The sequence below is a fragment of the Priestia sp. YIM B13490 genome (genome assembly GCF_042787735.1).
GTDB classification, from domain to species: Bacteria; Bacillota; Bacilli; order Bacillales; family Bacillaceae_H; genus Priestia; species Priestia megaterium.
Genome location: NZ_JBHZOT010000004.1, coordinates 288,358 through 378,677 on the forward strand (window position 1 = coordinate 288,358; position 90,320 = coordinate 378,677).

The 90,320-nt window shown below is 38.6% G+C and carries 89 protein-coding genes, 2 tRNA genes, 2 riboswitches and 2 other annotated features (1 of these 95 running past the window's edge); of the genes, 27 read left to right on the forward strand and 64 right to left on the reverse strand.

The features are described from left to right. Positions 1–142 (reverse strand) — a binding site (T-box leader) (it extends 69 nt beyond the left edge of the window). Between the two features lie 139 nt (positions 143–281). After that, positions 282–1,997: an acetate--CoA ligase gene (acsA, locus tag ACFX4R_RS15805; protein WP_043975961.1), complete on the reverse strand. Its 1,716-nt coding sequence runs from the start codon at positions 1,995–1,997 to the stop codon at positions 282–284. Positions 1,998–2,281: 284 nt separating this feature from the next. On the opposite strand from acsA, the gene ACFX4R_RS15810 reads away from it, so the two are divergent. The 3 genes from ACFX4R_RS15810 to ACFX4R_RS15820 are packed head-to-tail and all read left to right on the forward strand — an operon-like array spanning position 2,282 to position 4,749. Continuing rightward, a complete protein-coding gene (locus ACFX4R_RS15810) occupies positions 2,282–2,914 on the forward strand; it encodes an N-acetyltransferase (RefSeq protein WP_162215031.1) in 633 nt (210 codons plus the stop codon). A gap of 30 nt (positions 2,915–2,944) precedes the next feature. Next, positions 2,945–3,586, forward strand: coding sequence for an acetoin utilization AcuB family protein (locus ACFX4R_RS15815; protein WP_043975958.1), 642 nt, complete (start codon positions 2,945–2,947; stop codon positions 3,584–3,586). After that, complete coding sequence (locus tag ACFX4R_RS15820) at positions 3,586–4,749, forward strand: acetoin utilization protein AcuC (protein ID WP_016765740.1); 1,164 nt, start codon at positions 3,586–3,588, stop codon at positions 4,747–4,749. The genes ACFX4R_RS15815 and ACFX4R_RS15820 overlap by 1 nt, the downstream gene beginning before the upstream one ends. Before the next feature lie 29 nt (positions 4,750–4,778). Here ACFX4R_RS15820 and motS read toward each other — a convergent pair whose 3' ends face one another. From motS to ACFX4R_RS15855, 7 genes are all read right to left on the reverse strand, one after another. After that, positions 4,779–5,435 (reverse strand): flagellar motor protein MotS, encoded by a 657-nt coding sequence (gene motS, locus ACFX4R_RS15825; RefSeq protein ID WP_080781548.1) that lies wholly within the window; start codon positions 5,433–5,435, stop codon positions 4,779–4,781. Further along, entirely contained in the window at positions 5,425–6,228 is an 804-nt protein-coding gene (gene motP, locus ACFX4R_RS15830) for a flagellar motor protein MotP (RefSeq protein WP_014458004.1), read from the reverse strand. The genes motS and motP overlap by 11 nt, the downstream gene beginning before the upstream one ends. 53 nt (positions 6,229–6,281) lie before the next feature. Beyond that, the gene (gene ccpA / locus ACFX4R_RS15835; RefSeq protein ID WP_025750682.1) at positions 6,282–7,280 is read right to left on the reverse strand and encodes a catabolite control protein A; all 999 of its coding nucleotides are present in this window, start codon (positions 7,278–7,280) and stop codon (positions 6,282–6,284) included. A gap of 558 nt (positions 7,281–7,838) precedes the next feature. Beyond that, a complete protein-coding gene (locus tag ACFX4R_RS15840) occupies positions 7,839–8,915 on the reverse strand; it encodes a bifunctional 3-deoxy-7-phosphoheptulonate synthase/chorismate mutase (protein ID WP_043975954.1) in 1,077 nt (358 codons plus the stop codon). Between the two features lie 328 nt (positions 8,916–9,243). After that, positions 9,244–9,567 (reverse strand): bacillithiol system redox-active protein YtxJ, encoded by a 324-nt coding sequence (gene ytxJ, locus ACFX4R_RS15845; protein WP_043975951.1) that lies wholly within the window; start codon positions 9,565–9,567, stop codon positions 9,244–9,246. Positions 9,568–9,780: 213 nt separating this feature from the next. Next, entirely contained in the window at positions 9,781–10,236 is a 456-nt protein-coding gene (locus ACFX4R_RS15850; RefSeq protein WP_013059496.1) for a YtxH domain-containing protein, read from the reverse strand. 27 nt (positions 10,237–10,263) lie between these two features. Further along, the gene (locus ACFX4R_RS15855; protein ID WP_013085231.1) at positions 10,264–10,749 is read right to left on the reverse strand and encodes a DUF948 domain-containing protein; all 486 of its coding nucleotides are present in this window, start codon (positions 10,747–10,749) and stop codon (positions 10,264–10,266) included. 281 nt (positions 10,750–11,030) lie between these two features. On the opposite strand from ACFX4R_RS15855, the gene ACFX4R_RS15860 reads away from it, so the two are divergent. Next, on the forward strand, positions 11,031–12,146 hold the full coding sequence (locus ACFX4R_RS15860; protein WP_013085232.1) for an aminopeptidase: 1,116 nt from the start codon (positions 11,031–11,033) through the stop codon (positions 12,144–12,146). A gap of 40 nt (positions 12,147–12,186) precedes the next feature. On the opposite strand, the gene murC is transcribed toward ACFX4R_RS15860, so the two are convergent. The 8 genes from murC to ACFX4R_RS15900 form a co-directional block, all read right to left on the reverse strand. Then, positions 12,187–13,488, reverse strand: a complete 1,302-nt coding sequence (gene murC / locus ACFX4R_RS15865) for a UDP-N-acetylmuramate--L-alanine ligase (protein ID WP_013059499.1) — start codon at positions 13,486–13,488, stop codon at positions 12,187–12,189. Positions 13,489–13,673: 185 nt separating this feature from the next. Continuing rightward, positions 13,674–14,327 (reverse strand): hypothetical protein, encoded by a 654-nt coding sequence (locus ACFX4R_RS15870; RefSeq protein WP_043975948.1) that lies wholly within the window; start codon positions 14,325–14,327, stop codon positions 13,674–13,676. Between the two features lie 339 nt (positions 14,328–14,666). After that, positions 14,667–17,765, reverse strand: a complete 3,099-nt coding sequence (locus ACFX4R_RS15875) for a DNA translocase FtsK (protein WP_043975946.1) — start codon at positions 17,763–17,765, stop codon at positions 14,667–14,669. A gap of 429 nt (positions 17,766–18,194) precedes the next feature. Further along, positions 18,195–18,800, reverse strand: coding sequence for a YtpR family tRNA-binding protein (gene ytpR, locus ACFX4R_RS15880; protein WP_013085234.1), 606 nt, complete (start codon positions 18,798–18,800; stop codon positions 18,195–18,197). A 2-nt stretch (positions 18,801–18,802) separates the two neighbouring features. Continuing rightward, the gene (locus ACFX4R_RS15885; RefSeq protein WP_014457994.1) at positions 18,803–19,615 is read right to left on the reverse strand and encodes a DUF1444 domain-containing protein; all 813 of its coding nucleotides are present in this window, start codon (positions 19,613–19,615) and stop codon (positions 18,803–18,805) included. 72 nt (positions 19,616–19,687) lie between these two features. After that, positions 19,688–20,005, reverse strand: a complete 318-nt coding sequence (locus ACFX4R_RS15890; RefSeq protein WP_013059504.1) for a thioredoxin family protein — start codon at positions 20,003–20,005, stop codon at positions 19,688–19,690. Positions 20,006–20,158: 153 nt separating this feature from the next. Further along, positions 20,159–20,683, reverse strand: a complete 525-nt coding sequence (locus ACFX4R_RS15895; protein ID WP_043975943.1) for a DUF84 family protein — start codon at positions 20,681–20,683, stop codon at positions 20,159–20,161. Between the two features lie 58 nt (positions 20,684–20,741). After that, positions 20,742–21,815 carry a M42 family metallopeptidase gene (locus ACFX4R_RS15900; protein WP_013059506.1) on the reverse strand — a complete coding sequence of 358 codons (1,074 nt, stop codon included), beginning with the start codon at positions 21,813–21,815 and terminating at the stop codon, positions 20,742–20,744. Between the two features lie 152 nt (positions 21,816–21,967). Here ACFX4R_RS15900 and ACFX4R_RS15905 point away from each other — a divergent pair, with 152 nt between their 5' ends. Further along, entirely contained in the window at positions 21,968–22,279 is a 312-nt protein-coding gene (locus tag ACFX4R_RS15905) for a PepSY domain-containing protein (protein WP_025750689.1), read from the forward strand. On the opposite strand, the gene ACFX4R_RS15910 is transcribed toward ACFX4R_RS15905, so the two are convergent. Both ACFX4R_RS15910 and trmB read right to left on the reverse strand, forming a co-directional pair. Beyond that, positions 22,248–23,105 (reverse strand): YtnP family quorum-quenching lactonase, encoded by an 858-nt coding sequence (locus ACFX4R_RS15910; protein ID WP_043975940.1) that lies wholly within the window; start codon positions 23,103–23,105, stop codon positions 22,248–22,250. The genes ACFX4R_RS15905 and ACFX4R_RS15910 overlap by 32 nt on opposite strands. A 75-nt stretch (positions 23,106–23,180) precedes the next feature. Beyond that, on the reverse strand, positions 23,181–23,831 hold the full coding sequence (trmB, locus tag ACFX4R_RS15915; protein WP_043975938.1) for a tRNA (guanosine(46)-N7)-methyltransferase TrmB: 651 nt from the start codon (positions 23,829–23,831) through the stop codon (positions 23,181–23,183). Positions 23,832–23,958: 127 nt separating this feature from the next. Between trmB and ACFX4R_RS15920 the strand changes: the two genes are divergently transcribed. Beyond that, positions 23,959–24,237 (forward strand): YtzH-like family protein, encoded by a 279-nt coding sequence (locus ACFX4R_RS15920; protein ID WP_013059510.1) that lies wholly within the window; start codon positions 23,959–23,961, stop codon positions 24,235–24,237. A gap of 6 nt (positions 24,238–24,243) precedes the next feature. On the opposite strand, the gene ACFX4R_RS15925 is transcribed toward ACFX4R_RS15920, so the two are convergent. The 4 genes from ACFX4R_RS15925 to thpR all read right to left on the reverse strand — a co-directional run bounded on the left by ACFX4R_RS15925 (position 24,244) and on the right by thpR (position 29,080). Continuing rightward, on the reverse strand, positions 24,244–25,038 hold the full coding sequence (locus ACFX4R_RS15925; protein ID WP_028410490.1) for a phosphotransferase family protein: 795 nt from the start codon (positions 25,036–25,038) through the stop codon (positions 24,244–24,246). Between the two features lie 191 nt (positions 25,039–25,229). Continuing rightward, positions 25,230–27,371, reverse strand: a complete 2,142-nt coding sequence (pulA, locus tag ACFX4R_RS15930; protein WP_043975934.1) for a type I pullulanase — start codon at positions 27,369–27,371, stop codon at positions 25,230–25,232. A gap of 92 nt (positions 27,372–27,463) precedes the next feature. Then, positions 27,464–28,390: a hypothetical protein gene (locus ACFX4R_RS15935; protein ID WP_043975932.1), complete on the reverse strand. Its 927-nt coding sequence runs from the start codon at positions 28,388–28,390 to the stop codon at positions 27,464–27,466. Positions 28,391–28,525: 135 nt separating this feature from the next. After that, positions 28,526–29,080: an RNA 2',3'-cyclic phosphodiesterase gene (gene thpR / locus ACFX4R_RS15940; protein WP_043975930.1), complete on the reverse strand. Its 555-nt coding sequence runs from the start codon at positions 29,078–29,080 to the stop codon at positions 28,526–28,528. Positions 29,081–29,270: 190 nt separating this feature from the next. Between thpR and cysK the strand changes: the two genes are divergently transcribed. Further along, positions 29,271–30,203, forward strand: coding sequence for a cysteine synthase A (gene cysK, locus ACFX4R_RS15945; protein WP_013085245.1), 933 nt, complete (start codon positions 29,271–29,273; stop codon positions 30,201–30,203). Positions 30,204–30,235: 32 nt separating this feature from the next. Here cysK and pepV read toward each other — a convergent pair whose 3' ends face one another. Continuing rightward, a complete protein-coding gene (pepV, locus tag ACFX4R_RS15950) occupies positions 30,236–31,639 on the reverse strand; it encodes a dipeptidase PepV (RefSeq protein WP_043975928.1) in 1,404 nt (467 codons plus the stop codon). A gap of 408 nt (positions 31,640–32,047) precedes the next feature. On the opposite strand from pepV, the gene ACFX4R_RS15955 reads away from it, so the two are divergent. Continuing rightward, the gene (locus ACFX4R_RS15955) at positions 32,048–32,269 is read left to right on the forward strand and encodes a DeoR family transcriptional regulator (RefSeq protein WP_013059517.1); all 222 of its coding nucleotides are present in this window, start codon (positions 32,048–32,050) and stop codon (positions 32,267–32,269) included. 223 nt (positions 32,270–32,492) lie between these two features. Here the strand turns inward: ACFX4R_RS15955 and ACFX4R_RS15960 are convergent, their stop codons facing one another. Together ACFX4R_RS15960 and ACFX4R_RS15965 are read right to left on the reverse strand one after the other, a co-directional pair. After that, on the reverse strand, positions 32,493–33,209 hold the full coding sequence (locus ACFX4R_RS15960; protein ID WP_043975926.1) for a pseudouridine synthase: 717 nt from the start codon (positions 33,207–33,209) through the stop codon (positions 32,493–32,495). A 51-nt stretch (positions 33,210–33,260) separates the two neighbouring features. Beyond that, positions 33,261–34,904 (reverse strand): putative polysaccharide biosynthesis protein, encoded by a 1,644-nt coding sequence (locus tag ACFX4R_RS15965; RefSeq protein ID WP_043975924.1) that lies wholly within the window; start codon positions 34,902–34,904, stop codon positions 33,261–33,263. A gap of 211 nt (positions 34,905–35,115) precedes the next feature. Between ACFX4R_RS15965 and ACFX4R_RS15970 the strand changes: the two genes are divergently transcribed. Then, a complete protein-coding gene (locus ACFX4R_RS15970) occupies positions 35,116–36,387 on the forward strand; it encodes a BaiN/RdsA family NAD(P)/FAD-dependent oxidoreductase (RefSeq protein ID WP_043975922.1) in 1,272 nt (423 codons plus the stop codon). Positions 36,388–36,391: 4 nt separating this feature from the next. On the opposite strand, the gene ACFX4R_RS15975 is transcribed toward ACFX4R_RS15970, so the two are convergent. The 9 genes from ACFX4R_RS15975 to ACFX4R_RS16015 all read right to left on the reverse strand — a co-directional run bounded on the left by ACFX4R_RS15975 (position 36,392) and on the right by ACFX4R_RS16015 (position 44,067). Beyond that, the gene (locus ACFX4R_RS15975; RefSeq protein ID WP_013059521.1) at positions 36,392–36,571 is read right to left on the reverse strand and encodes a sporulation protein Cse60; all 180 of its coding nucleotides are present in this window, start codon (positions 36,569–36,571) and stop codon (positions 36,392–36,394) included. Positions 36,572–36,781: 210 nt separating this feature from the next. Beyond that, a complete protein-coding gene (locus ACFX4R_RS15980; RefSeq protein ID WP_080781547.1) occupies positions 36,782–36,961 on the reverse strand; it encodes a hypothetical protein in 180 nt (59 codons plus the stop codon). Positions 36,962–37,063: 102 nt separating this feature from the next. Next, positions 37,064–37,375 carry a rhodanese-like domain-containing protein gene (locus tag ACFX4R_RS15985; protein WP_013085250.1) on the reverse strand — a complete coding sequence of 104 codons (312 nt, stop codon included), beginning with the start codon at positions 37,373–37,375 and terminating at the stop codon, positions 37,064–37,066. A gap of 238 nt (positions 37,376–37,613) precedes the next feature. Further along, the gene (leuS, locus tag ACFX4R_RS15990) at positions 37,614–40,028 is read right to left on the reverse strand and encodes a leucine--tRNA ligase (protein WP_322552462.1); all 2,415 of its coding nucleotides are present in this window, start codon (positions 40,026–40,028) and stop codon (positions 37,614–37,616) included. Between the two features lie 64 nt (positions 40,029–40,092). Then, positions 40,093–40,311: a binding site (T-box leader), on the reverse strand. A 243-nt stretch (positions 40,312–40,554) separates the two neighbouring features. Then, positions 40,555–40,746 carry a hypothetical protein gene (locus ACFX4R_RS15995; protein WP_034276835.1) on the reverse strand — a complete coding sequence of 64 codons (192 nt, stop codon included), beginning with the start codon at positions 40,744–40,746 and terminating at the stop codon, positions 40,555–40,557. Positions 40,747–40,810: 64 nt separating this feature from the next. Then, positions 40,811–42,133 carry a GntP family permease gene (locus tag ACFX4R_RS16000; RefSeq protein ID WP_162215041.1) on the reverse strand — a complete coding sequence of 441 codons (1,323 nt, stop codon included), beginning with the start codon at positions 42,131–42,133 and terminating at the stop codon, positions 40,811–40,813. 156 nt (positions 42,134–42,289) lie between these two features. Beyond that, positions 42,290–43,477 (reverse strand): MDR family MFS transporter, encoded by a 1,188-nt coding sequence (locus ACFX4R_RS16005; protein ID WP_029319939.1) that lies wholly within the window; start codon positions 43,475–43,477, stop codon positions 42,290–42,292. A gap of 158 nt (positions 43,478–43,635) precedes the next feature. Then, a complete protein-coding gene (locus tag ACFX4R_RS16010; protein ID WP_013059527.1) occupies positions 43,636–43,791 on the reverse strand; it encodes a hypothetical protein in 156 nt (51 codons plus the stop codon). A gap of 12 nt (positions 43,792–43,803) precedes the next feature. Continuing rightward, on the reverse strand, positions 43,804–44,067 hold the full coding sequence (locus ACFX4R_RS16015) for a YtzC family protein (RefSeq protein ID WP_013059528.1): 264 nt from the start codon (positions 44,065–44,067) through the stop codon (positions 43,804–43,806). A gap of 169 nt (positions 44,068–44,236) precedes the next feature. Between ACFX4R_RS16015 and mnmL the strand changes: the two genes are divergently transcribed. Together mnmL and mnmM are read left to right on the forward strand one after the other, a co-directional pair. After that, complete coding sequence (mnmL, locus tag ACFX4R_RS16020; RefSeq protein WP_162215042.1) at positions 44,237–45,199, forward strand: tRNA modification radical SAM protein MnmL/YtqA; 963 nt, start codon at positions 44,237–44,239, stop codon at positions 45,197–45,199. Continuing rightward, the gene (mnmM, locus tag ACFX4R_RS16025; RefSeq protein ID WP_043975906.1) at positions 45,196–45,765 is read left to right on the forward strand and encodes a tRNA 5-(aminomethyl)-2-thiouridylate-methyltransferase MnmM; all 570 of its coding nucleotides are present in this window, start codon (positions 45,196–45,198) and stop codon (positions 45,763–45,765) included. Before mnmL ends, mnmM begins: the two co-directional genes overlap by 4 nt. Positions 45,766–45,777: 12 nt before the next feature. On the opposite strand, the gene ACFX4R_RS16030 is transcribed toward mnmM, so the two are convergent. Continuing rightward, positions 45,778–46,836, reverse strand: a complete 1,059-nt coding sequence (locus ACFX4R_RS16030; protein ID WP_013059531.1) for a tetraprenyl-beta-curcumene synthase family protein — start codon at positions 46,834–46,836, stop codon at positions 45,778–45,780. 31 nt (positions 46,837–46,867) lie between these two features. Continuing rightward, on the reverse strand, positions 46,868–47,644 hold the full coding sequence (locus ACFX4R_RS16035; protein ID WP_013059532.1) for an alpha/beta fold hydrolase: 777 nt from the start codon (positions 47,642–47,644) through the stop codon (positions 46,868–46,870). A gap of 107 nt (positions 47,645–47,751) precedes the next feature. Here ACFX4R_RS16035 and ACFX4R_RS16040 point away from each other — a divergent pair, with 107 nt between their 5' ends. The 3 genes from ACFX4R_RS16040 to ACFX4R_RS16050 all read left to right on the forward strand — a co-directional run bounded on the left by ACFX4R_RS16040 (position 47,752) and on the right by ACFX4R_RS16050 (position 50,159). Continuing rightward, complete coding sequence (locus ACFX4R_RS16040; RefSeq protein ID WP_014457969.1) at positions 47,752–48,279, forward strand: gamma carbonic anhydrase; 528 nt, start codon at positions 47,752–47,754, stop codon at positions 48,277–48,279. 191 nt (positions 48,280–48,470) lie between these two features. Continuing rightward, positions 48,471–48,995, forward strand: a complete 525-nt coding sequence (locus tag ACFX4R_RS16045; RefSeq protein ID WP_043975902.1) for a phosphatase PAP2 family protein — start codon at positions 48,471–48,473, stop codon at positions 48,993–48,995. Positions 48,996–49,013: 18 nt separating this feature from the next. Then, positions 49,014–50,159: a glycosyltransferase family 4 protein gene (locus ACFX4R_RS16050; RefSeq protein ID WP_323617615.1), complete on the forward strand. Its 1,146-nt coding sequence runs from the start codon at positions 49,014–49,016 to the stop codon at positions 50,157–50,159. Between the two features lie 32 nt (positions 50,160–50,191). On the opposite strand, the gene metK is transcribed toward ACFX4R_RS16050, so the two are convergent. Beyond that, positions 50,192–51,394 (reverse strand): methionine adenosyltransferase, encoded by a 1,203-nt coding sequence (gene metK, locus ACFX4R_RS16055; protein WP_013059536.1) that lies wholly within the window; start codon positions 51,392–51,394, stop codon positions 50,192–50,194. A gap of 132 nt (positions 51,395–51,526) precedes the next feature. Further along, a riboswitch (SAM riboswitch) is annotated at positions 51,527–51,644 on the reverse strand. A 374-nt stretch (positions 51,645–52,018) separates the two neighbouring features. On the opposite strand from metK, the gene pckA reads away from it, so the two are divergent. Then, the gene (gene pckA / locus ACFX4R_RS16060) at positions 52,019–53,608 is read left to right on the forward strand and encodes a phosphoenolpyruvate carboxykinase (ATP) (protein WP_043975897.1); all 1,590 of its coding nucleotides are present in this window, start codon (positions 52,019–52,021) and stop codon (positions 53,606–53,608) included. A gap of 33 nt (positions 53,609–53,641) precedes the next feature. Here the strand turns inward: pckA and ACFX4R_RS16065 are convergent, their stop codons facing one another. Both ACFX4R_RS16065 and ACFX4R_RS16070 read right to left on the reverse strand, forming a co-directional pair. Beyond that, positions 53,642–53,884, reverse strand: coding sequence for a DUF2584 domain-containing protein (locus tag ACFX4R_RS16065; protein ID WP_043975895.1), 243 nt, complete (start codon positions 53,882–53,884; stop codon positions 53,642–53,644). A gap of 54 nt (positions 53,885–53,938) precedes the next feature. Then, positions 53,939–54,721 (reverse strand): alpha/beta hydrolase family protein, encoded by a 783-nt coding sequence (locus ACFX4R_RS16070; protein WP_043975893.1) that lies wholly within the window; start codon positions 54,719–54,721, stop codon positions 53,939–53,941. Between the two features lie 172 nt (positions 54,722–54,893). Here ACFX4R_RS16070 and ACFX4R_RS16075 point away from each other — a divergent pair, with 172 nt between their 5' ends. From ACFX4R_RS16075 to ACFX4R_RS16085, 3 genes are read left to right on the forward strand one after another with little or no spacing between them, the layout of a single operon-like run. After that, complete coding sequence (locus ACFX4R_RS16075) at positions 54,894–55,892, forward strand: ABC transporter substrate-binding protein (protein WP_043975892.1); 999 nt, start codon at positions 54,894–54,896, stop codon at positions 55,890–55,892. Position 55,893: 1 nt separating this feature from the next. Then, complete coding sequence (locus ACFX4R_RS16080; RefSeq protein ID WP_075419758.1) at positions 55,894–56,664, forward strand: ABC transporter ATP-binding protein; 771 nt, start codon at positions 55,894–55,896, stop codon at positions 56,662–56,664. Continuing rightward, a complete protein-coding gene (locus ACFX4R_RS16085; RefSeq protein WP_377569927.1) occupies positions 56,651–57,457 on the forward strand; it encodes an ABC transporter permease in 807 nt (268 codons plus the stop codon). The genes ACFX4R_RS16080 and ACFX4R_RS16085 overlap by 14 nt, the downstream gene beginning before the upstream one ends. A 46-nt stretch (positions 57,458–57,503) precedes the next feature. Here the strand turns inward: ACFX4R_RS16085 and ytkD are convergent, their stop codons facing one another. The 5 genes from ytkD to ACFX4R_RS16110 all read right to left on the reverse strand — a co-directional run bounded on the left by ytkD (position 57,504) and on the right by ACFX4R_RS16110 (position 60,023). After that, positions 57,504–57,974: an RNA deprotection pyrophosphohydrolase gene (gene ytkD, locus ACFX4R_RS16090; protein WP_013059543.1), complete on the reverse strand. Its 471-nt coding sequence runs from the start codon at positions 57,972–57,974 to the stop codon at positions 57,504–57,506. A gap of 104 nt (positions 57,975–58,078) precedes the next feature. Continuing rightward, positions 58,079–58,399: a hypothetical protein gene (locus ACFX4R_RS16095; protein ID WP_043975886.1), complete on the reverse strand. Its 321-nt coding sequence runs from the start codon at positions 58,397–58,399 to the stop codon at positions 58,079–58,081. Between the two features lie 74 nt (positions 58,400–58,473). Continuing rightward, positions 58,474–58,899 carry a phage holin family protein gene (locus ACFX4R_RS16100; protein ID WP_377569929.1) on the reverse strand — a complete coding sequence of 142 codons (426 nt, stop codon included), beginning with the start codon at positions 58,897–58,899 and terminating at the stop codon, positions 58,474–58,476. A gap of 81 nt (positions 58,900–58,980) precedes the next feature. Beyond that, positions 58,981–59,421 (reverse strand): Dps family protein, encoded by a 441-nt coding sequence (locus ACFX4R_RS16105; protein WP_013085268.1) that lies wholly within the window; start codon positions 59,419–59,421, stop codon positions 58,981–58,983. 128 nt (positions 59,422–59,549) lie between these two features. After that, positions 59,550–60,023: an S-ribosylhomocysteine lyase gene (locus ACFX4R_RS16110; RefSeq protein WP_013059547.1), complete on the reverse strand. Its 474-nt coding sequence runs from the start codon at positions 60,021–60,023 to the stop codon at positions 59,550–59,552. Positions 60,024–60,173: 150 nt separating this feature from the next. Here ACFX4R_RS16110 and yidD point away from each other — a divergent pair, with 150 nt between their 5' ends. Next, positions 60,174–60,401 carry a membrane protein insertion efficiency factor YidD gene (gene yidD / locus ACFX4R_RS16115; RefSeq protein WP_013059548.1) on the forward strand — a complete coding sequence of 76 codons (228 nt, stop codon included), beginning with the start codon at positions 60,174–60,176 and terminating at the stop codon, positions 60,399–60,401. Positions 60,402–60,404: 3 nt separating this feature from the next. Here the strand turns inward: yidD and ACFX4R_RS16120 are convergent, their stop codons facing one another. Beyond that, on the reverse strand, positions 60,405–60,977 hold the full coding sequence (locus tag ACFX4R_RS16120) for a beta-class carbonic anhydrase (RefSeq protein WP_013085269.1): 573 nt from the start codon (positions 60,975–60,977) through the stop codon (positions 60,405–60,407). 119 nt (positions 60,978–61,096) lie between these two features. On the opposite strand from ACFX4R_RS16120, the gene ACFX4R_RS16125 reads away from it, so the two are divergent. Next, the gene (locus ACFX4R_RS16125; RefSeq protein ID WP_162215043.1) at positions 61,097–62,284 is read left to right on the forward strand and encodes a GTP-binding protein; all 1,188 of its coding nucleotides are present in this window, start codon (positions 61,097–61,099) and stop codon (positions 62,282–62,284) included. Positions 62,285–62,367: 83 nt separating this feature from the next. Next, complete coding sequence (locus ACFX4R_RS16130) at positions 62,368–63,327, forward strand: metal ABC transporter substrate-binding protein (protein WP_043975882.1); 960 nt, start codon at positions 62,368–62,370, stop codon at positions 63,325–63,327. 29 nt (positions 63,328–63,356) lie between these two features. Here the strand turns inward: ACFX4R_RS16130 and ACFX4R_RS16135 are convergent, their stop codons facing one another. Then, positions 63,357–63,602, reverse strand: a complete 246-nt coding sequence (locus tag ACFX4R_RS16135; RefSeq protein WP_013059552.1) for a type B 50S ribosomal protein L31 — start codon at positions 63,600–63,602, stop codon at positions 63,357–63,359. Positions 63,603–63,754: 152 nt separating this feature from the next. Here ACFX4R_RS16135 and ACFX4R_RS16140 point away from each other — a divergent pair, with 152 nt between their 5' ends. Together ACFX4R_RS16140 and ACFX4R_RS16145 are read left to right on the forward strand one after the other, a co-directional pair. Next, positions 63,755–65,089 carry a cytochrome ubiquinol oxidase subunit I gene (locus tag ACFX4R_RS16140; protein WP_013059553.1) on the forward strand — a complete coding sequence of 445 codons (1,335 nt, stop codon included), beginning with the start codon at positions 63,755–63,757 and terminating at the stop codon, positions 65,087–65,089. Between the two features lie 15 nt (positions 65,090–65,104). Continuing rightward, a complete protein-coding gene (locus tag ACFX4R_RS16145) occupies positions 65,105–66,142 on the forward strand; it encodes a cytochrome d ubiquinol oxidase subunit II (protein ID WP_016765774.1) in 1,038 nt (345 codons plus the stop codon). A gap of 30 nt (positions 66,143–66,172) precedes the next feature. Here ACFX4R_RS16145 and ACFX4R_RS16150 read toward each other — a convergent pair whose 3' ends face one another. From ACFX4R_RS16150 to ACFX4R_RS16160, 3 genes are read right to left on the reverse strand one after another with little or no spacing between them, the layout of a single operon-like run. After that, positions 66,173–66,631 carry a flavodoxin gene (locus ACFX4R_RS16150; RefSeq protein ID WP_162215044.1) on the reverse strand — a complete coding sequence of 153 codons (459 nt, stop codon included), beginning with the start codon at positions 66,629–66,631 and terminating at the stop codon, positions 66,173–66,175. Positions 66,632–66,646: 15 nt separating this feature from the next. Beyond that, on the reverse strand, positions 66,647–67,402 hold the full coding sequence (locus ACFX4R_RS16155) for a hypothetical protein (protein ID WP_340447185.1): 756 nt from the start codon (positions 67,400–67,402) through the stop codon (positions 66,647–66,649). A gap of 54 nt (positions 67,403–67,456) precedes the next feature. Then, positions 67,457–67,738, reverse strand: coding sequence for a DUF2325 domain-containing protein (locus tag ACFX4R_RS16160; protein ID WP_043975879.1), 282 nt, complete (start codon positions 67,736–67,738; stop codon positions 67,457–67,459). Between the two features lie 207 nt (positions 67,739–67,945). Between ACFX4R_RS16160 and ACFX4R_RS16165 the strand changes: the two genes are divergently transcribed. Continuing rightward, a complete protein-coding gene (locus ACFX4R_RS16165; RefSeq protein ID WP_013059558.1) occupies positions 67,946–68,104 on the forward strand; it encodes a DUF1540 domain-containing protein in 159 nt (52 codons plus the stop codon). A gap of 66 nt (positions 68,105–68,170) precedes the next feature. Then, entirely contained in the window at positions 68,171–68,374 is a 204-nt protein-coding gene (locus ACFX4R_RS16170) for a hypothetical protein (protein WP_013059559.1), read from the forward strand. A gap of 29 nt (positions 68,375–68,403) precedes the next feature. On the opposite strand, the gene ACFX4R_RS16175 is transcribed toward ACFX4R_RS16170, so the two are convergent. The 8 genes from ACFX4R_RS16175 to ACFX4R_RS16210 form a co-directional block, all read right to left on the reverse strand. Then, positions 68,404–69,447, reverse strand: coding sequence for a ribonucleotide-diphosphate reductase subunit beta (locus tag ACFX4R_RS16175; protein ID WP_377569933.1), 1,044 nt, complete (start codon positions 69,445–69,447; stop codon positions 68,404–68,406). A gap of 16 nt (positions 69,448–69,463) precedes the next feature. Then, a complete protein-coding gene (locus ACFX4R_RS16180) occupies positions 69,464–71,707 on the reverse strand; it encodes a ribonucleoside-diphosphate reductase subunit alpha (RefSeq protein ID WP_016765778.1) in 2,244 nt (747 codons plus the stop codon). A gap of 133 nt (positions 71,708–71,840) precedes the next feature. Then, a riboswitch (cobalamin riboswitch) is annotated at positions 71,841–72,026 on the reverse strand. 279 nt (positions 72,027–72,305) lie between these two features. Further along, complete coding sequence (gene menC, locus ACFX4R_RS16185; RefSeq protein WP_165575751.1) at positions 72,306–73,409, reverse strand: o-succinylbenzoate synthase; 1,104 nt, start codon at positions 73,407–73,409, stop codon at positions 72,306–72,308. Between the two features lie 3 nt (positions 73,410–73,412). Next, positions 73,413–74,876, reverse strand: coding sequence for an o-succinylbenzoate--CoA ligase (locus ACFX4R_RS16190; RefSeq protein ID WP_377569935.1), 1,464 nt, complete (start codon positions 74,874–74,876; stop codon positions 73,413–73,415). Positions 74,877–74,958: 82 nt separating this feature from the next. Beyond that, entirely contained in the window at positions 74,959–75,777 is an 819-nt protein-coding gene (gene menB / locus ACFX4R_RS16195) for a 1,4-dihydroxy-2-naphthoyl-CoA synthase (RefSeq protein ID WP_013059564.1), read from the reverse strand. Positions 75,778–75,793: 16 nt separating this feature from the next. Next, on the reverse strand, positions 75,794–76,603 hold the full coding sequence (gene menH / locus ACFX4R_RS16200) for a 2-succinyl-6-hydroxy-2,4-cyclohexadiene-1-carboxylate synthase (protein ID WP_162215050.1): 810 nt from the start codon (positions 76,601–76,603) through the stop codon (positions 75,794–75,796). A 3-nt stretch (positions 76,604–76,606) separates the two neighbouring features. Next, entirely contained in the window at positions 76,607–78,361 is a 1,755-nt protein-coding gene (gene menD, locus ACFX4R_RS16205) for a 2-succinyl-5-enolpyruvyl-6-hydroxy-3-cyclohexene-1-carboxylic-acid synthase (RefSeq protein WP_097824720.1), read from the reverse strand. Beyond that, positions 78,348–79,769 carry an isochorismate synthase gene (locus ACFX4R_RS16210; protein WP_230182999.1) on the reverse strand — a complete coding sequence of 474 codons (1,422 nt, stop codon included), beginning with the start codon at positions 79,767–79,769 and terminating at the stop codon, positions 78,348–78,350. The genes menD and ACFX4R_RS16210 overlap by 14 nt, the downstream gene beginning before the upstream one ends. Before the next feature lie 352 nt (positions 79,770–80,121). Between ACFX4R_RS16210 and ACFX4R_RS16215 the strand changes: the two genes are divergently transcribed. Next, positions 80,122–80,874 (forward strand): TraR/DksA C4-type zinc finger protein, encoded by a 753-nt coding sequence (locus ACFX4R_RS16215; protein WP_162215052.1) that lies wholly within the window; start codon positions 80,122–80,124, stop codon positions 80,872–80,874. 93 nt (positions 80,875–80,967) lie between these two features. Then, a complete protein-coding gene (locus ACFX4R_RS16220; RefSeq protein ID WP_013059569.1) occupies positions 80,968–81,765 on the forward strand; it encodes a TIGR00266 family protein in 798 nt (265 codons plus the stop codon). A gap of 38 nt (positions 81,766–81,803) precedes the next feature. Here the strand turns inward: ACFX4R_RS16220 and ACFX4R_RS16225 are convergent, their stop codons facing one another. From ACFX4R_RS16225 to ACFX4R_RS16255, 7 genes are all read right to left on the reverse strand, one after another. After that, complete coding sequence (locus ACFX4R_RS16225; RefSeq protein ID WP_377569937.1) at positions 81,804–84,215, reverse strand: glycogen/starch/alpha-glucan phosphorylase; 2,412 nt, start codon at positions 84,213–84,215, stop codon at positions 81,804–81,806. Between the two features lie 13 nt (positions 84,216–84,228). Further along, the gene (gene glgA, locus ACFX4R_RS16230) at positions 84,229–85,659 is read right to left on the reverse strand and encodes a glycogen synthase GlgA (protein WP_043975855.1); all 1,431 of its coding nucleotides are present in this window, start codon (positions 85,657–85,659) and stop codon (positions 84,229–84,231) included. Continuing rightward, on the reverse strand, positions 85,656–86,681 hold the full coding sequence (locus tag ACFX4R_RS16235) for a glucose-1-phosphate adenylyltransferase family protein (RefSeq protein WP_025750736.1): 1,026 nt from the start codon (positions 86,679–86,681) through the stop codon (positions 85,656–85,658). The genes glgA and ACFX4R_RS16235 overlap by 4 nt, the downstream gene beginning before the upstream one ends. Before the next feature lie 22 nt (positions 86,682–86,703). Next, positions 86,704–87,855 carry a glucose-1-phosphate adenylyltransferase gene (locus tag ACFX4R_RS16240; RefSeq protein WP_016765788.1) on the reverse strand — a complete coding sequence of 384 codons (1,152 nt, stop codon included), beginning with the start codon at positions 87,853–87,855 and terminating at the stop codon, positions 86,704–86,706. Further along, positions 87,806–89,767: a 1,4-alpha-glucan branching protein GlgB gene (gene glgB / locus ACFX4R_RS16245; RefSeq protein WP_043975848.1), complete on the reverse strand. Its 1,962-nt coding sequence runs from the start codon at positions 89,765–89,767 to the stop codon at positions 87,806–87,808. The genes ACFX4R_RS16240 and glgB overlap by 50 nt, the downstream gene beginning before the upstream one ends. Before the next feature lie 293 nt (positions 89,768–90,060). Beyond that, positions 90,061–90,132: transfer RNA gene (locus ACFX4R_RS16250), tRNA-Glu, on the reverse strand. A gap of 20 nt (positions 90,133–90,152) precedes the next feature. Continuing rightward, positions 90,153–90,243, reverse strand: a tRNA-Ser gene (locus tag ACFX4R_RS16255). Positions 90,244–90,320: the final 77 nt, after the last annotated feature.

The following is a 90,320-nucleotide window of genomic DNA, read 5'->3' on the forward strand; positions in this document are numbered from 1 at the left end:
GGTCTACCCGTCTTTTGCTACTGTAAGTTCACAAAAGATGCTCAAGGACGTATTTCATATTTGTCTATGTACTGATTTTCAGCAACCATCAGCTCTCTTAAACAGGGAGACAAGTATTACTTCTTCCTATCACTGCAGTTTATTTTATTTAAAAGTTTACACCCCACAATTATGAATGATTTCATTTTAAAATTCAAGTCCAAAAAAAAGTTCAAACAGCTGGCTGTTTGAACTTTATAAAAATCACTTATTTTCCCTACAAAGATTGAAACATTTACTCCTTAGTCTTCCATCGTTGACAAATCGCCCGTTGGCAAATCTAATTCCCACGCTTTTAAAACGCGACGCATAATTTTACCACTTCGTGTTTTAGGTAGCTTATCTTTAAACTCGATTTCACGCGGGGCTGCATGAGCAGCTAACCCTTTTTTCACAAATTGACGAATATCTTCAATCAGTTCATCTGAAGATTCATACCCATCTCTAAGTGCGATAAATGCTTTAATAATTTCCCCACGCACAGGGTCAGGCTTACCAATAACACCCGCTTCTGCTACAGCAGGGTGTTCAACAAGCTTACTTTCTACTTCAAATGGACCCACGCGTTCTCCTGCCGTCATAATAACATCATCGATTCGGCCTTGGAACCAAAAATAACCGTCTTCATCCATATACGCCGAATCACCTGATACGTACCAATCACCTGGCATAAAATATGACTCATACTTTTCTTTGTTGTTCCAAATCGTATGCATCATAGATGGCCAGCCTTTTTTAATTGCTAAGTTACCCATTCGATAAGGTGGAAGCTCTTGTCCTTGATCGTCAACGATTGCTGCTTGTACACCTGGAATTGGTTTCCCCATAGATCCTGGCTTAATTTTCATAGACGGATAATTACAAATCGTCTGACCGCCAGTTTCAGTCATCCACCATGTATCATGAATACGTTTTTGGAACACCTTCATTCCCCAGCGTACCACTTCAGGATTTAACGGTTCTCCCACACTTAATACATGTCTGAGATTGCTTAAATCATAGCGTTTAACTAAGTCATCACCAGCACCCATTAGCATACGAAAAGCTGTAGGTGCACTGTACCAAACCGTTACGCCAAAATCTTCAAGTGCTTGATACCATGCATCTGGACTAAATCGTCCTCCCACAATCACATTGGTTGCTCCAGCAAGCCAAGGACCAAAAATCCCATAGGAAGTCCCCGTTACCCAACCGGGATCTGCTGTACACCAATACACATCGTCATCTTTTAAGTCGAGTACCCACTTTGCAGTTTGATAGTGCTGAAGCATTGCGTTGTGAACATGAAGCACCCCTTTTGGTTTGCCAGTTGAACCTGATGTATAATGAAGCAGCATACCATCTGTTCTATCTACCCACTCAATTTCCACCTCTTTATTCGCCGCTTCTAATCGCTTCAGAAAATCTAGTTGAATGCCTTCTTCTTCTACATTTTCCCCTACCAGGAGAATGTGTTTTAAAGCTGGCAAATCTTTCACCGGAACGCGGCTCAGCAGTTCAGGCGTCGTAATTAACACTTTTGCATCACTGTCTTGCAAACGATCTTTTACTGCACCTTCCATGAACGCTTCAAATAAAGGCCCAACAATAGCACCAAGCTTCACCGCTCCTAACAATGCAAAATAAAGTTCCGGAGAGCGAGGCATAAAGATAAACACGCGATCTCCTTTTTCTACATCTGCTTGTTTTAGCACGTTTGCGGCTTTGTTTGACCATTCTTTCATTTCTTTGAATGTATATTTTTCATTGCGCTGCGCGTCTCGATAATAAAGCGCAACTTTATTTTTACGCGTAGAGTTTGCGTGCTTATCAATTGCTTCATAAGCTGCATTTAGTTTACCTGTTTCATGCCATGAAAATTCCTTCTCCACTTGTGACCAGTCAAAGGTTTGATACGTTTTATCATAGTCCTGTAAGTTGTATACCCCTTCAATTACAGGAAGCGCTTCCACCTTCATCACAAACTCCCCCTTATGTATAAAATTTACAAACCTATTATATAACAAAAATAGACTTTTCACAATTTTATAAAAATTATTTGTCGGAATTGGGATAATAGTCTCCCTTGTTATATGACAACCTCTGTTATAGAAGTGTCGAATGAACAAGAATCTCTTTTAATTTTTTATTCTATGTATTCTAAAAAACTCCTTTTCTTTTATTTAATTTTTTGAAAACGCTTTAATATAAAGTTTTTTTTGTATTATAATACAGATAAGACTGCTTGAAGGTGGTGATTCATGTGAAACATTCCCAAACATACAATATGAAAGAACTAAAAACCGCTGTTGGAGCAATTGTTATTGAAGGACCTGTTTCCTCCCAGACCTTGCAACAACTTGATTTTCATGAGCAACTAACAGCCTTTCGTCCACCTGAACAGCAAAAAGAAGCATTGATCGAGATTGCCAACTTGCCTGAAGGTAGAATCATTGTTGCTCGCCATCATCATACAATCATTGGTTATGTAACCTTTTTATATCCCGATCCTCTAGAACGATGGTCGGAAGGAAATATGGAGAATTTAATCGAATTAGGAGCTATAGAGGTAGCCGCTCCATTTCGCAGCTACGCTGTTGGTAAAAACTTGCTTATCGTATCTATGATGGATGATGCAATGGAAGATTATATTGTCATTACGACAGAATACTACTGGCATTGGGATTTAAAAGGAACAGGGCTAAATGTGTGGGATTACCGCAAAATTATGGAGAAAATGATGAATAAAGGCGGACTGACGTGGTTTGCCACAGATGATCCGGAGATTAGCTCCCACCCTGCTAATTGTTTGATGGTAAGAATCGGGAGCAGAGTACCTCAAGAAAGCATACAAGAATTTGATAGCCTGCGCTTTCGAAATCGCTTTATGTATTAAGCCGACCTTTAAGAAAAGGAGCTGTGTCTGATGATTGTTGAAGAGATGATGAAAACTGATCTCGTTACCTTAACCCCCGACCATACGATTGCTGAAGCTATGAAACTTTTAGATACACATAAGATTAGACATATTCCTATCATTAATGACCTTCATCACGTAGTTGGTATCATTTCTGATCGTGACGTAAGAGATGCAAGTCCATCTATTTTAGATAATACTTATACATCTGCTCTTCTATCCGAACCCGTGCGGATGATTATGCAAACAGAAGTCATTACAGCTCACCCTCTTGATTTTGTTGAAGAAATTGCAAGTATTTTTTATGAACATCAAATCGGTTGTATTCCCGTCACAAAAAACAAGCGGTTAGTAGGCGTTGTTACCGAAAGAGATCTATTACATACGTTTATTCAGCTTACCGGCACCAATAAGCCAGGTTCACAAATTGAAATAAAAGTAGAAAATAAGGCTGGCGTGCTCGCTGAAGTTACATCCCTCTTTGGTTCAACGAGAACAAACATCTTAAGCGTACTTGTCTACCCTGACGTAGATGAACGATATAAAATACTTGTGCTTCGCATTCAAGCTATTAATCCATTGATTAGTATAAATACATTAAAAGAAAACGGCTATGAGGTGTTGTGGCCTAAATTACCGGAGATGACGTAATGACTAGTAACGCTGTATTTATTTATTCAGATGATATTCTTTCGTACAAATTCAGCAATAATCATCCGTTTAACCAGCTTCGTGTTCAACTAACATATGAACTGTTACGGGAATTTGGCGCTTTAGGCAATCAAGATATTGTATTACCGCGGATGGCATCTGATGAAGAACTTCAGCTTGTCCATGATACTAGCTATATTCAAGCGGTAAAATTAGCAGGAAGCGGCGAGCTTTCTGTTGAAAAAGCAGCAGATTTTGGTCTTGGAACAGAAGATACACCTATGTTTCCCAACATGCATGAAGCCAGTGCATTTTTAGTTGGGGGTACACTTACTGCTGTAGATTATGTGATGACTGGAAAAGCTAAGCATGCTCTAAATTTAGGAGGAGGATTGCACCACGGCTTTCGAGGAAAAGCTTCCGGCTTCTGTATTTATAACGATAGCGCGGTAGCCATCAAATATATGCAGCAAAAGTACAACGCGCGTGTTCTCTATGTCGATACAGATGCTCACCACGGTGACGGCGTGCAATGGACATTTTATGACGACCCTTCCGTTTGTACTCTTTCCATTCATGAAACGGGACGCTACTTGTTTCCAGGCACGGGAAACGTTAACGAACGCGGGCACAGTGAAGGCTATGGTTATTCATTTAATGTGCCTGTTGATGCTTATACGGAAGATGAGTCTTGGCTCGATGTTTATAAGACCTCTTTAAAAGAAGTAGCTGCTTTTTTTAAACCAGATGTTATCTTGACACAAAATGGAGCCGATTCTCATTATTACGATCCGCTCACTCATTTATGCGGCACCACGAAAATATACCGTGAGATTCCTAAAATTGCTCATGAAATTGCTCATGAATACTGTCAGGGAAGATGGATTGCGGTTGGCGGAGGAGGTTATGATATTTGGCGGGTTGTTCCTCGGGCTTGGTCATTCATTTGGCTTGAAATGATTGAACGAAAGGCAGAAGGCATGCTTCCTCTGTCATGGCTTGAAAAATGGACAAAAGTATCGCCTCACCCCGTTTGCACGCAGTGGGATGATGAACCTAATATCTATCAGCCAATTCCAAGAAAACCAGAAATAACAGAAAAAAACGCTCAAACTCTTGAGCGCGCTCTTTATCCTATTCGTTCTCATACATCTCATTCTTAAAAAAAGGCTATACAAGCGTATGGCCTTTTTCACTGTGCTTCGGGATCTGAAATAATAATTTCGACGCGTCTATTTTTTTGTAGATTGTCATTAGACGTGTTCGGAACAAGCGGCTTTGTATCTCCGTAGCCAAGTGCTTCAAAGCGGTTAGCAGAAAGAGAAAAATGGTTCGTTAAATAACGTATGACGCCGCTAGCCCGCGCTGCCGATAGTTCCCAATTAGATGGATAACGATAGGTGTGAATGGGTCGATTGTCGGTATGACCTTCTACTTTAATATCATTTGGAATCGTACTGAATAACCTTCCTAATTCATCCAGAAAAGGGGTGCCTTTTTTCAAAATGTCCGCTTGTCCTGTTTCAAACAGCACCTGTTCTTGTAAAATAAGCACAACTCCGCGTTCATCTCGCTTAGCAGTAATGACATTCTGAAGCTTATTTCCCTTCAGGTAATCCTGCACTTTCGCTAAAATGTTATCCAGCTTTTGAGACTGCTGGCTCTTTTCTACAGAAGCTAATGAGCCACCGCTTGTAAGCGAATTGACAACGGTCTGAAACTTTTGATTATCCACGCTAGACATTGAAAATAGTAAAATAAAAAAAACTAATATTAACGTCACCAAATCAGCAAATGTTACCATCCATTTTGGCGACTGTGCCGAATACCTTTTTCTTCTACGCTTCACGAACGTGTTCTCTCTTTTCTTCCAGCTTTCGTTTTTCAACAGGGGCAAATACTTTTAGCTTTGCTTGCACAAAGCGAGAATTTTGACCCGCCTGCAAGCCGATGACACCTTCAATAATCACTTCTTTAACAAAAAGCTCATGCTCTGTTTTACCAGCTAATTTAGCTGCGATTGGCTGAAAAAACAAGTTTGAAAGCAGCGCCCCGTAGAAAGTCGTTAAAAGAGCAATTGCCATGTTAGGCCCAAGCGATGAAGGGGTATTAAGGCTTTTAAGCATTAGCACTAGCCCAACGAGCGTCCCAATCATTCCCCAAGCGGGGGCATAATCGCCTGCTTTTTCAAACATACTTCGACCTCTCGCATGTCTTTCTTCCACTGCAGCTATTTCAGCTTCAAGCAACTCTCGAATCATTTCCGGTTCTACTCCATCAATGGCTAGCAAAATACCTTTTTTCACAAATGAATCATCGATTTGTTCAAGCTCTGCTTCTAACGATAGAAGTCCTTCTCGACGCGCTTTCTCCGATAAATGTACAAATGTTCCTACAATTTCTTCTACGTTTATTTCTTTAGATTGAAACGCTTGTTTCCCTACTCTTCCCATATTTTTTAATTGTTTTAAAGGAAAGCTCACGCACAGCGTACCAAAAACGCCTCCCAGTACAATTAAAATCGATGGTACATCAATAAAAGCTAAAAAACCACTCATTCCCCCACTTGAAATAACCCCAAACACAACCATAGAGATACCAATTAGTATCCCTATAGGTGTGAGCATATCAATTTTTTTCATATTCTATCTCCCCGTGTCTGAACTTTGGATTCGTTCTTATTCATTCACAGGTATTATTTTGTTGACTGTCTGAACTCGATGCGGTGAGGAAGCTGTACAATGCTGCTGTCTACCGTTTCTTTGTTCATGTATTTTGTTAAGAGACGCATCGCTACTGCACCAATATCATACATTGGCTGTACAACAGATGTTAACTGAGGACGAACCATTGTTGAAAGTCTTGTGTTATCAAAACCGATAACTTCTAGATCGTTTGGTACATTCAACCCGCGATCTTGTGCCCCGTGAATAACGCCTAATGCCATTTCATCCGTTCCAACGAAAATAGCAGTTGGCTTTTCAGCTTCTTCTAATAGTTTTTCAACCGCTTCAATACCTGAATCGTACGTGTAGTCTCCTTCTACAATATAAGAATCACGTACAGGCAATCCGCTTTCAGTAAGAGCACGCTTGTACCCTTTTACTTTTTTCGCATGATTGATTGGTTCTTCTAACGTACCTGAAACGAATGCAATATTTTTATGACCGCTGTCAATTAGTGATTGCACTGCATCAAAAGCTGCTTGTTCATAATCAATAGTTACAGATGGGATTTGGTTAGTTGATTCGATTGATGCTGCAAGTACAACTGGAACCGGTGATTTTTTTAGCTCTTCTACGTGTTCTTCCGTTACATTCCCACTCATGAAGATGATTCCGTCTACTTGTTTACCAAGCATGTTATTTAAAAGGTGAAGTTCTTTATCTTGATTTTGATCGGAGTTACTTAAGATGATATTATATTTGTACATTGTTGCAATATCTTCGATTCCACGCGCTAATTCTGCATAGAAAATATTTGAAATATCAGGAATGATAACTCCTACTGTCGTTGTTTTTTTACTTGCTAATCCACGCGCTACTGCGTTCGGACGATAGCCTAGTCTTTCAATTGTTTCTAATACTTTTTTTCTAGTTGATGGTTTTACATTTGGATTTCCGTTTACCACACGAGAAACCGTTGCCATCGACACGCTTGCTTCCCTTGCTACATCATAAATTGTTACGTTCACAACAAACACTCCTTATCGAAAAACATTTCGTTTATTTTATCCTTATTTCATTTCTTGTATTTACGTATATAAATCCATCTTCCTTTATAGAATGGCTATTTCTAGCTCCTTCACTCTTACATACAGCTTAGATACCCTGTATGCATCTAAATCATTCCTGTTATGCCCTTATTATTACGTGGCAAAGACAATTTTACCAGTTTATATGTAACAATGTAAAAGACGGTGTATATTAAGTAAATAAAAAAAGTGAATCGCGAATTTATATCATATGCAATCACAGAATGATAGCGAATATCTGTAACTACTATACGATACTATGTGCTTCATCGCAACGTATTTACCGCCTTTTTCCGACAAGTTTCACGAGAATTTCATAAATTCTTGTTTTTTGGATTTGCACTTATTCTTTCCTATTTTGACAAAAGTTATCGACTGTTTTCAAAATACGTGATAATTTCGCTTATCTTTATTATAACGAAAGGCAAACAAGCTTGAAACCATTAAGTGCCTCAAACTTGTCATAAAAGTATACGAATTTTTCATTTTTACGTTTTTTTATAAATTTAAGTTACATATAGGTTTTAGCTGCTTCATAAATTCTGTAAATTGCGGGATATCCATTTGCTGAGCTGAATCAGAAAGTGCTACGGCAGGATCTGGATGAACTTCTGCCATAATTCCATCTGCACCGATGGCAAGAGCTGCTTTAGCCGTTGGAACAAGTAAATCTCGTCTTCCCGTTGAATGGGTGACGTCGACTAAAACAGGTAAATGAGTTTCTTGTTTTAAAATGGGAACAGCTGAAATATCCAGCGTATTTCGCGTTGCTCGCTCATACGTACGAATTCCTCGTTCACACAAAATCAGCTGATCATTTCCTTTTGAAACAATGTATTCAGCAGCATTAATAAACTCATCAATCGTAGCGGCTAAGCCTCGCTTTAATAAGACAGGCTTCTTCACCGCACCCGCTTCTTTTAACAGCTCAAAATTTTGCATATTACGAGCGCCAATTTGAATCACATCTACGTATTCTACAGCTGTTTCAATATCAGCGGGATCGACAATTTCACTAATAACGGCTAAATCGTATTCGTCAGCTACTCTTTTTAAAATTTGCAATCCTTCTAAGCCAAGGCCTTGAAAATCATAAGGAGATGTTCTTGGCTTGTAGGCTCCGCCTCTAAGCATCCGCACGCCCTGCTGCTTCACGGCTTTTGCTACGGCTGCTACTTGCTCATAGCTTTCAACGGAACAAGGTCCTGCTACAAAACGCTGAAGTCCGTCACCAATTGTTTCTCCTTTTACCGTAACAATTGTATTTTCCGGCTTCTTTTTACGGGATACAAGAAGTGCTTTACGATGATCGTCTTCTTGAAGCTCTAAATGAGCTTTGAAAATCTCTTTGAAAATATGTTGAAGCGTAGACGTTTGAAACGGTCCTTCATTCTTGCTTAAAATCGCATCAAGCATTGCTCGTTCACGAACGGGATCAAATCGTTTGGTTGACTGCATGCCTTTTAACTTTCCTATTTCTTGAACAAGCTCGCCTCGCTCATTAATAAGCTTTAACAGTTTCATATTTACTTCGTCAATTTGAGATCGCAAATGCTGAAGATTTGAATTCGTCATGTACGTCCACCCTTTCACTGATTTTAAAAAATCCGTTTAGCAGGGTTACTACATAAGATGATAGATGATGGAGGATATATGTAAGGGGCTTCTCTGCTTTTATGTGCTAAACTACATCTATTGTACGAAAAAGCGGATGAAACCGCAATCAGCTTATAAAAAAAAGAGGTTGAGGCATAGCTAAATCGCTCCAACCTAAAGGCGGAAAATTGGGATAAACAATCTATTATGGATTGCTTGTCATACAGTAAACCTACGTTCACCCTTCCAATGAAAAAATCCGAACGATTAATGTTCGGATTTTTCTTTTACTAAAATACTTTTTCGATTAGTGAGCTACGTTTTTCGCTAATTCGTCTTTGTTAATGTTCCAGTGAGAAGCATGCCACTTCACTTTTCCATCTTCAAACAGAAGCGCTTGAGGTGATTCATGCTTCACTTCATACGTCTCAGCGATATAGTTAGATACATCACGTGAATCTTGAACATGAAGATAATAAGAAGGAATGTCTTCATGACCAGAAGCAAATGCTGAAAATGCCTCATGACCAGCTGCACTAATTGGACACGTTGTACTGTGTTTTAAAAATAAAAAGCGATTGTTTTCCTTTACAACTTGTTCGAACTCTTCAACTGTTGAAATTTTTTTCATTTTTTTCACCCTTTCTGTACTTACTCTTAAGTTTACATGGTTTGAGCGTTTCCATACAAAAAGAGTGCTCAGCTTTATGTATGATGCTCATAAATTCATTTATAAGGTGGAGTTTTTTTCTGCAATGAAACAATTATTTACTTGTTGTTATCCAACCTAAATTACATACAAAAAAAGCGTTCACCCTATAGGGTAAACGCTTTTGATTCTTTATTATGGTCGTGGCACTGTGCTTTCCACTTCATCTAGTGCTTTTTGAGCTTCTGTTAGCTTTTGCTGAACGTCTTCGTTGCTTTGAGACTCAACTTCATCAGCAAGCACTTCTAAGCTTGTTGGCGGTAATGCTTCGTGTTCAGGATCTACTTTACGGAAGTTTTTCACCTTGTCCACTACTTGTGAAGATTGCTCAGACAGTGTTTGTGATAAACCAGCCGTTTTTTCTTTAGCCGTTTGAGCAAACCCTTGTCCTTTTTCAACAGCGCTGTTTTTCGCTTGCTCTGTTTTTAAACGAACGTAAGCTGCCTGCTCATTTAAATCAGAACGGAACTCTTTACCTGATTTTGGAGCAAGTAGTAATGCCGTTGCAGCTCCTACAACTCCTCCAATCACTGTTCCTACTAAAAAGCCTTTATTTGAAGTGTTGTTTGGTTTATTTGGTTTGTTTGACATATGCGTCTCCTCCTTTAAAGTTCATCCTTATGAAAATGAGCGTGAGCGTTGAACCGCTTTTTCTTTTACTTCAACAGGTACAGGCTCTGCTTCAACTTTTTTCTGTTTTCTTAATTTTATACGTTCCCATACGTCTAATGCAACATTGCTCCATTGAACAACTTGAGCAACAGTTTCTTTATTTTCTTCTACTTTCTCTGAAACGCTTGATGATACGCTTTTAATAGACTTATTTAGGTCTTGGATTGAGTCACCTACGCCTTTAACAGAATCCACCACTGTGTTCAGCGCTTCGGATTTACGCTGAATATCTTCAGCTAACAGATTAGTCTTATGTAAAAGTGCAGTTGTTTCAGCTGTGATTCCTGTCATTTGCTTTTCTACACCGTCTAAAGTACCTGCCACTGAATTTAATGTGTGCTGAACGGATTTCAATGTTTTGGACACGGAAACCACCAGGTAAAAAATCGCAATGGCAACAATAGCAGCGCTTAAATAAAGAATAATAACCATCTGTGCAAGGCACCTCCTATTTTCTTCTCTCTTGTTATAACTACTTTCCCAATTTTATAAACAATTAAACCTTCTATTCCCTATAGACTCTTTAACTTTACCATATTCTCTCTGCTTTTATTCAGAAAAAGGGAAGATTGTACATTATTTCGCGATATATGAGTTATTTCCCTTCCTAAAGAAAAAAAGGATTTTAAAGCATAAAAACAAACAAAATAAGCTCAGTGGGGTACAATAGAAAGTGAATCACCAATCATTGCTATTTTAAGGAGGCACTATTTATGAAAGACCCTAGAATTGCGACATTAGCTAAAAATTTAATTAATTATTCTGTTCGCCTTCAAAAAGGAGAAAAAGTATTAATCGAAAACTTTGGACTTCAGCGCGAACTTGTGACAGCACTTGTAGATGAAGCGTACAAGGCGGGTGGTTATCCATTTGTACTGCTAAAAGATCATTCGGTAGACCGCGCTCTTTTAAACGGTGCACAAGAAGAGCAGTTCAATATGATGGCAGACTTCGAAGCAAATGTGATGAAGGAAATGAATGCTTATATTGGCTTGCGTTCTGGCTCAAACATTTTTGAACAATCAGATGTTCCGGCAGATAAAATGAAAATCCAAGGGAATACGATCGGTAAAAAAGTACATAGAGAAATTCGCGTTCCAAAAACAAAATGGGTTGTTCTTCGCTATCCAAACGATTCAATGGCGCAGCTTGCTAAAATGAGTACAGAAGCATTTGAAGATTTTTATTTTGATGTATGTAACTTAGACTATGGCAAAATGAGCAAAGCGATGGATGCTTTGGTTGAGCTTATGAACCGTACGGACAAAGTGCGTTTAACAGGTGAGAATACAGACTTAACGTTCTCTATTAAAGATATTCCTGCAGTGAAGTGTGCCGGGGAAATGAATATTCCGGACGGTGAAGTATACACGGCTCCTGTACGTGATTCTGTAAACGGAACAATTTCTTACAACACTCCTTCTAACTATCAAGGCTTTACGTTTGAGAATGTATCCTTAACATTTAAAAACGGTAAGATTGTTGAAGCAACCGCTAATGATACAGAACGCATCAACGGCATTTTTGATACGGATGAAGGCGCACGTTTTGTTGGCGAATTTGCGATTGGCGTAAATCCATATATTCAACATCCAATGCAAGACATCTTATTTGATGAAAAAATTGACGGAAGTTTCCACTTCACTCCTGGCGAGTGCTACGAAGATGCGTATAATGGAAACAAGTCAAATATTCACTGGGATATGGTGATGATTCAGCGCCCAGAATACGGCGGCGGTGAGATTTATTTCGATGACGTGTTAATTCGTAAAGACGGGTTATTTGTCATTGAGGAATTAAAAGCGTTAAATCCTGAAAATTTAAAATGAGTTTTGAAAGAAAAAAGGCACTCTCCTGAGTGCCTTTTTTTTATGATACGGTTTGCTGATATAGTTTTTCAAACTTTTGAATGTCTCCAGCACCCATAAATACTAATACAGCTTCATTATGGTCTTTTAACGATTCAATTGTTTCTTCATTAATTAATTCAGCTCCGCTGATTTTGCTTCGTAAATCTTCAATTGATAATTTACCTTGATGCTCACGAGCTGATCCAAAAATATCACATAGATATACTTTATCAGCGTGCTGTAAGCTTGCTGCAAAGTCCTCTAAGAACGTTTGTGTACGCGTAAAAGTATGCGGTTGGAAAACAGCCACAACTTCACGGTTTGGATACTTTTGACGAGCAGCTGAAATCGTTGCATTAATTTCCGTTGGATGGTGTGCATAATCATCGATTAGCACTTGTTTGCCAACGTTCTTTTCACTGAAACGACGTTTTACACCTTGATATGTTTTAAAACGCTCTTGCAGCACAGCAACGTCAATTTCTTCATAATGACAAAGTGCAATAACAGAAAGTGCATTTAAGATGTTATGGTCGCCATACCCTGGAATTTCAAATGATGCGTGGAATGTATTACGAACGAACACATCAAATGTTGTGCCTGTTGTGCTTTTTACGATATTACGTGCTTGGAAATCATTTTCTTCGCCTAAGCCGTAATAAAGAACAGGTACCTTCGCTTGAATTTGCTGCAGATGTTCATCGTCACCACAGGCAATAATTCCTTTTTTGACTTGAAGTGCCATCTCTTGGAACGCGCTGAATACATCGTCGATATTGGCAAAATAATCAGGGTGATCAAAATCAATATTCGTCATAATTGCATAGTCTGGCGTATAAGATAAGAAGTGGCGGCGATACTCACATGCCTCAAACGCAAAATACTTGCTGTCTTTTACACCTTTACCCGTACCGTCTCCAATTAAATATGAAGTAGGTTCAGCTCCTTGAATCACATGCGCTAACATACCCGTTGTGGATGTTTTTCCGTGTGCTCCTGTTACGGCTACACTCGTATACTGTTTCATAAAGTCACCTAAGAAACGGTGATAGCGTACAAGCTTGACTCCTTCTTTTGAAGCTGCTTCTGCAATTTCTTCATGCGTATCAGGAAAAGCATTTCCTGCGATTACAGTCATGCCGTCTTTAATATTATTTTTATCAAATGGTAAAACAGGAATTCCCTGCTGTTCTAGTGCTTTTTGCGTAAAAATTTCTTTTTCAATATCCGATCCTTGAACTTGAAAGCCCATATCGTTTAGGATTTGCGCAAGCGCACTCATTCCTGTTCCTTTAATACCTACAAAATGGTAAACTGTCATATAAAGAACCTCCAACATTCGTCTATCTGTAAGACAGTATATGACGGTTATCTAGAATTGCTCTTACAAACGTATATAAATGTCGTTTGATTGATGATTTCACGATAACATCCGTACATTATATCACTTCTTATAACATAACTCCATGACTCCATTTCTACTCTCTTCCCTTGCGAAACGGCCTTTTATTTTGGCTTCATCACATAGTATATAGCCTGCTGTTTTAAAAACGAGCGCCATGTCATTGCATTTTTTTTGTCATTATATTGCGTTACTAACTGTTCAATGCGTTGTTTATGTCCTAAAAAGAAAGAGTCAATTAACACGTCATATCCGATTGATTTTATTTTTCGAATCCAAATTACTTGTTGTTCCTCTAAATTTGCAAATCTTCCTCTTACATCTTTGATGATAACCTGCTCATTTGTCAATGGGGTATATCCTTTTAAGAAAAACGAATTAGGTACTTTAGACACAATAATTGGCTCTAGTACACTCGTCAAAAAAAAGGCTCCTTGAATCAAAAACGACTCTGTTTTCTGCTTTGCCTGATCAGCTAAAAAAAGCTGCAGCAGGGTTTTCCCCTGAATGGTTACATATTCAAATGCAAACCACTGAAAAAATAATTGTTCATGGGAATCAGACAGAGGCGCCTCATGAGGCAAGTTTACTAACTCTTTAAATAAATGTGAAGCCCGCACTTTTTCTCGTATATTCGTATAGCGGTTCACAAAAAAGAAATATTGATTGTAAAAGTCGCAAATAGCATTATCAGACTGAAGCTGCTTTTGTTCACGAATTTCATTAAAGTTAATCAGTTCATGATTTTCTTCTCTCATTACTCTTCACTCGTACTCTAATTATTTTAGTTTGTCCTCTTTATACGCCTTCAGCTCATATGTTTCTGCTGGTGAGAAATGATAGCAAACTATCACATGCTAAAAAAGCAACACACACATTATCCTTACATATAGTAAATCATTTTACTAGTTCTGACAAACCTTTTCCTTTTTTTCTTCATGGATTTCTTCCAAAATCTCTACTCAAATTCTGTATAAACGAACTTAAAGCAGGAAAAAAAGAGGCGACGGATACAGTGACAGAGCGTTAGCTCACACAATGCTGTATCCTGCTGATCTTGCATAGCCTCTTTTTTAACCTACATGTAGAAAAACAGCTTAAAATGTAGAAGTGGCTGTTTGACTTTCCATTTCCTGAAGCTCGTTTTCGGTAATGAGCACATCTCTCGGCTTGCTTCCTTTTGCTTCTGAAATAATGCCTTGCTGTTCCATCATATCAATGAGGCGCGCAGCGCGATTGTACCCCATTCTGAAGCGTCTTTGCAGACTGGAAGTAGATGCACCGCCTTGGTCTAGCACAAACTCGCATGCTTCATAGAAAAGCTCATCTTCTTCATTTGAAGCAAAGCTCTGCTGCTTTTTCAACAAATCTTCTTGATCAAATAGGTATGTTGGCTTCATTTGCTTTTTGACATGATCTACAACGCGGTCAATTTCTTCATCTGAAACAAAGTTCCCTTGAATTCGAACGCTTTTAGAAGAGCCGTTTTCAAGAAGCAGCATATCACCTTTACCTAGTAGCTTCTCTGCTCCCCCTGTGTCGATAATTGTACGTGAATCAACTTGCGAAGAAACAGAAAATGCAATACGCGTTGGCACATTCGCTTTAATTAAGCCTGTAATCACATCTACGGAAGGACGCTGAGTTGCAAGCAATAAGTGAATGCCACATGCTCTTGCCTTTTGTGCAATACGGCAAATAGCTTCCTCTACTTCCCCAGGAGATACCATCATTAAGTCGGCAAGTTCATCAATAATAATAACTAGATATGGGAGCTCCCCGCTTTTTTCATTATGTTCTTTTACACGTTCGTTGTATTTTGTAATATCACGTACGCCCGCATGTGCAAACAATTCATAACGGCGCTCCATTTCCTCTACTGCCCATTTTAAAGCTGTAGTAGCTGCTTTAGCATCCGTGATAACCGGGCTGACTAAATGCGGAATACCGTTGTAAGGAGCTAGCTCAACCATTTTAGGGTCAATTAACATAAGCTTGACTTCGTGCGGCGCAGCTTTATAAAGCAAGCTGACGATAATAGTATTAATACACACGCTTTTACCAGACCCTGTCGCTCCGGCAATCAAACCATGAGGCATTTTATTCAAGTCAGTCACAACCGGCGTTCCTGAAATATCTAACCCTAAAGCCACCGTTAAAGGAGAGTTATCTTTTCTAAAAGAGGGATGCCTCAAAATTTCACGAATTAACACCGGCTTACTTTGACGATTTGGCACTTCAATTCCAATCGTATTTTTCCCTGGAATTGGCGCTTCAATTCGGATATCACGCGCGGCTAGGCTCAGTTTAATATCATCTGTTAAATTCGTAATTTTGTTCACTTTCACACCGGGTTCAGGATGTACTTCAAATCTGGTCACGGTAGGACCTTGTGTGACGTTTACGACCTTAGCTCGAACGTTAAAGTTTTTTAATGTCATATCCAAAAGCTCACGCTGCTCATCCGCCCATTGATTATCTTCTTCAATAGCAGCTGGAGGAATGTTAAGCAAGTTCATTCCAGGAAATGCATAAGGAGAAGAAGCCTTTACATTTACAGGTTCTTCAGCTTTTAACGAAGCCTGCGGAATTGCTTCTTTGGTTTTTTCACCGTGAACTTCTTCTTGCCTACTTACTTCCGTTTTTTTTTGCAGAGCTTCTGTCTCCTGCCCTTGGTATGAACCTTGAGACGGCTGACTTTTTTCTCGAGCGCTGTTATTCATCTTTGTGCGGTCTTTTTTCAGCATCATCACGTTAAAAGGCACTAATCGCTTACCGCGACCTCGTTCAGCATTTCCTGGCTGTTCTGCAGGTACAAGAGGTTCTACAGCTGACTCTTGCTGTACTTGTTCTTGTAACTCTTGACTTTCATGCATACTGCTTTCTTCCTCTTTTATCACCGAATTTTCAAGCTCTTGGTGAACAACAGCCGATGCCGCTTCTGGTTGCCATTCATCAGCTGCGGGTTGCGATGAATTTAAACTTTCAGAATTCAGCTCATGTTCTGCTTCCATATGAACACTGTTTGCAGGCTCTTCTAGAATGACGTCACTTTCTTTCTCAGCAGCTGGAGCTTCTTCTTTCTTTCTAGGCTTTAGTGCTTCTACTTCTTCTGCTGCTTGTAAAAACACTTCGCTTCCGTCCATCAACGTTTCTACTTCTTCAGTCTCATTTCCTATCTCTTGTTGGAGAGAAACTGATGGTTCAGACGGGCGCGTTTCCTCTGAAATTGGAACTTCTTCGGGCGCTGTCATACCTTTCGCTGAATCCCAGTCAAGAGTGCTCTCTTGTCCCACTAACGGTTCGACCGCATGTGATTCTTCAAAAGCTGGCACCTCTTCCTGTTCTTTTACGGCTACTAAAGAACTTGGCTTTTCTTCAGGAAATGATAGCTTCTCTTTTTGATTTTCCTCATATTGCTTCCACTGAGCAAAACGCTGAGAAGACAGTTGCATCATTTCTTCTGTTTCTTGAATCGGTGCTTCTTCGGCTATAGGCTTAGAAACCGGTTTTCTTAACGGCTCTACAACAGCTGTATTCATCGCTCGTCGGTAAATTTCATCTTCAAACGCCGCTTTTGATAACTGTGTACTCGGAAGCTCATATTCTACTACTTCCTCACTTCCGTTTTGTACAACATTAGAAGGCCGTTTATTAAACCCATAGACAGGTGAAGGAATTTCAGTAGGACGAAACGGACGTTTTCTTACTTGCGGAACCGCTTCTTTCTTTTCAGATACCGTTTTTAACGGCTGAGATACTGACTTAGGCTGCGTTAGCGCCGACTTGCGAACAGGCTCTTGATAAAACGGAGCCGGTGCCTTTTTTGTTACAGGCCTTGGTTCATTTTTAGGCGCTGCTGCCTTTTTTGCTTCTCCCGTATCATCAATTAAAGGAAAACGAAACGTTCCTTTTGGATATTGATAAGCTACTTTTGTATGAACATCTTGCTGTTCTTCAGTGTAACTCCGCTTTTGCGTTCTGGCCGAGTGTGGAACAGAAGGTTTTGGCGCTGCTTTCATCACTGGCTTTTGATGAACTGACTGCATTTGTTTAGGCTTAGGAGCCTTCTTTTTAGGAATTGTTTTTTCTCTATTTAAAGGGTATTCTTCCGTTGTATTTCCATGTTCGTCTACAACAATTTCTTTCACTTCGTATCCTAGTAAATAATCCATTACTTTTCGTACAAAACCCATTTTTATCACTCTTTCTATCAGACTATCTTACTTCGTTTAGCCTCTTATACCGCAGTGCTGCGATATCTACAAAAAGCTATCCATGCATCCTTTATTTACCTTTGGCCTCAAAGTATTCTCTGAGATGGATATATATACTATCTTTTCATTTATCATTCTATCACGTATGCTTGAACTCTTACTATAAAATCTACTATTTTGCTTCCCTTATTTATACAGTAAAATTCCTCTTTGCAAAAATATTTTTTTGCGCCTAGTTAGCACTCATAATTAAACGCGAAAAAAGCCACTAGTATATACTAGTGGCTTTTAATTTTATCAAACCTTTTTAAGAATTGACAATTGCTTTTCAGCAACTGTAACGCTTTGAAATATACGTGTAAAAAAACATCATGCTTTTGCCCTATAAATCAGTATCGCAATCTGCTTTTATGCTTGAAAAGGTTGACCTACTTCATATTTGTCTTCAAGTACTAGAATTCCTTTTTCTTGAGGAGCGTTCGGAAGCGCCAGCTCTTTAGCAGAGCAAATCATACCTGAAGAAGGCACACCGCGCAGCTCTGCATCTTTAATGATCATGCCGCTTGGCATAACCGCTCCTACTTTTGCTACCACGACTTTTTGACCTGCGTCTACATTTGGTGCTCCACACACAATTTGAAGTGTTTCTGTGCCAACATCTACTTTACAGATGTTCAGCTTATCTGCATTTGGATGCTTTTCTTTTTCTTGAACGTATCCCACTACAAATTTAGGAGATAAATCCACTTCAAGTTTACCTTCAAAACCGCTTTCGCTAAGTACACGATTTACTTCTTCCACCATTTCTTCTGTTAATTCAAGAGAACCATTTCCCTCTACTTTTAACTTAGAAGAAGCATGAAAGATGTTATAGCCAGCTGTTGTATTTGATTTTTGATCAAAGATACGCACAACGTCGCCTTTTGTTTCAAACGTGCGATTTTCAATTGCGATATCTTCTAGCTTGACGATTAATGTATCGCCGATACCTTCTTTATTATAAAAAAGATTCATAATTAGTCCCGTCCTTTACTGCGATTTTTCCCTAGAATAAAAATAGGTTCTAGCTCACCGTTTTCGTATAAAAATGAAAGAGCTGTGATGGGTACACGTCCACTTGCAAAAAAGCTCATGGTCATTTGCGCAAGAATATCATAACCCGTTTCGTTTTGAATATCAGCTAGAATCAGCACATCTTGATGAGGTACTGCTACAGCCATTGTGCCCGAAACACTAGAAGCAAAATCTTGCAAAAATGCCTCGTTAAGAATTCGACTTGCATCGTATCCATCGTTCTGATTTACAAAATAAAAGTCATTGCCTGCTACCGTATCTTTTTTATGTGAAATCGGCAAAGAGCGAAGATTAAATTTAGCCATTTCCCGCACTGCGGATAGATCTAAATTTTCCTTGCGAATTAGTTTCTCATCTAATAGACGATATGTATTGCCTAAATCAAGCGCATAATAAATGCGTGTTTCAGCTGTATGTTCATCATAAATCAACGGCACGTCTTCATTCGATTTATCTGGAAAAGACGTTGAGCGAATAACTGGATAAATGCGCTTTTCTTTTCCCGTTACCTGCTGTTCATCGTTCATAACACGAAGAGCTTCTTTTATATAATATACCATTTCATCTAGAGCCGCTTCCTTTTTTTCTTCCCATTTTGCAATTAGCCCAGGTAAAGAAATGGTTACACCTTTTTTCGTTTCCTGATGTTCAACGCGCAGCGTATCTTTTTCACGATCAAATAAAAATGACCAATCTGCACCCGTTAATCGCTCTTCTAGTAGTTTTCTCATCTTTTGACTATTCATTTTCGCCATATTTACGCCTCCTTTTCTCATTTTTATGTATGAAGACTGATAGCTGTAAATCGCTATCAGTCTTCACTTGATTTATGCATTTAAGCCGTTAATAAACTCTTCAATTTCTTCTTTTGTTTTACGGTCTTTGCTGACAAAACGCCCTGTTTCTTCTCCGTTGCTGTAACCAACAAAGCTTGGAATTCCAAAGATGCTTAATTCTGCACAAAGATCGATAAAGTCATCGCGGTCGACATAGTGAAAGGTATACTCACTATGATTCGCCTCAATTTCTGGAAGCACAGGCTCGATTACTCGGCAATCTGGGCACCAGTCTGCTGAAAACATCATGATATGCTTTCCTTCTTTAATGATTTCTTTGTATTGTTCAATTGTTTGCATTTTTTCCATTTTTCTTTCCTCCACTTTTTCTTTTACTTTCGTATTTAAACGGCTAAAGCCCTATACATTATTTAATCCTTCTACATCAAAACATAGTATATGAGTTGTTGCAACTATCATACACTGATGCTTTTCTATTATAAAGGGTTACAAAGAAATTTCCTATTGAACAGCTTGATTTGTCCTAAAATCAAGCTGTCCTTTTAGCATTAAAACAACCTGATAAAACATAGCGGTCCGATCTAAATTTCCATTGGTGAAAATACCGATTGCTCCTTCTTTTTTTCGGATATTCTTTTGGTTTGTATACACTTCCATAGCTTCGGCTAATTCTTTTTTATCATGACGAAGCATACCGGCTACCGCTTCAGGAAGCCGAATACGAGCCCCTCCACCTAAAATCGGTTCAAGGTCCTTAGAGGTAACAAGGCTTCCCCAATTGCAAAGGAATAAGCCATGAGGCGTTTCCTGCACCCCTCCTTCAAGCCCAATACCAATATCAGCACCTGTCTCTTTCACAGCAGCACGCGCGCGATTAACCGCTCCTTGGATGGTTTCTTCGTCAGAAAAAGGCTGTGGCGACACCCCGGACTGCACGCCTACCTCTACATATGTAAAAGTATCTCCAAATACTTTTTTTACTGCATTTACTTTTGTTGGATTTTCCGTTCCGATTGCAATTTTCATTTTTTTCTCCTGTCATTATGAAACAAAGCAACCGCAAAAGCAGCTGCTTTGTTCTTTTTTATCCGTTTTGCTTAATCGTATCGAGCGTTGTTTGGTCTGTAGAACGTACAAGTTTGACTAGTAATTCTTTTGCAGCTGCATAGTCATCTACATGAATCATAGAAGCATGAGTATGAATATAACGTGAACATACGCCGATGACCGCAGAAGGAACTCCATTATTAGAAGTATGAACGCGCCCTGCATCCGTACCTCCTGGAGAAACAAAGTATTGATAAGGGATGCTGTTTGTCTCAGCTGTATCTAAAATAAATTCTCTCATTCCTCTATGTGTGACCATCGTACGGTCAAAGATACGAAGTAATACGCCTTTTCCTAATTGTCCAAATGCATTTTTATCGCCTGATGTATCGTTAGCTGGACTAGCATCTAGTGCATAAAACAAATCCGGTTTAATCATATTCGCAGCTGATTGAGCACCGCGAAGTCCTACTTCTTCTTGCACAGTAGCTCCAGAATATAAGATATTTGGCAATTTTTCATTTTTTACTTCTTTTAATAATTCAATCGCAAGTCCGCACCCATAGCGGTTATCCCATGCTTTCGCCAGTATTTTCTTTTCATTTGCCATTGGCGTAAACGGACAAATCGGTACAATTTGGTCGCCAGGACGAATGCCCATTTCTGCTACTTCCTGCTTACTATCTGCGCCCACATCAATCATCATATTTTTAATGGCCATTGGCTTGTTGCGCTGTGATTCGTCTAATAAATGAGGAGGGATAGAAGCAATTACGCCGGTGATAGGACCTTTTTTTGTAACAACATGGACGCGTTGAGCTAGCAGTACTTGACTCCACCATCCTCCTAGAGTTTGAAAACGAAGCATTCCTTTATCTGTTACAGACGTAACCATAAATCCTACTTCGTCCATATGTCCCGCTACCATTACTTTAGGACCTTTTTCTTCATTATAGCGAACGCCGAATAAACTTCCTAACCCATCTTGAATGACTTCATCTACAAGGGGTTCAATTTGCGAGCGCATAAATGAACGTACTTGATGTTCGTTTCCAGCGGCACCTGGTAACTCCGTTAATGTTTTAAATAGAGATAGCGTTTCATTGTTCATATATACTCTCCTTTATGTATCATTTTCTTTATTGTATCGAAAACCGGAAATAGTTGCTAGTTCCGTCCTTCTCTTCTATAACTCAACTTAACAAAGCATTCGACAATTTGATATAATGATGAAAACATATCCTTAAAAAGCAGGTGAATAACGTGAAATGGACTCAACTAATAGCAGGAGCTGCAGTCGGATTTGCAAGCGCTTATATTCTTCAAAAAAGAAAGTCGTCAATTTCCTCATCGGAAGCCCTTACGATTGTTAAAAGCGCTTTTAAACAAAATGGGGCAATCGATGGCTCATGGATTGAAACAACGACTAAAGTCATTCAAAAACATGGTCTCTCTTTTTATGGTTATACAGGTGGAATTATCAGAACACGTGATGCAAAACAGGAACATTACGAGTTTTTCATTGATAAAAAAAGCGGTTCTATTATTGAATTGACGCTGAATGCACCCGTTTAATTTCGTCAACTATTTCTCCTTTGTTATCCCATTTTACAGCTCGATAAAAAGCATCATGATAAAAACTTAGCCAAGCTTGATTCTCATAGGCATAAGCTAGCCACTGCTGCTTTTGTTCAATCGAAGTCATTGGATAATCATCATATGCCATTACCCATAAGACATTTTGATGTGCATGTGTTGGCAAAAGATCGCCCATGTGCACTAAGATGTCATTGTTTCCTTTTAATACAACTACAGCATGACCATCGCTGTGACCGCCGGTATGATGAGCCGTTACTCCAGGCACAATTTCATCTTTATCGCTAAATGTTGTTACTTGATGCTGAATAAATTCCCAATTTTGTTTCCAATACGTATTTTTAGAACGTATATTAGGATTTCTCATTTCATTCCACTCGATCTCACTAACAAAGATTTCTGCATTTGGAAAAGCAGAGGAAAAATGTCCGTTGCTGCATTTTGTTAAGCCTGACACATGATCAAAGTGAAGATGCGTCATAATGACATGAGTAATATCTTCGCACGTAAACCCTAACTTTTGTAAATCTTCAGCAATAAATGATTCTTCTGTTACACCAAAATGACGCTTTTTTTTCTCATCCAACATACCATTCCCTATACCCCCATCAATTAACATGAGGTGTTTTTCAGTTTGAACGAGCAAAGGATCAGTTCTCATTGGAATTCGATTTCCTTCTGAGATAGGATATTTTTTTGTCCAAAGCTCTTTTGGAACAACACCAAACATTGCTCCTCCGTCTAAATGATTATTCCCTCCACGAAGCCATGTCACTTTTAATTCGCCTATTGTTAACGTTTCCATTTTACACCTCCATTATATTCCTTTTTATTTTATCACTATCTCCTTCTCTTTTTGAACAAAAAAAGACTGATGAACTCAGTCTTTTTCGTTCAGGTATTTTACTTCACAGCGGTAAATACGGCTGCCTTTTTGTGAAAATTTCTCTTCATATTCCGTCATAACATTGCCTTCAAAATCGCTTTTATGCAAATCTAAGCTAATGTATTTGAGAAGAAGCCCATATTCTGAAAAGCTTGTCAATGAATATTCAAATAGACCTTGATTATCTGTTTTAAAGTGAATTTCTCCACCATCAACCAGCAGGTTTTCGTACATGCTTAAGAACGTTTTGTATGTTAAACGGCGTTTGGCATGTCTCTTTTTTGGCCATGGATCAGAGAAATTGAGATAAACGCGATCCACGTCATTTTTTGCAAAAAACTCACTAAGGTGGTTAGCATCTACATTCAACAGCTTTAAATTTGGAAGCTCTTCTTCAATCAATCGTTCTAGAGCACTTAAGATGACACTTTCATACATTTCAATTCCAATATAGTTGATATGCGGATTTTGTTTAGCCATCCCTACTAAAAATTGGCCTTTTCCTGTTCCTACTTCAATATGAAGAGGATTTTCGTTTCCAAAAACCCCTTTCCAGTTCCCTTTATACTCTGCTGGGTTTGGAACCACGTATTGGGGATTTTCAGCAATTTTATCTTTTGCCCAAGGTTTGTTTCGTAATCTCATGTTGCACCTCTTTAATGTATTTTGACGCATTGAAAATGTCGGTTATTCGAAACAACCGACATTCTCATGCATAATTGTGTTTAGATAGAAAAAAATAAGAGCATCATACGAGAAAGGATGATGCTTAATGCCTTTAAATGCCGAACACCAAATGAATATATTAAAAGATATTTTATCTAATCATCAAAGTGATTGCTGCGGAACGGTTGCGGAATGTGAACAGGTTGAACGTTTAATTCAATCAATGTTAGCAAAAGGATACGCTAGCACAGACGTACAAGCAACACTACAAAACGTGTATAAATACACGCAAGATGCAAAAAGTGCTGCTCATTTAGACGAACATATTCAAACCAATCAACAAAATTTATCACAATGGGTCCAAGAACTATCTACCTTGTCATAATCTTTGCTACTGTGCTTGAATGTCGTTGACGAGCAACATCCGAAGATATTCAAGCCAGTAGTTCATTTCAGAATGTTCATTTTTCGAACGATGCCATTCAATGAATAAAATGGTTTGACTTATCACATACCACTTCATTCTCTTTTTCAAGTTCTCGGTTAGTTCAACTCCATAATGCTCAAGCCATTCTTCCCACTGAGATGGATTGATGTACCAATAAAGCAATAAACCTAAATCAATAGCAGGATCTGCAATCATCGCTCCGTCCCAGTCGATTAAATATAGCTGCGTATTCTCTCCAAGCATCCAGTTATTGTGGTTCACATCACAGTGACACACAACATATTTATCTGTCTGAACGGACGGAAGCTCTGCTTGTAAATAACTGATTCCCTGCTCTACAATACTTTCTTTTTGAAGTCGCTCGTCCACATTCTCTACAATATCGGCTAGCACGTCTTCGGGAAGAAGCGGTGTTTTCCCCAACCTTTTCAACATATCTAATAACTCGTTTGAATGATGAATTTTACTAAGCAATTCTGTCACTCGACTCGAATTCATATCTTTTGGTTTTAATTCTCGACCATCTAGCCAGTGCTGAGCTGTGATCACATCTCCATTTTCCATTCGTCTTGTCCACACGAGCTTCGGTACGATTCCTTCAGCTGACAATACTGCTAAAAAAGGTGATGAATTACGCTTTAAAAAAAGCTTTCGGTCTTGAAATTTTGCAAAATAAGCTTCTCCTGTCGCTCCGCCAGCAGGAGTAATTTCCCATTCGCTTCCTAATATATCTTCCAACCAATTCACCTTCAATTTCAACACACACATTTCGTTTAAAAATTTCACTCAATAAAGCAATCTATTAAGACATCATGACGTTATTTTCTTAGTAAATAAAAAAGACGGCTATTGAGGATATGTATCAATAGCCATCCTTTATAAATATTATCTCCATCATACTTTTTTCGTCAAGTGGTTGAAGACAATAATTACGTTTGAAATAAAATAAGAACGCTAAGCTTTGAAACGTTTATAGCATTATCCTCTATAGTAGGATACCCATTTTTATATACTTTACAATGATCAAGTGCTATTTTCCATGGTCCTTCTGGCAAAACTACTTTTTCTTCCATTAGGCCTTGATTAAAAAACACAATAATATTCTTCCACGGACCGTAAGCCAATACGTTTGATAAGCAATAGCCAATAACGGATTGCGGCGTATTTAGGAAAGAAACATGCTGCCTAATCGCTGAAGCATCTCCCAAGCGAAATGCACCGTGCTGTTTGCGAATACGAATCAGCTCTTGAACCCAATTCACATCAGGAGAAAATTTGATCCGTCGATTCCAATCAAGTGCATTAATATCATCGGGTGAATTATAGCTGTTCTCTACGCCTTGTTTAGTGCGGTAAAACTCTTGACCACTATGAAGAAACGGTATGCCTTGCGAAAGAAGTACAATAGCAGTAGCAAGGCGGTGACGACTTCTACGAATGTCTTCGTCTTCTTCTCCATTTGAATTCGTTAACTTATCCCACAGCGTATGATTATCATGTGATTCAACGTAATTAACTGATTGTGCTGGATTTATAAATAAAGCCCGGCTGTCTTCTTTATCCAGAATGCTCCCCGCTATAACAGATTGCACGGTCTCTTTTTGATGAATATTTCCGCTGATAAAACCTTTTTCATATACATCAAACGTGCTTCCTTTTACAGAATCTCGAAAGCGATCATTAAAATAGCCGATTTGAGGCGTTTGGCGGGCATTCGCCATAATTGCTTTTTGATTATAGGGGAGAGGAGTGTTTAAATCCCAGCCTTCGCCAAACACCAAAATAGTAGAATCAATTTCATTTATTTTGTCCCGAATGATGTTCATCGTTTCTATATCTAAAATCCCCATGAGGTCAAAGCGAAGCCCATCAACGTCGTACTCTTTTATCCAAAACAATACTGAATCGATAATAAACTTTTGCGCCATTTTCCGTTCAGAAGCAAAATCATTTCCTACTCCCGTCCCGTTCGAAGGCATCCCAAACTCATCATGTCGAAAATAATAGCCCGGAACAATTTTTTCAAAAGGTGATTCCTCTCGTACAAATACGTGATTATAAACTACATCTATAATAACACGGAATCCCTGTTGATGAAGTGTTGATATTAATTGTTTCACTTCAGCAATACGAGTGGCAGGATTTGAAGGGTCAGCGGAGTAGCTTCCTTCTGGTACATTAAACAACAATGGATTATACCCCCAATTATAAGAAGCATGAGGGTTTAATTCATCTACTCCGCCAAAGTCGTTAATAGGAAGAAATTCAAGGTGGGTCACTCCTAGCTCTTTTAAATAATGAAGACCTGTTGTTTTGCCTGGCTGCCCGCTTGATTCAGTAACAGCTAGGTATGTGCCCTTTTTTTCTATCCCGCTTAAAGGATGAATAGAAAAGTCGCGAACGTGCATTTCGTAAATAACGGCATCTGTTGGCTGAAGGAAAGGTGGCTTTTCATGGGGATGAACATAGGCTGTATGAAGATTTATCAGAACTCCGTATTCACTATTTGCTGTAGCTGCAACGGCATAAGGATCCACCGCTTCATTTGTCCGGTCGTTTACATCTATTAAAAATCGATAATAATATCCTTCTTTATCTAAGGGAAGTTTCTTTTCCCATACGCCTTTTCTTTGACGAGCCATGACGTACAGTTCTTCTTTGCCGCTGTTTGCATGTATTAATTTTAAAATCACTGCTGATGCAGTCGGGGCCCAAATTTTTATCATAATATGATCTGAATAAAAGGCTGCACCCAAATCATTTTGATTATAATAAAATCTCTCATCAAACTCTTTGGTTCGTATAACAGCCCCTACCTGCAGCGGAACTTTCTCTCCGTAATTATCACAGATAACGTACGACTGTCCAATTTCTATGCTACCTTCAACCTTGCCTTCATATTTGATAAAACCTTCTAATTCATGTACGTTTTCAATAGAGATGGTCTCATGTATTTGTGTACTTTTAATCACAAAAAAATCAATTTGACCTTCATGATAAGAAGTTGGAACTAAAAGAGTAATACGATCTATTTGATCTAAATAAGCTTGAAACTTATTATCACCAGTCATCCTTTTCTCCTCCTTATGCCAATTACCTCTTTAGTAGCATTATATGTAGTAAACGCAAAAACGAAAGCACTTTCATAGCGTGAATGTTCGTATTATTCACCTGCTTCGAATTCCCGGTCAAAATAAATACTCTGGCTGTGTTCGAGCAATACTTGAGCTGCTTTCATCTGCTTAAACTTTAAAGGTGCTTTAGATTTCCTAAGTTCACAAAACCATTCTTCATACTTTCTAGCATCTACAAATTCAACCTGATAAGGCTCCGCAGCGTAATCAATGTATCCATTTCTGCTCAGTAATATTTTCTTTACGTTATGTTCAATATCGTGAGTACGATAGATGCTTCGGACAATTTGCTCCGTTCGATTTAACCCAATTAAAGGATTTAATATCTTTTTTTGATCTCTTCCTCTTAACTCTGTCCAAAAATTTTCTTTTGAATACTGAAAAACAGCACTTTTATATGTTTCTATTAAACAAATACAGAGGGTTTCCGTTGGAGTAACAATAATGATATCTCCTTCTACCGGAGCTTTATTAATCAGGAAAACAGGCTTGTACATCACGAGACATGTATCAGGAAAGCGCTGAATAAAATAACGGAGAGCTTCATCATGGTAATATTTACGATCTGCTTGTGAGAACTCAAATAAAGTGGATGTAGCCCATTTCATTTGAAGATCAAATACATTTTCTAAAAACAATATTTTCAAGTCTTCCGCTGTTTGTGGAAGAGTTGTAAACCTCAATAGCTCTTGATTTTCCACGCTATCGCTAGAGAACGCTTCTTCCACTTCACACGTTTCTTTTTTTCTTGTAAACCGCTCTTTTGCTTTTTGCAAAAATGAACGTTGAGCTTTTGTTTCTTCTTGTACAGGCGGCTCATGTAATAGCCCTTCTTCAAATAATTGCTTTGCTTTCTTCCAATTATGCTTTTTTAAGTGATTAAACTGAGACGTGTAGTGATAAACGTCTTTTTCATAACGGGAAATATAATCTTGCACCTTAAGTAGCTGCGCCACGTTTACATCAATCCCCTAATTAAAATTCCTCTAAAACTTTGTTCGCCGATGATTTCTCTATTATCATCGGCGTTTTCTTTCCTTTGATAAGAGCGATTTTTAAATAACCTCTCTCCATGCTTGTATGTTCATATGCTACTGTGACTGCAAGGAAAAAGATAGTATTTTTTTATATTTAGGTTTGCTAGCAGGATGAACTTCAAAAAGGGCAAACGAACTTACTTGAAACTGTTCTTCAATCGACGTTTGTTTTAACTGTTCTTCCAAAAGTCCGGCTTCCCCTCCCCACTTCTTTGCAATCGTAATATGAGGACGATAAGGACGTTTTTCATATAAGCCGCTTAGATCTCCCCATACGGCCTGTATATCCCTTTGCAGATTCATAAGCTTATCATTTGGCCTAAGGCTTACATAAAGCACTCTAGGCTTGTTATACGCACCGAACACATCGTACTGACCTGTCTGCAGCGAAAAACTTGAATGACGGGAGGCTACCTCTTTTAAGCGCGTAATCAGCTTTTCCTTTTTGTCATCTAAAAACCCTAAAAATTGTAGCGTTATATGATAATCGTCAGGGTATGTCCATTGTTTGAAAGGAAAAGGTATTAATTCCTTTGCCCAATTTTCTGCCTGATGTGCAATGGATACAGGCACGTTGATTCCAATAAAATAATGTTTATCGCCTTTCATCAAATCGCTCCTTTTCTTTTTATTATCTTTCCCCAATTGGTTATGTTCAAAAAGAGCTAGATCTATTTTAAAGGTTTTTTCGGATGAAATAGAGAGGTTTTTCTGAAAATTTGTCATGTGCTTAAAAAATAAGAATTTGTGTTATCATAGAAACAATACAGAGAATTTTTATAAGAAAAGGATGAGAAAAATGAAAGTTGTTAACAATATGGCTGATTTGATTGGCGAAACACCTCTTGTTAAGTTGAATCGTCTTCAACCTGCAGATGGAGCATCCGTTTACTTAAAACTAGAATTTTTTAATCCAAGCCGTAGTGTAAAAGACCGTGCTGCTTTTAATATGATCGTGGAAGCTGAAAAAGCAGGCTTGCTCAATGAAAATTCTACTATTATTGAACCAACGAGCGGAAATACAGGTATTGGCTTAGCAATGAATGCAGCGGCAAGAGGTTATCGTTCTATTTTAGTTATGCCAGATACCATGACTCAAGAACGAATTAACTTGTTAAAAGCATATGGTGCGGAAGTTGTTCTAACACCGGGCGATGAGAAAATGCCTGGAGCAATTCGCAAGGCAGAAGAGCTTACAAAAGAAATTCCAAATGCATTTATGCCCATGCAGTTTGAAAATAATGCAAACCCTGACGCTCATCGAAAAACGACTGCTAAAGAAATTATCGAGGCAATGAACGAGTTAGGCAAAGACTTATCTGCTTTTGTTGCTACTGCTGGAACAGGCGGAACGATTACAGGAACTGGTGAAGTACTAAGAGAAAACTACCCAAATATGACCGTTCATGTTGTGGAACCAGCTGGGTCTCCTGTATTATCTGGAGGAAGACCTGGGAAGCACAAGCTTGTAGGAACAAGCCCTGGATTTATTCCTGATACGCTTAATGTAGATGTTTACGACGAAATTTTAAAAATTAAAGATGAACAAGCCTACGATATTACGCGACGCTTGGCTTCTGAAGAAGGAATTTTAGTCGGTCCTTCATCTGGCGCTGCGTGCTATGCTGCTATCGAGGTAGCCAAAAAATTATCTCCTGATCAAGTGGTCGTATGTATTGCTTGCGATACAGGTGAACGTTATTTATCAAGCGACCTATTCTCATTTGAATAATAAAAAAGCGAACGCAAAGGCGTTCGCTTTTTTTATTTAGCTAATTCGTAAATAGCCTGTGCATAAATAGCTGTTGCACGAAGTAAATCTTCAATTACCATGTACTCGTCTTTTTCGTGCGCTACTTCTTCACGGCCTGGGAAAAGAGGTCCAAATGCCACCCCCGCTTCCAATGCTCTGGCATACGTTCCTCCTCCAATTGAAATAAGTGTAGGTTCTTCATTTGTTTGTTCTTGGTAAACCTTTTGAAGCGTTTGAATAAGCTCATGTTTTTGATCGACATGATGTGGTTTAGAATCTGTAAAATGTTTGATGGTCATTTGATAAGATTCACTTTTTTCTTTAATCGTATCAATAATGTCGTCAATATGAGCTGATACAGGATAGCGAATGTTTAAACCAAAGTGCCCCGCTTCTTCTTGATTGTAAGACATAATTCCAACATTTATCGTTAAATCACCCGTAACCTCATCTTTGCGATTTAAGCCCATTTTTTCTCCTAGTGCATCTTGAACTAAATACGCATTTGCATAACCTACAAACTGATTAGCTTGTTCATCAAGTTCTAATGTGTGTAAAAAGCGAAGAAGCGTAAGTCCAGCATTTTTCCCTTTATCAGGCACACTGCCATGTGCTGAAACGCCTTCTAAAGTAAGTGTGTATACACCGCTCTTTTCTGTTATTGAACCTTTTAAAGACTGATCCTTTAAAAATTGATCATATTTATTTTTAATATCCGTTTCACTATGGAATTCAAGAACAGCTGTTGCAAGATCAGGAACCATATTGTAGCGTCGTCCAGAGACAAATGATGTAAGCTGAACGCTTCCCTTTGTTCCTTCAATTGGCTGCTGGCGAATTTCTACGTCTGTAATTCCTTTTTCAGCAAAAATGATAGGAAAATCCGCATCGGGCGCAAACCCCATAGTTGGCATCTCTTCATGATTGAAGTAGTGGTCCACACATCTCCAGTCACTTTCTTCATCCGTTCCAATGATCATTCGAACCCGTTTAGATAGAGGAAGCCCTAAATCTTTCACAATTTTCATCGCATAATAAGCAGCCATCGTCGGGCCTTTGTCATCGATTGCTCCTCTAGCAAAAATTTTCCCGTCTTTTATTTCACCGCCGTATGGATCAACCGACCACCCGTCTCCTTCAGGAACAACGTCTACGTGACAAAGAATGCCAAGAAGTTCTTTCCCTTCTCCTGCTTCAATATGACCAGCATATCCGTCTACGTTCTTGACGGAAAACCCGTCATTTTTTCCTTTATTTAAAAGAAAGTCAAGCGCTTGAGCAATTCCAGGTCCAAATGGCTCTTCTTGTTTTTCTGTGCTTGTCAAAACACTTTTAATTTGTAGAAAACGCTGCGTCTCAGCTAGAATTTCAGCTTCTCTTTTTTGAACTTCCTCTTTCCAATTAATTGCCGTCATCTGTTTGTCTCCTTTTCCTGCTTTTACAGATTGTATCTATCATTACTATTGGTAAATTTAACTTTATCATACCTTTATATAGAAAGAAATAATTGTCTCTTTCCTTTCATATCAAAGGTTTACAGAGTCAAAATTCCGGGAAATAAATTGTAGGCACAATCGATAAAAACGGATTCTATTTGTTTATTGTTTACATATACTATAAAAAATGTGCAAATAGAGGAAGGAGATGTTACGAAAGGATTACATATTTATATCATTTTTTGTAAATATTGTGTTAATTTGCGTTTTCTCTTTTATTTTTCTGTCGATTTTGTGTACAATAAGGATAAGGACTGAAATAGTGCTTGACATCTCAGAGTTATAAAGAAGTTGTGCCTTACGAAAAACGAATAAGGAAGTGGTTTTTTGAAACCTTCAACTAATCGAATGCTAACTCGTATCAAATCGGTCTATATGTTCATTTGTAAAAATGGAACAGTTACAACGCAAGAGCTCGTAGACGAATTTGGTATTACACCAAGAACCATTCAGCGTGACTTGAATGTGTTAGCATATAATGATTTAGTTCGCAGCCCAAGTCGCGGTACATGGACGACTACGCAAAAGAAGGTCAAGATGTCATCCTAGTAAGTTTATTTCAAGGGTAGTAAGTGATTTATATATAGAGATAAAATTCTACGCAGTAGAAAGTCAAGACTTGGACGAGTGCATAGTCCCCCGCTCCATTTGCACGTCAAGCAGAGTTGGTACTCGTTTAAGTGCTTTAACGTGAAATGTTTCACTTGTCTAACAAAGTGGACAAAAAAAAGGAACCATTTTAGACTTAGGTTCCTTTTTCTTTCGCCTCTTCTTAGGCATTTGAGTTTTGCAATAAAGCTAGTTCTTCTTCCGTTAACTCCCTATACTCTCCTAAATCTAACGACTCGTCTAATAGCAAAGCTCCCATAGATAAACGTTTTAAATACGTTACTTTTTTTCCTCTTGCTTCAAACATACGCTTCACTTGATGAAATTTCCCTTCAACGATCGTTAATTCAATTTTTGATTCCACACCGCTTGTTAGTATCTTTAACTCTGCTGATTTTGTTACATATCCATCATCAAGAGTGACACCTTGCCTAAATGCTTCAGCATCTTCTTCAGTCACCGGTGCATTAATTTTTGCAAAATACGTTTTAGGAACGTGCTTTTTAGGAGATAGCAGCTGATGTGCAAGCTGACCGTCATTCGTCAGCAGCAAGAGCCCTTCTGTATCTTTATCTAAACGCCCTACCGGAAATGGGTTATACACAGCATCATCAAGTTCAAGCAAGTCCAAAACTGTTTCATGAAGAGAATCTTCTGTCGCTGATATGACGCCTTGCGGCTTATGAAGCATAAAGTAAACAAATTCTCGGTAAGAAACGGCTTCGCCATGCACAGTTATTTCTTGTTCATCTGGATTAACGTGGACCTTAGCATCTTTAACTGCTGTACCGTCTACCTTAACAGCCCCAGTCTTTAAAAGACCTTTAACTTCTTTTCGGCTTCCGTACCCAATGGTAGAAAGCAATTTATCCAAACGCATGTAATATCCTCCTCTTTTTTGAAAAGAAGATGACTCTAACGAGTCATCTTCTTAGGCACTGCGCTGTTTATTTCGGCGCAGTATCTTTCGTTCAATTGCACCTGTTACCCTCGCTCCCATTACTTTTTCAAGCAGGCTTGTACGATAGGTAATAATAAAGTAAATAAGGCCGCCTACTGCTGCTCCTATAATCGTAATAACAGTGGCAGAGAATCGTCCTGGCGTTGTAAACAGACCAATCACTGCTGCGACAATTTTTACGCTGATTCCCATAATCGCAACAAAAATGAGAATAAGCACAGAGCGTTTTATAAACTCACTGTAGTTATATTTTGCGTGTTTTTGAATAAGCGCAAACATATAAACAAGAGATACGATATAGCCTAATGCAGTCGCTAAAACTGAACCAATCTCGTGGAACATAAGAATAAATGGAACGTTCACGACAATTTTCACAATCAATCCAAATAATAGACTTAAAACAGCATATTTTTGTTTGTTGATTCCTTGTAAAATAGCTCCATTCACCGTAAAAAATGAGAACAATAAAGCTACCGGTGCATAGTAAAGCAAGACATTCCCACCCGCATCCGATGCATCTGTTCCAAAGAAAAACGTATAGGCTGGGCCAGCTAAAGCCATTAATCCTACAGATGCTGGCAGCACAAGAAACATAATCGTTTGATATGTTTGGTCAATTTGCTTTTGCAGTACGTTATAATCTTTATTCACAAAGGAACGTGTAATCGTTGGTACAAGAGTCAAACCGAACGCAGTAGCTAATGAAACGGGAATCATCACAAGCTTTGGAACATAAGACTGAACAATTCCGTTCATTGACTCTGCTATTTCTTTTTGTCCAGCCGCTACCATTGCACGGTTAAATGTGAATTGGTCCACATACTGATAAAGCGGAATAGCCAAGCTGACAAAGACATATGGCAATGAATACGTAAGCAGCTCTTTAAAAATGGATACGGTAGAAATACGCGTAGGCGTTACCGTCTGCTCGTTCACCATTTTATCAAGATAAGGCTTTCGTTTTTTCCAGTACCAAATCAATACAGCCAGTCCAGCAAGAGCTCCTACAAAAGCCCCCATCGTAGCAAATCCAACGGCTAATGCAAGACTCCCGTGGACAACTTTGATGACGATATAGGTAGATGCCAATAAAAAGACAACCCGCACAAGCTGTTCAACTACTTGTGAAACAGCTGTTGGTCCCATAGACTGGTGACCTTGGAAAAATCCTCGCATTAAACTCATCATCGGTACTACAATTAACGCAACACTAACCATTCGCATAACCATTACTACATCTTCTAAGGAGTTATTTAAATCAGAACCTCCCAGTGTAATTCTAGACATAACAGGAGCTAACGAATATAAAAGTAAAAATGCAAGTATTCCTGTGACAAGCATTAATTTCATGCCGGCCCGGTACATTCTTCTACTCGTATAGTAATCACCGAGTGCATTATATTTTGATACAAATTTCGATACGGCCATTGGCATACCGGCTGTAGCAATACTTAAATAAATAGCATATTGGTTATATCCGTAACCAAACAGTGCTCCCCCTACGGTTCCAACAAGGATCGCAAATGGAAATAAATAAATCATTCCCAAGATTCGGGATACATAGGTGCCAAGCGTCAGCACAAAGGTCCCTCTTAACAATTTTGAATCAGACATACGTTTGCCTCCGATACTTAATGTTACATACTGATAATAATGATAGAATTGAAAAGAAGCAAGTGACAGTATACACTAAGAAAGGTCTTATACTCACTCGCACTCGTCAACAAACTAGAAAAACAAAGACTATAGCCCATTTTATCCAATGTTGAGAGATTTGTCAGTGAACAAACTAAAATTTTTTAAGAATAGACAGGTTGGTGAAAGTATGATATATGATGTAGTCGTAATCGGAGGAGGACCTTCTGGTTTGATGGCATCGATTGCAGCTGGTGAGTCAGGTGCAAACGTATTATTAATTGATAAAGGCAATAAACTTGGACGAAAGCTTGCCATTTCTGGAGGCGGACGCTGTAATGTGACAAACCGTCTTCCCATTGATGAACTTATTAAACACATTCCAGGAAACGGACGCTTTTTATACAGTGCGTTTTCTGTTTTTAATAACGAAGATATCATCTCTTATTTTGAAGGCCTTGGAATTAAATTAAAAGAAGAAGATCACGGCCGTATGTTTCCGGTCAGCAATAAAGCGCAATCTGTTGTTGACGCATTAATTAGCGAACTTCACCGTCTTCGCGTGACAATTCGCACAAACACAGCCGTTAAACGCGTACACTATGAGAACAACACCGTGAAAGAAGTTGTGCTTCAAAACGGGGAAGCAATCCAAACGAAAAGCGTTGTGATTGCAGTAGGTGGAAAATCAGTACCTCATACAGGTTCGACAGGAGACGGTTATCAATGGGCAAAAGATGCAGGGCATAAAATTACTGAGCTTTACCCAACAGAAGTTCCTATTACATCTAGCGAACACTTTATTAAAACCAAAACGCTTCAAGGTCTATCGCTTCGCAATGTAGGACTAAGCGTGCTTAATAAAAAAGGCAAGCCTGTCATTACTCATCAAATGGATATGATTTTCACTCACTTTGGCATCTCTGGCCCTGCCGCTCTTCGCTGCAGCCAATATGTTGTTAAAGAGTTAAAGAAACAAAAAAGCAACACTGTTCAAATGTCTCTTGATTTATTTCCTAGCCAAAACGAAGAAGATATTTTTCAACAATTAGTCAAAACAACAAAAGAAGAACCGAAAAAAGCAATTAAAAATGTCTTAAAAGGTTTTGTATCTGAACGTTATCTATTGTTTTTACTCGAGCAGGCAGGCATTGATAGCCAAGCGCTAGCAGGACAGCTTCAGCATGAGAAACTGAGAGAATTTGCAAGACTGTGCAAACGATTTGAATTTGCTGTAAACGGCACGCTTTCTTTAGAAAAAGCATTCGTCACAGGAGGCGGCGTATCTGTTAAAGAAATTCACCCAAAAGAAATGTCTTCGAAATTTATGCAAGGCCTTTACTTCTGCGGGGAAATTCTTGATATCCATGGATACACTGGAGGATACAATATCACTTCTGCTCTTGTAACAGGCCGTTTGGCTGGAAGTAATGCAGGAGAATTTGCAACAAGCCTAGCATAATATGCTAGGCTTTATACATAACCATGGCTGAAAAACAGTACACCTGCTCATCACGATCAACATCCACTGTCACTTGGTATTTAATATCAACGACGTCTTCATCCTCTAATTTCCGTAAAAATCGGTTCACCGCAAATTCTAAATCTTTTTCATGCTCTTTATCAAACATTTTTACTTGTATCACAGCTTCTACCACCTTGTCCTATCAAATTTGTTTCAATCAGAATGGACTGTTTCTCTTGATGATGGTTTTTGTACAGATTTTCAATCTCTTACTACCTCTATTTTTATGAGGGCTTTTATAGATTTAGTCATCATTTGTTTTCCTGCTATCATTTTAGTCGGTTGGCAGAAGTTTCATTCAAAAAAGAGGTTAAGACATAACGAAATGAATTCAATCTAAAGACGAACAAATGGGATACATGAGCTGAACCGCTTGTAACACGGCAGTTGATTTCCTTGCAAGACTTCGCTTTCCGCGGGCGGCCAGTGATCCTCCTCCTCGCTTGCGCTCCTGGGGGGTCTCACCTGTTCCGCTTTTCTCGCAGGAGTCTTCGCCTTGCCTTCCAATCAACTGCTAGAAGAAACGAAACAAAAAAAATGAACCACTAATCAAACATGTTGATCAATGGTTCATTTTTCACTTCAGCTAAGATACTTTTGTCCCAGCCTCTTTTTATTTATTAACCGTTTTTCCTTCCCACTCTAACATACCGCCAACCATATTTGTTACTTTATATCCTTGTTCTTGAAGGTAGTAACATACGTTTTCACTGCGGCGGCCCGAACGGCAAATGAAAATATATTCTTTGTCTTTATCGAAATAATCCACATTACCTGGAATATCATTCATACGAATGTGTTTAGCAGTTGGAATCATTCCTTCTGCTACTTCTTCATCTTCGCGCACATCAACTAAATGAAGTTCTTCTCCATTTTCAACTCGTTTTTGAAGTTCTTCAGGCGTAATTACTTTTACTTCTTCCATCTTCGTCATTCCTCTCTATTCTTTCATTCAGCTTGCTATCGCTATTGTAGCAAATTCAAATACCTTTATGCCACTAAATAAGAAAAGCTTAAGCAGCAGCCTGCCTAAGCTTTTCCAATCGTAGTTAAAGGTTTGACTAAGCGCCTGATGTCAACCCGAAAGGTGGACATCAGGCGCTTAGGTCTAGAACAGAACCCCTGACTAAAGAACTGTCAGGGGTTCTGTTCTACATCAATACTTAATTAGCTACGATGTTTACTAATTTACCAGGCACAGCAATCACTTTGCGCACTGTCTTACCTTCAATGAACTCTTGAACATCTTCATTAGCCATTGCAATATCTTGAAGCTCTTCACGAGATGCCTCAGCAGGTACGTTTACTTTCGCACGTACTTTACCGTTAATTTGAACGACAATTTCCACTTCATCATCTACAAGTTTTGCTTCGTCAAACGCAGGCCAAGCCTCATACGAAATTGTATCTTCGTGACCTAGTTTGCTCCATAATTCCTCAGTCGTATGAGGACAAATTGGTGCTAATAGCTTCACAAATCCTTCTACGTATTGCTTTGGCAGCACGTCAACTTTGTATGCATCATTGATGAATACCATAAGCTGAGAGATACCTGTATTAAAACGGAGGCCTTCGTAATCTTCCGTTACTTTTTTCACCGTTTGGTGATACACGCGTTCAAGCGTAGTGTCATTGCTTTCTTGAACCTTGCTGCTTAATTCACCGTTATCGTCAACAAGTAAGCGCCATACACGATCTAAGAAACGGCGTGCACCATCAAGCCCTTTTGTTGACCAGGCGATTGACGCATCTAAAGGCCCCATGAACATTTCATAAAGGCGAAGCGTATCTGCACCGTGGCTTTCTACGATCTCGTCTGGGTTTACAACGTTACCTTTTGACTTACTCATTTTTTCGTTATTTTCTCCAAGAATCATACCTTGGTTAAACAGTTTTTGGAACGGCTCTTTTGTTGGAACTACGCCGATATCATATAAAAACTTATGCCAGAAACGAGCATATAATAAGTGAAGAACAGCGTGTTCAGCTCCACCGATATAAATATCAACCGGCAACCATTCTTTTAATTTATCTGCATCTGCTAACGCTTCACTGTTTGTTGGATCAATGTAGCGTAAGTAATACCAGCAGCTGCCTGCCCATTGAGGCATTGTATTTGTTTCGCGGCGCCCTTTTTTGCCTGTTTCCGGATCTACAACGTTCACCCAGTCATCAATGTTTGCTAACGGAGATTCACCTGTGCCTGACGGTTTGATTTCAGTCGTTTTTGGTAACACAAGCGGAAGTTGATCTTCAGGAACTGCAGTCGTTGTGCCGTCTTCCCAGTGAATAACAGGAATTGGTTCACCCCAGTAGCGCTGACGGCTGAATAACCAGTCACGCAGACGGTATGTTACTTGTTTTTCACCTTTTTCATTTGTTTGAAGCCACTGAATCATATTTGAAATTGCTTCTTCTTTATCTAAACCATTTAAGAAGTCTGAATTAACGTGCTCGCCGTCGCCTGTATAAGCTTCTTTTGAAACGTCTCCGCCCGCTACTACTTCTTTAATCGGCAGTTCAAATTTAACAGCAAATTCATAATCACGCTCATCATGAGCCGGAACAGCCATAATTGCACCTGTGCCATAGCTCATTAGAACATAGTCAGCAATCCAAATTGGCATTCTCTCGCCGTTTACAGGGTTAATTGCATAAGCACCAGTGAATACGCCAGTTTTGTCTTTAGCTAAGTCTGTACGTTCTAAATCGCTTTTGCTTTTAATTTGATCTAAATACGCTTCTACCGCTTCTTTTTGTTCGGCTGTTGTAATTTTTTCTACAAACGGATGTTCAGGTGCTAAAACGGCATACGTTGCCCCAAATAGCGTGTCAGGACGCGTTGTGAACACAGTAAATGTGTCGTCGTATCCATCGATTGTGAAGTGCACGTGAGCTCCTTCAGAGCGGCCAATCCAGTTGCGCTGCATTTCTTTAATACTTTCTGGCCAATCAAGCTCATCTAAATCTTCTAGTAAACGATCTGCATAAGCGGTGATTTTAAGCATCCACTGCTTCATTGGACGACGCTCAACCGGATGTCCCCCACGCTCACTTTTGCCGTCAATAACTTCTTCGTTCGCAAGTACCGTTCCTAGAGCAGGACACCAGTTAACAGCTACTTCATCCACATAAGCTAAGCCGTTTTTATATAGCTGTAAGAAAATCCACTGCGTCCATTTGTAGTAGTTTGGATCAGTTGTATTAATTTCTCGCTCCCAATCGTAAGAGAAACCTAACGATTTGATTTGACGACGGAAATTATTAATGTTAAGTTCAGTGAATTCAGCCGGGTCGTTTCCTGTATCTAATGCATACTGTTCAGCAGGTAGTCCGAATGCATCCCATCCCATCGGATGAAGTACATTGTATCCTTGCATACGCTTCATACGAGATAAAATATCCGTTGCTGTATAACCTTCTGGATGCCCAACGTGTAAACCAGCGCCAGATGGATAAGGGAACATATCTAATGCGTAAAATTTACGCTTTCCTTCATCTTCTGTTGTTCTAAATGTTTTATTTTCTTCCCAAACTTTTTGCCATTTTTGTTCGATCTTTTCATGATTAAAAGCCATACATAATCCTCCTTGTACGCTCCAGCTGTATTTAATTAAACTAAAAAACCCCTCATCCCTCAAACAAAGGGACGAGAGGTTGAATAAACTTCCCGCGGTACCACCCAAATTAGCACAATTATGTACTCACTCATTTTCCTTAACGCGGATAGACGGCAAATGTTACTTTACTTCACATTTACAACTCCAAGGTGAGTTCATGAACGCTCGTTTGCTGACTCGCACCACCCGTCAGCTCTCTTAGCTCGCTTCGTTCACTACTATTCCTTATCATAGTTTTTACATCATACTACCTTGTATTGTAAATAATATGTTCGTAAACTGCAAGTTGTTCAAGGGATTTTGTAAAAGTTTCTGCAATGCAGCACTGCTTTATTGCTAAATCCTCTCTTTCATTCTTATATATGAACAACTTCTCCCAAAAACATACATCGACGGCCAAACAAAAAAGGGATTGAGACATAATTAAATCAATCCAATTTAAAGACGAACAAATAGAATAAATGCGCTAGTATGAATCTCTTGGTTACACCGCTGTTGATTTCCGTGCAAGACTTCTCTTTCCGCTGGCAGCCGATGAGCCTCCTCGTTGCTTACACTCATGCGGGGTCTCACCTATTTCAGAAGTCTTTGTCTTGCCCTCCACTCCGCAGCTAGAAGCACCTAAACAAATGAAATCTACGTTCACCATAAACATGAAAAGATCCGAACGATTCATCGTTCGGATCTTCCTTCAACTAAAATACTTTTATCCCAGCCCCTGCTTTCTTTAGCTGCTATTATTAAATGCCAAATCCAAAAGAAAACAGGATGATCGCAAGTACAAGACCAACAAGCGGCACAATCACCGTCATTGCTGCAACTGATCCATACGCATCTTTATGAGTTTCTCCGCAAATAGAATTAATGGTTGTTACGACATAACCATTATGAGGCAAGGAATCTAGTACTCCAGAGGAAATAGCTACTACGCGATGGAGAGCTTCTGGATTTACACCAGCATCTAGATAGTGAGGTGCTAAAATTGGCAAAGCAATCGCCTGACCTCCTGAAGCCGAACCTGTCATCCCCGCGATAACACTCACGGCAATAGCTCCTCCGATCAACGGACTTCCTGGAATATGCGTCATGGCATCTACAGCCACTCCAAACGCGGGAACAGCCTTAGCAACTCCTCCAAAACCTACGACAGCGGCTGTATTCCCAATAGCAATTAACGCACCCAGCGTTCCTTCTGAAGCTGCATTCCAAAATCCTTTAAAATGCTTTCGGTTCACAATATAAGTGACAATGATCCCGCTTAAAAGTGCGACAATCAGCGCAGATTGCTGAAGTGGCTTATGAAGTGCAAAAGAAATAATGAGCACGACCACAAGCGGAAGCAAACTTAATAAAGGATTAGGAAGAGACTGATTTTCCGTTACTACTGGATCTTTCTCGCGTGATATAAAACGCTCTCCATTTTTAACTGCTTTTGAAATCAAGCGCTTTAACCACCAGTAGCCGAATACAGCCATCACTACTGCTATAACTAAACTAACTTCCCATCCTGCATACGGACTCGTCTTCAAATATTCAATTGGAATCCAGTTTTGGATTTCAGGCGACCCAGCCGAGGTCATCGTAAACGTAACCGAACCAAATGCTAAAGCAGCAGGAATAAACCGCCTCGGCAAATCGGCTTGTTTGAATAAGCTCAAAGCCATTGGATAGACAGAGAATGCTACTACAAACAAACTGACTCCTCCGTATGTCAAGACCGCACAGGCAAGTACAATCGCCAACACTGCTCTTTTCATTCCTAGTTTACTGACAATCCAGCGGGAAACACTATCAGCAGCCCCGCTGTCTTCCATCACTTTTCCAAAGACGGCGCCCAATAGAAACATTAAATACCAAGAAGCAATAAATCCTGTGAAACCAGACATGTAATTTCCAACAAAATTTGCTTCCCCTTCTTTCACCAGCTGTGGAAATAAAGGCATTCCGCTTGTTAACGCAACAACTAAAGCACTGAGCGGACCTGCTATAAATAAATTCATGCCTCTCATCGTTAATACAATGAGCAGCAATAATCCTCCAATTAATCCAATCATACTAAGCATGTTTAGCCCCCCATGAAGTCACATAATTAGAAAACGCTTACATATTTACAGGTATATACTCCTTCCTTTGCTTGTCACGACCCTTACTATATTATTAAAGGAATACTGAAGACATTCCTACGTTTATTAAGCAGTCAAAAATAAAACCATCTCTATTTATTTAGAGATGGTTAACGAACGCTGACGTTTTTCTTTTAATTTATAATCGTATATCCATGTTGTACACATGCTGAATAGCAATAGCCCAATTAATAAATAGCACAGCGTAGACATATTAAACGCATCGAAAATAACGCCTCCAAAGAGAGGACCAATCATTTTACCTGCAGTAGCCATGCTGTTAACTACACCTTGATAAAATCCTTCTTTTCCAGATGGTGCCAATTGACTTGCAACAGCTGGAATGGCTGGCCAAACGAACATTTCTCCAATTGTCAACACAACCATGGCTGTTAAGAACTGCGGAAATGTTGTAGCATTCACCACGATAACAAAAGAAGCCACAAAAATAACCGTTCCAATTAGGACTTGTACTTTTAATGTTTTTGCTACTTTTTGAATGATGGGTACAATCAAAGGCTGACCGACTACAATTAAAATCCCGTTAATCGTCCAAAGCAAACTGTAGCTAGAAAGAGGTATATTCAGCTCACGCGTATGCGTAGCAATCGTTGTTTGCCACTGAACATACGCCACCCAGCATAAGACATACCCCGTACATAAAATAAGAAGAGCAGTCAGCTTCGTTTTATGCCCAATGCTCCCAGCTTCATTAAGGACATTCGTTTGCCCAACTGTAACCGAAATATGGCGATATGAAAAAATAGCAATAAGCAGAAAAATAACGTATAAAATTGTATTAGCTAAGAAAATATACGTAAATGAATAAGACGCTACAATGCCTCCTACCGCGGCGCCAATAGCTACTCCTGCATTTTGAGCAACGTACATCGCATTAAATGCTTTTCTTCCGCCCTGTGGCCAAACGGAACCTGCCATTGCATACATAGATGGAAACACAATACCAGATCCAAACCCTACAACAACCAAGAGAACAACGTATGTAGGCCAACCATGGAAAAACACGAGTCCCACTAATGCAATAAGAGTAATAATAATTCCTGATAAAATGGATTTATATCCTCCGATTTTGTCAAAAAGCGTTCCTCCAAGCAAATTTCCTACTACGCTTGCAGCAGAATTCAGCATAAGAACCACTCCTGCGACGGACAACGACTTTCCTAAATGTTCATTTATATAAATTGTATTGAGAGGCCATAAAAATGAAGCTCCCGTTACGTTTACAAGCATACCAATAATCAAAAACCAAAGTGATTTAGGCATTGATCTCCCCCCTATCTATTCGAATGCCAACGTACATTCTAGTCTTTTCTTAAAGGGTTCGCAATGCTTTTACATATAGACAATTTATTTAAAATTCGCTGACTATTTAAAAAGGTGATTTCACATGACAATATCATGCAAAACCACCTTTTTATCGCTTACTTTTGCTTCGAACGAACCGGCTGTGCACGCTTGCTGTTTCGTGCTTTTAATTCTTTTACCGGATCAAAATCTTTTCCTAGCTCAATGTCATTGCTGTTGATCCCGTTTTTTGTTTTTTGTTCCGGATTATTTTGATTTGAACGCGTTGCCATAAAATCCTCTCCTTAATGCTGAGTTGTGATCAATTTATTTTGCAGCTGCTGAACTTGCAGGCGCATGCGATATAGCTGCTCTCTCTGCTGTGCATTTGCACTGTGAGAAAACTCTTCAATTTCTTTATAAGCATTTTCTAATTTTTCCTGTGCTTTTGTATACTCAGTGTCGTTATAATGTTCTTGCTTCATGCCTTCCTGCAACTGGCCTTGACCAAAGCGAATAGCATCTTCACACTGTTGCATAAGTTGATCCACTGCTTGACGAGTTGTCATTCTCTATTCCTCCTATTCGTTCATTTCTGTCTTATTTTGCGCAACTTTACTTCTCTTTACGACAAGAAGAACCTGTTAAATATAAGCATCCTTAAATTTGTTTGGCACTTTTTCACGTTTTTGATACAATTTGTTGATGTATATTGCATGTAAAAAGGAGGTTGCTGATTTGAGTCAGACAAACCCATTTCCGTATAAATCTGAAAACAAACGTTATCACACCTGGAATTACCACTTACGTAACCACTTTGGCCATAAGGTATTTAAAGTAGCCTTAGATGGAGGATTTGATTGTCCAAACAGAGACGGCACGGTAGCCCACGGCGGCTGTACGTTTTGCAGTGCTGCCGGCTCAGGGGATTTTGCCGGAAACAGAGCGGATGACCTCGTGACGCAATTTAATGAAATCCGTAAAAAAATGCATCATAAATGGAAAGACGGAAAATACGTTGCTTACTTTCAAGCATTTACTAATACTCATGCTCCTGTCGAGGAGCTTCGTGAAAAATATGAAGCCGTCTTAAAGCTTCCTGGAGTTGTTGGGCTTTCTATCGCCACGCGCCCTGACTGTCTCCCGGACGATGTGGTGGAATACTTGGCTGAATTAAATGAACGAACTTATCTATGGGTAGAACTTGGACTGCAAACTGTTCATGAACGAACTTCACTGCTTATTAACCGGGCACACGATCATCAATGCTATGTAGACGGGGTAGCAAAGCTTCGAAAACACGGTATTCGCGTTTGTTCTCACATCATTAATGGTTTGCCTTTAGAAACACCTGATATGATGATGGAAACCGTACGTGAAGTAGCAAAATTAGACGTTCAAGGAATCAAGATTCATCTGCTTCATTTACTAAAAGGAACTCCTATGGTCAAACAGTATGAAAAGGGCCTTGTTGAATTTCTTTCATTTGAAGAATACGTAAAGCTTGTATGCGATCAGCTCGAAGTAATCCCTCCTGAGATGATTGTTCATCGTATTACAGGCGATGGACCGATAGACCTCATGGTTGGACCGATGTGGAGCGTAAATAAGTGGAGCGTATTAAATGCCATTGATCAAGAGCTCCAACATCGTCAAAGCTATCAAGGAAAATATTACGAAAAAGAGTTGATGGAAAGATGAAAATAGAACGTATCCTGCCTTTTGCCCGCACATTGCTCACTAATGCTGTGGCCCAAGGAGATGTCGCGATTGATGCCACAGCAGGAAATGGACATGATACATTGTTCTTAGCTAACTTAGTCGGAGATACAGGTCATGTATATGGATTTGATATTCAACCTCAAGCCATTCAAGCAACTCAACAGCGATTGACAGAATACCATGTAGAAAACAGAGTAACACTTATCCAAGAAAGCCACAGCAATATAAACATGCTTCCTCGTTCTATTAAAGGACGAGTCACGGGCGCTGTCTTTAATTTAGGTTATTTACCAGGTGGAGATAAAGACATTGTCACCACTTCTGAAACAACAATCTCTGCAATTGAGCAGTTACTTGATTTGCTAGCACCTGAAGGAGTGATTGTGCTCGTTATTTATCATGGACACGAACAAGGGAAACAAGAAAGAGACGATTTACTAACGCATGTCCAAAATCTTGATCAAAAAGACGTTCACGTTTTACAATATCGTTTCATGAATCAGCAAAACAACCCTCCCTTCATCATTGCTATTGAAAAAAGATAAGCCGCATATGGCTTATCTTTTTAACATTCGGTACAAGCGTCCGTTGATATAGAAAAAGTAGCTGAGGGCTCCCCCCGCTTTTATTAACCTACGTGCATTCACATGAACATGTTTTTGTGCCCGCACTTTTTGATCCGACAAATAAACGCCCAAGAGTCCTTTATAGATAAAGCAGTGAAAGTGATAATCCGGCAGTTTTTTAGCATATTCGTCCGCTTTTACGACAAAATGCAAAAAGCGATCCATCATTTGCTGATAATGAGGATAATAAAAACAAAAGTTCAAATCTCCTCCTGCTTTATCTTCTTCTTGGTCAATTAAATAATCGAGTAAAATATGTAAGCCTTGAATATAAGGAAAATATCCTGCTTTTATTTTCTGCGTCATTTCTTCGGTCATCTCTTCTTGAAAGCTATAGGCAACTAAACAAAAAATTCCTAACGTTGAACCAGAGCACGCTGAAAATTCATACCACTCCATTTCAGGAACACTGTGCCGGTGAGCATCGAACCAATTCTCTAATCGTGGAACTCTTTCCTTGATTTCAACATGCTTATGTATTTGCAAATCACAATAATAATTAGCTAGTTCTAATAAATGTGAAGAGACTATATGGTAATTACAAGCTTTTCGCAAGGACTGCTGACAAGTCTGGACAAGTCCGGCTAAGTATCCTCCGTCGTCTTTATCCGCTCGAAAACGATAGTAATCCCCAAGAGGTGCATGAGGAGTCAACGCATCTGGCATCGATTCATGTAAGGCGGCAAAATCTTTAGGGTCTAGCGAATTGCTGCGGTCACATAAGTTATCTAAGTAATCGCTGATTGTTTGGTAAGCAACAATAAATTTCACGCATTCAATCATGTTTTCTTTCGCTAAAATCGATAGGATACCGCCTCCTTCACAATGAAAAGTTTTTGTATCGATACTTGCCAATGCTTGAGTACGCAATTCTTTATTAGGAATCTCTTTTGCTCGTTCGCGCCAATGATTAAGCTCATGATGAACGACAGGAAACACTTCTCGATAAATTTTTCTCATTAATGAAATAGGATGAGACGGAATCTTCATTTATTTTCACCTCAATTTCTTACCGCACTTATTAAATGTGAAGATCGACAAAACTTTTCGCATATGTAAAAACGTATTCTCTTTCAGGCTCATTAAAGATTTCGTGATACAGCTGAGACCATTCTTTGTAGATTTTTTCACTTAGCTCTATTTCATCAAACCACTGCCTAACAATCAGCTTTTCAATAATTTTATCTTCTCCTGCCTGCATCACAAGAAGCGGGACATCAGGCAAACGATCGATATCTTTAAAAGCTAAGTTGACAGCTTGGATCAATTCCCGGTACCATCTTACAGAAACTTTTGTAACATACAGTGAATCATTTTCATCTTCATCTCGAACTTCTTGGTTTCTTGTTGCTTTTTCAACAGTGAGACCTAAATCGAAAAGTTTGTTCGGCATGACTTTATTTAACCCTTTAGATAGCATATCTAAATAAGCCGGTACTTGCTCTTTTAATCCTAGACAAGGAGAGGAAAGAATCGCACCCCATATAGGGAGGTTTTTTGTCTGGAGCGTACGAATAACCGCCAGTCCTCCCATACTGTGACCTAACAGGAAAATAGGCAAATCATATTTTTGCGCTTCACGTACCCATTCTTCCACTTCATACACATATTCATCAAAGGATAGGATATGTCCTCTTCTTCTTGTTGTTAAGCCTTGGCCAGGAAGGTCTCCCATAATTACGTGCATTCCAACCGAACGCCACATCTCAATCAGCCAGCGATAGCGTCCGTGATGCTCCGCTGCTCCATGGACCATGACAATAACGCCTTTTGGATTTACTGCTTCCCATTTATGCATTTGAGTTACTCCTTCTTCCTTTTTTTGTTTACCTGCTTAAAAAACCTTTGTACACTTACATTAGAAGATTTACTACTTTTTTTCAACTAATAAAGGGAGATGATTTGATGATTTATCCGTATAAAGAAAAAATGCCTACCATTGCACCCAGCTGCTTCATCGCAGACTATGTCACGATTACTGGAGATGTCACCATTGGTGAAGAAAGCAGCATTTGGTTTAACACTGTTATTAGAGGAGATGTTTCACCTACGATTATTGGTAAACGAGTAAACATACAAGATCAATCAACACTCCATCAAAGCCCAAATGCTCCTTTGCTTATTGAGGATGATGTAACAGTAGGACATCAAGTTATTTTACATAGCTCCATCATCCGCAAACGCGCGCTCATTGGCATGGGTTCTATTATTTTAGACGGTGCGGAAATTGGTGAAGGTGCTTTTATCGGTGCTGGAAGCTTAGTGCCTCCCGGTAAAAAAATACCCCCCAATACTCTCGCACTCGGCCGACCTGCTAAAGTAATCCGCACTCTGACAGAAGAGGATTTAAAAGATATGCAGCGCATTCGTACAGAATATGTAGAAAAAGGGCAGTATTATAAATCTATTAAGAAATCTGATTCTTCATTATAAAGGAAACGTTCCCTCAGAAAGTCATACTGAGGGAATTTTTTTAGTATCTCCACAAACTCTCCAATCATGTTCTATTCTCTCCACAATTGTAAAGAAATTTCCATATTAATTTACATCGTTTTAGTACTGCCTACACAATTAAAGATTAAACTGAATAATAAAGACGTATTTATTGAAAAGGGAGCGACTCTATGAAAGCCAAGTTAATTCAGTATGTATATGATGCCGAATGCCGATTATTCAAAAGCGTAAACCAACATTTTGATCGAAAGCACTTAAATAGATTTTTACGTTTACTAACTCACACTGGCGGAGCCACGTTTACCATTGTGATAGCGTGCTTGCTGCTATTTCTGCATCCTTCATCCGTCGCTTACGCTTGTGCGTTTTCTCTAGCCGTTAGTCATATTCCTGTCGCCATTGCTAAAAAACTATATCCGAGAAAACGACCTTATATTCAATTAAAATATACAAAAGTATTAGAAAATCCCTTAAAAGATCATTCATTTCCGTCTGGGCATACAACAGCTATTTTTTCGTTGGTTACCCCTCTTATGATTGTTTATCCAGCCTTCACTGCCGTTCTTTTGCCTCTTGCAGTAACGGTAGGAATTTCAAGAATTTATCTCGGTCTGCACTATCCGACGGATGTCATGGTAGGCCTGATACTGGGCATCTTTTCAGGTGCTGTGTCACTGAACATATTTTTAACTTAATTGATAGGAGGAGTACTAATGAGAATTGCTTTATTTACGGATACATTTGCTCCAGAAGTTAACGGAGCTGCTAAAACACTTTATCAGTTTACCCAGTATGTCAAATCAAAGCAAATTCCCATCCAGGTATTTGCTCCTGAATTTGCTCATGATCAGTCATTTTCAACGTATGTTCACCGTTCGCCCAGCATGCCGTTTTTCCTTTATCCAAACAGCCGCTTTTCATTGCCAAACGTTCTAAAAATTAAAAAGCAGCTGCAGGAATTCAATCCTTCTATTATTCATTTGGCCACTCCTTTTACAATGGGGCTTTGCGGCTCCTATTACGGGAAAAGATTAGGTTTTCCTCTTGTCGGCTCTTATCATACCAATTTTGCTGATTATTTATCTCACTATGAACTTGAAAAAATGCGTGTACCACTGCAAAAATATATGAAATGGTTTTATAAACCTGTACAAAAAATATTCGCTCCCTCTGAAGTGACCAAACAGCAGCTAGAAGAACAAGGGTTTCACAACGTATCTATTTGGTCGCGAGGAGTAAATCATAAATTATTTCACCCCCACTATGACCGCTTTGATATTCGTATTAAATATAATATTAAAAAGCCCTACATTTTAACGTATGTAGGAAGATTAGCTAAAGAAAAGAACGCTGATTTTTTAATAAAAATCGCACGATCTCTACCGGATCATATCCGCCATCAAATTCACTGGGTTATTGTGGGAGACGGCCCTTTAAAAGAACAAATGCAGCAGCAAGCATCTGAGCATATGACATTTACAGGCTTCCTTGAAGGTAAGCAACTTGCTCATATCTATTCATCATCTGATTTGTTTGTTTTTCCTTCGGAAACAGAAACCTTCGGAAATGTTGTACTGGAGTCTCTTGCTTCTGGAACTCCTGTAGTGGCAGCAAATGCAGGAGGAGTTAAACAGATGGTTCAGCACGGGCGAAACGGCTACCTTTGCAAACCTCACTCCTTAGAAGAATTCAGTTCGGCTATTACAGGTTTACTCGATGATTTGCACCAGCGGCTTCACTTTGGCCATGCAGCGAGACACTATGCTCTTACTCAATCATGGGACGCCATTTTTCAGCATTTGCTTTCAGAATATGAAGGTGTCGTAGAAAAATCTGCTGCAGATATTCAATGGGCATAAAAAAAATCTCCGTTTTCACGGAGATTTTTTTATTATTTAGCTAAAGCTTGAGTTTTTAATGCTTCCGCTTTGTCTGTGAACTCCCAAGGAAGCTCCACGTCCGTACGACCAAAGTGGCCGTAAGCTGCTGTTTGCTTATAAATTGGGCGACGTAAATCAAGCATTTTAATGATGCCCGCTGGACGTAGGTCAAAGTTTTTGCGTACTACGTCTACTAGTACTTCTTCAGAAACTTTTCCTGTACCGAATGTATCAATTGAAATAGATACTGGTTGTGCAACACCAATTGCATATGCTAGTTGTACTTCACATTTATCAGCAAGATCAGCTGCTACAATGTTTTTCGCAACATAACGAGCTGCATAAGCTGCTGAACGGTCTACTTTTGTTGCGTCCTTACCAGAGAATGCACCGCCGCCATGACGAGCATATCCGCCGTAAGTATCAACGATAATTTTACGACCAGTTAAACCAGCATCTCCTTGAGGACCGCCGATTACGAAACGTCCTGTTGGGTTAATGAAATACTTTGTATTTTCATCAATTAACTCGTTTGGAACAACTGGATTAATAACATATTCTTTTAAGTTACGTTGAATTTGCTCTAACGTTACTTCTGGATGATGCTGAGTTGAAATAACAATTGTATCGATGCGAACAGGTTTGTTGTTTTCATCATATTCAACTGTTACTTGTGTTTTACCATCCGGGCGAAGGTAAGGAAGAATTTCTTCTTTACGTACTTCTGTTAGACGGCGAGCAAGTTTATGAGCTAATGAAATTGGAAGAGGCATTAATTCTTTTGTTTCGTTACATGCATAACCAAACATTAAGCCTTGGTCTCCAGCTCCGATTGCTTCGATTTCTTCATCTGACATTTGACCTTCACGTGCTTCTAACGCTTGGTCTACACCAGCAGCGATATCAGCTGACTGCTCGTCGATAGATGTTAATACTGCACAAGTTTCAGCATCAAATCCGTATTTTGCACGAGTATAGCCAATTCCTTTAATTGTTTCACGAACTGTTTTAGGAATATCCACGTAAGTAGAAGTTGTAATTTCACCACTTACTAAAACTAAACCAGTTGTTACGCTTGTTTCACAAGCAACACGAGCATTTGGATCCTTTGCTAGGATAGCATCAAGAATTGAGTCAGAAATTTGGTCACAAATTTTATCGGGATGTCCCTCTGTAACAGATTCTGACGTGAACAGACGACGTTGTGTTGACATCAGTTTTCCTCCTTATAAATACGATACATTGTGATACGGTACTCATTCCCTTATTTTCATTACACGTTAAAAAATATAAAAAAACCTTTCCTTGTATCGAGGAAAGGTATCAAATTCTACATAAGCCTTTCACTCTTATCGATCAAGGTTGTGCCCTTGCATCAGGTTAGCACCTTATCGTCTACACAAAAAAATGACGATGGTTGCTGGGTTTCATAGGGCCTGTCCCTCCACCAGCTCGGGATAAGAGAGTATCCGTTCAAGGACATATAATACATGAAAAAGCGCTTCACTGTCAACAACATTCAAATGGAAATCATCTCTTTATTTTTGAATCTGTTTTAATGTAACATACTCAAATTCCGAAATAGTACACCTTATTAAGAATCATCACTAAGTTTAGTTAATAAGACAGATCAAAATGAGGCTTTCACTTAAAATAGCTTCACTTTTTTCGCTCCTAGCACATATACATGTGTCTAAAATAGGTATAACGTACATTTTTTTATAATACACAAACATTTTTAGTTAAATAGTATAGAATAATTAAATAAATGTGTTATACTAATTATAAATTTCAAACATTAATGAATAAATAATAGCTAAAAAAGGAAGGTAGTGCACATGAGTACTGTTGATATGTCTATCGAATTAAATGGTTTGCTTCAATTAAAAACAACAAAACACCAATTATCTGTTCCACAACTTGTTGAAAAAATTCTAGCTCGACGCGAAGGAACGCTGACTTCTACAGGTGCTGTGTCAGTCGAAACCGGAAAATATACAGGTCGCTCTCCTTTAGATAAATTTATTGTAAGCGATGCTGTGTCTTCAAAAACGGTTGAATGGGGACCTGTCAATCAGCCAATTTCTGCTCAGCGATTCGATGCGCTATACAAAAAAGTCTTAACCCACTTAAAGAAGCAGGATGAACTTTTTGTTTTTAATGGATATGCTGGAGCTGATAAAAAGTATCAGTTACCAATTCAAGTAGTTAATGAATTTGCATGGCACAACCTATTCGCTCAGCAGTTATTCATTCGCCCTTCAGCCGAACAAAAAACAAATGATGATGTGAAGCCGTTTACAATTGTAGCAGCTCCAACGTTCAAAGCTGATCCTGAAACAGACGGGACGAATTCTGAAACCTTCATTATTCTTTCGTTAGAGCGACGCATTGTGCTAATTGGAGGAACTGAATACGCTGGTGAAATGAAAAAATCTATTTTCTCAGTGATGAACTTCTTACTTCCTCAAAACAATATTCTATCCATGCACTGTTCTGCTAACGTAGGAGAAGAAGGTGACGTTGCATTATTCTTTGGTTTATCTGGAACGGGTAAAACAACGCTTTCTGCTGATGCAAACCGTCGTTTAATCGGAGATGACGAGCACGGTTGGTCAAGCTCTGGTGTATTTAATATTGAAGGAGGATGCTACGCGAAGTGCATTCAGCTTTCCGAAGAAAAAGAACCGCAAATCTTCAATGCAATTCGCTTCGGCGCCGTACTGGAAAATGTAGTGTTAAATCAAAATACGAAAGTAGCAGATTACAATGATAATAGTTTAACAGAGAATACTCGTGCCGCTTATTCAATTGACTCTATTGATAATACGGTATTGCCAAGCGTTGCCGGGCACCCTACAGCTATTGTCTTTTTAACTGCTGATGCTTTCGGTGTCTTACCTCCAATCAGCAAGCTTACAAAAGAACAAGCAATGTACCATTTTCTGAGCGGGTACACTAGTAAGTTAGCTGGAACAGAGCGCGGCGTAACATCGCCACAGGCTACTTTCTCTACATGCTTTGGTGAGCCTTTCTTACCTCTTGCTCCAACAACTTATGCAGAAATGCTAGGAAAGAAAATCGATGAACATAATGTAAATGTCTACCTTGTAAATACTGGATGGACCGGCGGTGAATACGGGGTGGGCGAACGAATGAAGTTAAGTTACACTCGAGCTATGGTTCAAGCAGCCCTTGAAGGAGAACTCGCTAATACCGAAACAGTAACAGATACTATTTTTGGTTTATCGATTCCAACTCATGTTCCGGGCGTTCCTGATGAAGTGCTTCAGCCTTCTAAAGCATGGAACGATGCAACAGCTTATAACCAAAAGGCAACTGAGCTTGCTGCTAAATTCAAAGCTAATTTCAAGCGTTTTAACGATGTAGCATCTGACATTTCAACATTAGGCGGACCTAGAGTCTAACTAAAAAACGATCGTCTTATAGACGATCGTTTTTTAGTTAGTCGAATGTAATTTTGTCAGTTCATATGTGATAATGGTTTTTTCCTGCTCCATTTCTACCTTACGCACAACAGCAGTTCCAATACATTCTCCATTTTTCGTTTTGTGAACGTTTAATGGAATATCTAACGGATACAAGCGATATCCTTTTTTCTCAATTTGAAAAATGTTATCCGTTACACGCTTTTCGTTGCCTTTTGTCACAATCATTGTATTTAATTCTAGCGGCATCCCCATTTTTTCTCACTCCTCACTGTTATTCTACTTGTTTTCTCTATCGTAGCATATCTTTTATTGTGCTTTCATCCACTTCGTTAACTTCTTCACCGTTTCTCGGTTTTCTTTTGGGGGAAAAGCATGTGGAAAGTTTTCGAAGTACCAGCTGGTAACTTTTTTATTGGCCTTCTTTAGTTTAGATTCTAGCTGATAGGCATGATCAATCGACACGTTTTTATCTTCTAAACCATGAATAAGCAAGACCGGCGGCTCGACGAGATGAGCACGATGCAAAGGGGTCCTCCATTCGTATCTTTCAGGATATTTAGAAGGAGTTCCTCCAATCACCCGCTTCATCATTCTTCTTAAATCTTCTCTTTCTTCATATGTCAGCACCATATCCGTGACGCCTCCCCATAACACAAGAGAGCGGCTGTCGTTTTTTTCAATAGCTGTGAGTAAAGCCATCACTCCCCCTCTTGAAAACCCAAAAATATGAATGCGGTCATGGTGGACGTTAGGGAGCTGTTTCAGTAAATCGTAAGCAGCAAAAGCATCGTAACGATCATCTCCTGCAAAATCTTCGTTTCCTTCGCCTCCTTGATTTCCCCTGTAGAACGGAGCCATCACAATAAAACCTTGAGAAGCAAATTGAATGAGTCGAGCAGGACGAACCGTTCCTACGTTCTTGATACCTCCCCTTAAGTATAAAAAGCCGTCATACATTCCTTTTTCTTTTGGCTCTGCGAGCATTCCTTTAATCTTAAGTCCTTGACATGCATATGTAATCACCCACAGCGCCACGCGAGGGTTTGATGATGGGAAACGCTGTTTATGAAGAATTGTTCCATCTTTCATTTTTTTCCTCCATTCTTTATATAACTAGCCTGCTTTCTCCCGCTAAGGTGTACTTTCAATTGTTGACTAATAGTTCTTTGATTTTCCACATAGTTATATAGGCACTCACCTTCTTCCACTTCTTTACATACATTATCATAAAATATTTTATTATTTTAAGGGGGTTTGCTTTATGAAACCAATCAAATGGCTTTTTTCTTTGCTTGCTATTATGATTTTACTCATTCCACTAATTAGCTGCGGCAAAACAACATCTGTACAAACGGTTCGTGTTGGCGAAGTAACTCGTTCTATCTTTTATGCTCCCCAGTACGTCGCTATTTCAAAAGGCTTTTTTGAAGAAGAAGGACTAAAGGTAGATTTAAAAACAACGTGGGGCGGAGATAAGACAATGACGTCACTTTTATCTGACGGCATCGACGTCGCCTTAGTCGGCTCGGAAACTTCAATCTACGTATATGCACAGGGGTCTAGTGATCCCGTCATCAACTTTGCACAACTAACCCAAACCGACGGAACATTTCTAGTAGCACGTAAAAAAGTCGATCACTTCTCATGGGATCAGCTTAAAGGCAAAACGTTTCTTGGTCAACGTAAAGGCGGCATGCCGCAAATGGTAGGGGAATATGTGTTGAAACAGCATAATATTGATCCTAAAAAAGATGTAAAACTTGTTCAAAACATTGATTTTGCTAACGTTGCGAATGCTTTTGCTTCTGGTACTGGAGATTACGTTCAATTATTTGAGCCAACGGCTAGTATTTTAGAGAAACAAGGAAAAGGACATATCGTTGCTTCCTTCGGAAAAGAATCAGGAACAGTTCCTTATACAACATTTATGGCCAAAGAAAGCTATTTAAAAGATAACCCTGAAGCAGCAGCTAAATTTACTCGAGCTATTTACAAAGCACAAAAATGGGTGAATACACATAGCACAGATGAAATTGCTGAAGTGGTTGCACCGTATTTCGAAGATACTCCTAAAGAAACGCTGAAAACTGTTATTGACCGCTATAAATCCCAAAAATCTTTTGCAACTAACCCTTTATTAGATCAAAAAGAGTGGGATCATTTGCAAAAAATAATGGATGAATCTGGAGAACTTCCAAGACACATCGATCACAACAAGCTAGTCAACACAAAATTCGCAAAAGATGCAATGAGTGAGTAATATGACAAAACTTCACATTCAAGATGTTCAGCATATGTATCTTACGACAAAGTCTGCTACCACTGCACTTGAACATATTAATTTGTCTATTGAAGAAGGAGAATTTGTTTCCTTTCTCGGCCCAAGCGGATGTGGAAAAACGACGCTTCTATCGATTATTGCAGGCTTGATTGAACCAACGTCCGGCTCTGTCACAATAGACGGTGAAAATATCGGAACATCAGTCCCAAACATCGGTTATATGCTTCAACAAGATTATTTGTTTCCGTGGAAAACCATTAAAGAAAATATTTTACTTGGGCTTGAAATTCGCGGACAGCTAACAGATAAAACAGAGAGTAACGCACTGTTACTCCTAAAAGAAATTGGTTTACAGGGCGTAGATGACCTATATCCGCATCAGTTATCCGGAGGCATGAGACAACGTGTCGCTTTAGTCCGAACACTTGCCATTGACCCCGCTATTTTACTCTTAGATGAACCTTTTTCAGCACTTGATTTTCAAACAAAACTCAAGCTTGAAGAACTTGTCTCCAAAACGCTGATGACCTATCAAAAAACGGCCGTTTTGGTCACGCACGATATCGGCGAAGCTATTGCCATGAGCAGCCGAATCTTTTTATTCTCAGCAAAGCCGGGGAAAATCGCAAAAACATTTACGGTTCCTTCTATTTTACGAACCCTCTCTCCGTTTGAAGCGCGACAGCACCCTGTCTATAACGACTTATTTATGGATATATGGAAGGAGCTTGATCAACTTGAAACCTACTAGCTCCCTAGATACTCTTCATGAAAGCTACCTTCGCAAGGTTCGGGTCGAAAAACGATTAGTACTGAGCGTGCAGCTGATAATTTTCTTAGCCTTTTTTAGCTTATGGGAACTGGCTTCTCGTTTAAAGTGGATTGACCCTTTAATCTTCAGTTCTCCTACTAAAGTATGGCATTTATTTTTAATTAAACTTGCCGACGGCTCGCTGGCAGAACATATTGGTTTTACGTTATTTGAAACAGTTCTTGGCTTCATTTTAGGCACAGTGCTAGGTATTTTACTTGCAACGGCCCTTTGGTATTCAACTAGGCTTGCACATATATTAGACCCTTACCTCGTTATTTTAAACGCCATGCCAAAAGTAGCGATGGGCCCTATTTTAATTGTAGCGATCGGTCCAGGGTTTTTCTCAATCTTAACGATGGGGGCGATTATATCCGTTATTATTACATCCATCGTCGTTTACACAGCATTTAAAGAAGTTGACCCAAACTATATTAAATTACTAAAAAGCTTTGGGGCAACGAAAACCCACTGTTTTAAAGAAGCAATTTTGCCAGCTTCCATGCCTGCTATTATTTCCACATTTAAAGTAAATGTCGGCTTATCTTGGGTAGGAGTCATCGTAGGAGAATTTTTAGTTTCTTCGAAAGGGCTTGGATATATGATTATTTATGGTTTCCAAGTCTTCAACTTTACTCTTGTTCTTCTCAGCTTATTATTAATTGCCATTTTCGCTACGATTATGTATCAAGGTGTTGCTTATTTAGAAAAGAAATTGATCCGACGCTCATAAAAAATCCCCCCGTACAAACGGGGGGATTTTCATTGATAGGATACTTTTACAAAAATGTTCGCTTTACATATTTCATTACATATTGTAAAACATTATCTTTCATGATGAAGCTGTATGCATCATCTTGTTGAATGCCCGAAGGTAGTTCATCAATCATTACGGGACCATCCGTTTCCATGTAGTCTTCTTTTTTAATTACATTTCCAATAGTAGCAAAATAAATGTTTTTAATAATGGTCTTTCCTTTACTTACTACTTTATATTGCCCAATATAAGTTAAAGAAGAGACTTCTCCGCCTGTTTCTTCAAATACTTCTCGAACCGCTGCTTCTTCTGGTACTTCATTGCCTTCTAGTTTTCCTCCGGGAAATTCTAAACCTCGTTTTGAGTGATTCGTTAGCAACCATTGATTTTCATACCTGCATACGACCCAAACATGACGTGGAGTTTTCGAGAATGGATTTTTTTCAAATGATAAAAATACTTGATTATGATATGCATCCTTAAATGTGTACATGGTCGACTCAAACTCCATTTGATTTTTCCCTTATTTTATCATACATTACGGCCATACCTGATAAGAAAAGTATGCTCGTACTTTTTTTCTTTGCTTTTTACCCCTTATTCCATTCTATCTGAAGATAAAATATTCATCTGTTTGATATGTGATTTTGTTTCATCGTCTCCCAGCTGATAAAGCATGGCATATATTTCAACTGTCGTTTTATCGTACATATCATTTTGAGAATCATGATGATATTCCAGATACGGAATATGTGATCGCCAAAAGCTTGACCAATCGCTTGAAGCACGCTGATCTAAATACGTTCTCAGCTTCTCCACTTCTTCATCTGTTGCTTCAATCGCATAATTCCAATCTGAAGCAGTATTTGACTGATTGATTTCTCCTGAACTCAGAGATACATAATATTTTTTTGTCATGAAAGATATTCAGCTCCTTCTTTCTAGTGCCAACTTATCTTTCTTATTTGTATCTTATTCTTTTTTTATACACTCTACGATTTAAAGCGGTCTTTTAAAATCGCTATTGCTTTTTTTAACTGCTCTGGAATTGGAATTCCTACAATTCCTGCATTTTCTGTAATTGAAATCATTTCGTTTAAAATATAGAACAAAATAGCTCCATCTCGAATAATATGACCGTTTTCCCAGAATACGGAATCGATAAAGTTTGCTACAGCAATCATGGCAAAAATAAAAATCTTTTTCGCAATTCCTTTAAAACCTACTTTGCTAGATAAACGTTTATTTATAAAAGCTGCAATCGTGCCTGTCAAATAATCCATTGCCACTAATGCTACTAAAGCCATTAGTAAATAGTCCCACTCTCCAAATAAAAAAAAAGCCAGTGAACCTAAACTTGAGATTATCAAGACAGAAAGCTTCTGCATATCCACTTTTTTCACCCTTTCAGCAGTCATATCCCTACAGTATATGCCGGTGAAAAAAAAGTGTTCGTCCATCTTATCATAAAAAAACCTGCGATTACTCGCAGGTTTTAATTACTTGCCTAGGAATGATTTTAACATCCACGTATGCTTTTCTAAGCTTTGATGAATGGCTAACAGCATGTCTCCTGTTGTTTCATCGCCCGCTTCACCGGCTGCGTCCATTCCTTCTTTTAATTCAGCAGTTAGCGTATCAAAATCGCTTACTAAAGAAGCAACCATGTCTTTAGCCGTTTCGCTTCCATCCGCTTCTTTAATAGAAGAAAGTTCTAACGATTCTTTCATTGTCGCTACAGGTTTTCCTTCTAATGCTAAAAGGCGCTCTGCAAGGTCATCAATAATTGTAGCTGTTTCCGTATACAGCTCTTCAAACTTTTCATGAAGAGTGAAGAATTGTTCACCTTTTACGTACCAGTGAAAGTTATGAAGTTTTATGTACATTACACTAAAATTCGCTACTTGTTTATTAACGATTTCATTTACATTTACTGCCATGTTTTTCGCTCCTTTGTGAACTCTTTGTATAATATAGTTGTACCCTTTTTTAGTTGATTAAAACATTTTTTTCATAAAAAGAGACATTTCCCTTTCTTTAGACTCAGAGAAACTTCTTCATCTTATTTTTAGCCAAATACTTTTTCTAAATCTTCTTTGTCCTGTTCTAGCCAGAACTTCATCAAGCGTTTTGCTCCTTCTAAATCGTGAAGTTTCGCTTGACCGCACTGCTTTTCGTTTGCTGCTGGAATTTCAGTAATGTTAATTGCATCTTTTAACGTATCGTCTAACAAATCAATAATTTCACGTACAGTCGGCTCACCGCTCACTACTAAGTAGTACCCTGTTTGACATCCCATAGGCGAAATATCAATAATATCAAAGTGATCGTATTTTTCTACATGAGTACGAATATTAAAAGCTAATAAATGCTCTAGCGTATGAATAACGTCCGGCTTCATTGCTTGTTTGTTTGGCTGGCAAAAACGAATATCAAATTTATTTACAACGCCGTCGCTTCCCACTTTGTGAACACCGCAGTGTCTTACGTAAGGTGCTTTAACCGCATTATGATCTAGCTCAAAACTTTCTACTGATGGCATAATACCACTCCTTTTTTCTTCTTTCACCTATCATAACATGCAATTCCGATATATTTCATCCATTTAATAACCTTTATTTCTTTTAGTTGCTTTTTATTCCTTCTATCCCTTATAGTATGAGCAAACACGAAAGAAAGAACGTGATAATAAATGATTGCAAAGCTTTTGCTTTTACTTATAAAAGGATATCAAAAAGGAATTTCACCTTTTCTTCCGGCAAGGTGCCGGTTTTACCCTACTTGCTCCCAGTACGGAGTTGAATCCATTAAACGCTTTGGTGCCGTAAAGGGATCTTATTTGACTGTAAAACGAATTTTAAAATGCCACCCGTTCCATCCGGGTGGCATCGATGAAGTACCTGAGAAAAAATCACACTAAGCTTTAGTTGTTTTCGATTGCTTCATACCCATTTACAACAACATCTAGCTTTCCTGTATTTGGATCAATAACTAGTCCATGTACAGGAGTATCTTTTGAAAATAGAGGATGATTACGGATTGTCTCTACACTATGCTGAACAGTCTCTTCTACTGAATCAAAACCCGTTAACCATTGTTTCAAGTCCATAGAATATTCAATGGTATTAATCACTTCATCTGAGATGCCTTTTGCTCTTACTTTCTCTAAAAAAGGTTCCGCCTGAAGTTTACCTGCTCCACAGTCGTGGTGACCAATTACACATACCTCATCTGCTTGAAGCTCGTACACAGCTACTAAAATGCTTCGCATAATACTTCCAAATGGATGTGAAACAAGCGCTCCTGCGTTTTTAACAATTTTCACGTCTCCGTTGCGCAAATTCAAAGCGTGTGGAAGTAATTCTACCAATCTTGTGTCCATACACGATAAAATAACCATTTTTTTATCAGGGAATTTGCTTGTTTCGTAAAGTTCATACTTCTTTTCTTCTACAAATTTTTGGTTGAATTCTAAAACATCTTGTAATAAGCTCATCTGCTGTCTTCTCCTTCATAAAAAAAATTCTTTCTTGTATTATAATACTTTTTCCTATAAGATGAAAAGTGTTAAATCGTAATCATTATTATTTGTAAACAAGAAAGTAGGTTATAACAGTGAAAAAAATTCCCGTTACCGTTTTAAGCGGATACCTTGGTTCAGGTAAAACAACTCTTTTGAACCATATTTTAAAAAATAAAGAAGGTTTAAAAGTCGCGGTCATTGTCAATGACATGAGCGAAGTAAATATTGATGCAGACTTAGTTAAACAAGGAGGATTCTCTCGAACAGAAGAAAAACTTGTTGAAATGCAAAATGGCTGTATTTGCTGTACGCTTCGAGACGATCTAATGAAAGAGGTAGAACGCCTAGCAGACAATGGTGATATTGATTATATTGTCATTGAATCTTCCGGAATCAGCGAACCTATCCCTGTTGCTCAAACATTTACTTATATTGATGAAGAGCTGGGCATTGATTTAACTCAGAAATGTTCGTTAGATACGATGGTCACTGTAGTAGATGCCAATCGCTTTTGGGAAGACTTTTCATCCGGCGAAAGCTTATTAGACCGCAAAGAAGGAACAGATGAAAACGATACAAGAGAAGTGATTGATTTGTTAATCGATCAAATTGAATTTGCAAACGTCATTTTGTTAAACAAAGTTGATTTGTTAACAAAAGATGATGCAGATGAGCTGCAGGCTGTTCTTCACAAATTAAACTCAGAAGCCACTGTTATCCAAACAATTAATAGTGAAGTAAGCCTTGAAGCCATACTTCATACCGACTTATTCGACTTTGAAAAAGCTAGTCAAGGAGCCGGATGGATGAAAGAATTAAATGAGGAGCACCATACGCCTGAAACGGAAGAGTTCGGTATTTCTTCTTTTGTATACAGAAGGAATCGTCCCCTTCATCCTGAACGCTTTATGAAATGGTTAGAGAACTGGCCGGTTGATATTGTACGTGCAAAGGGATTTTTCTGGCTTGCTTCGCGTAATAATATGGCAGGACTTCTTTCTCAAGCCGGTACGTCCATTATGATTCAAGCAGCGGGTGAATGGATAGCAGCTTACGCACCGGAAGAAAGAGAACAAACCTTAAAAGAAGAGCCTGAATTACGAGCAAAATGGGATGAACAATTTGGAGATCGTATTAACGAGCTTGTGTTCATTGGTATTGATATGAACAAAGCTGAAATAATTGAAACTTTAGACCGCTGTTTGCTGACAAATGAGGAAATGAATCAAGATTGGGCTACTCTCAAAGATCCCCTTCCTAAATTTACAGTAGGTGCGTAAATTTTTAGTTTTCAAATCGTAATAATTACGATATAATAACATAGGTCATAAATGGTTACGATACGAACGGAAGGAGCAACATAATGAAATTCAAACCACTTTTAATGGTGCTTGCATTAGGAATTGGAACAGCTCTTGCGGGGTGCAGTTCAAGCAGTGCAAATAACGCATCTGATAATAAAAACAAAAAATTAGAAGTTTATACAACAATCTACCCTTTACAGGACTTTACTGAAAAAATCGGTGGAAAATATGTAGAAGCTAAAAGCATTTTACCAACCGGTGTAGATGCGCACTCATTTGAGCCTACAACAAAAACAATGGTCAAAATCGCCAACGCGGACGCATTTGTTTACTCAGGAATTGGGCTTGAAGGTTTTGCAGATAAAGCACAGTCTACACTTAAAAATGAAGATGTAGCTTTAGTAGAAGCTGCAAAAGGAATTAAATTAGCAAAGAGTTCTGAAGATGAGCATGCCCACGAAAACGAACATGCCCATGAAGAAGAGCATAACCACGGAGATACAGACCCTCACGTTTGGCTTGATCCTGTTTTAGCTATTCAATTAGCAGAAAATATTAAAGACGAACTTATTGAATTAAAACCAGATAAAAAAGCAGAGTTTGAAAAGAACTTCCAATCGTTAAAAACTCAGCTTGAAGATGTGGACCAAGAGTTAAAAACAACGATTGGCGACGCACCTCATAAAGAAATTTTAGTATCACATGCAGCCTATGGCTACTGGGAAAAACAATACGGCTTAAAGCAAATTAGCGTAGCGGGTTTATCTCCTACAAATGAGCCGTCTCAGAAACAATTAGAAAACATCGTAAAACAAGCAAAAAAAGACCATATCAAATACTTTATCTTTGACCAAAATTTAAAGCCTAAAGTGTCTACGCTTGTAAAAAATGAAGTAGGAGCTCAAGCTTTAACACTTCATAACTTAGAGTCATTAACAAAAAACGATGTTAAAAATAAAGAAGATTATTTCTCCATTATGCAACACAATATTGATACGTTGAAAAAAGCATTATATTAATAAAAAAACTAGCCTCCCGGCTAGTTTTTTTATTGTAATTTATATTTTTGCTTAAAGCGTTCTACACGGCCGCCTTTATCAGCAAATTTTTGTTTTCCTGTATAAAATGGATGTGTATCCGAACTGATTTCAACTTTTAAAAGCGGATATGTGTTGCCATCTTCCCATTGAACGGTCTCATTTGATTGTTTTGTAGATCCTGATAAAAATGATGTTCCGCTATTTGTATCCATAAATACAACTTTACGATAGTCTGGATGAATATTTGTTTTCATTAAATATCTCTCCTTTAAAACAATATATACTCATTATAATCGTAATGATTACTATTTTCAAGTTATATGTTTTACCAATTCTGATGCATAAAGCGTGGTAAAAAGTGGACAATAAGGTTTATCAATACTTTACTGGAAAGGTTGAAAAATGAATGGATCATTTAGTTACTGCACGTTCAATGTTTGGTCTGAACATGGGAGTACATATCATTTTTGCCACTCTTGGCGTCGGCATTCCTCTCATGATTTTATTGGCTGAAATTCTTTACTACAAAACAAAAGATAAAGATTATGAACTTATGGCACAGCGTTGGACAAAAGGAGCTGCTGTGCTGCTTGGAGTCGCCATTCCTACGGGAACGATTGCTGGTGTACAATTAGCGTTGCTTTGGCCGGGTTTTATGGAAATCGTAGGAAAAGTGATGGCTCTTCCCTTTCAAATTGAAATTTATGCTTTCTTTATTGAGGCTCTGTTTCTCTCTATTTACGTATACGCAGCGGACCGTATTTCTCGAAAAATGAGGATTATCAGTCTAATTTTAGTAGCAATAGGCGCTCTTGCCTCTGCCGTTTTAATTACAAACGTGCACGCATTTGAAGGAACACCTGCTGGCTTTCGAATTTTAAATGGCGAAATTGTAAGCGTAGATCCTTGGGCAGCTTTCTTTAATCCGAGTTTCTTTGTAACGTCCGGTCACGTAGCCGTTTCTGCTTATACAACCGGAGGCTTTGTCATTGCTTCAGTCGCTGCCTTTAAAATGCTTCGTGCGCGAAAACATAATCCAAGAGAATATAAATTTCATCATAAAGCGCTGATGATGGGATTAGTAATCGGCGGGATTTTTTCTTTTGTAACAGCTTTGAATGGACATGAATCTATGCAAAAAGTATACGAATATCAACCCGAAAAACTTGCAGCAGCTGAAGGTCTATTTGAAACGCAAGATCATGCGCCATTAGCTTTAGGTGGATTCACAGATGAAAAAGAACAGCGAGTCAAGTATGGAATTGAGTTTCCATGGATGCTCAGCTTCTTGTCGGGTAATAGCTTTAATACAGTGATTACTGGACTTAATGACTTCCCTAGGGATTATTGGCCGCCGCTTTTTGTGCATACCTTGTTTAACGGTATGGTCATTATCGGATCGATTTTAATTTTAGTGGCGCTAGTGGGCGTTGTTTGGTACAAGTTTTTAAAGAAGAAAAGCTTCCCTAAAATTTTCATGTGGGCATTTGTCGCAACGGGCCCTCTCGCGATCATGGGCATTGAATTCGGATGGATTTTCGCATGTACCGGAAGACAGCCCTGGGTCATTTACCGCATCATGCGTACATCAGAAGCAGTTACCACTTCTGCTAATTTGCATATTTTATTTTTTTTATTTTTGCTTGTTTATATCGTACTCGTGGCCGCAGTCGCCCTTGTACTGGTGTTTTATTTCAGAAGAAATCCGCTTTCTAAAGAGCTTGCTGCGCAAGCAGATTAAAAAGGATGTGAGAATATGGGTGATTCATTACTAGCAATTACTGTAATATGGGGCTTCATTTTTATCTATGCCGTAATGGGAACGATGGACTTTGGAGCTGGCTTTTGGTCGATGGTATATATTAATCGTACGAAAACAAATGCTACAGATGTAGCAAACAGATATCTATCACCTACTTGGGAAGTAACCAATGTATTTATCGTTGCGATTGTTGTTGCGCTGTTTAGTTTTTTTCCTCGAGCTACATTTACGCTTGGCACAGTGTTACTAATACCCGGAAGTATCATTTTACTTCTCTTATCTATTCGAAGCGGATTTTTAGTGTTTTCACACTATGCTAGCAGCTTCAAATATCGGAGAGCGTTGGTTTATATATCCGGTATATCCGGCGTGTTAATTCCTGCTTTTTTAATCGCTGTACTGCCAGTAAGTCAAGGTGGGTTTATTGATATAATTGATGGCACGCAGCAATTAAACTTAGCAAAAGTATTTTCAAGTCCGCATGTCTATTCATTTATCGGATTTGCCATAAGCTCTTCGCTGTTTCTATCGTCTCTGTTATTAGCAGATTACTCGAAGTCATCTGACGAAATGGAAGCTTATGCGGTCTATCGGCGTGATGCGCTCATTACAGGACCTCTTTCCCTGCTAATGGCTATCTTTATTATGATTACAATGCAATCAGAAGCAAGCTGGTTATATGATAAAATGATGCAGTTTAAGCCCCTTCTTTACGGATCTGTAGGTCTATTTGTAGTAGCTGGTATTGCTCTGCTGCTACCTTCTCAAAAAGGAAAAGGCATGCCTCGTTTAGCCGTGGTATCCATTATCCTTCAATATTTCTTAGCAAGTTACGTATACGGACGAAGTCATTTACCTTATGTTGTCTATCCAAACGTAACGATTGAGAATGGATTTACACATCCCGATGCATTTCATTCTTTATTTATTGTGTATATTGTTGGTTTTGCTATTTTATTTCCTGGATTCTTTTATTTCTGGCGTCTATTTATGAAAGACAATAAAGAATACAGCAAAAAGAAACCATATTAAAAAACCCGGTCAGCACTTGACCGGGTTTTCTTATGAAGCAGCAGATTTTGCTACTACTTCAGCAAAACCTTTAGCAAATACCTTACATTTTTCTACATCTTCTCCAAAGGGGGAGAGCTCGATTTTCAAACCGGGAACGGCTATATTTCCGTTACGTTTCTTTATTTTTTCTTCAATTAAATCAACTGCTCCGCAAAAAACATCATATGATGAATCACCTGAGCCAAATACAGCCATCTGCTTTTGACTGAGATCTATATCATCCATTTCATCATAAAGATCTAAAAAATCATCTGGTAGCTCTCCATCTCCCCACGTATAAGCTCCAAAGATAATAGATTCTGCAGATACAAGGTCAGAAGCATCAATGTCATATACTTCTGCTCGTTTCACATGCAATCCATGCTTGACTAATTCTTCTTCGATCAAATCGGCTATCGCTTCTGTGTTACCTGACATACTCGCATAAGCTAGTAAGATTTCCTTCATGTAAATGACGCTCCTTTACACCAGCAGTGTCGGCCGCATATCCCCTTCTTCAGCGCATTCTCGTTGAAGAGGACAGTTTTCACACTCACTGGATGCATAATTCTTTTGAAAATGTTTTGGTTCCATTAACACACTTTTGACAATATGTAGTTGAAGTATGGCTTTTTGATAATCGTCTGGTGCAATATGATAAGTTGTTGTTTCTCCAGTTAATAATGAATAAAAACGAATTTGTTCAGGAACCTTTTTAAAAGCTTGTTTCGAAAAAACGATAATAAAGTCTTTCATGGCGTTTTTCACTTCTTCATGGTCATCTAGAATGAATTTTGTTACCGTATAAGACTTCTCTGTCCATGCAGCAAAATCAATGGTTAGAGAAAGGTTGCTTTGAATTTCTTCTACATAAACGCTGTATTTCTCAAACACAAAAAGCGGTAATTCTACATGTGCTTTCTTTCCTAAAAACCTTAGTAAATAATCGCTTACTTTAGCTAACACATCGTAATAGTGAACGGGTGATGAAAACATATTTGGCTTTAGGCGCCAATATTTTTCAATGAGCTGTAAAACATAGAGGTTTGAGCGATACTCAACTGGCTTGCTATAGTATGTTTTAATGATTTGATGGACAGTTACTTGAACGAGCTGTTTCCAATCTATAGATGTTTTTTTCAAAAGAAGCTGCTGCTGATAAAATTTGTATGGACATCGAATAAATTGTTCGATGTGGTCGTTAGAGAGTGTCTTTATATTCACTTTTATCGGTTCCACCTATGTCTCACCACCCTAATTGAAATTCATTCTCAATAATAAATAAAAATTAAATCATGAAATTTGCTCAATCACTTGACGAATAGCACTCCATGAATGTTTGACGAAATAAATCGGTTTTTTTTGTTTTTTTGCTTTCTCTTTAATGACTTTTGCCATATTGTGATTAATAAAATCCGTAATAACTAATACAAACCCAATATGTTCGGGTATTTCTCGCTTCACCATATTGCTTTTACGGCCATCTAAATGAATTACTTCATTAAATCCTTCTCCTGCTAAACGATCTGTAATATGCTTTAACCTGTCTCCTCCTACAACCATAACTGATGACATGTTTGTTCCCTCCCAATTAATTATTCATTTAATGATTTGCCAACAACTTGTATTCTTTACTATATACACAGTTTAATTGAGAATGATTCTCTTTGTCAATGTTTAATTGATAAAAATTCTCAATTAAAATGAAAGTCTACCACCTTTCTTATAAGTTAGTTGAATTTTGACCATACTATAGCTATCACATACAAAGGAGGGTTAACGTTGGAACAAAACATTCTTTGTGAAGTAAATAACTGTCACTTTTGGAAAAATGGAAATCACTGCAGCGCAGAAGAAATTTACGTGGTAAGTCATAGCGGAAAACATGCAGCAAGCAGTTATGAAACAGACTGTAAAACGTTCAAGCCAACTGAAGCGTAACCCGCAAAAGGACAGCCTCTGGGTTGTCTTTTTTCTCTCTTCAAGATCATAAAAAAGGAGACTAATATGAAAACTGAACAACTGATTCATTTTTTTAAAGAAGAAGCAATAAAAGCAAATGAACAAACCTTTCCAATCTATGTACAATCGTTTACTCATTTATGGACATATAAATGGGGAACACTTGAAAACATTCCAGAAGAAATTGATGACTTAATTACCACACGTGCGTTAGAACTTGGACTTATTCACTTAAAAAAAGCTGACTAATCAATAAGGAAATTAGTCAGCTTTTGTATTTATAGATCATCAAATCCATTCGCATCTGATGCTTTTGTATATTGTCTTGATTTCTGTTCAAAGAAATCTGTTTTCCCTAAATCTACCTCTTGATAAGCAATAATCCAACGAAGAGGATTTTCAATCGGCGCTTCTGAGAAAGCAGCTCGGCCGAAGCCTAATTGATTACAGCGTTTATTAGCCATGTATTCAATATACTGCTGCAGTTCTTTCATCGTGATGCCGTCGAATTTTTCTCCAATAACAGATTCCGCCCATTCAATTTCAAGACGAGCTGCCTCTTGGAACGTTTCAACTACAAACGTTTCTAGCTCCTCCGTACGATAAGCTGGATTTTCATTTAGTACTTCCTTGAAAATCTTTTCAAATAACCCAACGTGAAGCTGTTCATCACGATTGATATAGTTAATCATCGTAGATGTCGCCACCATCTTTTGATTTCTCGCAAGATTATAGAAGAAAGCAAATCCGCTATAGAAGAAAAGGCCTTCTAAAATAACATCATATACCATAGACTTCAAAAAGTTTTCAACCGTTGCTTCTTCGCTAAATGCTTTATATCCGTTTGTAATAAAGTCATTTCGAGCGCGAAGCTTTTCGTCTGTGCGCCAGTATTCAAATACTTCATCTTGTTTTCCTTTTGGTACAAGACTTGATAAAACATATGAATACGAATGATTATGAACCACTTCTTGCTGCGCTAAAATAATCATTAGAGCATTAATCGAAGAATCGGTTACATAGTCAGCTACTTTGCTAGCATAATCTGATTGAATACTGTCCAGTAGCGCCAGCAAGCCAATAATTTTCAAAAAGCTCTCTTGTTCGTCAGCCGTTAACTGAGGGAACTGCTTAATATCTTGACCCATATTAATTTCAAACGGCGTCCAAAAGTTAGCTAGCATACGTTTGTATTTAGGAAACGCCCATGAAAATCGAACGTCATCCCAGTTTAGAATATTTGAGCTCTTGCCGTTAATGATTCCTGTCGAACGGTTCGGAGCTGTTTCGTTCATTAATTCTCGTTTTAACATGCTTGTCATCAATTATTCACTCCTTTTAACTATGACAGCTTTCACATTCTTCAATGACTTCACTTGATGTTGAACGTACGTAGTAGGTCGTTTTTAACTTTTCTTTCCATGCCGTCATATGAAGATCCAGCAGCTCTTTTGCTCGGATATCATTTTGCACATATAAGTTGAATGAAATGGATTGATCAATATGGCGCTGGCGCTTGGCGTTTTGCTTAATGCTCCAGTGCTGATCAATTAAATAAACGGACTTATAATACCAGTTTGTTGCTGGTGATAAATCTGGTGCCGTCACCGGGATTTTATAGTTTTTCTTTTCCTCTGAATAAAACTTACGGAAAATCGGATCAATACTTGCAGTAGAACCCGCGATAATAGATGTTGATGAATTAGGTGCTACAGCCATTAAGTAGCCATTTCTTATCCCATTGCTTTGAACTTCGTTACGCAGTTCACTCCACGCTTCGCTTGTGTATTTACGTGTTTCAAAATAAGCGCCTGACTCAAAATCTGAGCCTTTAAATAATGGATATGCACCTTTTTCTTTAGCTAAGTTCATGCTTGCCTGTACGGTTAAGTAAGCAATTTGCTCGTACAATTCATCGCAATATGCTACCGCTTCATCTGTTTCCCATGCTATTTTCTTTAAGGCAAGCAGATGGTTCCAACCAAATGTGCCAAGTCCTACTGCGCGGTACTTTTGGTTTGTTAGTTTTGCTTGAAGTACTGGCAAATCATTTAACTCAATAACGTTATCAAGCATGCGTACTTGAATTGGAATTAAACGTTCAAGCACATCTTCAGTTACGGCTCTCGCTAAGTTGATAGAAGAAAGATTACATACAACAAAATCGCCCGGATTCTTTGTAATAATAATTTTTCCGTCTTCTGTAATTTCCTCTGTTACGACCGTTGTGCTTTGATTTTGCGTAATTTCTGTACATAAGTTGCTGCAGTAGATCATGCCCTCGTGGCGGTTTTGATTAGCTCGGTTAACCGTATCACGATAAAACATATAAGGCGTTCCGGTTTCAAGCTGGGAAAGCATAATGCGCTTGAAGATTTCAATAGCAGGTACTGTTTCTCTTGAAAGCTGTTCATTATTTACACACTCAGCGTAACGAGTGCGGAACGAACCGCTGCCTTCTTCTTCATCATAAAAATCTTCTAACGAGTAGCCCATCAGCGTACGAACTTCGTGAGGATCGAATAAGTGCCAGTCTTCACGTGCCTCTACTTTTTCCATAAACAAATCTGGCAAACATACGCCAGTGAATAAATCATGCGTGCGCTGACGTTCGTCACCATTGTTCAAACGCGCGTCTAAGAATGAAAAGATGTCTTTGTGCCATACGTCTAAATATACGGCAATAGCTCCTTGTCGTTGACCTAGCTGATCGACACTTACAGCCGTATTATTTAGCTGTTTCATCCATGGAATTGTTCCTGATGATACGCCTTTAAAACCTTTTATATCACTTCCTCGGCTTCTAATATGACCGAGGTAGACACCAATTCCGCCTCCATTTTTACTAAGCGTGGCCAAATCTGTATTGCTATCATAAATACCACGTAAGCTGTCATCAATCGTATCAATAAAGCAGCTAGATAGCTGTCCGTAGCTCTTTCCTGCGTTTGAAAGTGTTGGTGTGGCAACCGTCATATATAGACTAGAAAGCGCCCAATACGCTTCTTTTACTAATGCTGTTCGATTTTCTTTCTTTTCTTGAGACATCAGCGTCATAGCAATGATAAGAAAACGTTCTTGCGGTAATTCGTATACGCGCTTATCATGTGATGTCGCTAAATAGCGATCTGCTAATGTCAACAATCCAATGTATGTAAATAAACGATCGCGTTCAGGAATAATGACTGAAGCAATTTCATTAATTTCTTCTTCTGTATATGTTTTTAATAGCTGCTTATTATAAATGCCGATTTTTGTTAGTTCTTGAATAAGCTGATAAAACGAACCGTACTTCTCTTTTTTATCGTAACCTCGGTTGTCCGCTGCTTTTCGATATAGTTCGTTTAAGTATACGTCTGCCGCTACGTACGTCCAATCGGGTTCTTCCATTGAAATACGCTCTAAGGCTGCCAAAATTAGGACGTTTGCAACCTTTTCGTCCGTCATATTTTCCTTTACTGTAACAGTTTGAATAACCTTTTCCTCATACAAAGAAAAATCAAGCTGCGTAAATTCTTTTTTTAAACGTTCAATATATGCAGTTAATTCATGTAGAATTGTAGGCTTTAATGTATTCACCATAAATATGGCTCCTCTCTTCACTTCAAAATAAAAAATCGCTCACCGTACCTCGGTGAGCGAATAGAACGAAGATAGAAGAAGACACTAAGTCTTTTCTCAATCCTCGCTCTACCCTCTCACCTCCCGAAGAAGATAAAACGACATAAAAAAGGCAGGTCTCCTGACTTATGCTTCTTTTTACTTTAAGGCCTTCCCATGATGTTTACTCACAGTGGATTTCCTTATTTCATCAGCATTCACAGTTGCGGGGACAGCTTTGGATTTTCACCAAATTCCCTTTTAAGTCTTTTTATCAGACACCTTTTTCACTGGAAAACACAAAATATAGTATTTTATTATGGATTTCAAAACAACATATTGTGTTATGTTATAAACACATTATATAGGACAACTTAGAAAACTATCAACCTATTTTCAAAAATAATTTTGTTTTTTACGATAAAACTCTTCGACTTTTTTCATCAAACTATTCCATCATAACATGTTTTGATACGCTTGATGGAACAATGTGCTCTTTTTAAAAAATTTGTCCTATTTTTCTACTAAACATTGACAACCTCAATAAAAAAACCGTTTTTCATCAAAAAACGGTTTTTAATTATTTGTATTCTTTTTCAAATGCTGTGATTGTTTTGATAAACTTTTTATCAATATCGTATCCTATCCCCGGTTTTCCCTTCACCTTTATTACTCCGGCTTCTACCTCTACTTCGGGCTTAATAATATCTTTTTCCCAATAGCGAGACGACGCAGAAATATCACCTGGTATCGTGAAAGAAGGCAGTGTGGCAAGGGCAATGTTATGAGCTCGTGAAATCCCTGCTTCTAACATTCCTCCAACCCAAAGTTTTACACCATGTTGGGCGCATAAATTATGAATTTGCTTTGCTACGGACATTCCGCCAACTCGCCCGATTTTCACATTGATAATCTTACAGCTTTCTTGTTCGATTGCATGACGTGCATCTTCATAGCTCACAATACTTTCATCTAAGCAAATCGGCGTCTTTATTTGCTTTTGTAACAATCGATGATCAAGGATATCATCAGAACTTAACGGCTGTTCGATCATCATTAAATTCAATTCATCTAGTTTCTTCAATGAATCACTATCGCTTAACGTATAAGCTGAATTGGCATCAGCCATAAGAGGAATGCTTGGAAATTCATCTCGAATTTGTTTCAGTAGCTCATAGTCAGCACCCGGCTTAATTTTCACTTTAAAGCGCTTATAGCCATCTTTCATGTAAGTCTTTATTTGTTCTTTCATTACGGAAATGTCATTTAAGCCAACTACCACTCCAGCTTCTACAGCAGACCTTACTCCGCCAATTACTTCAGATAACGGCTTATTTTGCCGCTTTGCATACAAATCCCATACAGCACAGTCCAAAGCTGCTTTAGCCATGTTATTTCGCTTTAGAGGTTTGAATAGCTTTTGAACATCCTCTGGTTTTTGAAGCTGCTTATGAAGAAGCGAGGGAATTAAAAAATCGTCTAACATATGAAAACACGTCTGAATCGTTTCTTCCGTATACCAAGGAGATGAAAAAGCAACGACTTCTCCCCACCCTGTAAATCCTTGTTCATCTTCTACTTCAAGCAAAATCAATTCTCGATCCTGCACCGTACCATAGCTTGTTGAAAAAGGAGAAAGAAGCTTCATGTCAATTTTATAAAGATGTACTTTTTTTATAATCATCGATTAGCTCCCTTTCTGTATGAACGATGATAGCTTCCGGCGTATGATTTTATTAGAAGCCGTTCGCGGCAGCTCCTCTACTCGAACGAAGTACTTTGGAAGTTTGTACTTTGCTAAAAATTGTTGAATGTGTAAATATAATTCTTCATCTGAAACGTCTTCGTTTACAACAACACATGCAGCTGGCACTTGTCCCCATTTTTCATCAGCTACTCCCGTTACACCGGCCTCTTTAACAGCGGGATGCTTCAACAAAACATTTTCAATTTCAGCTGGATATACATTTTCTCCACCTGAAATAATAAGGTCTGAACGTCTGTCTAACACATATAGAAAGCCTTCTTCATCCACTTTCCCGATATCTCCTGTATAGAACCAGCCTTGTTGAATTGCTTTTTGAGTAGCCTCAGGTTTATTTAGGTATCCTTTTGTAACATTTGGACCTTTAACAATGATTTCTCCTGCTTCGCTGGTCTCATTTCCTTTTTCATCTACAATTTTCATTGCACATGGAAATAATGGTTTACCTGCTGATCCCAGTTTTCGCAAACTGTCTTCAGGTGAAAGCGTAACGAACTGTGAAGATGTTTCTGTCATTCCATACGTTTGATAAACAGGAATTTCTTTATTCACACAAGCCTCTAAAATAGTAAGCGGTGCAGGTCCTCCTCCTAAAAGCATACAGCGAAACGTATTTGGATACTTGCGTTCAGCTAATTCATCAAGCATATTGGACAGCATAGAAGTAACAACCGAAATAATCGTTACCCCTTTGTTTTCAATGGCTTCATTTACTGCTCTTGCTTCAAACCGTTCTTCTAAAATGATTTTCATTCCGTAAAAGACGCTCCGCATTAAAATAGATAAGCCGCTAATATGAAACAAAGGAACCGCTATAAGCCAGCAGTCTTTTTCATTTAATCCTAAATTAAGCGCTGAGCCAACAGAACTCCACCAGTGATTTCCATATGTCTGCAGCACTCCTTTTGGATGACCTGTTGTTCCAGACGTATACATAATGGTGAATGTGTCCTCGAGATTCCACGTTTTTTGAAAACCTGTTTCTGCTTCTGGAGAACTTTTTAAAGCAGGTAAAGTAAGCTGAGTAATGGAACTTTGGAATTCTCTAATTAAAAATGTTTCATCCGCAATAAGCAACGACACGTTTGCATCTGTTAGCTGATAATTAATTTCTTCGTTTGTCAAACGCGTGTTGACGAGCAGCAACCGGGCGCCAATATAAGAAATCGCATGTAAAATCTCGATAAACTCCACTCTATTTTTCATGTATAAAGCAATGGTATCACCTTGCTTTACACCGTTAAACGAAAGCTGCTGTGCTACTTTTTGAACACGTTTATGAAGCTCTTGAAACGTAAGAGACGTTTGCGGTGTTTCTACCGCCACTCGATTTGGCGTCAAATATGCTCTTTGCATAAGCCCATTAGGAATCGTTTGGCTACTCATGAATTTCTCTCCTTTTTATACTGATTAACTAAATTAAATTGAAAAAACAGCCTGATGATAATCACCAAGCTGTTTCAGCTGTTTAAGGGAAACGTGGGAACTGTTGGAAGTCTGGATTGCGTTTTTCCTTAAATGCATCGCGACCTTCTTTTGCCTCATCGGTTGTGTAATAAAGAAGCGTTGCGTCACCCGCAAATTGCTGGATACCAGCTAAGCCATCCGTATCAGCATTAAATGCTGCTTTTAAGAAACGAAGAGCGGTTGGACTTTTTTCTAACATCTCTTCACACCATTGAATTGTTTCAGCTTCAAGCTGTTCTAATGGAACGACCGTGTTTACTAATCCCATGTCTAGTGCTTCTTGAGCGTTGTACTGACGGCATAAGAACCAGATCTCACGCGCTTTCTTATGACCTACGATGCGAGCTAAGTAACCAGAGCCATATCCTGCATCGAAGCTTCCCACTTTAGGACCTGTTTGTCCAAAGACAGCGTTATCCGCTGCAATTGTTAAGTCACATACAACATGAAGAACGTGGCCTCCGCCAATTGCATAGCCTGATACCATCGCAACAACCGGCTTTGGAATTACGCGAATTAAACGCTGTAAATCCAGAACGTTTAGACGTGGAATTTCATCTTCTCCTACATAGCCGCCGTGGCCGCGAACTTTTTGGTCTCCGCCTGAGCAAAATGCTTTATCTCCAGCACCTGCTAATACAATTACTCCAATACTTGCATCGTCACGAGCATAAGCAAATGCATCGATCAATTCCATTACCGTTTTTGGACGGAATGCATTGTGCACTTCCGGACGGTTAATCGTAATTTTAGCGATTCCGTTATATGTTTCGTATAAAATGTCTTCATACTGACGTGCTGATGTCCATTCAACTGTCATCTTTATTTCCTCCTAATTATGTAGTAGCTAAGAACTCACTTACTATTCTACCAAAAATCTCGGGTTGTTCCACGTGAATTGCATGGCCTGTCCCTAAAATAATTCTAGAAGTAGCATTTGGTATTAATGTTTGCATTTCTTTGGAAATTAAACAAAACTTTTGATCTACTTCTCCTGTAATAAGCAAAACCGGCATCAACAGATCGTCCAGCTTCTCCCAAAGGGACGGCTGGACTCCTGTTCCCATTCCTTTCAAACTGTTGGAAAGGCCGATTTCTGTATGTGAAAGTCTTTCTTTACGCACCGCTTCTTGAACATGGCTAGGCAATTGCTTTTGAGAACTAAAAAGAGGAATTCCCTCCCAAAAGTTCACAAATTCTTCAATTCCATTTTTCATAATGCGGCTCGCCAGCTGTTCATCTTTTTCTTTTCTTAGCTTTTGTTCTTCTCGCGTTTTTAAACCAGGCGATGCGCTTTCTAATACCAACTTTTTCACATGGTGTGGATATCGCTGGGCAAATGAAAGAGCAAGCCTTCCTCCCATCGAATATCCAATTACATTCACCTGTGATAAAGATAGCTGTTGAAGAAGCTCATGCAGTGCTTCAACAACTGCTTCCATTGAATATGGTTTGATTTCTTTGGGAGCTGCTGATTGGCCATGACCAATAATATCAACAGCAATTACCTGATAGTCTTTAGCGAATTTCTTCATAAAGGTACGCCAAGTTTGAGAAGAGCCGGTAAAGCCGTGAAGCAGAAGCAGCGGCTCTCCTTTTCCCTCGGTGTGCACATAGTAAGATACACCACCTAATTGATACATCATTGCCTATTCCTCACCGTTTGACAAATTTATTTCCTCGGAAACAAGTTTCCACAAACTGCGATGAGTCTCTACATTTTCTGTACGAGTTGTACGAATCTCTACAACATGCAAACCGCCTTTTGTGAAAGCATGGTTCATTGCATGTCGAAATTCTTCCCAGCTGCTTGCTGAAGAAAATGTGCCATCATACAGACGAGTGGCATGCTCAAAGTTTAATCCAGTTGGCGTACCGAATAGAAATTCAAAGTGCTTTTCTTGTTTTGACTGCGGTAAAAATGAAAAAATTCCTCCGCCGTCATTGTTAACTAGCACAACGGTTAAATTTAAATTATGCATTTTAGCTGCCAGCAGACCATTTAAATCGTGATAAAACGATAAGTCACCAATAAATAAAACGGTGTGATCGTAAGCCGTGCTTACGCCTAGAGCAGACGAAACTACACCATCAATTCCATTTGCACCCCGATTTACAAAGAGTGGAATATCTTTTTCCGTATTTAAGAAGAAAGAATCAATATCTCGAACAGGCATTGAATTTCCAGCAAATAAAGCCGTGCCTTCAGGTACTACATCAACAATTTCTTGAACTACTTGTCCTTCGAACCATTCTTGGCCGGAAGTTAATGTTCTCAGAGCCTGTGCAGTTTGAGCATTAATCTTTTTCCACAGACTCAGCCATGAAGTAGACTCCTCTTGATTCGCTGAAAGACGCTTGATCAGTTCTTCACAAAATAATGTCTCATCAGCTTCAATCATCACTGTCGAACGTAAAGTAGGGTCTCTCCAGCCTTTACCTTGGTCAACTACAAACATTTCTGTCGGCTCGTGAGCTTTCAAAAATTGCAATAGCGGTTTCGATACCGGCATCGCGCCAAAACGAATGACAACTTCCGGATAAAAACGCTCATCAACCTTATCACTTTTTAAAAATGTATCATATGTCTCTATTACATTTTCTTTTGAATGCTTGCCGCTTCTTAATTGTGATAACGGATCTGCGATCACTGGAAAGCTTAAAGATTCAGCTAAACGGCATACGCTGTCTGCTGCTTTTAAAGACATTTGATCTCCGCATATAATAAGTCCTTTTGTTGTTCCCTCTAAGCGCTTCGCAATTTCTTCGAAACCTTTTTCAGATAGAGATGCTTCTCCATGAATAGCAGACACATATGATTTACCGCGTTTCCCTTGACTCCATAAATCTTCAATAGATAAATCTGGTACAATCGGTTCACGTAAAGGTACGTTAATGTGTACAGGACCGCTCGGTATAGCTTGAGCTGTATGAACAGCCCTTGAAGCTACTGTTCGAATATAACGATTCATATCTGCACTTTCTTCTGGTAAAGCTGTATCTACAAACCACTTCGCATATTGACCGAAAAGATGATTCTGATTAATGGCCTGCGGGGCACCTATATCCCTTAACTCATGCGGCCGATCCGCTGTGATAACTACTAAAGGAATGCGTGAATAGTGAGCTTCAATTACTGCAGGATAATAATTCGCTGCAGCTGTTCCAGATGTACATACAAGCGCCACTGGTTTTTTCTTTGCTTTTGCTATTCCTAGAGCAAAAAAGCCGGCGGAACGCTCATCAATATTTAAGTGCACATGAATATCAGGGTGCTCAGCCATAAGCATCGCAATAGGCGTTGAACGTGACCCTGGACTGACCACTACTTCTTCAACATTTGCTTCTACTAATTCATCCACGAATGACGCAATATACGTTGTTAATGATTTAATGTGTTCCACGCATAATCCCTCCTAAAGCTGAAAGCATCGGGTTGAATTTAATTCTTGTTTCTTCATATTCACTTTCAGGCGTAGAATCTGCTACAATTCCACAGCCCGCAAATAAAACGGCTTCTTGCTGCTGAATAACAGCGGAGCGGATTCCTACTATAAATTCACCGTTTCCGTTGATATCCATCCATCCTAAAGGAGCTGCATACCACCCTCGGTCAAAGGATTCTAGCTGTCGAATAATAGGCAAGGCCTCCTGTTGAGGATATCCTCCTAGCGCTGGTGTTGGATGGAGCTTTTGAATAAATGAAAATAGCGTTACATCTTCCTTTATACGCCCTTTAACAGGTGTATACAAATGTTGAATATGCTTTGTTTTATATAAACTTGGCGTACTTGGAATTTCTACTTCATAACAATAAGAATTCATCGCTTCTTTAATCATATGAACAACAACATCGTGTTCAATTAAGTTCTTGGGATCTTGAAGCAATTCCTCACCTAGTTCGTGATCTTCCTGCCTTGTCTTTCCTCTTGGAATCGAACCCGCTAAACATGTGGAAAACACATAATCTCCTTGTTTTTGCACTAGCCTTTCTGGGGAAGCGCCGATAAAATGCTGATGCTCTCCCTCTAAAATATATGTGTAGCTAGTTGGCTGTTCCTTTAACAGACGCTGAAGCACGTATTCAGTAGAAATATCTTCATTAAATTTTACTTTTAATTGACGAGCAAGAACTACTTTCTCTATAGCCTGTTGCTTAATTAAAGTAGTAGCTCTTTCAATATTTCCTTTAAATTTCTCTACCCCAATTTCCTCTTTTTCCAACAGCAAAGGTGAAATATGGGATTCCCCGTCGTACTCTTCACAAAGAACAAGTTTTTGGACCTCTTCGAAATAATTGATGTGCTTTTTAACAGAATCTTGTCCTTTAACCATCATATTAACGGTAAGGTATCCTTCTTTGTCTGCCTGAGTATATAACACAGTTGGAATCATAAATTTTGAACTCGGGAAATCACTCCAATAGTTTTCTCGATACTGATTTGGGTCAAATGAAAATCCTCCAAATAAAAGAGGACCTGTCCCATCAGGGGAAATTTGGTTATTTTTATAAAAGTCTTCTTTTATAAAGCGCTTCCATTCATTTTCAATGTGGAAATAACGTTCTTTTGCCGCATTAGTGCAAATAGTATGCGCATATCCTAATCCAACAAATGTATAATAACTGTTGGGATCTTTCCAAAAAAAGCGTTCTTTATAAAACTGGTCATGTCCGTTCGCATAAAAAATAAGGGGGTCAATAGGTCTTACTTTTTTCACTAAACTGACCAATTTTGGCTGATTTTCATTTTTTGCACACTCAATCGCATCTTTAATGTATTCTTGTACTAACTGTTCGGTCGTTGCAATCACACTACGTCCCCCCGTTCATCTTTTTTTCTTAAGTCTGTAACTAACTTATTATAAACTTTCAGTTCAAAAAAATCTAGCATCGCGATTCACGAGAAAAAATTAATTTCGCTTGTCTAAATTATGCCTTTTCATTAAATGAATCAAAAATCTTTATGATCTATTCAGTACTCTTTAGACCTCGAGAACGTTATTTTTATCATACCCTTTTCTATAACCTTTAACTTTCTTTAATTTTCCACTCCTTTTCTCTCTTAGCTTCATGAATATCCCAAATACTCCTAATATGAATCGTGTTTTTTTGAATTTTTAACACATACTACAAAAGCACAATAAATTTTTAAGGGGGAGCTTCATGACACTTTCAAAACAAAAAATCAGTCAGTTAAAACAAAATTTACAGCAGCAGCAGGCTGATATTCAATCGCACTTTGATCAAAATGATCATTTTGGTCTAACTCGAAGCGACGCTCACGATGCTGTAGGAGAACTTTCAAGCTACGATAACCACCCTGGTGACACAGCCACGGAAACATACGAGCGTGAAAAAGACCTTGCACTAAATGAACATGCAAAACAAGAGCTACATGAAATAGAAGAAGCACTTCAGGCAATCGCTCACAGCACGTATGGAACGTGCAAAGTATGTGGAGAAGATATCTCGTTTGAAAGACTTCAGGCTGTACCAACTACTTTATACTGTAGAGAACATAGCCCATCACAGGATATTCCAAAGCACAGACCTGTAGAAGAAAATGTTCTCCATCACCCATTTGGTCAATACGACTATGACGATACCGAAACAACAGGATATGACGCAGAAGATTCTTGGCAAGACGTTGCGCGTTACGGGACGTCTGAATCTCCTTCTGATTTTATAGAAGATACGTCTAACTATAGTGAAACCTATATTGAGGCAGATGAAGCTATTGGGTACGTTGAAGATTATGAAAACTTTGCCGCTACCGATTTATATGGACAGCCTCTTCCTATTTACCCTTCAAAAGAGCATGAGCGATATGAAAATGCACTGGATGAAGAAGGTACGATGACCATATTTGGAGATTTACCAGCCTATGAGAAAGATCCATACACTGAAAAGGAGTAGTTCTTCATACTACTCTTTTTCTATTTTTAGTAGGAGCTATAGGAGATGACATCGAATGAATAGGAGATTAGAATTAATAATGAGGTGAAAATGATGAATGCACATGAAATTGATTATAAATTGTATGGAGATGACATGCAGTTTGTTGAAATTGAATTAGATCCTTCAGAAAGTGTTATAGCAGAAGCTGGAGGAATGATGATGATGGAAGATGATATTGAGATGGAAACCATTTTTGGTGACGGTTCTTCTTCCAACAGCAGCGGGCTGTTTAATAAACTCAAAGGAGCTGGGAAACGCGTATTAACTGGTGAAAGTTTATTTATGACGGTATATACAAATAACGGATATCACAAACGAAAAGTATCTTTCGCTTCACCTTTTCCAGGCAAGATTATTCCTGTCGATTTAGAGCAGCTCGATCATAAAATCATTTGTCAAAAGAGCTCCTTTTTATGCGCTGCCAAAGGCGTATCCGTTGGCATTGATTTTCAAAAAAAACTAGGAACGGGCTTCTTTGGCGGTGAAGGTTTTATTATGCAAAAGCTAGAAGGTAATGGCTTGGCATTTTTGCATGCAGGCGGAACCATTCATAAAAGACAGCTGCAGCCGGGTGAACGCCTTCGTGTGGATACTGGATGTTTAGTAGCCATGACCCGTGATGTAAACTACAACATCGAATATGTAGGGAAAATTAAAACAGCTCTGTTTGGAGGGGAAGGCATGTTTTTTGCTACTCTGTCAGGACCGGGAACAGTTTGGATTCAATCTCTTCCTTTTAGCAGACTAGCCGATCGTGTTTTATCAAGTGCAGTTTCCCCAACGGGAGGTAAAGGTGAAGGCAGTATCCTTGGTTCTTTAGGTGATTTCTTAAACGGTGACAACAGATAAAATAAAAAAGGTGTAGTCTTTGACTACACCTTTTCTATTTATTGATTTAATAAATTTTTAGTGGAATGAATTCCCCAAATATCAGATGCATATTCCTCAATCGTTCGATCACTAGAAAAAAAGCCGGAGTGTGCAATGTTCGTCGCACTCATTTGAAGCCATTTATTTTCATTTCTATAAGCTTCGTTTACTTTTTGCTGTGCCGTAACGTATGAGTCAAAGTCACGGAGTACATAGTATTCATCATTTTGCATTAATAATGAATCATATATAGGCTCGAATAAGTCATATGTGTCAGGCAGGAAGCCGTTGGTAAGCTGCTCGAGCACTTGTCGAATCCGCTTATCATGATGGTAGTAATCATAGGCACGGTATCCTCCATTTTGCTGATAGCTCAACACTTCTTCGGCTTTTAATCCAAAAATAAAGACATTATCTTTTCCTACTGCCTCGCTAATTTCGACGTTCGCTCCGTCCATCGTGCCAAGAGTTAACGCTCCGTTCATCATGAATTTCATATTTCCCGTTCCCGAAGCTTCTTTGCTGGCGGTTGAAATCTGTTCACTGACATCCGCTGCAGGAAAGATATACTCAGCAAGTGACACACGATAGTTTTCTAAAAAAACGACTTTTAAAAACGGTGATGTTTGTGGATCATTATTGACAACATCAGCTACAGAGTTAATTAGCTTGATGACTTTTTTTGCATAATAATAGCCGGGAGAAGCTTTCGCACCAAAAATAAATGTACGAGGAACGATTTGAAAATTAGGGTCTTCTTTTAATCGATTGTACAAATACATAATGTGCAGCACATTTAAAAGCTGCCTTTTGTAAGCATGAAGCCTTTTAACCTGTACATCAAAAATAGAATTAGAATCTATTTTAATTCCCGTTTGCTCTTGAATAATATCCGCAAGCAGCTTTTTACGCTGTTGTTTTACTATTTTTAGTCCTTGTAAAAAACTTGGATCTTCCACGTACTCTTGGAGCTTTATAAGAGAATGCGGCTGTTTAATCCATTTATCTCCTATCACCTCGGTAATAAGGGAGGAAAGCTGTGGGTTAGCTTTTAACAACCAGCGCCGGTGGGTAATTCCGTTCGTTTTATTGTTAAATTTAGCAGGATAAAACTGATAAAAATCTTTCATTTCTCGTTCTTTTAAAATATCAGTATGAATCTTTGCCACACCGTTTACTTTATAACTTCCCACAATTGCTAAATGAGCCATCTTTACTAACCCGTGCGCTAAAATAGCCATATTTTCAATCCGCTGCCAGTCCCCTGGATATGATTCCCATAATTCTTTACAAAAGCGCTCATTAATTTCTTCAATAATCATATACACGCGTGGAAGCAAGGGTTGAAATAAATCAATCGGCCATTTCTCAAGGGCTTCAGAAAGAGTCGTATGATTTGTGTATGATATGGTATTGGACGTAATATGCCATGCATCTTCCCATTCCATTTTTTCTTCATCCAGTAAAATTCTCATTAGCTCAGGAATCGCAAGTACAGGATGAGTATCGTTAATATGAATGGCTACTTTTTCGTGAAAGTTTGTAAGTGTTTGATAGGTATTTCGATGTGCTCTGATAATACTTTGTAAGCTAGCTGATACAAGAAAATATTGCTGTTTCAATCTTAATATTTTACCATCTTCATGTGTATCATCTGGATATAAAAATTCTGATACAGCCTCTGTTTGACGCTTATACTCCATCACATCTTTATGTACTGGAAATGATGAAGGCTCCGCATTCCAAAGGCGAAGTGTATTCACTGTATCTGTTTTATACCCGATAACCGGGATGTCATAAGGAACAGCAGAGACGGGTTCTCCTTTTACATGACGAAAAGAGAATTTTTCGTCTTCCTGTACCATTTCAACTTCGCCCCAAAAGTTCACTTCTATGGCTTGATCTAATTTACGTACTTCCCATGAGTTCCCATGCCTTAACCACTGTTCTGGGAGCTCAATTTGAAAGCCGTTTACAATCTTTTGATCAAACAAACCGTGTTTATAGCGAATCCCATAACCGTGGCCAGGAAGATTAAGTGAAGCAAGAGAATCTAAAAAACAAGCAGCAAGCCTGCCTAATCCGCCGTTTCCTAATCCTGCGTCTACTTCTATCTCTTCAATATTTTCAAGTGAAATATTCAGATCACTTAATCCTTCTTTTACAACTTCCCGAATTCCTAAGTTCAACAGATTTTGACCCAATAGTCTGCCTAGTAAAAATTCGATAGAAAGATAATACACTTGCTTTGTATGTGAAGACCTATGAATTTCATTGGTTGAAATCCAATCGCTGCTAATATACTCTCGCACCATATTTCCTAATGTATGATAGTGATCTTGAACAGTAGATTCTTTAAAGCTCTTTCCATATGTCATTTCCAGCTTTTTCAAAAAAGCCTCTTGAAAGCTTTTTTTATCAGAGAACAATCTGCTCACCCTTTCACGATGGAGTAGATGTCAAATTTGAATACAATTGATTATATTTAAATGCCGATTGCCCCCAGCTATAATCCTGACTCATAGCATCCATCATTAATTTTTTCCATACATCTTTCTGGTGATAAAATGAAACAGCTCTTTCTAACGTATGAAGCATGTCATGAGCATTATAATTCTTAAAAGAGAAGCCATTTCCCTCTCCGCTATATTCATTATAAGCTTTGACCGTGTCATTCAGGCCGCCCGTTTCACGCACGACTGGAATGGTTCCATATTTTAAGGCTATTAATTGTCCGAGTCCGCAAGGCTCAAAACGGGAAGGCATTAAAAATAAATCCGTACCGGCATAGACTTTATGAGCAAGTTCCTCATTAAAACCAATAATAGCTTTTACTTGTTGCGGGTACGTATCTTCCATCTCACGGAAAAACTGCTCAAACTCGTATTCTCCAGTTCCTAAAATAACAATTTGGGCTCCTAAGTTAACCGTCTCATGGAAAACGTGCTTAACTAAATCCAATCCCTTCTGCTGAGTTAACCTTGTAACCATCGAAATAATTGGAACATCCTTATTTTCTTCTAATTCAAGATAGCGCTGGAGCTCTTTTTTATTTTTATATTTCCCTTCAATCTTTTCTACCGAATAAGGATAAGATATAAGCTGATCTGCGTTTGGGCTATAAGCTTCTTCATCGATTCCATTTACAATCCCAATTAAATCTTGATTTCGCTGACGCAATAATCCATCTAAACTTTCTCCGTAATATGGCATTTGAATTTCATCTCGATATGTAGGACTTACCGTGGTAATTTTATCAGCTGATACAAGCGCAGCTTTCATAAAATTAATATTCCCATAAAACTCGAGCTGGCTTGTAGTAAAATAATATTCATTTAAATTTAATAACTCATATAAATTGCTCTTAGGGAAGATTCCTTGGAATTGTAAGTTATGAATCGTAAAGACCGTCTGAATATGATCATACATATCATAATTAGCACGAAGTAAAAATGGAATCATAGCCGTATGCCAGTCGTGACAATGAATAATATCAGGCTCATTCTCTAAAAATGGGATAGCTTCAAGCACAGCTCTGCTGAAAAAAGCAAATCGTTCAGCGTCATCGTAGTGTCCATATAAGCTATCTCTTTTAAAATAATATTCATTATCAATGAAAATATATTTAACGCCATCCATCGTTAACGATTCAATTCCGCAGTACTGTCTTCTCCACCCAACCTGCACATGAATAACTTTTTCAAGCACCATTTCATCTTGATAATGTTGAGGAATCGTTCCGTACTTTGGCATGACTACACATACGTTCGTTCCTAACTTTTTTAATTCTTTAGGCAGGGCACCGGCTACGTCTGCTAATCCTCCTGTTTTAATAAAAGGTACACATTCTGATACAGCAAATAATACATTCACGACTTCATCAACGCTCCTTGAGTTGTTCCTTTAGCAATGACTCTAGGTAATCCTGACTCACCTAGCAACGTTTCATTACTTCCTATTTTCACATCTTTGTCTAAAACAACATTTTCTAATACACTATTTTCTAAAATAACGCCTTTTTGCATCACAATGCTATTCTTAACGACCGTACCTTTTCCAATTTTAACGCCTCGGAAGATAATACTATTTTCCACATGCCCTTCAATCACGCACCCGTTTGCGATCATTGAATTTTTCACAACCGCTTTTTTTGCGTAACGAGTAGGCGGTTCATCTTTTACTTTAGTGAAAACAGGACGTTCGTTAATAAATAGCTGCTTCCAAACATCTGGAGATAAAATTTCCATACTTGTTTTATAGTAGGCATCTAAGCTAGAAATCTCAGCCGTATATCCATGGTGCTCATACTTTTCTACACGATGAGATTGTGCCATATATCGAACCATTTCTTTAATCGTATAAAAATCATGGGATTCATTTTGCAAAATATTAACTAGAATAGATTTATTAATAATATACATATTAAGCGATTTATCACCCTGCTTCATTTCAGTAATATCTGCATTTGAAGCAATATGACGTTGCAACACGTGCTCAAAGTCAACTGTACATATCGTATAACTATTCGCAATTAATACGTATTCCTGCTTACTTCTTAAGAAATAATCAATATGATAACGGAACTGCGTGAATAGTGATGGACTTTCTAAGTGTAAATCACTTGTCATAGGAGGGAAGATAAACAATCCATCTCGCTTCCGATCCAAATCCCACTCTTTTCCTGAACCTATATGATCCATCAATGCGCGATAGCGATCACGGGGAAAAATGGCAACGCTCGAAATTCCAGAGTTCACCATATTAGAAAGCGTAAAATCGATTAATCGATAGCGTCCTGCAAAAGGAATGGCAGCAATCGATCTATAAAAGGTTAAAGGCTGCAGCGCTGTTGTGTTTGTACAAGCATCAATAATACCAAGCATTTGATTATTCAATGTCGTTCATCCTCTCTGTTCGTTAAATGCATTTAGCAACTGATTCAATCAATTCTTGAGTAACAAGAATTACTTCTTCGCTTCCTTTGGTCGGTCGAATAATAGTACCGTCTGGAACTTCAATATCCGATGGGACAATAGCGTTTTCAATATATACGTTAGAACCTATCTTTGCAGTAGGCATGACAACCGTTTTCTTGACTTCAGAACCTGAGCCGATTTGTACACCTGGAAATAACACGGACTGCTCTACGTTTCCTTCAACAACGCACCCTTCATTTACTAATGACTCCACCACGCAGGCGTTTGGCGCGATATATTGAGGAGGCTGATTAGGGTTAACAGAGTATACTTTCCATGAAGAGTCAAATAAATTAAGCTCGTCTTTATCACATAACAAATCCATATTCGCTTCCCACAAGCTTTTTACAGTTCCTACATCTTTCCAATAACCTTGGAATGGGTATGCAATTAGCTTTTTCTTTTCGTCTAGTAAAAGCGGAATAACATCTTTACCAAAATCATGGCTTGAATATGGATTGCGTGCATCCATTTCTAAATATTCTTTTAAAATACTCCATTTAAAAATATAAATCCCCATGGAAGCTAGATTGTTTTTAGGACGCTGAGGCTTTTCATCGAACTCCATTACGTCTAGGTCACTATTTGTATTTAAAATACCAAAACGGCTCGCTTCCTCCCAAGGTACTTCAATAACAGAAATCGTTACGTCTGCTTCTTTGTTTATATGATAATCAAGCATATTTTCATAGTTCATTTTATAAATGTGATCACCTGATAGAATCAGTACGTACTCAGGATCATACTGTGTTAAATAGTTTAAATTTTCATAAATAGCACTAGCCGTCCCTTTATACCACTTTACTCCATCTGACTCCGCGTATGGAGGCAATACCGTAACGCCACCATTCCGTCGATCCAAGTCCCAAGCGCTTCCAATTCCAATGTATGAATTGAGAACTAGCGGTTGGTATTGTGTTAACACACCTACTGTTTCAATACCTGAATTTGTACAATTACTTAAAGCAAAATCAATAATTCGATACTTACCACCAAATGGTACAGCTGGCTTTGCTAGATTTTTTGTAAGTGAACTTAGCCGACTACCTTTTCCTCCTGCCAATAACATCGCTACGCATTTCTTTTTTAACATGTTGTTTTCTCTCCCCTCGTTTTCTCTTTGCTCGTAGTATACTAATGCCAAACGGCGGAATATTCATTTCAATGCAAAAAGGTTGGCCGTGAAACGATTCATCCACTGATTTTAATGCCTTTTTATTTACAATACCTGAACCGCCGTACACTTCGTCATCACTGTTAATAACTTCAATGTACTCTGTCTCAACTGGAACTCCAACTTTGTAAGAATGATATGGATGCTCAGAAAAATTGCTAACAACTATAAAAATCTCCTGATTTTCTTTCGACTTACGAATAAAAGAGAAAATTTGTTGATGATGGTTGTTAACATCAATCCATTCAAATCCATCTGGATTATGGTCTAATTCATATAAAGGCTTGCTTCTCTTATAAATCTTGATGAGATCCTTCATATATCCGTTAAGATTGCGATGCATATCAAAATCATAAAGCATCCAATCCAACTCCTCTAAATCTTTCCACTCATCAAATTGGCCAAACTCTCCGCCCATAAATAAAAGCTTTTTCCCAGGGTGTGCAAAGAAATATCCATATAGCAGTCGAAGCTGTGCAAACTTGCGCCAGTAATCACCTGGCATTTTATTAAGTAATGATTTTTTCCCATGTACGACTTCATCATGAGAAAGCGGCAAAATAAAGTTTTCGTTAAACGCATACATTAGTGAAAAGGTCATTTTATCGTGAAGATAGGGACGTCTTTCCACGCCAGCTTCCATGTATGTTAAAACGTCATTCATCCATCCCATGTTCCACTTATAATTAAAGCCTAAACCACCCTCATACGTAGGTGCTGTAACAAGCGGCCAGTCCGTTGAATCTTCTGCCATCATTAATATCGTTTCATCAGATTCAAAAACAGCTTCATTCAACTTTTTCAAAAAGCTGACAGCTCCATCATTCACTGCTTTTCCAGAAGAATTTTGCCAATAAAGCATATTGGCTACAGCATCTACTCTAAATCCATCTATATGGAAGTACTCCAACCAAAACAAAGCGTTCGAAATCAGAAAACTTTGGACTTCAGGCTTTCCTAAATCGAAATTAGCTGTTCCCCAAACGTAATTTTCACGATCGGGCTCTTGTTTGTATTCATAAGTAGGTTCTCCATCGAACATATACAGACCATGTTCATCCTTACAAAAATGCCCGGGTACCCAGTCTAAAAGAACCCCTATATTATTTTGATGACACTCATCTATAAAGTTCATCAACTCTTTAGGTGTACCGTATCGACTGGTAGCAGAATAGTATCCAATTCCTTGATATCCCCAGGATCGGTCGAGCGGATGCTCAATGACTGGTAATAACTCAATATGTGTAAAACCTTGTTCAGCAATATAAGGAATAAGCTCCTGTGCTAATTCACTATATGTATAAAGGCTGCCATCTTCATGAGTCCTCCAAGACCCTGCATGCAGCTCGTAAATACACAGTGGTCTTTCATATATATTTTGCTGTTTTTTCTTTCTACGCCAATATTGATCGTTCCATTTGTACCCATCTAATGAGTAAACAATAGACGCAGTGTTCGGACGCACTTCACTGAAGAAAGCGTATGGATCTGCTTTTAATTTTTTTTGATTGCTTTGTGTGATGATTTCATATTTATAAATAGTCCCTTGTTCTAACTCAGGGATAAATGTCATCCAAATACCTTGTTCATTAACTTTAACCATTGAATGTTGAAAACCGTTCCATTTATTAAAATCACCTACAACGCTTACACTCTTTGCATGAGGTGCCCACACGCAAAATCGTACGCCTTCAATTCCTTCTACCGTTACCTGATGCGCACCGAAAATAGAGTAACTGCGAAATAAGTTTCCTTCGTGATACAAATGAACATCAAATTCAGTAGGCTGAACCGCTAGATTCACTTTTGCCACCCCTTTAACTTCAAACATAATATACGCACATAATATACGCTTCTTACCACTCATTCCCTTTTACAGTAAAAACATAAACCTTTTCTACAAATATAATAGAATAAATGTTCTTTTAAATTGCTCTTTATCCCATACTCTTCATACTTTATTACTTTATGAATAATTCCATATGACATAGGGAAAATCCTGCTTAAAACTTACTTTTTATTCTGAAAATTCATGGTAATTATTCCTAACTATTATTTCTGTTTACTTAATCTTTAAAAAAGCGCAAATAAAAAAGGTTTGCATATATGCAAACCTTTTTGAGATGACCCGTACGGGATTCGAACCCGTGTTACCGCCGTGAAAGGGCGGTGTCTTAACCGCTTGACCAACGGGCCATATTTGAATTTAAAACGACTGGCGGAGAAGGAGGGATTTGAACCCTCGCGCCGCTTACACGACCTACACCCTTAGCAGGGGCGCCTCTTCAGCCACTTGAGTACTTCTCCGTATGGCTCCACAGGTAGGACTCGAACCTACGACCGATCGGTTAACAGCCGATAGCTCTACCACTGAGCTACTGTGG

Coding starts and splice junctions, on each gene's coding strand:
- acsA (WP_043975961.1), bottom strand. CDS start 1,997: ATGAAGGTGGAAGCGCTTCCTGTAATTGAAGGGGTATACAACTTACAG.
- ACFX4R_RS15815 (WP_043975958.1), top strand. CDS start 2,945: ATGATTGTTGAAGAGATGATGAAAACTGATCTCGTTACCTTAACCCCC.
- ACFX4R_RS15820 (WP_016765740.1), top strand. CDS start 3,586: ATGACTAGTAACGCTGTATTTATTTATTCAGATGATATTCTTTCGTAC.
- motP (WP_014458004.1), bottom strand. CDS start 6,228: ATGAAAAAAATTGATATGCTCACACCTATAGGGATACTAATTGGTATC.
- ACFX4R_RS15840 (WP_043975954.1), bottom strand. CDS start 8,915: ATGACGAATTCAAATCTTCAGCATTTGCGATCTCAAATTGACGAAGTA.
- ytxJ (WP_043975951.1), bottom strand. CDS start 9,567: ATGAAAAAAATTTCAACAGTTGAAGAGTTCGAACAAGTTGTAAAGGAA.
- ACFX4R_RS15850 (WP_013059496.1), bottom strand. CDS start 10,236: ATGTCAAACAAACCAAATAAACCAAACAACACTTCAAATAAAGGCTTT.
- ACFX4R_RS15855 (WP_013085231.1), bottom strand. CDS start 10,749: ATGGTTATTATTCTTTATTTAAGCGCTGCTATTGTTGCCATTGCGATT.
- ACFX4R_RS15860 (WP_013085232.1), top strand. CDS start 11,031: ATGAAAGACCCTAGAATTGCGACATTAGCTAAAAATTTAATTAATTAT.
- murC (WP_013059499.1), bottom strand. CDS start 13,488: ATGACAGTTTACCATTTTGTAGGTATTAAAGGAACAGGAATGAGTGCG.
- ACFX4R_RS15870 (WP_043975948.1), bottom strand. CDS start 14,327: ATGAGAGAAGAAAATCATGAACTGATTAACTTTAATGAAATTCGTGAA.
- ACFX4R_RS15875 (WP_043975946.1), bottom strand. CDS start 17,765: ATGGGTTTTGTACGAAAAGTAATGGATTATTTACTAGGATACGAAGTG.
- ytpR (WP_013085234.1), bottom strand. CDS start 18,800: ATGAATCTTTTTTATAATAAAGAAGGTATCGGCGATACATTAATCGTC.
- ACFX4R_RS15885 (WP_014457994.1), bottom strand. CDS start 19,615: ATGGCGAAAATGAATAGTCAAAAGATGAGAAAACTACTAGAAGAGCGA.
- ACFX4R_RS15890 (WP_013059504.1), bottom strand. CDS start 20,005: ATGGAAAAAATGCAAACAATTGAACAATACAAAGAAATCATTAAAGAA.
- ACFX4R_RS15895 (WP_043975943.1), bottom strand. CDS start 20,683: ATGAAAATTGCAATCGGAACGGAAAATCCAACAAAAGTAAATGCAGTA.
- ACFX4R_RS15900 (WP_013059506.1), bottom strand. CDS start 21,815: ATGAACAATGAAACGCTATCTCTATTTAAAACATTAACGGAGTTACCA.
- ACFX4R_RS15910 (WP_043975940.1), bottom strand. CDS start 23,105: ATGGAAACGTTAACAATAGGCGAATTAAAAGTGACATGGCTTCGTGGA.
- trmB (WP_043975938.1), bottom strand. CDS start 23,831: ATGAGATTACGAAACAAACCTTGGGCAAAAGATAAAATTGCTGAAAAT.
- ACFX4R_RS15920 (WP_013059510.1), top strand. CDS start 23,959: ATGCCTTTAAATGCCGAACACCAAATGAATATATTAAAAGATATTTTA.
- pulA (WP_043975934.1), bottom strand. CDS start 27,371: ATGACTGGTGATAATAAGTTTCAAGCTTATTTAGATCAAATAGATCGT.
- thpR (WP_043975930.1), bottom strand. CDS start 29,080: ATGAAAGGCGATAAACATTATTTTATTGGAATCAACGTGCCTGTATCC.
- cysK (WP_013085245.1), top strand. CDS start 29,271: ATGAAAGTTGTTAACAATATGGCTGATTTGATTGGCGAAACACCTCTT.
- pepV (WP_043975928.1), bottom strand. CDS start 31,639: ATGACGGCAATTAATTGGAAAGAGGAAGTTCAAAAAAGAGAAGCTGAA.
- ACFX4R_RS15960 (WP_043975926.1), bottom strand. CDS start 33,209: ATGCGTTTGGATAAATTGCTTTCTACCATTGGGTACGGAAGCCGAAAA.
- ACFX4R_RS15965 (WP_043975924.1), bottom strand. CDS start 34,904: ATGTCTGATTCAAAATTGTTAAGAGGGACCTTTGTGCTGACGCTTGGC.
- ACFX4R_RS15970 (WP_043975922.1), top strand. CDS start 35,116: ATGATATATGATGTAGTCGTAATCGGAGGAGGACCTTCTGGTTTGATG.
- ACFX4R_RS15985 (WP_013085250.1), bottom strand. CDS start 37,375: ATGGAAGAAGTAAAAGTAATTACGCCTGAAGAACTTCAAAAACGAGTT.
- leuS (WP_322552462.1), bottom strand. CDS start 40,028: ATGGCTTTTAATCATGAAAAGATCGAACAAAAATGGCAAAAAGTTTGG.
- ACFX4R_RS15995 (WP_034276835.1), bottom strand. CDS start 40,746: ATGAATCGTTCGGATCTTTTCATGTTTATGGTGAACGTAGATTTCATT.
- ACFX4R_RS16000 (WP_162215041.1), bottom strand. CDS start 42,133: ATGCTTAGTATGATTGGATTAATTGGAGGATTATTGCTGCTCATTGTA.
- ACFX4R_RS16005 (WP_029319939.1), bottom strand. CDS start 43,477: ATGCCTAAATCACTTTGGTTTTTGATTATTGGTATGCTTGTAAACGTA.
- ACFX4R_RS16010 (WP_013059527.1), bottom strand. CDS start 43,791: ATGGCAACGCGTTCAAATCAAAATAATCCGGAACAAAAAACAAAAAAC.
- ACFX4R_RS16015 (WP_013059528.1), bottom strand. CDS start 44,067: ATGACAACTCGTCAAGCAGTGGATCAACTTATGCAACAGTGTGAAGAT.
- mnmM (WP_043975906.1), top strand. CDS start 45,196: ATGAAAATAGAACGTATCCTGCCTTTTGCCCGCACATTGCTCACTAAT.
- ACFX4R_RS16030 (WP_013059531.1), bottom strand. CDS start 46,836: ATGAAGATTCCGTCTCATCCTATTTCATTAATGAGAAAAATTTATCGA.
- ACFX4R_RS16035 (WP_013059532.1), bottom strand. CDS start 47,644: ATGCATAAATGGGAAGCAGTAAATCCAAAAGGCGTTATTGTCATGGTC.
- ACFX4R_RS16040 (WP_014457969.1), top strand. CDS start 47,752: ATGATTTATCCGTATAAAGAAAAAATGCCTACCATTGCACCCAGCTGC.
- ACFX4R_RS16045 (WP_043975902.1), top strand. CDS start 48,471: ATGAAAGCCAAGTTAATTCAGTATGTATATGATGCCGAATGCCGATTA.
- ACFX4R_RS16050 (WP_323617615.1), top strand. CDS start 49,014: ATGAGAATTGCTTTATTTACGGATACATTTGCTCCAGAAGTTAACGGA.
- metK (WP_013059536.1), bottom strand. CDS start 51,394: ATGTCAACACAACGTCGTCTGTTCACGTCAGAATCTGTTACAGAGGGA.
- pckA (WP_043975897.1), top strand. CDS start 52,019: ATGAGTACTGTTGATATGTCTATCGAATTAAATGGTTTGCTTCAATTA.
- ACFX4R_RS16065 (WP_043975895.1), bottom strand. CDS start 53,884: ATGGGGATGCCGCTAGAATTAAATACAATGATTGTGACAAAAGGCAAC.
- ACFX4R_RS16070 (WP_043975893.1), bottom strand. CDS start 54,721: ATGAAAGATGGAACAATTCTTCATAAACAGCGTTTCCCATCATCAAAC.
- ACFX4R_RS16075 (WP_043975892.1), top strand. CDS start 54,894: ATGAAACCAATCAAATGGCTTTTTTCTTTGCTTGCTATTATGATTTTA.
- ACFX4R_RS16080 (WP_075419758.1), top strand. CDS start 55,894: ATGACAAAACTTCACATTCAAGATGTTCAGCATATGTATCTTACGACA.
- ytkD (WP_013059543.1), bottom strand. CDS start 57,974: ATGTACACATTTAAGGATGCATATCATAATCAAGTATTTTTATCATTT.
- ACFX4R_RS16095 (WP_043975886.1), bottom strand. CDS start 58,399: ATGACAAAAAAATATTATGTATCTCTGAGTTCAGGAGAAATCAATCAG.
- ACFX4R_RS16100 (WP_377569929.1), bottom strand. CDS start 58,899: ATGACTGCTGAAAGGGTGAAAAAAGTGGATATGCAGAAGCTTTCTGTC.
- ACFX4R_RS16105 (WP_013085268.1), bottom strand. CDS start 59,421: ATGGCAGTAAATGTAAATGAAATCGTTAATAAACAAGTAGCGAATTTT.
- ACFX4R_RS16110 (WP_013059547.1), bottom strand. CDS start 60,023: ATGCCATCAGTAGAAAGTTTTGAGCTAGATCATAATGCGGTTAAAGCA.
- yidD (WP_013059548.1), top strand. CDS start 60,174: ATGATTGCAAAGCTTTTGCTTTTACTTATAAAAGGATATCAAAAAGGA.
- ACFX4R_RS16120 (WP_013085269.1), bottom strand. CDS start 60,977: ATGAGCTTATTACAAGATGTTTTAGAATTCAACCAAAAATTTGTAGAA.
- ACFX4R_RS16130 (WP_043975882.1), top strand. CDS start 62,368: ATGAAATTCAAACCACTTTTAATGGTGCTTGCATTAGGAATTGGAACA.
- ACFX4R_RS16135 (WP_013059552.1), bottom strand. CDS start 63,602: ATGAAAACAAATATTCATCCAGACTATCGTAAAGTTGTATTTATGGAT.
- ACFX4R_RS16140 (WP_013059553.1), top strand. CDS start 63,755: ATGGATCATTTAGTTACTGCACGTTCAATGTTTGGTCTGAACATGGGA.
- ACFX4R_RS16145 (WP_016765774.1), top strand. CDS start 65,105: ATGGGTGATTCATTACTAGCAATTACTGTAATATGGGGCTTCATTTTT.
- ACFX4R_RS16150 (WP_162215044.1), bottom strand. CDS start 66,631: ATGAAGGAAATCTTACTAGCTTATGCGAGTATGTCAGGTAACACAGAA.
- ACFX4R_RS16160 (WP_043975879.1), bottom strand. CDS start 67,738: ATGTCATCAGTTATGGTTGTAGGAGGAGACAGGTTAAAGCATATTACA.
- ACFX4R_RS16170 (WP_013059559.1), top strand. CDS start 68,171: ATGAAAACTGAACAACTGATTCATTTTTTTAAAGAAGAAGCAATAAAA.
- ACFX4R_RS16175 (WP_377569933.1), bottom strand. CDS start 69,447: ATGACAAGCATGTTAAAACGAGAATTAATGAACGAAACAGCTCCGAAC.
- ACFX4R_RS16180 (WP_016765778.1), bottom strand. CDS start 71,707: ATGGTGAATACATTAAAGCCTACAATTCTACATGAATTAACTGCATAT.
- menC (WP_165575751.1), bottom strand. CDS start 73,409: ATGATTATAAAAAAAGTACATCTTTATAAAATTGACATGAAGCTTCTT.
- ACFX4R_RS16190 (WP_377569935.1), bottom strand. CDS start 74,876: ATGAGTAGCCAAACGATTCCTAATGGGCTTATGCAAAGAGCATATTTG.
- menB (WP_013059564.1), bottom strand. CDS start 75,777: ATGACAGTTGAATGGACATCAGCACGTCAGTATGAAGACATTTTATAC.
- menH (WP_162215050.1), bottom strand. CDS start 76,603: ATGATGTATCAATTAGGTGGTGTATCTTACTATGTGCACACCGAGGGA.
- ACFX4R_RS16215 (WP_162215052.1), top strand. CDS start 80,122: ATGACACTTTCAAAACAAAAAATCAGTCAGTTAAAACAAAATTTACAG.
- ACFX4R_RS16220 (WP_013059569.1), top strand. CDS start 80,968: ATGAATGCACATGAAATTGATTATAAATTGTATGGAGATGACATGCAG.
- ACFX4R_RS16240 (WP_016765788.1), bottom strand. CDS start 87,855: ATGTTAAAAAAGAAATGCGTAGCGATGTTATTGGCAGGAGGAAAAGGT.
- glgB (WP_043975848.1), bottom strand. CDS start 89,767: ATGTTTGAAGTTAAAGGGGTGGCAAAAGTGAATCTAGCGGTTCAGCCT.